Source organism: Paraburkholderia sp. J11-2 (assembly GCF_905220185.1).
Classification (GTDB): Bacteria; Pseudomonadota; Gammaproteobacteria; order Burkholderiales; family Burkholderiaceae; genus Paraburkholderia.
In genome coordinates, this window is record NZ_CAJMYY010000002.1 from 288,358 (window position 1) to 403,700 (window position 115,343).

The 115,343-nt window shown below is 63.6% G+C and carries 97 protein-coding genes and 2 tRNA genes (2 of these 99 only partly in view); 48 read left to right on the forward strand and 51 right to left on the reverse strand.

Annotated elements, in window-relative coordinates:
* The 8 genes from U5A57_RS03525 to U5A57_RS03560 all read left to right on the forward strand — a co-directional run.
* Nucleotides 1–999, forward strand: the 3' portion of a protein-coding gene (locus tag U5A57_RS03525) for an intermembrane transport protein PqiB (protein WP_321908214.1). The gene continues 612 nt to the left of window position 1, outside the view; the window shows 999 of its 1,611 coding nt (coding positions 613–1,611); its start codon lies beyond the left edge, outside the window; it ends in the stop codon at nt 997–999.
* Entirely contained in the window at nt 996–1,607 is a 612-nt protein-coding gene (locus U5A57_RS03530) for a PqiC family protein (protein ID WP_321908215.1), read from the forward strand. The genes U5A57_RS03525 and U5A57_RS03530 overlap by 4 nt, the downstream gene beginning before the upstream one ends.
* 92 nt (nt 1,608–1,699) lie before the next feature.
* Nucleotides 1,700–2,416, forward strand: coding sequence for a hypothetical protein (locus tag U5A57_RS03535; protein WP_321908217.1), 717 nt, complete (start codon nt 1,700–1,702; stop codon nt 2,414–2,416).
* Nucleotides 2,417–2,838: 422 nt separating this feature from the next.
* Nucleotides 2,839–3,123 (forward strand): hypothetical protein, encoded by a 285-nt coding sequence (locus U5A57_RS03540; protein ID WP_321908218.1) that lies wholly within the window; start codon nt 2,839–2,841, stop codon nt 3,121–3,123.
* 158 nt (nt 3,124–3,281) lie between these two features.
* A complete protein-coding gene (locus U5A57_RS03545) occupies nt 3,282–3,518 on the forward strand; it encodes a hypothetical protein (protein WP_321908219.1) in 237 nt (78 codons plus the stop codon).
* Nucleotides 3,519–4,083: 565 nt separating this feature from the next.
* Complete coding sequence (locus U5A57_RS03550; protein WP_321908222.1) at nt 4,084–5,370, forward strand: efflux RND transporter periplasmic adaptor subunit; 1,287 nt, start codon at nt 4,084–4,086, stop codon at nt 5,368–5,370.
* A gap of 11 nt (nt 5,371–5,381) precedes the next feature.
* Nucleotides 5,382–8,600: a multidrug efflux RND transporter permease subunit gene (locus U5A57_RS03555; protein ID WP_321908224.1), complete on the forward strand. Its 3,219-nt coding sequence runs from the start codon at nt 5,382–5,384 to the stop codon at nt 8,598–8,600.
* A 1-nt stretch (nt 8,601) separates the two neighbouring features.
* Nucleotides 8,602–10,095 carry an efflux transporter outer membrane subunit gene (locus U5A57_RS03560; RefSeq protein WP_321908225.1) on the forward strand — a complete coding sequence of 498 codons (1,494 nt, stop codon included), beginning with the start codon at nt 8,602–8,604 and terminating at the stop codon, nt 10,093–10,095.
* Between the two features lie 267 nt (nt 10,096–10,362).
* Here the strand turns inward: U5A57_RS03560 and U5A57_RS03565 are convergent, their stop codons facing one another.
* The 10 genes from U5A57_RS03565 to U5A57_RS03610 form a co-directional block, all read right to left on the reverse strand.
* Nucleotides 10,363–11,346 (reverse strand): D-alanyl-D-alanine carboxypeptidase family protein, encoded by a 984-nt coding sequence (locus U5A57_RS03565; RefSeq protein ID WP_321908226.1) that lies wholly within the window; start codon nt 11,344–11,346, stop codon nt 10,363–10,365.
* Nucleotides 11,347–11,685: 339 nt separating this feature from the next.
* A complete protein-coding gene (locus U5A57_RS03570; protein ID WP_321908228.1) occupies nt 11,686–12,342 on the reverse strand; it encodes an alpha-ketoglutarate-dependent dioxygenase AlkB in 657 nt (218 codons plus the stop codon).
* Nucleotides 12,343–12,412: 70 nt separating this feature from the next.
* Entirely contained in the window at nt 12,413–13,933 is a 1,521-nt protein-coding gene (locus tag U5A57_RS03575; protein ID WP_415774577.1) for an AlkA N-terminal domain-containing protein, read from the reverse strand.
* 234 nt (nt 13,934–14,167) lie between these two features.
* Complete coding sequence (locus U5A57_RS03580; protein ID WP_321908231.1) at nt 14,168–14,947, reverse strand: class I SAM-dependent methyltransferase; 780 nt, start codon at nt 14,945–14,947, stop codon at nt 14,168–14,170.
* Nucleotides 14,948–15,431: 484 nt separating this feature from the next.
* On the reverse strand, nt 15,432–16,064 hold the full coding sequence (locus U5A57_RS03585) for a LysE family translocator (protein WP_321908233.1): 633 nt from the start codon (nt 16,062–16,064) through the stop codon (nt 15,432–15,434).
* A gap of 185 nt (nt 16,065–16,249) precedes the next feature.
* Entirely contained in the window at nt 16,250–17,602 is a 1,353-nt protein-coding gene (locus U5A57_RS03590; protein WP_321908235.1) for an alpha/beta fold hydrolase, read from the reverse strand.
* A 21-nt stretch (nt 17,603–17,623) separates the two neighbouring features.
* Nucleotides 17,624–18,556: an NAD(P)H-binding protein gene (locus U5A57_RS03595; protein WP_321908237.1), complete on the reverse strand. Its 933-nt coding sequence runs from the start codon at nt 18,554–18,556 to the stop codon at nt 17,624–17,626.
* Between the two features lie 87 nt (nt 18,557–18,643).
* Nucleotides 18,644–19,639 carry a carbon-nitrogen hydrolase family protein gene (locus tag U5A57_RS03600; RefSeq protein ID WP_321908239.1) on the reverse strand — a complete coding sequence of 332 codons (996 nt, stop codon included), beginning with the start codon at nt 19,637–19,639 and terminating at the stop codon, nt 18,644–18,646.
* Between the two features lie 75 nt (nt 19,640–19,714).
* Nucleotides 19,715–20,347, reverse strand: coding sequence for a MarR family winged helix-turn-helix transcriptional regulator (locus U5A57_RS03605; protein ID WP_321908240.1), 633 nt, complete (start codon nt 20,345–20,347; stop codon nt 19,715–19,717).
* Between the two features lie 65 nt (nt 20,348–20,412).
* Nucleotides 20,413–21,519 carry a GlxA family transcriptional regulator gene (locus U5A57_RS03610; RefSeq protein ID WP_321908242.1) on the reverse strand — a complete coding sequence of 369 codons (1,107 nt, stop codon included), beginning with the start codon at nt 21,517–21,519 and terminating at the stop codon, nt 20,413–20,415.
* Between the two features lie 35 nt (nt 21,520–21,554).
* Here U5A57_RS03610 and U5A57_RS03615 point away from each other — a divergent pair, with 35 nt between their 5' ends.
* Genes U5A57_RS03615 through U5A57_RS03625 form a run of 3 tightly spaced genes read left to right on the forward strand, consistent with a single transcriptional unit; the run spans nt 21,555 to nt 22,982 of the window.
* Nucleotides 21,555–22,109, forward strand: coding sequence for a Tautomerase enzyme (locus U5A57_RS03615; RefSeq protein WP_321908244.1), 555 nt, complete (start codon nt 21,555–21,557; stop codon nt 22,107–22,109).
* Nucleotides 22,106–22,564: a hypothetical protein gene (locus U5A57_RS03620; RefSeq protein ID WP_321908246.1), complete on the forward strand. Its 459-nt coding sequence runs from the start codon at nt 22,106–22,108 to the stop codon at nt 22,562–22,564. The genes U5A57_RS03615 and U5A57_RS03620 overlap by 4 nt, the downstream gene beginning before the upstream one ends.
* A gap of 19 nt (nt 22,565–22,583) precedes the next feature.
* Complete coding sequence (locus U5A57_RS03625; protein WP_321908248.1) at nt 22,584–22,982, forward strand: hypothetical protein; 399 nt, start codon at nt 22,584–22,586, stop codon at nt 22,980–22,982.
* Nucleotides 22,983–23,299: 317 nt separating this feature from the next.
* Here U5A57_RS03625 and U5A57_RS03630 read toward each other — a convergent pair whose 3' ends face one another.
* Nucleotides 23,300–24,853, reverse strand: coding sequence for an ATP-binding protein (locus tag U5A57_RS03630; RefSeq protein WP_321908250.1), 1,554 nt, complete (start codon nt 24,851–24,853; stop codon nt 23,300–23,302).
* Nucleotides 24,854–25,263: 410 nt separating this feature from the next.
* Here U5A57_RS03630 and U5A57_RS03635 point away from each other — a divergent pair, with 410 nt between their 5' ends.
* Genes U5A57_RS03635 through U5A57_RS03650 form a run of 4 tightly spaced genes read left to right on the forward strand, consistent with a single transcriptional unit; the run spans nt 25,264 to nt 34,721 of the window.
* The gene (locus tag U5A57_RS03635) at nt 25,264–25,944 is read left to right on the forward strand and encodes a response regulator transcription factor (protein ID WP_321908252.1); all 681 of its coding nucleotides are present in this window, start codon (nt 25,264–25,266) and stop codon (nt 25,942–25,944) included.
* Nucleotides 25,941–30,965, forward strand: a complete 5,025-nt coding sequence (locus U5A57_RS03640; protein WP_321908254.1) for an AAA family ATPase — start codon at nt 25,941–25,943, stop codon at nt 30,963–30,965. Before U5A57_RS03635 ends, U5A57_RS03640 begins: the two co-directional genes overlap by 4 nt.
* A gap of 19 nt (nt 30,966–30,984) precedes the next feature.
* Nucleotides 30,985–33,579 carry a PAS domain S-box protein gene (locus U5A57_RS03645; RefSeq protein ID WP_321908256.1) on the forward strand — a complete coding sequence of 865 codons (2,595 nt, stop codon included), beginning with the start codon at nt 30,985–30,987 and terminating at the stop codon, nt 33,577–33,579.
* Nucleotides 33,576–34,721, forward strand: coding sequence for a hybrid sensor histidine kinase/response regulator (locus tag U5A57_RS03650; protein ID WP_321908258.1), 1,146 nt, complete (start codon nt 33,576–33,578; stop codon nt 34,719–34,721). Before U5A57_RS03645 ends, U5A57_RS03650 begins: the two co-directional genes overlap by 4 nt.
* Here the strand turns inward: U5A57_RS03650 and U5A57_RS03655 are convergent.
* Entirely contained in the window at nt 34,718–37,687 is a 2,970-nt protein-coding gene (locus U5A57_RS03655; protein WP_321908260.1) for an ATP-binding protein, read from the reverse strand. The two genes, U5A57_RS03650 and U5A57_RS03655, sit on opposite strands and share 4 nt — an antisense overlap.
* A gap of 604 nt (nt 37,688–38,291) precedes the next feature.
* A complete protein-coding gene (locus U5A57_RS03660) occupies nt 38,292–39,197 on the reverse strand; it encodes a LysR family transcriptional regulator (protein ID WP_321908261.1) in 906 nt (301 codons plus the stop codon).
* A gap of 101 nt (nt 39,198–39,298) precedes the next feature.
* Here U5A57_RS03660 and U5A57_RS03665 point away from each other — a divergent pair, with 101 nt between their 5' ends.
* A complete protein-coding gene (locus U5A57_RS03665) occupies nt 39,299–39,964 on the forward strand; it encodes a DsbA family oxidoreductase (protein ID WP_321908262.1) in 666 nt (221 codons plus the stop codon).
* A gap of 106 nt (nt 39,965–40,070) precedes the next feature.
* Here U5A57_RS03665 and U5A57_RS03670 read toward each other — a convergent pair whose 3' ends face one another.
* From U5A57_RS03670 to U5A57_RS03705, 8 genes are all read right to left on the reverse strand, one after another.
* The gene (locus tag U5A57_RS03670) at nt 40,071–40,538 is read right to left on the reverse strand and encodes a DUF3331 domain-containing protein (RefSeq protein ID WP_321908264.1); all 468 of its coding nucleotides are present in this window, start codon (nt 40,536–40,538) and stop codon (nt 40,071–40,073) included.
* A gap of 211 nt (nt 40,539–40,749) precedes the next feature.
* Nucleotides 40,750–41,874, reverse strand: a complete 1,125-nt coding sequence (locus tag U5A57_RS03675) for an alkene reductase (protein ID WP_321908267.1) — start codon at nt 41,872–41,874, stop codon at nt 40,750–40,752.
* A gap of 184 nt (nt 41,875–42,058) precedes the next feature.
* Complete coding sequence (locus tag U5A57_RS03680) at nt 42,059–43,183, reverse strand: FAD-dependent monooxygenase (protein WP_321908269.1); 1,125 nt, start codon at nt 43,181–43,183, stop codon at nt 42,059–42,061.
* Between the two features lie 203 nt (nt 43,184–43,386).
* Complete coding sequence (locus U5A57_RS03685) at nt 43,387–44,469, reverse strand: amidohydrolase family protein (RefSeq protein WP_321908271.1); 1,083 nt, start codon at nt 44,467–44,469, stop codon at nt 43,387–43,389.
* Nucleotides 44,470–44,559: 90 nt separating this feature from the next.
* Complete coding sequence (locus U5A57_RS03690; protein WP_321908272.1) at nt 44,560–46,194, reverse strand: cation acetate symporter; 1,635 nt, start codon at nt 46,192–46,194, stop codon at nt 44,560–44,562.
* Nucleotides 46,191–46,553, reverse strand: a complete 363-nt coding sequence (locus tag U5A57_RS03695) for a DUF485 domain-containing protein (RefSeq protein WP_321908274.1) — start codon at nt 46,551–46,553, stop codon at nt 46,191–46,193. The genes U5A57_RS03690 and U5A57_RS03695 overlap by 4 nt, the downstream gene beginning before the upstream one ends.
* Nucleotides 46,554–46,613: 60 nt before the next feature.
* Complete coding sequence (locus tag U5A57_RS03700; protein WP_321908276.1) at nt 46,614–47,837, reverse strand: FAD binding domain-containing protein; 1,224 nt, start codon at nt 47,835–47,837, stop codon at nt 46,614–46,616.
* A 1-nt stretch (nt 47,838) separates the two neighbouring features.
* On the reverse strand, nt 47,839–48,333 hold the full coding sequence (locus U5A57_RS03705) for a VOC family protein (RefSeq protein ID WP_321908279.1): 495 nt from the start codon (nt 48,331–48,333) through the stop codon (nt 47,839–47,841).
* 283 nt (nt 48,334–48,616) lie between these two features.
* Between U5A57_RS03705 and U5A57_RS03710 the strand changes: the two genes are divergently transcribed.
* Entirely contained in the window at nt 48,617–49,774 is a 1,158-nt protein-coding gene (locus tag U5A57_RS03710) for an FAD binding domain-containing protein (RefSeq protein WP_321908281.1), read from the forward strand.
* 19 nt (nt 49,775–49,793) lie between these two features.
* Here U5A57_RS03710 and U5A57_RS03715 read toward each other — a convergent pair whose 3' ends face one another.
* Nucleotides 49,794–50,684 carry an AraC family transcriptional regulator gene (locus U5A57_RS03715; RefSeq protein WP_321908283.1) on the reverse strand — a complete coding sequence of 297 codons (891 nt, stop codon included), beginning with the start codon at nt 50,682–50,684 and terminating at the stop codon, nt 49,794–49,796.
* A gap of 365 nt (nt 50,685–51,049) precedes the next feature.
* On the opposite strand from U5A57_RS03715, the gene U5A57_RS03720 reads away from it, so the two are divergent.
* From U5A57_RS03720 to U5A57_RS03730, 3 genes are read left to right on the forward strand one after another with little or no spacing between them, the layout of a single operon-like run.
* Entirely contained in the window at nt 51,050–52,033 is a 984-nt protein-coding gene (locus tag U5A57_RS03720; RefSeq protein WP_321908285.1) for an alpha/beta hydrolase, read from the forward strand.
* A 54-nt stretch (nt 52,034–52,087) separates the two neighbouring features.
* The gene (locus U5A57_RS03725) at nt 52,088–52,786 is read left to right on the forward strand and encodes a phosphohydrolase (protein ID WP_321908287.1); all 699 of its coding nucleotides are present in this window, start codon (nt 52,088–52,090) and stop codon (nt 52,784–52,786) included.
* Nucleotides 52,783–53,178 (forward strand): BON domain-containing protein, encoded by a 396-nt coding sequence (locus U5A57_RS03730; protein WP_321908289.1) that lies wholly within the window; start codon nt 52,783–52,785, stop codon nt 53,176–53,178. The genes U5A57_RS03725 and U5A57_RS03730 overlap by 4 nt, the downstream gene beginning before the upstream one ends.
* A gap of 39 nt (nt 53,179–53,217) precedes the next feature.
* Here the strand turns inward: U5A57_RS03730 and U5A57_RS03735 are convergent, their stop codons facing one another.
* The 5 genes from U5A57_RS03735 to U5A57_RS03755 all read right to left on the reverse strand — a co-directional run bounded on the left by U5A57_RS03735 (nt 53,218) and on the right by U5A57_RS03755 (nt 59,503).
* Entirely contained in the window at nt 53,218–53,922 is a 705-nt protein-coding gene (locus U5A57_RS03735; RefSeq protein WP_321908291.1) for a TetR/AcrR family transcriptional regulator, read from the reverse strand.
* An 86-nt stretch (nt 53,923–54,008) separates the two neighbouring features.
* Complete coding sequence (locus U5A57_RS03740; RefSeq protein WP_321908294.1) at nt 54,009–56,288, reverse strand: xanthine dehydrogenase family protein molybdopterin-binding subunit; 2,280 nt, start codon at nt 56,286–56,288, stop codon at nt 54,009–54,011.
* On the reverse strand, nt 56,285–56,797 hold the full coding sequence (locus U5A57_RS03745; protein WP_321908295.1) for a (2Fe-2S)-binding protein: 513 nt from the start codon (nt 56,795–56,797) through the stop codon (nt 56,285–56,287). Before U5A57_RS03745 ends, U5A57_RS03740 begins: the two co-directional genes overlap by 4 nt.
* A complete protein-coding gene (locus U5A57_RS03750) occupies nt 56,794–58,086 on the reverse strand; it encodes a cytochrome c (RefSeq protein ID WP_321908297.1) in 1,293 nt (430 codons plus the stop codon). The genes U5A57_RS03745 and U5A57_RS03750 overlap by 4 nt, the downstream gene beginning before the upstream one ends.
* A 193-nt stretch (nt 58,087–58,279) precedes the next feature.
* Nucleotides 58,280–59,503, reverse strand: a complete 1,224-nt coding sequence (locus tag U5A57_RS03755) for an MFS transporter (RefSeq protein WP_321908298.1) — start codon at nt 59,501–59,503, stop codon at nt 58,280–58,282.
* A 396-nt stretch (nt 59,504–59,899) separates the two neighbouring features.
* Between U5A57_RS03755 and U5A57_RS03760 the strand changes: the two genes are divergently transcribed.
* On the forward strand, nt 59,900–60,817 hold the full coding sequence (locus U5A57_RS03760) for a LysR family transcriptional regulator (RefSeq protein WP_321908299.1): 918 nt from the start codon (nt 59,900–59,902) through the stop codon (nt 60,815–60,817).
* Nucleotides 60,818–60,984: 167 nt separating this feature from the next.
* Nucleotides 60,985–62,703 carry an FAD-dependent oxidoreductase gene (locus U5A57_RS03765; protein WP_321908300.1) on the forward strand — a complete coding sequence of 573 codons (1,719 nt, stop codon included), beginning with the start codon at nt 60,985–60,987 and terminating at the stop codon, nt 62,701–62,703.
* Between the two features lie 47 nt (nt 62,704–62,750).
* On the opposite strand, the gene U5A57_RS03770 is transcribed toward U5A57_RS03765, so the two are convergent.
* From U5A57_RS03770 to U5A57_RS03780, 3 genes are all read right to left on the reverse strand, one after another.
* Nucleotides 62,751–64,331 (reverse strand): sodium:proton antiporter, encoded by a 1,581-nt coding sequence (locus U5A57_RS03770; RefSeq protein ID WP_321908301.1) that lies wholly within the window; start codon nt 64,329–64,331, stop codon nt 62,751–62,753.
* Nucleotides 64,332–64,380: 49 nt separating this feature from the next.
* Nucleotides 64,381–64,656: a XapX domain-containing protein gene (locus U5A57_RS03775; RefSeq protein ID WP_321908302.1), complete on the reverse strand. Its 276-nt coding sequence runs from the start codon at nt 64,654–64,656 to the stop codon at nt 64,381–64,383.
* A gap of 143 nt (nt 64,657–64,799) precedes the next feature.
* Complete coding sequence (locus U5A57_RS03780) at nt 64,800–64,940, reverse strand: hypothetical protein (RefSeq protein ID WP_321908304.1); 141 nt, start codon at nt 64,938–64,940, stop codon at nt 64,800–64,802.
* Between U5A57_RS03780 and U5A57_RS03785 the strand changes: the two genes are divergently transcribed.
* From U5A57_RS03785 to U5A57_RS03830, 10 genes are all read left to right on the forward strand, one after another.
* The gene (locus U5A57_RS03785) at nt 64,939–65,625 is read left to right on the forward strand and encodes a hydrolase (protein WP_321908306.1); all 687 of its coding nucleotides are present in this window, start codon (nt 64,939–64,941) and stop codon (nt 65,623–65,625) included. The genes U5A57_RS03780 and U5A57_RS03785 overlap by 2 nt on opposite strands.
* Before the next feature lie 126 nt (nt 65,626–65,751).
* Nucleotides 65,752–65,919 (forward strand): DUF1427 family protein, encoded by a 168-nt coding sequence (locus U5A57_RS03790; protein WP_321908307.1) that lies wholly within the window; start codon nt 65,752–65,754, stop codon nt 65,917–65,919.
* Between the two features lie 31 nt (nt 65,920–65,950).
* Nucleotides 65,951–67,840, forward strand: a complete 1,890-nt coding sequence (locus tag U5A57_RS03795; RefSeq protein WP_321908308.1) for an amidohydrolase — start codon at nt 65,951–65,953, stop codon at nt 67,838–67,840.
* Nucleotide 67,841: 1 nt separating this feature from the next.
* The gene (locus U5A57_RS03800) at nt 67,842–68,288 is read left to right on the forward strand and encodes a DoxX family protein (protein WP_321908309.1); all 447 of its coding nucleotides are present in this window, start codon (nt 67,842–67,844) and stop codon (nt 68,286–68,288) included.
* 36 nt (nt 68,289–68,324) lie between these two features.
* Complete coding sequence (locus tag U5A57_RS03805) at nt 68,325–69,239, forward strand: glyoxalase (protein ID WP_321908310.1); 915 nt, start codon at nt 68,325–68,327, stop codon at nt 69,237–69,239.
* Nucleotides 69,236–69,931: a YoaK family protein gene (locus tag U5A57_RS03810; protein WP_321908312.1), complete on the forward strand. Its 696-nt coding sequence runs from the start codon at nt 69,236–69,238 to the stop codon at nt 69,929–69,931. Before U5A57_RS03805 ends, U5A57_RS03810 begins: the two co-directional genes overlap by 4 nt.
* 93 nt (nt 69,932–70,024) lie before the next feature.
* Complete coding sequence (locus U5A57_RS03815; RefSeq protein ID WP_321908314.1) at nt 70,025–71,560, forward strand: alginate export family protein; 1,536 nt, start codon at nt 70,025–70,027, stop codon at nt 71,558–71,560.
* A 410-nt stretch (nt 71,561–71,970) separates the two neighbouring features.
* Nucleotides 71,971–72,543: an ester cyclase gene (locus tag U5A57_RS03820; protein WP_321908316.1), complete on the forward strand. Its 573-nt coding sequence runs from the start codon at nt 71,971–71,973 to the stop codon at nt 72,541–72,543.
* Between the two features lie 97 nt (nt 72,544–72,640).
* Nucleotides 72,641–73,576, forward strand: a complete 936-nt coding sequence (locus tag U5A57_RS03825) for a LysR family transcriptional regulator (RefSeq protein ID WP_321908318.1) — start codon at nt 72,641–72,643, stop codon at nt 73,574–73,576.
* Between the two features lie 128 nt (nt 73,577–73,704).
* Nucleotides 73,705–74,142, forward strand: a complete 438-nt coding sequence (locus U5A57_RS03830; protein ID WP_321908319.1) for a PRC-barrel domain-containing protein — start codon at nt 73,705–73,707, stop codon at nt 74,140–74,142.
* A 124-nt stretch (nt 74,143–74,266) separates the two neighbouring features.
* On the opposite strand, the gene U5A57_RS03835 is transcribed toward U5A57_RS03830, so the two are convergent.
* Nucleotides 74,267–75,121, reverse strand: coding sequence for an urea carboxylase-associated family protein (locus U5A57_RS03835; RefSeq protein WP_321908320.1), 855 nt, complete (start codon nt 75,119–75,121; stop codon nt 74,267–74,269).
* Nucleotides 75,122–75,298: 177 nt separating this feature from the next.
* Here U5A57_RS03835 and U5A57_RS03840 point away from each other — a divergent pair, with 177 nt between their 5' ends.
* The 3 genes from U5A57_RS03840 to U5A57_RS03850 all read left to right on the forward strand — a co-directional run bounded on the left by U5A57_RS03840 (nt 75,299) and on the right by U5A57_RS03850 (nt 77,736).
* Nucleotides 75,299–76,198 (forward strand): LysR family transcriptional regulator, encoded by a 900-nt coding sequence (locus tag U5A57_RS03840; RefSeq protein ID WP_321908322.1) that lies wholly within the window; start codon nt 75,299–75,301, stop codon nt 76,196–76,198.
* 193 nt (nt 76,199–76,391) lie between these two features.
* Entirely contained in the window at nt 76,392–76,703 is a 312-nt protein-coding gene (locus tag U5A57_RS03845) for an antibiotic biosynthesis monooxygenase (protein ID WP_321908324.1), read from the forward strand.
* Between the two features lie 19 nt (nt 76,704–76,722).
* A complete protein-coding gene (locus U5A57_RS03850; protein ID WP_321908326.1) occupies nt 76,723–77,736 on the forward strand; it encodes a zinc-binding alcohol dehydrogenase family protein in 1,014 nt (337 codons plus the stop codon).
* Between the two features lie 98 nt (nt 77,737–77,834).
* Here U5A57_RS03850 and U5A57_RS03855 read toward each other — a convergent pair whose 3' ends face one another.
* From U5A57_RS03855 to U5A57_RS03865, 3 genes are all read right to left on the reverse strand, one after another.
* Nucleotides 77,835–78,371 (reverse strand): cysteine hydrolase family protein, encoded by a 537-nt coding sequence (locus tag U5A57_RS03855; RefSeq protein WP_321908328.1) that lies wholly within the window; start codon nt 78,369–78,371, stop codon nt 77,835–77,837.
* Nucleotides 78,372–78,587: 216 nt separating this feature from the next.
* Entirely contained in the window at nt 78,588–78,812 is a 225-nt protein-coding gene (locus U5A57_RS03860; RefSeq protein WP_321908330.1) for a hypothetical protein, read from the reverse strand.
* A gap of 242 nt (nt 78,813–79,054) precedes the next feature.
* On the reverse strand, nt 79,055–79,549 hold the full coding sequence (locus tag U5A57_RS03865) for a MarR family transcriptional regulator (protein WP_321908332.1): 495 nt from the start codon (nt 79,547–79,549) through the stop codon (nt 79,055–79,057).
* Between the two features lie 199 nt (nt 79,550–79,748).
* On the opposite strand from U5A57_RS03865, the gene U5A57_RS03870 reads away from it, so the two are divergent.
* Both U5A57_RS03870 and U5A57_RS03875 read left to right on the forward strand, forming a co-directional pair.
* A complete protein-coding gene (locus U5A57_RS03870; RefSeq protein WP_321908334.1) occupies nt 79,749–81,770 on the forward strand; it encodes an NADPH-dependent 2,4-dienoyl-CoA reductase in 2,022 nt (673 codons plus the stop codon).
* 59 nt (nt 81,771–81,829) lie between these two features.
* Nucleotides 81,830–82,327: a DUF523 domain-containing protein gene (locus U5A57_RS03875; RefSeq protein ID WP_321908336.1), complete on the forward strand. Its 498-nt coding sequence runs from the start codon at nt 81,830–81,832 to the stop codon at nt 82,325–82,327.
* An 8-nt stretch (nt 82,328–82,335) separates the two neighbouring features.
* On the opposite strand, the gene U5A57_RS03880 is transcribed toward U5A57_RS03875, so the two are convergent.
* Entirely contained in the window at nt 82,336–83,214 is an 879-nt protein-coding gene (locus tag U5A57_RS03880; protein WP_321908338.1) for a LysR family transcriptional regulator, read from the reverse strand.
* 121 nt (nt 83,215–83,335) lie between these two features.
* Between U5A57_RS03880 and bla the strand changes: the two genes are divergently transcribed.
* The gene (gene bla / locus U5A57_RS03885) at nt 83,336–84,211 is read left to right on the forward strand and encodes a class A beta-lactamase (RefSeq protein WP_415764289.1); all 876 of its coding nucleotides are present in this window, start codon (nt 83,336–83,338) and stop codon (nt 84,209–84,211) included.
* A gap of 150 nt (nt 84,212–84,361) precedes the next feature.
* Complete coding sequence (locus U5A57_RS03890; protein WP_321908342.1) at nt 84,362–86,101, forward strand: methyl-accepting chemotaxis protein; 1,740 nt, start codon at nt 84,362–84,364, stop codon at nt 86,099–86,101.
* A gap of 83 nt (nt 86,102–86,184) precedes the next feature.
* Here the strand turns inward: U5A57_RS03890 and U5A57_RS03895 are convergent, their stop codons facing one another.
* Nucleotides 86,185–87,606, reverse strand: a complete 1,422-nt coding sequence (locus U5A57_RS03895; RefSeq protein WP_321908344.1) for an aldehyde dehydrogenase family protein — start codon at nt 87,604–87,606, stop codon at nt 86,185–86,187.
* Nucleotides 87,607–87,707: 101 nt separating this feature from the next.
* On the opposite strand from U5A57_RS03895, the gene U5A57_RS03900 reads away from it, so the two are divergent.
* Nucleotides 87,708–88,649: a LysR family transcriptional regulator gene (locus tag U5A57_RS03900; RefSeq protein ID WP_321908346.1), complete on the forward strand. Its 942-nt coding sequence runs from the start codon at nt 87,708–87,710 to the stop codon at nt 88,647–88,649.
* Nucleotides 88,650–88,701: 52 nt separating this feature from the next.
* Nucleotides 88,702–89,214: a TonB-dependent receptor plug domain-containing protein gene (locus U5A57_RS03905; protein WP_321908348.1), complete on the forward strand. Its 513-nt coding sequence runs from the start codon at nt 88,702–88,704 to the stop codon at nt 89,212–89,214.
* A gap of 83 nt (nt 89,215–89,297) precedes the next feature.
* Here the strand turns inward: U5A57_RS03905 and U5A57_RS03910 are convergent, their stop codons facing one another.
* The gene (locus tag U5A57_RS03910) at nt 89,298–90,356 is read right to left on the reverse strand and encodes an MBL fold metallo-hydrolase (RefSeq protein WP_321908349.1); all 1,059 of its coding nucleotides are present in this window, start codon (nt 90,354–90,356) and stop codon (nt 89,298–89,300) included.
* A gap of 281 nt (nt 90,357–90,637) precedes the next feature.
* Here U5A57_RS03910 and U5A57_RS03915 point away from each other — a divergent pair, with 281 nt between their 5' ends.
* From U5A57_RS03915 to U5A57_RS03925, 3 genes are all read left to right on the forward strand, one after another.
* Nucleotides 90,638–92,335: a TonB-dependent siderophore receptor gene (locus tag U5A57_RS03915; RefSeq protein ID WP_321908351.1), complete on the forward strand. Its 1,698-nt coding sequence runs from the start codon at nt 90,638–90,640 to the stop codon at nt 92,333–92,335.
* A 132-nt stretch (nt 92,336–92,467) separates the two neighbouring features.
* A tRNA-Leu gene (locus U5A57_RS03920) sits at nt 92,468–92,552 on the forward strand.
* Nucleotides 92,553–92,830: 278 nt separating this feature from the next.
* Nucleotides 92,831–92,906: transfer RNA gene (locus U5A57_RS03925), tRNA-Ala, on the forward strand.
* A gap of 124 nt (nt 92,907–93,030) precedes the next feature.
* On the opposite strand, the gene U5A57_RS03930 is transcribed toward U5A57_RS03925, so the two are convergent.
* Nucleotides 93,031–93,531 carry an Lrp/AsnC family transcriptional regulator gene (locus U5A57_RS03930; protein ID WP_321908353.1) on the reverse strand — a complete coding sequence of 167 codons (501 nt, stop codon included), beginning with the start codon at nt 93,529–93,531 and terminating at the stop codon, nt 93,031–93,033.
* 196 nt (nt 93,532–93,727) lie between these two features.
* Here U5A57_RS03930 and U5A57_RS03935 point away from each other — a divergent pair, with 196 nt between their 5' ends.
* Complete coding sequence (locus tag U5A57_RS03935) at nt 93,728–94,744, forward strand: 1-aminocyclopropane-1-carboxylate deaminase (protein WP_321908356.1); 1,017 nt, start codon at nt 93,728–93,730, stop codon at nt 94,742–94,744.
* Between the two features lie 181 nt (nt 94,745–94,925).
* On the opposite strand, the gene U5A57_RS03940 is transcribed toward U5A57_RS03935, so the two are convergent.
* From U5A57_RS03940 to U5A57_RS03960, 5 genes are all read right to left on the reverse strand, one after another.
* On the reverse strand, nt 94,926–95,777 hold the full coding sequence (locus tag U5A57_RS03940; RefSeq protein ID WP_321908357.1) for an ATP-binding cassette domain-containing protein: 852 nt from the start codon (nt 95,775–95,777) through the stop codon (nt 94,926–94,928).
* 87 nt (nt 95,778–95,864) lie between these two features.
* Entirely contained in the window at nt 95,865–97,538 is a 1,674-nt protein-coding gene (locus U5A57_RS03945) for a cyclic peptide export ABC transporter (RefSeq protein ID WP_321908359.1), read from the reverse strand.
* 21 nt (nt 97,539–97,559) lie between these two features.
* Nucleotides 97,560–99,578, reverse strand: a complete 2,019-nt coding sequence (gene fhuB / locus U5A57_RS03950; protein ID WP_321908360.1) for a Fe(3+)-hydroxamate ABC transporter permease FhuB — start codon at nt 99,576–99,578, stop codon at nt 97,560–97,562.
* 8 nt (nt 99,579–99,586) lie between these two features.
* On the reverse strand, nt 99,587–100,492 hold the full coding sequence (locus U5A57_RS03955; RefSeq protein WP_321908361.1) for an ABC transporter substrate-binding protein: 906 nt from the start codon (nt 100,490–100,492) through the stop codon (nt 99,587–99,589).
* Nucleotides 100,493–100,523: 31 nt separating this feature from the next.
* Nucleotides 100,524–102,749, reverse strand: coding sequence for a TonB-dependent siderophore receptor (locus tag U5A57_RS03960; protein WP_321908362.1), 2,226 nt, complete (start codon nt 102,747–102,749; stop codon nt 100,524–100,526).
* Nucleotides 102,750–102,933: 184 nt separating this feature from the next.
* Between U5A57_RS03960 and U5A57_RS03965 the strand changes: the two genes are divergently transcribed.
* Nucleotides 102,934–103,755 (forward strand): helix-turn-helix transcriptional regulator, encoded by an 822-nt coding sequence (locus tag U5A57_RS03965; protein WP_321908364.1) that lies wholly within the window; start codon nt 102,934–102,936, stop codon nt 103,753–103,755.
* A gap of 96 nt (nt 103,756–103,851) precedes the next feature.
* Here U5A57_RS03965 and U5A57_RS03970 read toward each other — a convergent pair whose 3' ends face one another.
* Genes U5A57_RS03970 through U5A57_RS03990 form a run of 5 tightly spaced genes read right to left on the reverse strand, consistent with a single transcriptional unit; the run spans nt 103,852 to nt 110,141 of the window.
* Nucleotides 103,852–104,961, reverse strand: a complete 1,110-nt coding sequence (locus U5A57_RS03970; RefSeq protein WP_321908366.1) for a sn-glycerol-3-phosphate ABC transporter ATP-binding protein UgpC — start codon at nt 104,959–104,961, stop codon at nt 103,852–103,854.
* A 6-nt stretch (nt 104,962–104,967) separates the two neighbouring features.
* Nucleotides 104,968–106,950 (reverse strand): glycoside hydrolase family 127 protein, encoded by a 1,983-nt coding sequence (locus U5A57_RS03975; protein WP_321908368.1) that lies wholly within the window; start codon nt 106,948–106,950, stop codon nt 104,968–104,970.
* A gap of 15 nt (nt 106,951–106,965) precedes the next feature.
* Complete coding sequence (locus tag U5A57_RS03980; protein WP_321908370.1) at nt 106,966–107,907, reverse strand: carbohydrate ABC transporter permease; 942 nt, start codon at nt 107,905–107,907, stop codon at nt 106,966–106,968.
* Nucleotides 107,900–108,841 (reverse strand): sugar ABC transporter permease, encoded by a 942-nt coding sequence (locus U5A57_RS03985; protein WP_321908373.1) that lies wholly within the window; start codon nt 108,839–108,841, stop codon nt 107,900–107,902. The genes U5A57_RS03980 and U5A57_RS03985 overlap by 8 nt, the downstream gene beginning before the upstream one ends.
* 55 nt (nt 108,842–108,896) lie before the next feature.
* On the reverse strand, nt 108,897–110,141 hold the full coding sequence (locus tag U5A57_RS03990; protein WP_321908374.1) for a sugar ABC transporter substrate-binding protein: 1,245 nt from the start codon (nt 110,139–110,141) through the stop codon (nt 108,897–108,899).
* A 239-nt stretch (nt 110,142–110,380) separates the two neighbouring features.
* On the opposite strand from U5A57_RS03990, the gene U5A57_RS03995 reads away from it, so the two are divergent.
* Nucleotides 110,381–111,217 carry an AraC family transcriptional regulator gene (locus U5A57_RS03995; RefSeq protein WP_321908376.1) on the forward strand — a complete coding sequence of 279 codons (837 nt, stop codon included), beginning with the start codon at nt 110,381–110,383 and terminating at the stop codon, nt 111,215–111,217.
* 6 nt (nt 111,218–111,223) lie between these two features.
* Here U5A57_RS03995 and U5A57_RS04000 read toward each other — a convergent pair whose 3' ends face one another.
* From U5A57_RS04000 to gcvA, 3 genes are all read right to left on the reverse strand, one after another.
* Complete coding sequence (locus U5A57_RS04000) at nt 111,224–112,615, reverse strand: MFS transporter (protein ID WP_321908379.1); 1,392 nt, start codon at nt 112,613–112,615, stop codon at nt 111,224–111,226.
* Between the two features lie 100 nt (nt 112,616–112,715).
* The gene (locus U5A57_RS04005; protein ID WP_321908381.1) at nt 112,716–113,027 is read right to left on the reverse strand and encodes a winged helix-turn-helix transcriptional regulator; all 312 of its coding nucleotides are present in this window, start codon (nt 113,025–113,027) and stop codon (nt 112,716–112,718) included.
* Nucleotides 113,028–113,141: 114 nt separating this feature from the next.
* Nucleotides 113,142–114,035: a transcriptional regulator GcvA gene (gene gcvA, locus U5A57_RS04010; RefSeq protein WP_321908382.1), complete on the reverse strand. Its 894-nt coding sequence runs from the start codon at nt 114,033–114,035 to the stop codon at nt 113,142–113,144.
* Between the two features lie 143 nt (nt 114,036–114,178).
* Between gcvA and U5A57_RS04015 the strand changes: the two genes are divergently transcribed.
* Nucleotides 114,179–115,343, forward strand: the 5' portion of a protein-coding gene (locus U5A57_RS04015; RefSeq protein ID WP_321908385.1) for an adenylosuccinate synthase. It continues 119 nt past the right edge of the window; only the first 1,165 of its 1,284 coding nucleotides appear in the window; the start codon lies at nt 114,179–114,181; the stop codon falls past the right edge of the window.

Consider the following 115,343-nt stretch of genomic DNA (forward strand, 5'->3'; position numbering starts at 1 on the left):
GTGACGCTTCGGGTTTTCATCAACGCGCCGTACGACAAGTTTGTTCTTTCGGACACGCGCTTCTGGCATGCGAGCGGTGTCGACGTGGCAGTCAGCTCGAGCGGCATCCAGGTCAATACGCAGTCGCTCGTGTCGATCATGATTGGCGGCGTGGCATTCGAGTCGCCGCCGAGCGCGCTCGATGGGCCCGCCGCTGCGAACGAATCGACCTTCACGCTGTTTCCGGATCGGGCTGATGCGATGAAGGCGCACTATCATATCGTCGTGAAGTACGTTGCCGACTTCACTGAGTCGGTCAGGGGATTGATCGTGGGGGCGCCGGTAGACTTCCGCGGCATTGTCGTGGGCGAAGTGACAGCGATCTATACACGTTTTGATCCCAAGACCGAGAAGTTCAGCATTCCGGTGGAAATAGATCTCTATCCGGAACTGTTCACGTCCCGCTATGAGACGAACGGCGGGGGCCGCGTGAGCAACGATCCGCACGCACTGGCGGATCGCCTCGTTGCGAAGGGACTGCGTCTTCAGCTTAGAACGGGCAATTTGCTGACCGGGCAGCTATACATGGCCGCCGACTTCTTCCCGGACGCGCCAAAAGCCACCGTCGACTGGACGTCATCGCCACCGACACTTCCAACGATCCCCGGCAACCTGCAGAGGTTGCAGGAGAACATCACGCAACTCGTCGCGAAGCTAAACACGATCCCAATGCAAGCGATTGGCAACAACACGCGAGCGACACTGGCGAGCGCGAAGACGCTGCTCGACGATCTCGACACCATGATCGTCCCGCAGGCTCAGGGCACGCTCGCCGCGGCGCACACCGCGCTCGACTCCGCCAACAACGCATTGCAGCCGGATTCCGCCCTTCAGCAGAACGCGACGGACATGATTCAGGAGTTGTCGCGCACAGCTGCGGCCTTCCGCACGCTCGCCGATTATCTGGAGCGGCATCCGGAGGCTTTGATTCGCGGCAAGCAGCAGGAGCACCGCCCGTGACACGCGCACCAGCATCCCTCATTGTCGCCTTGTTGGCCATCTTGCTGGGCGGTTGCAGCAGTTCGCCGGTGTCCAGTTTCTACCGGTTGAAGCCGGACGCGAATCTCACCGTCTTGAGCACTGCGGTGCCGCTCTTTGTTGTGGTCAACCCGGTCACGATTCCGGCGCTGGTTGACCGACCGCAGATCGTCATCAGTCTCGCCGACAACCAGGTGTGGCCTGACGAGTTTCAACGCTGGGCGGAGCCGCTCAAAGGCAACATCCAGCGGACGATCGCCGCAGACCTCGCGGTGCTGCTTGGCTCTGAGCATGTGAGCGTGTATGCATCGGATTCGGGTGGCTTGCCTGCGTGGCGCGTGCGCGTCGACATCATGCAGTTCGATTCGGTGCTGTCGGGCATGGCAACTGTCGATGCTCAGTGGACAATCTGGTCTCCTGGTAATGCGGCGCCCATCGTCGGGCACACGGTCGCGCGCGAGCCTGTGCAAGGGCAGGCTTACGACGCGCTTGTCGCCGCCCATGATCGTGCGTTGGGCTTAGTCAGCCGGGACGTTGCAGCGGCAATCCTGAAGAACCTGCCGGCGTCAGGCAGCAGTGCTCACAATTGATACACGGCGCCGCATTGGATCGAGGCCGCTGCTTGCCCTGGCATGAACGCTGTGCCAACTCAGATTACGGCAGGGTATGAAGGACGCTGAACATGAAACCCTCAAAGAAGGCATGGCGACTTCAGGGGATTGACCCGCGCAGGAGTCTGAGAGCCCCCCGCGCTGCTGCCATCGCCGGCATTCTGTTTTCTGTCTTACTGATTACCGGCCTTCTGCTGTTGCGGCGTTCTGTTCCGGTTGGTCCCATGGAAGCGGGCCAGTGGCTTCGAGAAAGTTCAGGTCAGGTGGCTGTTGCGCTCAACATGGTGCCGTTTGCTGGCATTGCCTTTCTCTGGTTCATTGGCGTGCTGCGGGATCGCCTCGGCGATCGCGAGGATCGCTTCTTTGCTACGGTGTTCATGGGGAGCGGCCTCCTGTTCCTGGCCATGCTGTTCGCCGCTGCCGCGTTCGTCGGTGGAATTGTGGCCACGTATCGCATCGGGTTCGATCGGCTTCCCGGCTCGGCCACGTTCACTGTCGCGCGCGAGTTTGCCAACGAAACCATGAATATTTACGCGGTCCGAATGGCCGCAGTATTTACGGCGAGCACCAGTACACTTGCCCTTCGCACTGGCTTTGTTTCGCGCTGGATTGCGTTTGCTGGATACGCCACCGCGTTCGCGCTGCTCGTTGCCGGCCACTATATCGATTGGATCGTGCTTGTTTTCCCGATCTGGATTCTCCTTCTCAGTCTCCACATCCTGGTCGACAATTTCGGCGTATCACAGAAGGTCGGCGCAAGTGGTCCTGACACGAAGGTCGACGATTGATTTGTTAATCCGCCGGAACACTGGCGGTGGACTTCGGCAACTGACCCGGGAGCATGGAATGGCCGAACTGTAGCCGAAGGCAGCGTGGTGAAGGGAGTCTGGGAAGGGTCACACTCTCCGCCTCCGGCTCTGCGCTTCCTCTAGCAGGGTGGCAGGATGCGCGAGATCGATATCAGCAGTACTGCTTATAAAGAGAGGTTGTGGAATTGATCGGCAGCGGCCAGATCGGCTCGCCGAGCAAACGTAATCTGTCCTCTTACGATCGTATGAATCAGTTCGATGACCACCCTATGCCACCGGAAATTGCCAGTCTTCTGTTCGCTAACCTCCTGCACCGGTCGCTTCATTGGCCTTCGTTGACCATACGACCTAAACTCCTTTAGGGGCCGGCGTGCGTTTTGGCAGAGTCTTTGGAGACCGCCATGAAGATGGTTTTGCTAGTGGTTTGCTTAATGATCAGTTCAAGCGCATTTGCGGAGTGCGCGACGAATTCGCGTGGCGAAACCGCCTGTGGCAACGGGGCAACAGCGGGCGGCTATAACCGGAGCACAGGCACCGCCTGGACATCCCAAACCAACCAGAACGGTGTCCGGACGACCCAAACCAATCGTGGTGGCGAGGCGAAGACGGAAAACGGAAAAGGCGTGGTGCGCGGGCCCGGTGGCAAGACCTGTTATCGGACAGCGAACAGCCACGGTTGTAACTGACAGCACTTGTCTCATCAATGAGTGCACAGGGGGTACTTCTACCTTGACTCGCACGGCGCCAAGGCGCCAACCCATCGGCAGCGACGAATCACTTCAACTTCACACCTCACGCATCGCGCGTACATCTGCCTTTGTCCTCAACAAACCTGGAGCGGCCGATGAGGAACAAAAATTCCGCTATGGGTGTGAAAGACTACATGCTTCGCTATGCGCGCGAGTTGGCCGACTCTGGTCGATACGCCGACTGGCGAGCGATTGAAGAGCCACTGCGGCACAGGTACGGCGTTGAGCAGGCTGACCGCCTGCTCAACGATGCCTCACTCCGAGGCGAACTCGACCAGCGCTGTCAATGTGCAGCACATACCGGCGATGGCGTCCAGCAGATCCGGCATTGAAGTGCGTGACGCCCGGTGCGCTCACTCTCGCTGAATTTGCCGACAACAGATACCCACCCACGTACCAACCGCGCGGCGATGTGCTACTGGACGCGCGTCCGAAGCTTTCGATTGTGTGTGCGTTCGGCACAGCGTCCTCGCCGCGAATGGCCGAGGCGTGCGAAGCGGGCTATCAGACCAAAGTCTCATTGTTTTTGCCCTGGACGGCTAGCAGACTTGTCGAGGACGGGCGCCCTGACCATGCGGCGACGAACCATGGGCGACGCCGGCGGCTCTTTCGAGCACGCCACATGAGCAAGAATTCCGCCAGCGCATAAAAGGCATTCTGGTCCTTGCGCAACTCATTGGGGCGGGATTCATCGCGGGTGTGACACCCGGTGTGGGCATTGTGTGCCGGAACGGCGGGTCTGCCGGGCCCGTATTATCCCGGCCGGCGCCTCTTCAAGTGGTCCGGAAGAATCCTTATTGATTCGGATCGCGAACAGTATGCGGGCAACGAAGAAGTGACCATGGCGCGCGCGCACCGAGGCGATGCGCGGGTCCGGCGCATTGCGGGAGGCCATTCATGAGTGGACCGTTCTTTCTCGGGCATCGACCGTTACCTCTGGTTTCCGCACGCCGAAACCGCTTCCCACTGGTCCTCGTCGCTGTTGCGCTGATTCTCCTCGCTGGTTGCAAGAAGGCATCCGGGCCTCCGGCACTCGGTGCGCCTGAAGTCACGGTGATGACGGTTGTGGCTCAAGACACTCCGGTCGACCTCGAGTTCACCGCGCAAACACAGAGTTCGCGTGAAGTCGAGATTCGTGCGCGTGTGGACGGCTTTCTCGACCGGCGCATGTACACCGAGGGCGATAAGGTGAGGGCCGGTCAGGTTTTGTTTCTGATGGACCCGAAGCCGTTTCAGGCCTCGCTGCAGACGGCGCGGGGCGAACTTGCGCAGCAGGAGGCGCGGCTCACGGTCGCGCAGCAGAATCTCGCGCGGGTCAAGCCGCTCGCGGCGCAGCAGGCATTGAGCCAGAAGGATCTCGACGACGCAATCGGCAACGAGAAGCAGGCGCGAGCAGCGGTGATCTCAGCGCAAGGGCAGGTGGAGACGGCGGAGCTCAATCTCGGCTACACGACGATCAAGTCGCCTCTGGATGGCCTCGCGAGCTATGCAAGGCAGCAGGATGGCAGCTATCTGATCGCGAATTCATCGGGTCTCCTCACCTTCGTCTATCAGCTCGACCCGATCTGGGTGAACTTCAGCATTTCCGAAAACGAAATGCTCAAATTTCAGGACCAGATTTCGGCAGGCAAGCTGCTTTTTCCGCCCCACAGTGAGTTCGTCGTGGCAGTGGAACTCGCCGATGGCACGGAATTTCCGCAGCACGGCACCATCAGCTTTGCGAATCCGGCGTTCAGCACCGACACGGGCACTTTCCTCGTGCGCGCCTCGCTAGCGAACCCGAAGGGTACATTGCGGCCGGGTCAGTTCGTGCGTGCGCGCGTGTCGGGCGCCGTGCGGCCGAACGCAATTCTCGTGCCGCAACGGGCAGTGCTGCAGGGCGCGAAGAGCCACTTCGTGTGGGTCGTCGACAATCAGTCGAAGGCCCGTCAGCGTGTGGTCGAAGTCGGCGACTGGAACGGCGATAACTGGTTCATCAACGATGGCCTGAAGGCTGGTGAGCGCATTGTGGTGGATGGTGCAATTCGCGTCGTGCCCGAGGTGCCGCTCAAGATTGCCGGAACGCTCCCCTCGACGCAGAGCGGCGGAAAAACGATCGTCGAGAAGGGCGGTGCGTCGGCGCCGCAGGTGAGCGCAGGCGCGCGCGCGATAGCGCCGGCGGCAACCAGCGGCGCGTCGCAGTAAGGGGCGACTCGATGAACATCTCGCACTTCTGCATCGAGCGGCCCATCTTCGCGTCCGTCATCTCGATCGTGATCACGCTCGGTGGTGCATTGACGTTGTTCTCGCTGCCCATCGCGCAGTATCCGGACGTCACACCGCCGCAGATCACCGTCTCCGCGACCTACCCGGGCGCCAGCGCGGACGTCGTGGCGAACAACGTCGCAGCGCCGATCGAGCAACAGGTCAACGGCGCGGACAACATGATCTACATGTATTCGTCCGGGTCGTCGACCGGCAACTACACGCTCAATGTCTTCTTCGGGATCGGCACCAATCCGGAGTTGGCCCAGGTCGACGTGCAGAACCGCGTGAACCTCGCACTCCCGCAGTTGCCGCAGCAGGTGCAGTCGCAGGGCGTGCAGGTCCAGAAGAAGTCGAACGCCTTCATGATGGTGATCGCAATCTATTCGCCGGACGAGCGTTTCGATCCGACCTATATTGCGAACTACGCGAACGTCTACGTGCTCGACACGATCAAGCGCATTCCCGGTGCGAACCAGTCGTCAATATTTGGCACTCCAGATTACGCGATGCGGATCTGGCTGAAGCCCGATCGCATGGCGCAACTCGGGATCACCGCCGGGGACGTGCAGAATGCCGTGCGCGCCCAGAACCAGCAATTCGCGGTCGGCACCGTCGGCCAGGCGCCAACCGGCAACCCGGTCGAGCAGTCATTCGCGGTGACGACCACCGGGCGGCTCGCCACGCCCGCCGAGTTCGACAACGTCATCATCCGCGCAGCGAGCACCGGCGCGGCGATCGTCCGCTTGAAAGACATCGGCCGGGCCGAGCTGGGCCAGAAGAGCTATTCGAACCGCACCACGTACCAGGGCAAGCCTGCGACGATCATCGCGGTTTACCAGCAGCCGGGTGCGAATGCACTCGACGTCTCGAAGCAGGTACGCGAGACGCTCGCGGACCTCAAGACGGCATTTCCGGAGGGGCTCGACTATCAGGTCGCGATGGACACGACGGAATTCACGCGTGCGTCGATCGCCGACGTGATCCACACGTTCTTCGAGGCGCTTGTGCTGGTGGTGATCGTCGTGTTCGTGTTTCTGCAGAGCCTGCGCGCGACGCTCATTCCGGTGCTGGCCGTACCGGTGTCGATCGTCGGCACCGCAATGGGCATGGCGGCACTGGGCTTTTCGATCAACATGCTGACGTTGTTCGGCATGGTGCTCGCCATCGGCATCGTCGTGGACGATGCGATCGTCGTGATCGAAAACGTCGAACGCAACATGACCGTTTTCAAGCTCAGTCCGAAAGACGCGGCCAAGCGAGCGATGGACGAGGTGTCGGGTCCGGTCATCGCGATCGTGCTCGTCATGTGCGCCGTGTTCGTGCCGGTTGCGTTCCTCGGCGGGATCACGGGGCAGTTGTACAAACAGTTCGCTATTACGATCGCGATTTCGGTGGTGTTCTCGGGTATCGTTGCGCTCACGCTGTCCCCGGCGCTTGCCGCCATTCTGCTCAAGCCCACGCATCATGAGAAAAAGGGCTTCTTCAAGTGGTTCGACCATCAGTTCGAGCGGATGACGGCCGGCTACGGGCGCGCCGTGCAGTTCATCATCCGGCGTTACGTGTTGGGGCTCATCGTTTTCGGCGTCGTGATCGCGCTCGCGGTCCTGATGGGCAAGTCGATCCCGGGCGCCTTTCTGCCGCCCGAGGACCAGGGCTATCTGCTTGGCGCGATCATCATGCCCGACGCGGCGAGCCTCGACCGTACCGCGGACGTGGGCGACAAGGTCACCGACTATTTCATGAAGCAGGCCGCGGTCAGCAGCATCACGATCGTGAACGGCTACAGCTTGCTCGATAGTCAGAACAAGAATAACGCGGGCACGTTCTTCGTCGGCCTGAGGGGTTTCGACGAGCGATACAAGTTTTCGAACATCAGGGAGCAAAACGCGCGCGCCGTGCTGATCAAGGCTTACGAGACGCTCTCGAAGATTCAAGAGGGCATCGTCGTGCCGGTGAATCCACCGTCGATTCCAGGCCTCGGTACGACGGGCGGCAGCGAGATGTGGATCGAAAGCCACGGAGAGGGCTCTATTCAGCAGCTCGCGGGTGTCGTGCAGGACTTCATTGCGAAGGCGAAGGCGCGCCCCGAACTGACCGGCGTGACCACGACGTTCAATGCGAGTTCGCAGCAGTTGCTCGTGAACGTCGATCGCGACCAGGCGGAGACGCTCGGCGTGCCGGTCGAAGAGGTGTACAGCGCGATGCAGACGATGTTCGGCTCGCTCTACGTGTCGCAGTTCAACAAGGACGCGCGGCTCTGGCAGGTGATTGTTCAGGCCGATCCGCGCTACCGCCTCACGCCCGCCGACCTCGACCAGATCTACGTACGCAGCCGCTCGAACAATATGGTGCCGATCAAGGCGGTGATGACCTACAAGTACGTCACGGGTCCCGACCTGATCACGCGCTTCAACAACTTCCCGGCGGTGAAGATCACGGCGAACGCGGCGCCCGGTTACAGCTCTGGCCAGGTGATCGGGACCTTGAAGGAACTCGCCGCGCAGATGCCGCCGGGTTACGCCGTTGGGTGGAGCGGCGAGGCGTTCGAGGAGATCAAGTCGGGCTCGACAGGCGGGCTCGTGTTCGTGTTCGGGATCATCATGGTGTTCCTGATTCTCGCCGCGCAATACGAGAAGTGGTCGCTGCCGGTCGGCGTGCTCATGGCGGTGCCGTTTGCCCTTTTCGGCGCGCTGCTCGCGATCCTGCTGCGCGGCCTGAACAACGACGTGTACTTCCAGATCGGGCTGACCATGCTGATCGCGCTCGCCGCGAAGAACGCGATCCTGATCTTCGAGTTCGCGGTCTTGAACCGCGAGCAAGGCAAGTCGCCGTACGACGCTGCGCTGACCGCCGCGGAAGAGCGCCTGCGGCCGATCGTGATGACTTCGCTGGCGTTCATCCTCGGGTGTGTGCCGCTCGCCATTGCGCTGGGCGCCTCGCAAAACAGCCGCCATTCGATCGGCACTGGCGTGATCGGCGGGATGCTGGGTGCGACCGCGATCGCCGTGTTCTTCATTCCGATGTTCTACTGGGGCATCGAGTCGCTCGGCTCGCGCAAGGGCGGCGGCAAGGACACACCCGTGCCTGGCGGCGGAACGCCGCCGCCCGCGTCCGGTGGCTCCGGCTCACCGACCGTCACGCCGTCCGCGCGGCATGAGGACGACTGACATGCGCGCCGCAGCCTTCGTGCGCTTTGCCGCGCCAGTCCTGCTCATCGGCTTGCTGAACGGCTGTCTGCTCGGCCCCAACTATGAACGGCCGAAAGTGGACGTGCCGGCAACGTACCGATTTGCGTACCCGGACGTGGCCGACGTCGTCAACACCACGTGGTGGGAACAGTTCGAAGATCCGGTGCTGAACGACCTCGTGAAGACCGCGCTGGAAAACAACCTCAACGTGAAGCAGGCGGCCGCGCGAGTCGACGAGTTCATGGGCCAGTTCGTGAGCACGCGCTCGGCACTCTTCCCGCAGGCGAGCGTCGGTTTCAGCGCGGCGCGAGAGCGCGCTTCGCAGGACGGGCCGACGCCGATACCGGCGGGCGTTTCGCCAGTATTCAACGAGTTCCAGCCGAGCGTGTCGGCCTTCTGGACCATCGACCTGTTCGGCCAGGTGCGGCGCGAAACCGAGGCGGCGCGCGCCAACGTGAACGCGGCCGAACAGAGCCGCCGCGCGACGATCCTGACGCTCGTCGCATCGGTCGCGACGTCCTATATCACGCTGCGCAGCCTCGACATGCAGCTCGAGATCGCACAGAGCACAACTGCGAGCCGGGCCGATTCCGTGCACGTATTCACGTTGCGTCAGCAGTTCGGGCAGACCTCGGATATGGAGCTTGCCCAGAGCCAGTCCGACTACGAGGCGACGGCGGCGACCATTCCGCAACTCGAGCAGCAGATCGGGCAGCAGGAAGACGCGCTCTCGGTACTGCTTGGCAGCAATCCGGAGCCGATCCTGCGCGGCCGCACGCTCGTGGATCTCTCGACGCCCGCCGTGCCTGAGGGCTTGCCGTCGGACCTGCTCGAACGCCGGCCCGACCTGCTGCAGGCCGAGCAGAATCTGGTCGCGCAGAATGCACTGATCGGCGCGGCGCGCGCGCTGTATTTCCCGCAAATCTCGCTCACGGGGCTGTTCGGCTCGGTGAGCACGCAGTTCTCCAACCTCTTCACCGGACCTGCGCGGGTATGGACGTTTGCCGGATCGGCAGTGATGCCGATCTTCACGGGTGGCAACATCTACGGGCAGAACAAGCAGGCCGAGGCGCGTCAGCAAGAGGCGCTGTTCGCCTACGAAAACGCGATTCGGGTTGCATTCCAGCAGGTCAACGACGCGCTGATCGGGGTGCAAAAGTCACGCGAACAGTTTGTGATTCAGAGCCGGCAGGTCGGATCGCTGCGCAAGTATCTGCGGCTAGCGCGGCTGCGTTACGAGGGCGGCTATACGAGCTATCTGGAGGTGCTGGACGCCGAGCGCAATCTGTTCAGCGCGGAACTGCAGCAAACGCAGACTCGGGCCGCGACACTGACGAACCTCGTCAATCTCTACATGGCAATGGGCGGCGGTTGGGTCGTTCAGGCGGAACAGATGAGCGTGCCGGTACCGGCGAGCGGAGCACCGCCGGCGCAGCCTGCTACGCCGGAACCCGTTGCGCAGGTGCCGCAATGACCTGCGGGGACGTCATGCGTACCGTGTCCAGGCTCGTGGCCGTCGAGCAAGGCGGGCGCAAATCGACATGATCTTGACCACAAGTCCGGTGTCTGGGGCGGACCGGCCGTTCTAATGTCGGCGTGAGAAGCTCGTTGAATGTCTCTTGGTGGCCGAACCCGGAAGCAGGACGCTGATCATCCGGGTCTCGGAGGCGCTGCGGCCATCTCGTCAAGTGCCACGCCGCACGACCGGGACGATCGGCGCGAGGCCTCAACGAGACGTAGATCAGGCGGCAGCAGGAGTGTGGTGCTTTCGCTTGCTGGCGTCGTGCGTGACGGTCTGGCGGTGCGCGTTGGCGGTCGAACCTGTCCGGTACGATGCGAACTGCACCCTGACGCGATGAGAATGCGCCAGCACCGAATGGTGATGACGCAGCCGGGTGCTAGCGTAATAGGGCGGCTTGACGACCGGCGTTTCGTCTCCGTCCAGCCATCGGCGTATCGTCGTGAGATCGGTGTAGCGCCCCCACGACGTTGGCGAGCCGAGCAGCGCAATCACCACCTGGCCATTCGGCATGTTCGCATCGACGACGATGCAGCGTCCGGCCTCGCGGATATAGCCGGTTTTGGCGACCAGAATGTCCCAATCGGCTGCGCTGACTATCGGGTCGGTGTTGTGATAGAACCTCGTTCTCGTACCGATCTTCTCTTCATAGCGGGGAAGCGTGGTGTACTCGCCGATCAATGGATAGTGCGCGGCGGCTTGCGCCAGCTTCACGACGTCGCGTGCCGTCGAGAGATTGTCCGGCGAGAGCCCGGTTGGATCATTGAAGTGCGTGTCGGCCATATGGAGCGCGCGCGCCTTTTCGTTCATCTTCCGTATGAACGCAGGCTGGCCGCCCGGGAACGCTCGCGACAGCGCGGACGCCGCACGGTTCTCGGATGACATGAGCGCCAGGCGCAGCATCTCTCCGCGTTCGAGCGACGCACCAATCGGGATGCGGGACCCCGAGCGCTTGAGCCGATCGATGTCGCCTTCGTCAACGGACACCGTGTCCCCCAGCGGCTGCGCGCCGTCCAGCAAGACCATCGCCGTCATCAGCTTGGTGAGTGACGCGATCGGCTGGGCGTCGTCGGCGTTCTTTTCCAGCAGGACTTCGCCGCGTCCGACGTCGTACACGATTGCGCTACGTGAATAGAGGAATGGCGTTTCGGCACACGCGACGAACGGCGCAGTGGCGAGTAGTAGCGCGCTGAGGAAGTTCTTCATGGCGTTCACACCTTGGGACGGCGATCAGGCGATGGCGGGTCCGACGTGCTGAATTGCCCACAACAACTAAACTGTAGTGCTCATGGCAGGAATCAGCGTGTGAAAGAAGGTGGAATATGTGTCTTTGGACGCGTTCCTGAGCGAAGTGACAGAGACTGATCGACCCGAAGCGGTCTGTGGTGCACGGAAGCGGTCAACGGCTGCTTCCAGGTTTCCATCATCTCGAAGCGATGGATCTTCTGAACCGCGACGAGATGATCCGCGCATAGGCAACAGGTGGCAACAGGTCCGGTCGCGCAGCCGAGCATATTGAGCGCAATGAAAGCGCGCGCACAACGCTCATTGGCGATCCCGCACGCGTTGCGCCGAACTCATGAAGTTCACGCTGATACGTGCCTCCACGATGCCCGGTTCCTTGGGCACACAATGCACCCAGTCCTGCTGGGATCGTCCCCCCATCACGACCAGGTCGCCGGAGGCGGGTTTAAAGGTCATGGAGCTACCGCCTTTTATCGGCTTGACCAGGAACCGTCGGGTCGTTCCGAGCGTCAGGACGGGGACGATGCACTCCAATTTTCTGCATGAGCGATGGTCGCGGTGCCAACCGGTGCTGTCCTGTCCATTGCGATAGAGGTTCATCCACAAGCCGTCGTAAGCCACGCCGTAGTGACTTGAGAGCGCACGAACGGCCTGCAGCAGGCCTTGCTGCGGCACGTCGCCAAGATTTTGATAAACCGCCGTCATGCGCGGCTCGCGAAATACCTTGTTGAACATTCGCCGATCGTGTTCGAGCCAGGGAACGCTGTTGCGCATCTGCTCGTAGAGCAGGGAAGCTCCCGAAATCCAGCCGGGCACGATTTCAACCCAGGAATGAGCGTCGAGAGCGAAACGCCTTGCCGTTCCGAAGGATGTGTCTATTGAGAAGTGGGTGTCGCCGCCTCCGAATAGATCGCTCTGGGCATGTATTGGGTTCGGGGTGGGTGTGAGTGTATTCATCACGCGAATCGACCGCTTGCGGCGGCGGGCAGGTACACACGACCGAGAGGCGTGTCGATAAGGGTAGTCTTCATGTTGATGTGCTGTGCTCCATGGCATGCCAGACCCGCAGCACCGAGTAGCCGCGCCAGGGCCGCCATCTTTCGGCAGCTTGTGCCGCGGCGCGGGCGTTGCTCACGCCCAGGGCTTTTTGCAGCGCTACGTCACCGGCAGGAAAGGCGTCGGGCCAGCGCAGAGCGCGCAGAGCGATGTACTGCGCCGTCCAGTCGCCGATGCCAGGCAGGGCGCGCAAATCGGCACAGGTTGTCGCGACGTCCACGCCGGGATGCAGGGCGATGCGGCCTTCCAGCACGGCGTGAGCCAGAGCATGCAGCGCGGCCTGACGCTGGCGCGTGACGCCCAGTTGGCCCAGCGCGTCACCGCTGGCGGCGGCCAGAGCGGCAGGGGTGGGAAAAAGACGATCCAGGCCCGCGACGGGCGTCCCGATGGGCTCGCCAAAGGCCGCAACCAGGCGTGCGCCCAGCGTACGAGCGGCGGCCACGGTGATCTGCTGACCGAGCACGGCACGCACAGCCAGTTCAAAACCATCCAGTGTGCCCGGCACGCGCACGCCATCGCTCGATGGGAACGCGGTGTGCAGGGCGGCGTGGATGGCGATTGGATCGGCATCCAGATCGAGCGCGGCGCGCACGCGGTTGATCAGCGTCGGCAGCGCGGCAGCCAGCGAATCGCTGGCCGTCAGCACGGCTTGGGCGCGATCCTCGTCGAAGCGTACCCGCAACCAGCCGGTGCGGCCCTGCGCGCCTTGCATGAGGCGCAGCGTGCGCGTGAATTCCCGATCCCTCACCTGCTCCACGCCGGGCAACGCACGCAGGCGCAAAAAACTGAGCATCGCCTGCACGTCATAGGGCGGGCGCCAGCCCAATCGGACACTCACGCCCTGACTATCTGGCGCTGACCTGGCGCGACGCAGGGCGCTGGGGTTCAGGCCATAGTGACGCGAGAAGGCGTCGTTGAAGCGCCGTACGCTGGCAAAGCCGCTGGATAACGCCACCTGGGCCATCGGTAGTTGCGTGTCGGCGATCAGTTGCTTGGCCGCCAGTAGCCGCCGCGTTTGCAGATACTGGAGGGGCGAGACACCGAAATGTGACTCAAAAATGCGGCGCAAATGGCGATCGCTGACGCCCAGCTTCTGCGCAATCTGGGTCATCAGGCCGCCGCCGGGTTGCTCCACAGCTGATTCCGTGGGGGCGATGTGTCTCCAGGCATCGGGCTCGTCCATCAATCGCGCAGCTTGCAGGGCCAGAATGCGTGAGGCGTCTTCCGTGCTCCACGATGCCGCGCGCGGGGCCAACTCGGGGCGACAGCGCAAACAAGGCCTGAAACCCGCAGCCTCGGCCTCTGCCGCGTGGTGGTAAAAGCGGAGGTTCTCGCGACGAGGCATTTTTACGCGACACACCGGCCGGCAATAAATGCCAGTGCTGGTGACGGCCGCGAAAAAGGAGCCATCGAAGCGCGCGTCGTGCGCCTTCAGTGCCAGATAACAGGCGTCGCTTTCGGGGATGTCGATGATGGTAGCCATGAGGGGCATCGTACATTTCGATTGCCCGTGAAGCTCGCCATTTTCGGACATGTGGTTAGCCGCTTCGGTGTCCACTACTGCGGGGCGCTGCGAGGCGACGCAATTGCCATGTCGGAGGACGCGCTCGGCGGTATCGCGCAGCGGCCGCTGCCGGTCTACCAGAATTGGCCGCCGGAGGTGGTCGTATCAATCTGCAGCAAGAACGTATCGAAGGCCACGGCTAGCGCCTGCAACCCGAAGGGCTCATGCAGCGCTTCGCTGTCCCCATACGGCAATATTGCCGCCGCCGAAGGCCCATAAATCAGGTGATTTCAGAAGCTGCAGCGCCTGCTCGAGCCGAGGCAGAGGCAGTGCAGATGTCGCGAGCAGTTGTTCACGCATCTGCACGGCAGTCAGCTCGAAGAATTCCGCGGCGGGCGAACCGCCCCGGATCACGGGAAACTCTCCCTCGCCACCCACCTGCTCCAGTCCCATGCCCGCCACGGTCTCCGGAAGAATGCGAGCCCAGAAGCAGTCTCGACCCGACGCTTTCACAACTGTGTTGACGAGTGCCACCATGAATTCACGGAACACGGCTGACGATGACGCATGTACCGGGAAAAAGTCGACCTCCTCCAGTAACAGCCACCCGGACGGGCGAAGTGCATCGACCATGCGGCGAATCGCGCGCTCGGGTTCGCGCAGGTGGTGGAGTATCCATCGCGCGTGGACAAAATCGAATGCGGAGTCTGGAAGCTCAGACTTGACGATGTCATGGTGCTGAACTTCAAGGTTCGGAAGACGGATCTCGTCGAGCAAGGTGGTGTTGATATCGGTTGCCATCACGCTGCCGGTTTGCCCGACCTGCTCGCACAGCCACTTCGCGATCGAGCCGCTTCCGGCCGCCACCTCAAGGCAACGCGCCCCCTGACCGACGCCGAGCATCTTGATACGACGCTGGGTCATCGGGTCGAGCATTTGCTCGAGCAGCGCCAGACGACGATTCGCATGCTCCCAGGAGTTATCCAATGCATAGCCAGACATGAGTGCCTCGCACGTCGATTGAAGCGTTGTCACATTGGGCGCGCAACGGTAACGCCCCGGTGCTCCGGACGGACTTGTAGTGAGGTGATATGAAACTCAACCAACGCTGCCGTATTGGCCCGTGCGATCAAATTCATCCGGAATCCTCAATAAGGAGGATCGGCGACGGCGCTATGGACTGTTCGAACCGGGTGAGTTGGCTGCTAGCCGAGGAGGAAGCGCTATTGAGTATAGATTGCCTGTGGATGAGTATCGAAAAAATTCGTAAGCGCTGTGACAGATTCTGCCAACACTTACTTCGGAAAGCGTCCGCGATTTTCAGCGCCAGCTCGTGCGGCTCCGGTTGATACCAGCCGGGATTCTCGATGCCTTTAGGGAGTCGAGCAGGCGAAAGCGTCCACGCGATTGAGCGCGGCGGATCGCGATACGGATGGCCAACAGCGAAACAACGACCATTGGAGAGCCGATTGGATCGCCCGAGTAGCTAAATACGCGACGCCAGAAGGCGGATGCCGGCAATCCCGAATATTACGGCCAGGCATCCTTCCATGGCGCGGCGGGTCCGCACGTACATCTTGCGAGCCGAGTCTGTCGAAAACAGTACCGCGTATCCGCCGAATACCAGACATCCAATGGCCGCACAGCCTGCAATCAGAGCGCTATGGGCAGATCCCGTGCTGCTCGACGACAGAGCAACAATTGAAACCCACACAAGGATCGCTTTGGGATTAGTGAGATGGAGCATCAGTCCGCGGGAGTAGACGTTTGTCAATGTCGGCGTTCGCTCCGCATTCAGTGCGGATGCCGCTGCTGTCGCAAGCGCGCTGCGTCCGGATTTGAAGGCCAGCCACAAGAGATAAAGGCCGCCAAAAATCTTGACTGCAATAATGAATTGAGAATAAGCGATTAGCGCAGCCGAGACGCCCAGCGTAGCCACCGTCGCCCAGAACATCGATCCAGAAACGACACCGAGCGCGAACATCATGGCCGCTTTCCGCCCGTGACTGGCAGCTATGGACATAATCGCCAGGTTGCTTGGCCCGGGACTCGCGGTGCCAACGAAATACGCTGCGTAGGCAAGCAGCAGGTTTGTCGAGAAGTGGGCGTTTGCTGTCATGTTTTCGTTCCGGCAACGGAAGGTCCCTGATCATCGGGCTTTGACGAAACAGGCGGAAGTGGCAATGTTGCCATCTTTCGCGGGATATCGGACACGCCATCAATGCGAGCATCATCGCATGGGCCCGTCTGGCTCGATGACAGCGAGGCGTACTCCGGCGCATGAGCGTCGGAGCGCTTCGCACTTCAGGCGCGCAAAGGCCTTAGCCCCTTGCGCACTTCGTTCGCGAAGATCATCGGTTCTTCCCACGCCGCGAAGTGACCGCCAGTTTCGGGTTTGTTGAAATAAATCAGGTTGTGATAGGCCTTTTCAGTCCAGCTCTTCGGCGCCTGGTAGTTTTCACCCGGAAACGCGCTCACAGCAGCCGGCACATCGACGTCGGCCGCGAGGAAGAAGTTCGCGTGCGACTCCCAATAGAAGCGCGCGGCCGAGATGCCGGTGTTCGTCAGCCAGTAAAGCGTGAAGTCGTCGAGTATGTCGTCTCGCGTCAACGCGCCTGCTGAATGACCGTTGACGGGATGACCGAGTACGGCCGCGCTCAACGCCGCCGCGGGCTGGCCGTAGCCGTCGCCGTGGTCGAGCAGCCAGGAAGCGAGCGCAACGGGCGAGTCGGCGAGTCCGTACAGCGTCTGCGGGCGCGTGCCCATTTCGAAAGCGTAGCCGCGCTTCTTCTTGAAGTTGGCGCTCAACTGGTCATACGCGTGCTGCTCCTCTGCCGATAAACCGGCAGGCATCGGCTCGCCGGCCGCCAGCGACTTCAGAATGTCCGCAGGAACGGTGGCCGGGAAGTTTACGTGAATACCCATCAATTCGGGCGGCGCCTGTTTGGCCATGATGTTCGTGACAATCCCGCCGAGATCGCCGCCCTGTGATGCAAAACGCTCGTAGCCGAGGCGCTTCATCAATGTGACCCACGCGCGTGCGGTGCGCTCCGGTCCCCAGCCGGTTGTGGTCGGTCTCGCAGAAAAGCCGTAACCGGGCAACGAGGGAATCACGAGATGAAAGGCGTCCGATGCCGGTGCGCCGTACGCAGTCGGATTGACGAGCGGGTCGATGATCTTGAACTGCTCGATGATCGAGCCGGGCCAGCCGTGGGTCACGATCAACGGCATCGCGTTGTCGTGCTTCGAGCGCACGTGGATGAAATGGATATCGAGTCCGTCGATTTCGGTGATGAACTGCGGATACGAATTGAGCCGCGCTTCGCATTTGCGCCAGTCGTAGCCGGTCGCCCAGTATTGCGCGAAACCCTGAATGGTGGCGAGTTGAATGCCCTGTGATTCGTCGGGCACCGTCTCGCGATCGGGCCAGCGCGTGGCCTTGATGCGCCGCCGCATGTCGACGAGATGCGACTCGGGCACGTGAACGCGGAAGGGCCGGATCGCCGCTTTGTCGCCGTTCGCGGGTTCGGTGGTCGTGCCGATTCCGGGGCTTGTGTCCGCGAAGGCGAGCCGGCTCAGCGAGCCCGCCGCAAGCGCCGCCGCGGCCACGCCGACAAAGTGCCGGCGCGTTGAGGATTGGGGAGCGGTATTTGACATGGAATCGTCCTCCGGCCTCGATCAGCTTGTCGCGCTGCGCGTGAAATCAGCAATGTGCAGCTTGACGAAGTCATACATGCTCATGGGCTTGCGGCCCGTGAGTTCGAACAGATCGTTCGTCATGCGGTCGTACCGCCCCTGAGCGTGGAGGTCGGCCATCACGGCCAGATGATCGACGACGTGAGCGGGAATGCCGAGTTCGCGCAATTTGTCCGACCACGGCGCGACAGGCACATTCCGGTAATGGATAGGCCGGCCGAGCGCTTCCGAAAAGACGCGCGCGGCCTGCTCGAGATCCTTCGACTCGAGACCTGTCAGGTTATAAATCTTGCCAATATGCGGCGCCGGGTTCTCGAGAATCACCGATACCGCATTCGCAACGTCAACCGCAGAAATGGGCGACGTCTTGCTAGCGCCGAGCGGCAGTGCGAGTTCGTCGTTGTCGCGTACGCCGGCGGCGCCAAGGGTCAGGAAGAAGCTCTCGAGAAAAGCCGTCGGCCGTACCGTGACGACGGGCAGCCCCGACCATTGCAATACCTGTTCGGCAAGCCAGTGCAGCTTGTGCTGCGGGCTGTCGGTTGTCTCCGTGATGCTCATTTCCGTGACCGTCATTTGCGACATGTTCACGATGGCTTCGACGCCGTGATGACGCGCCACCGCAGCAAAATTGACGGTTGCTTCGAGATAGGCCTCGGAGACGGACATGCCGAAATAGACTCGCGAACAGCCTTCGATCGCGCGGTGCATCGAGGCGAGATCGGTCAGATCGCCTACCACCACTTCGGCGCCCAGGCGGCGCAACTCGTTCGCGCGCTCGTCTTCCTTGCGGACCAGTGAGCGCACTTTGTAGCCCTTCGCGAGCAATGACGTCGTAACGTTGCGGCCGATTCCACCAATCGCGCCTCCGGCGCCTGTCACGAGAATGGGCCGATCATGGGCAGGGTTCGTTGTCATATCAGATACCTTTCAGGAAAAAATCGTGCATTTTATGTATGCATATACACACGTTTGAACGAAAAACGCGCGTGCATACGTTGATTGTCATGCAGCCAGGGGGCGCAGATCGTCGCCATTCTGGTCGCTGACGATAATCGGGTGCGAAGCAGCACGTTCGTGAACATGCGCGGTTGGCGTGCGATCGATCATCAGACTCAGCAATTCGGGGCGGTTGTAATGGCCGGCTGCGTCCATCAGCATCTTGCGGCGATCGATTTGCGTGAAGTCGAGGTCGACGATCACTTCGCCTTCGCCTGAGCGAAGCGGCTCGGCCATCAGCGTGCCGTCAGGAGCAACGATCGTGGTGAAACAGCCGCCCGAAATCGGACCGATTGCACAACCGGTGTCTTTCATGATTTGCGCCTGCTGGTCCGCGTCCAGCCACGCCGTCGCGTTGACGACGAACGCGCCGGATTCGAGCGCATGCTGGCGGATGTTGATTTCCATACGTTGGGCAAAGCCCTCGCCAAAGGCGGAACCCGGGTACATCGCCGAATGGATCTGCTCGCCGTCTGCAATCATCGCGTAGCGGGCAAGCGGGTTGTTGTGCTCGAAGCATGCAAGCTGCCCGATGCGACCGACTGCGCTGTCGACTGCGCGCAATCCCGAGCCGTCTCCCTGACCCCAGATCATGCGCTCGAAATGCGTCGGCGTGATCTTGCGGCGGCGCTGGATCAGCGTGCCGTCGGCATCGAAGAGCAATTGTGTGTTGTACAGCGTGCCGCCATCACGCTCATTGACGCCGATGGATACGACCATGCCTGCCTTTCGCGCGGCCTCGCCGATCGCGTCGGTCGCAGCGGACGGCACCGTCACCGCCTGTTCGAGCAGGCGCAGATGTTCGGTGCCCGAAAGTAGCTCGATGCCCGTCTGGACGGCCGCAAAGTAAGGGTAATAAGGCACGACCGTTTCGGGGAAAGTGGCGAACTGTACGCCTTTCTGGCCGAGTTCGTGGATCTTCTGCACGACCTTGGCGACGGTTGCTTCACGGCTATAGAGCACCGGGCTGAACTGGACGGCAGCGGCTTTGACTACTTTCATAAAAAAACTCCTTAACGATGAGTAGGGGTACCAGGCATTGGTCGATCTTGCATATGCAACATCGACCGAAAAACTTCAGACCATACGCAGCGGCAATTTCCCCGCGATATTCATAAGTTCATGGGCGCCGTCTTCGCCAAGGAGGCGCGTCGTGTAGTGCTGTGCCGCCGACCACGCGCTCGCGGCGTTCTTGAGCAGCGCCCGGCCTTCGTGTGTGAGCGAGAGGGGGCGGCTTCGACCATCGCTTGCTGGAATGCCCTCGGCAACCCAGCCCTGCGCGATCAGCGGCTGCAGATTTCTTGTCAGCGTCGAGCGCTCGTGATGATTGCGGCGGCCCAGATCCGAGCGGCTAATCGGCCCGAACTCCCCGATCAGCACGAGCAATGAGAATTGCGGCGCCTCGATGCCGAACGGACGCAACGCTTCGTCATAGACCGAAGTCAGGACGCGGGAGACCTGCCGGGCGCGCGTCAGCAGACAATTGCGCGCGATCTGGCTGCTCAGCGGTTCATCCGCAGTGCGGTCCGGTTCAGCGGTTCCATTCGACTCGTGTTGCATATGCACTATCTCGGTTGCCCCAGTTTTGCGGTGCGGTGTTTTGCTCGCGATGGGCGTATTGGAGCGGATGAATGTATCTCGCTTGTGTCCGAAAACCGGCTGCGTGTATGTGTGCGTATCGTTGGCTGTCGCAGATACGTTGAGATACAAAAAGAATAGGGCGAGGAATGAGGGCGGGAGGTGACGAGGCCGCGGCGCGATGAGCTCGCGAGTCCTCAGCGGCCGTTGCGGCCTGACCCGGCTTCTATACTCTTCGCCGTGGCACGCGAGAACCGCATTTGATATTCACTTGGCGACAACCCGGTCTTGCGCTTGAACAATTGCCGAAATGTACTGATATCGCCATAACCAACTCGCTGACTCACTGCCTCAAGCCCAATCGGGCGCGTTTCAAGCAATTTCTTCGCAACTTCGATGCGCAGATTTTGCAGCCAGGTCAACGGCGCGAGCCCGACGGCCTCCTTGAAACGGCGATTGAGCGTGCGTTCGCTAACAGCAAGCGAAGCCGCCAGATCGCTCAACCGGAAGCCTTGCTGCAACGTCGCCTCCATTTGCTGCTGGGCGCGCGCGACGAGCGTGTCGGTATGCCCATGCTCGTCGAGTAGCTTTGCAAAGGAAGCCTGCGAAGTCCGGTTCATGTCGATCAACAGCGCTTTCGCGGTCATCGTAGCGAGTGCTTCGCCGGCGAATGTTTCGACGATCCGCACCGCGAGATTCAGATACGACGTTACGGAACCGCCCGAAATAATGCCGTCTTGCGCGATCAGCACTTCTTGTGCGCGAACTTCGATACGCGGATAGCGGCGTGCGAAATCCGCGGCTCTCGCCCAGTGCGTTGTTGCAGCGCGGCCATCCAGCAGACCCGCCTCGGCGAGCAGGTAATTAGCCGTGCAATATGCCGCCAGCACGGCGCCCGCCTTGCGCTGACGCCGCAGTGCGCAAGACAACGCATTCAACTGCTCGCGGCGCCCGAGGAATTCGTCGACATTCGAAAAAAACGGTGCGGTAAGCAGAACGGCGTCCGCGCGTTTGCGCGGGTCGATCTTGCCGTCGACGTGAATGGTCTGGCCAGACGCGGCGGTGACGGGTTGGCCGTCGAGTGATTCCACGCGCCATGCAAACGCGGGCGCGGATGTCGCACCCGATGCAGCCTTGCGCGCGTGGAACTGATTGGCCGCGCTGAAGACGTCAACCGGGCCCGCGACGCCGGACGCGAGAATTCCGTCATAGACCCAGATGCGGACGATGGTCATGGTGTGTCTGAAATTCCTTGAATAATGGCGATGCTGCCACTCCCGGCCAATCGAGTAAACCCCGATCATGGCCGCATCCAATGACCGGAAGCAGGAGTGGAACCATGCCAATGATCGATGCACTATGGCCCGAAGGCGCCTTGACGCCCGAGGCCGAAGCGCGCCTCGTCAAGGATCTGACCGATATCCTCATCAAGGCGGAAGGGTACGATCCTGCCAATCCGGTCGCACGGCGTGTGACCGTGCTCCATCTTCATCGGCCCGCTGCGATCTACGTCGGCGGCGAACGTACGAACACAATCCGCTACCGGATCGTTCCGTCCGTACCTGAAGGGCAATACACCGCCGAATCGCGTCGCTCGCTCGTCAGAGACGTCACGGAAGCGGTGGCGCGCGCGGAGAACCGGCCGTTCGACGACGTCGCGCCGCGCGTCTGGGTCTTTCCGACCGAAATTCCGGATGGCGCCTGGGGAACGCGCGGCGCGATCTGGACGCTGCCCGATATTCATGCGCTGCTGGCGGGCGAGTCTGAGCGCAGCGCGGGCGTCGAACGTCTCGCACGCCGCCGCCTGGAAAAGGCGCGCATCACGCTCGAAGCGGCGCTCGATGCGGCTAGCGCAGGTACGACGAGAAAATCGCAAGTGGAGCGCCCGGCATGAAATTCAACGATACAGCCCCCGTGCTGGCGTCCGCAGGCACACCGCCGCTCTGGCTGGCGAGGCTCGCTGAAAATGCAACGCTCGAAGCCACCGTCCTGAAGCGGCCGATAGACGGCCGAGCCGATATTCTCTCCGTGATCAAGCACGCGGTCGCGCTCTACGAATTTCAGCATCACAGCTACAAGGGCGAAATCGGCAACGATTTGTATATGGAATCCTATCGATCGCAAATCCAAGGCGTGCCGATCGAAACGGTGGTCGTCGCGCATCTGAACCAACGGGGCGAGACGGATTCAGTGGTCATCAATCATCGCCCGCTCAACGCAGCGCTGCTGTTCTCGAAACGGATGTGGGAAAGCGTCGATGAGCGCTTCCGTGATTACTATCTGACGGGACCAGAAGCCGCTGCGCTGGATAAGGAATCTGGTGTTGCCTCATGCCAGCCTTCGGGCTGATGCGGCAAGAGCAGACGCGATGAAACATCTTCTTTTCGATTTGATAGCAGCCTCCGTGCTGATCGCTTCCACTGGAGTTTCCATGGCTCAAACCACTCCGATGCCAATCACGCCGACTACGAAGATATTGGCAATTGGCACCTTTGCACCGGGCACGGACATGCAACGTGTCCACCACATTCTTCCGACCGAAGTTCGCGCGACGGCACAGCTCTACCTGGAGGGCAAGATTGACCAGTGGTACTCACTTCAAGACCGGGCTGGGGTAGCGTTCATCCTGAACGTGACGGACGTGAATCAAGCCCATGAAATGCTTGAGGCACTTCCTTTGGGGAAAGCGCATTTAATGACATTTTCGCTCCTCCCAATAGGCCCGCTAAAGCCGTTGAGCAAGCTTTTGAATCCGCCGTCCCCCTGATAGCAAGCGCCGGAGGGCTGCTATCGGTGGGACTTGCTATGGCCACGCGCCATTCGGGAATGTCAGCCTGGCGGCGATCGAGCATGCCTTGGAGAGAGTCGCGAAGGCGATTAACGATCAGACATACTAACGACTGACGCGGAATGAAATTGCTCGCCTCGATTCGAAACCACTTCATTCAGCGAGGGAAGAAAGCGGCTTGGCAACGGTGGCCTGAGCAGCGAGAGCCAGAAGGCGTTGATGTCGAAGCACGGCCTGCCGAGTTCAATGGGATTCTCAGTCGATACAGAGCCGTTTGACGAAGCGCGGGTCCGAAGCTACGCACCCGTGAACCGGGGCGCTGGCGCCGCCCGTCCGGACGAACGCGGATTCGACGCAACGGCTTCGATGGAAATCGCGGGAAGGCGCTCGCTGACATAGCGCGCATGCCGCTCAAAAATCGCACAGATCTCGCCTTCGGCAAGCAGTTTTTCGCGGCCGTAGGCACGAGCCGGTGCGGATAGATGGTATTTCACCTCCGCGCCTTCGAATTGAATCTCGATGAGCGATTTGTCGACCAGTTCGCCGACACAGTCCATGACGGCTTCGTCGGAGAGCGTGGCGTCGTGTGCGATCCCGCACGCCGCCTGCGGGCTGAAGGCGCGGCTGAACACGCTCAGACGCCTGAACACTGTCTGCTCGGCTGCGTCGAGCAGCTCGAAGCTCCAGTCGATTGCGGCCCGCAGCGTCCGATGTCTGGGCTGCGCGGTGCGATAACCGCCGGCAAGATAGAGCAGAGGCTCGTCGAGCCCCTCGCAGATGCCTTCGAGGCCCAGTACGGACGCTCGTCCGGCCGCCAGTTCGAGTGCGAGCGGTATGCCCTCGAGGCGCCGGCATATCTCTTCGACGACGCGCAGACGTTCATCGCTCATGTTGGCGCTCATGTCGGCGTTGATGCCGTTCGAGGACAGCCGCCTCAAGAAGAGACCGACCGCAGGGGAGCACAGCATCGCTTCGCGGCAGTCGCCTGCTTCAGGAAGAGCGAGCGGGCCGACACGATAGACGACTTCGTGGGACACCCGCAGACGGAACCGGCTGGTGGCGAGAATCCGCACCTGGGGATTGGCATGGCTGATCAGCCCGACGAGTTCGGCGACGTGCTCCACAACATGCTCGGCGTTGTCGATGACGAGCACGCCGCGCATGCTGGCCAGCCCGCGCGCCACGCTGCGCAGATCGGCACCTTCCTCGGCGTTGGCGAGGCCGCAGACGTCTGCGAACGCGCGGACGACAGCCGCGCGTGTGCTGTGCGCAGCGAGTTCGACGAGGCGGACATCGACAGCCTGTTCTGCGGCGAGCCGGTGCGCGATTTCCCGGGCGATTCTCGTCTTGCCGATGCCGCCCGCGCCGACGAGCGTCACGACGCGCGCCGAGGCGATCAGCGAGCGCACTTCAGCGATCGCGGTTTCACGTCCGAGCAACGTATCGCGTGCGGGCAGCCGATCGGGCCCGGTTGCGCATCCGTGGTACGGCAATGGCGCGATTCGGGCTTCGGGCGCCGCCGCAATCAGCTGATAGCCACGCCCCGGCACAGTGAGGATCAGTTTGCGGTCCGTGCCCAGTGCCTTGCGGATCGCCGAAAGCTGCACATGGATGTTGTTTTCCTCGACGACCGTATCCGGCCAGACCGCCTCCATGAGTTCGTCCTTGGAGACAATGCGTCCCCCCGCCAGGGCAATGGTGGCGAGCACATCGAAGGCGCGGGACCCGAGATCCACCACATTGCCGCCGCGGCGTAGCGTCCGTACGCCGAGGTCCAGCTCACATTCGCCGACCTGAATGACGGGCGCACGGGGGGCGAATGTTGGAGAGTCTGCTATCGCGTGATTCATGTCTGTTTCGTCCGGCATGGCTCGGGCAAGGGACTGAGGGCGCGGCAACCCGCCTCGCCGCGGGTGGCCCGATGTCGTGCGGGCTGACTGCGCGCGGCGCGTATTGAGACGGATGATAGGCGAAGCGCCTTTTCCTCGCCGTTACCCATAAATTAACTTTTGTTAATCTACGGCTTCCGCAGCACTCGTTCAAGCGCATGGGGCCATCGGGAGCCAGTGTCGCGCAACGCCGGTGCCGAAAGCCGGACAGAACATTAACTTAATTTAATGCGGCGCCGAAAAACGGATTATCGGCTCTGGACGGATAATTAGAGGCAGGGTGGCGGAGGCAAGGAGGATCGGGCTTCGCACGAGCAGCGGCGCCGCGCCGCGACCGTTTTGGCGGCTGTCTGGAACCGCGAGTGGCTGGAATGAAGATCTTGTTAGTGGAAGACAATGTGCAGGTGGCCGGCTTTCTGAGGAAGGGCCTTGCGGAAGCAGGCCATGTGGTCGACTTCGCCGACAACGGCCGGGACGGCATGTTTCTAGCCATGGGCGGCGCATACGACGCGATTATTCTGGATCGCATGCTGCCGGGCGGCGTCGACGGCCTCAGCATTGTGTCGGCGCTGAGAGCGACGGGGAGCAAGACGCCGGTGCTGATCCTGAGCGCGCTCGATGCTGTCGACGAGCGCATTCGCGGGCTGAAGGCCGGCGGCGACGACTACGTGGTCAAGCCCTTCGCTTTCGGAGAGGTGCTCGCGAGGCTCGAGGTGCTCATGCGCCGTTCGCAGAGCGACGTGCTCGAAACGACGCTCAAGGTGGGCGACCTGAGCATCGATCTGCTTTCCCGAAGGGTGATGCGTGCGGGCAAGGCGATCAGCCTGAAGCCACGCGAGTTCAAGCTGCTCGAGTACATGATGCGGCATGCCGATCAGGTCGTGACGCGCACCATGCTGCTGGAGAATATCTGGGAGTATCACTTCGATCCGCAGACCAACGTGATCGACGTGCATGTCAGCAAGCTCCGGCAAAAGATCGATGCGGGCTTCGAGCGTTCGCTTCTGCGCACCGTACGAAACTCCGGGTACATGCTTTCGGCCGACACATGACCGACGCGCCAGCCTTCACGAATCCAGAAGACGCGAACGTCCAAACGTTGTGGGACGACGGCACGCTCGTCCTTTCGCGCATCAAGGCGCGGGGCGCGGCGAAAACCCGGCTCGCCGTGCGTCCGTCTGCCAGCCAGCCATCGGCGGAAGCCCTGTCGTTGCTCGAGCACGCCAACCGGCTGCGCTCGCGGCTCGATAGTCCGCGCTTCGCGCAGCCGCAGGCGCTTGTGCGGGAGAGCCGGCGCACTACGCTCTTTCTCGACGATCCGGGCGGCAGTGTTCTCTCGTCCATGCAGACGCATCGTCTGCCGCACAGCCAGGTTCTTTCGATCGCGGCCAGCGCGGCGGCGGCGCTCGACGCTTTGCATGTACGCGGTTTGATCCATCACGACATCCGGACTGCTCACCTGCTCGTCAACGCGAAAACTGGCGGGGTGGCGTTGACCGGATTCGGGTTGACCGCCGAGGCCGAAGCCGAAACTTCCACCGAGGGCGAGAGCAGTCGCCCGCCGGTTCTGTTCACCGACGCGCTTCCCTTCGTTGCGCCGGAGCGAACCGGACTGCTCAACCGGCGGCCCGATGCGCGCTCCGACCTGTACTCGCTGGGTGTCGTGATCTTCTGGATGTTCACGGGCCGCTTCCCCTGGCTGGCCAGTTCCGCGGCGGAGTGGCTGCACTGCCATACGGCGAGAAAGCCCATTTCGCTCAAGGAGTGCGCGCCCGAGATTCCCGAACCCGTCGCCGCCATCGTCGACCGGCTGCTGGCGAAGGCTGCAGAGGACAGGTACCAGACCGCCCGAGGCGTGGAGCACGACTTGCGGCTGTGCGCCGTGCAGAGCCTGCGCGGGGCGCCTATCGAACCTTTTGAGCTGGGCGCGGCCGACGTGGCTGACCGCTTGCTCATGCCCGGGCGCCTGTACGGGCGCGAGATGCAAGTGCGGGCGCTGACCGACGCGTTCGAGCGTGTCGTTCGCGACGGCTTGCCGGAATGCGTTCTGGTGTCCGGCTACTCGGGCATCGGGAAATCGTCGCTGGTCGAGGCCTTTCATCGCTCGATGTCCTGCTCGGGCAGCCTGTTCGCTGCCGGTAAGTTCGATCAGTACAAGCGGGATATTCCGTACGCAACGATTGCACAATGCATGGCGGCGCTCGTGCAGCAGATTCTCGACGAAGACGAGCGCGAAATCGGGGCATGGCGGGCGCGCATTCAGGAAGCGCTCGGTTCTCATGGACAACTGATCATTGCTTTGATCCCCGCGCTCGAGCGTCTCGTCGGTGCGCAACCGCCGGTCGCCGAACTCCCGCCGCAGGACGCCCAGACGCGGTTCGTCGCTGTGCTGACGCGATTCATCGGCGCTTTCGCTTTTCCGGGGCGACCCCTGGTGCTTTTTCTGGACGATCTCCAATGGCTGGACGCCGGCACGATCTCGGTCCTCGAAGCTTTGGGGAAAGGGCAGGAGATCAGGGATCTGCTGCTCATCGGCGCGTTTCGCGACAACGAAGTCGGGCCCGCGCACCCGTTGGCGCGCGTAGTGGGTGCGATGCGCGCGGGGCGGGTTCGCGTTCATGACGTGCTGCTGGCCCCGCTCGCCGTGAGCGACGTGGCAGGCCTCGTGCGAGACGCGACACACGGCGACGCACAACGCACCGCGCCACTCTCGCAGGTCATGTTCGACAAGACGGGCGGGAACCCGTTCTTTGTCGTTCAGTTCCTTCAGGTTCTGGCCGACGAAGGCTTTCTCACATTCGACAAGGCGCGTCACGAGTGGGCATGCAACGCGGATCGGATTGCACAGAGCGCATTCCCCGACAGCGTTGTGGATCTGATGGTCGACAAGCTCGGCCGCCTGCCTGATTCGACGCGCCGTGCGCTGGTGGATTTCGCGTGCCTGGGCGCCTCGGTTTCGACCACGGTGCTTGCGCGCGTGAGCGGTCAGTCGAGCGAAGCGATCGATGCGGCGCTCGCGGAAGCCGCCGCCCAAGGCATTGTGTATCGGCAGCAAGATGGCTACGCATTCGTTCATGACCGGATCCAGGAGGCCGCGTATGCGTTGATGGACGAAGCCGATCGCGCGCCGGCGCATTTGCGCATCGGCACCCTGCTGGACGGCGGCGACGGGGATCCGGAGGTCGAGCGCAATATCTTCGAGATCGTCAACCAGTTCAACCGCGCGATCCACGTCATTGAGGACGTCGATGTACGTATGCGCGTGGCGAGCCTCAACTTGCGCGCGGGCCGCCGTGCGAGGGCTTCGGCAGCCTATGGTTCCGCGCTTGCGTATCTGACGCTAGGAAGCGACATGATCGGCAGCGAAGCATGGCAGACGCACTACCCGGAGAAGTTCTCGTTCGAACTGCTGCGTGCCGAGTGCGAATTCCTCACGGGAAACGCCGCGTTGGCCGAGGAACGTCTGCGAGGTCTGGCAGCGAGCGCTGCGAGCTTGCCGCACAAGGCCGCGGTGGCGTTTCTTCGTGTCACGCTGCATACGGCGCTCGATCAGATGCAGGACGCCGTCGAGATCTGCCTCGGCTATCTGCGCGAGGTCGGGATCGACTGGGTTGCACATCCCGAGCGCGCGGCAGCCGTGGCGGAGTACACGACGCTGCACGACCGGATCGGCGAAAGAACGATCGCCTCCCTCATCGACCTGCCGTTGCTCCAGGACGAAACGCTGGAGGCGACGCTCAATGTGCTGACCGCGGTGTTGCCACCGGCGTTTTTCACCGACGAAAACCTGGTGTGCCTCGTGTTGTCCCGCATGGCGAACCTGAGCATTCGACATGGCAACGCCGACGCGTCGTCTCTCGGCTTTGCCTACCTTGGCATGGTGGCCGGCCCGATCTTCGGCGACTATCGCGCCGGTTTCGAGTTCGGCAGGTTGGGACTGGCACTGGTGGACGAGCGCGGCCTCTCGCGCTTCAGGGCGCGTGTGTACATGTGTTTCGCCTATCACGTGATGCCGTGGACACAGCCCATGCGCACGGGACTGCCGCTGTTGCGCCGGGCGTTCGAAGCGGCGACGCTAAGCGGCGACCTCACCTATATCGGCTTCAGCAGTTGTTGCCTCGTGACGAGTCTGCTTGCCGCCGGCCATTCGCTTGCCGAGGTCGAGGACGAGGCGGTCGAGCGCCTGCGTATCGTTCGCGCCGCGGGTTTCGGGCTGATCGTCGACATCATGACCGCCCAGTTGTCGCTGATTCGCGGGCTGCGGGGGCTGCCGCCGTGGCTCGGTTCCGCCGATGCGGACTATGCAGACGAGGCTTCTCTCGAGCGCCATCTCGAAGGCAATCCCGCGCTCGCCATCGCGGCGTGCTGGTACTGGATACGCCAGATGCAGGCGCACTATTTCGCCGGCGACATCGGGCGCGCGCTGGAGGCGCAAACGCGCGCAGCGCCCTTGTTGTGGACCACGTCGGGACACTTCGAGCTGGCCGAATATCACTTCTTTGGCGCACTGGCGCGTTTGCATTGGCATGACACCCTTGCGCCCGCCGAACAGGCCGCCAACATGACGGCGCTGGCGGAACATGTCGAGAGACTGCGCGGCTGGTCCCGGCATGCACCCGCGAACTTTGCTTCGCGTACTGCGTTGGTCGAGGCCGAACTCGCACGCGTAGGCAAGCGCGAGTTCGAAGCGATGCGCTTCTACGAGCAGGCGATCGAGCACGCGCGCTTGCAGCGTCTGCTGCATGTCGAGGGTCTCGCCAACGAGATTGCCGGCCGGTTCTATGCGGCCCATGGGTTTGCAACCATCAGTGTCGTGTACCTGCGCAACGCGCGCCTCGCCTGGTTGAACTGGGGGGCGATGGCGAAGGTCAAGTCGCTCGACGCGCGCTTTCCGGGACTGGTGTCGGAAGACTCGTCGGGAGCGTTGGGCGGGCCGGTAGCGAATCAACTGGAGGTGGAGACGGTTGTTAAGGCATCCCAGGCGATTTCCAGCGAGCGGGTGCTTGAGCGGCTCATGCACACGCTGATGACGATTGTGCTCGAGCACGCCGGCGCCCGGCGTGCCTTACTGATTTTGCCGCACGCGGAACAACTCTGGATCGAGGCGGAGGCCGATGCGATCCACGAGGGCACCACGGTCCATGTAGGCCGCCGCGCCGCCGCGACGGACGCGGTACCGCTCGCCATGCTCCATCACAGCTTGCGCACGCACGAACCGGTGCGGGTGGACGACGCTTCGATGGAGAATCCGTTCGCAGCGGACGAATACTTCAACGGCAGGAATGCGCGCTCGGTGCTGTCATTGCCGCTCGTCAAGCAAGACCGGGTGGTCGGCGTGCTGTACCTCGAGAACGAACTGGCGCCGGGCGTGTTCACGTTCTCGCGGATGGCGGTGCTCAGTCTGCTCGCATCGCAGGCTGCGATATCGATCGAAAATGCCAGCCTGGAAGAGGTCGAGGCGCTCCTCGAGGAAAAGGAAGCCTTGCTGCAAGAAGTGCATCACCGGGTCAAGAACAATCTGCAGTTGATCAGCAGCCTGCTGAATCTCCAGGCCGCGCGCGTCGAAGACAAGGCGACGGCGGAGCGCTTTCTCGACAGCCGGAACCGGGTGCGCTCGATGGCGATGGTTCATGAGAATCTGTACCGCGCCGGGAATTTTGCGCGCATCGACATGGCGTCCCATATCCGGAATCTGTGCGCGCACCTTTCGCGCGTGTATGAATTGAGTCAACTGAACGTGTCCCTCGACGTGCGGGTGGACGACGTGCAGCTCGACATGAACCGGGCGGTGGCGTGCGGCATGATCGTGAACGAACTCGTCTCGAATGCGCTAAAGCACGCATTTCCGGAGGGCCGGCGCGGGCACTTGCGTGTCGAACTGGTGTCGGACGACGAGCGCGGATGCAAGCTCAGCGTATCGGACGATGGCATTGGATTGCCGCCCGATTTTTCCATTGATGAGGCCGAATCGCTCGGCCTGCAGCTCGTTTCCGACCTCGCCCGCCAACTCCATGCTGCGGTTCGGCAGGACCGCGACGCGGGGACAAGCTTTGTCATTCACTTCAAACTCTAGGGACCCAACGGGCTTCGTCATGGCATCCGCGCGCATACTTATCGTGGAAGACGATCGCGTGGTCGCACGCGATATCGGTCAACAGCTCGTGCGCTGCGGGCATACCGTTGCGGCCAGTGTCGCGAGCGGCGAGGAGGCGCTCGTCGTGGCTGCGCGCTCGCCGCTCGACCTCGTCCTCATGGATGTGCGCCTGGAGGGCGAGCTGGACGGTATCGACGCCGCGCGGCGGCTGCGCGAAGCGCATGGACTGCCCATCGTATTTCTCACCGCCTATGCGGACGAGGAGACGGTCCAGCGCGCGACGGTCACCGAGCCGTTCGGGTACGTCCTGAAACCCTTTGAAGATCAGCAGCTGCGCACGGTCGTGGAGATGGCGCTATACAAGCATGCCGCCGAGCGCCGTCTGCGCGAGAGCGAGCAGCGCTATGCGGCCACGCTGGCCAGCATTGGCGACGGGGTGATTGCGACGGACTGCGAATCGCGCATCACGTTGATCAACCCCGTAGCCGAAACATTGACGGGATGGTCCCGGGAGGAGGCCGCCTGCCAGCCGCTCGCGAATGTGCTCGTGCTGATCGACGAGGACACGAACATGCCGCTGGTCGATGTGGGCGCTGCGGTCCTGCGCGAACAGGCTCCCGTTGACTTGCCACCCAAGACCCGGCTGGTTGGCAGGCAGGGGCGCGAAGTACCGGTCGAAACCCGGGTCACGCGGATTGTCGACGATGTTGGGCAGGTTGTCGGTATCGTGCTTGCGATTCGCGACGCGACGGAAACGCGCCGTGCCGCGCAAGCGGAGATCCTGCGTGAGACCAATGAGCGCCTCGGCGCGGCAATGTGGGGGTCGAATGTCGGCGTATGGGAGCTTGAATGCGACGGCGACGACGAACAACATTGGGTGCTGCGATGCTGGAACGTGCGCGAGTGGCTCGGCTACGGCGAGCATGCCGGCGCTCCCAGCTTCGGCCGGTTCATGGCGCTGGTTCATCCCGACGACCGGAAGCGCTTTGAAGAGGCCATCAGAAACCAGTTGCGCAGCGGCGCAGCGCTTGCGGTCGAGCACCGCTTGCTGCACAGCGACGGGGCGTACCGCTGGGTCCTCACGCGCGGCACATCGCGCAAGCATGCCGGCAGCACACCTGTGTGCCTGAGCGGCACGTTGATCGACATTACCGAACTCAAGCGTGCTGAACTGGCATTGCGCGTGAGCGAGGAGCGCTTTCGGGGTACGTTTGAAAATGCCGCAGTCGGGATTGCGCATTGCGGCGCGGACGGGCGATTCCTGCGTGTCAATCAACGCTACTGCGAGATTGTCGGCTATACCCGCGACGAATTGCTCAAGATGACGTTCAGGGACGTCACGGACGCATCGTATCTGCCTGAGAGCGAATCCCGGTTCGGACTGCTGTTCGAGAAGAAGATCCCTCATTATGTCGAAGACAAGCTGCTCATTCGCGGCGACGGAACGCGCGTGTGGGTCAATGTCTGCGTCGCGATGCAATGGGAACCCGGCGAGCAGATCTATCACACAATCGCGGTCTTGCAGGACATTACCGAGCGCAGGGCGCTCGAAGCAACGGTGCGCGTGGCGCGAGACGAGGCGCAGGCCGCGAACAAGGCAAAGGATCAATTTCTCGCCAATATCAGCCACGAGTTGCGCACACCGCTGAACGGCATCCTCGGCTATGCACAGATCCTGCGCCATGACGACGGGCTCGGGGCGCGCCAACGATCGCAAGTCGCGGTCATCGAGCAAAGCGGGACGCATCTGCTGACGCTGATAAACGACTTGCTGGAGTTCGCTCGCGCCGGCGCGGGCCGGATCGAACTGCAACCGGCCGATGTGCCGCTCACGCCGTTTCTGGAAATGCTCGCGGAGATGGTCGGCGTGCGCGCGCGGGAGAAAGGACTGACGCAAACCTGCGCGATTGCGCCTTGCTTGCCCGCCGTAATTCGAGTTGACGAAAAGCGCTTGCGCCAGGTGCTGCTCAACCTGCTTTCGAACGCCGTGAAATTCACCGACGAAGGTGCAGTCACATTTACGGTAAGACAGGTCAGCACGGGGGTCCTGCGTTTCGAGGTGTCGGACACGGGCGTGGGTATCCGACCCGACCAGATCGGGCGCGTTTTCCAGCCGTTCGAGCAGGCGGGCGATACCGAGCGGCGCAGCGCAGGCGTGGGCCTGGGCCTTTCCATCAGTCAGCATCTCGTCTGGCTCATGGGCAGCGAGATTCATGTGGAGAGCGAACACGGGCGAGGGAGCAGGTTCTGGTTCGATCTCGCGCTAACGGCTCCAGGCGATGGAGGGTGCGCGGCGGATGACGCGGATTGCGCGACGAAGCAGGCTATCGACGGGTCGGCTGACGATCCGTCGGGAGAGCCTGACGCGCCCGCGCCACTGGCCGTTCCCTCACACGAGAACATGGAGATCCTGCATCGCCTGGCATTGCGAGGGCAGATGCGAGACGTCATGCGTCACGCCGACGCGCTGCTGGAAAGCGACGGGCGTTACCAGGCATTCGCGCGGCGCATACGCCGGCTCGCGGAGAACTTCGAATCGCGGGAGCTGCTCTCATTCATCGAACGGCATTGGAACGGAAGAGAGCAGGCATGACAGAGAAACTTGAACGCCTCGAGCCGCTCGTTCTGGTTGTCGACGACACGGCTTCGAATCTCGGCCTCGTGGTCGATTTTCTCGAAGGCAACGACCTGCGCGTATCGATTGCCCGTGACGGCGAAGAAGCGCTCAGGCGTGCGGATCTCGTGCATCCGGACCTGATCCTGCTTGACGTGATGATGCCGGGCATGGACGGGTTCGAGGTGTGCCGCAGGCTGAAGGACAATCCGCGAACTCGCGCAGTCCCCGTCATTTTCATGACCTCGCTTTCACAGACGGAAGAGAAGACGACCGGCTTCGAGGTTGGGGCGGTCGATTATGTGACCAAGCCGCTGCAGATGGAGGAACTGCTTGCGCGCGTGAAGACGCATCTGAAACTGGGGCGGCTGCAGAAGGCCCTCACGGAACAGAACGCGCGTCTTCAGGAAGAGGTGCGCAGCCGGGAGGCCGCGCAGAACGCGTTGATCGAAATGATCAATAGCGTGCGCAACTCGTCGAATGCGATTGCTCACGATCTTCGAACACCGTTGACCGAACTGCGCTTCAGGATGGAGGCGATGATCCTCGACCTCAAGAAAAAGGTTGATGGCGATACGCTGGAGCGGCTGGACGGCGCGCTGAGCGACATCGACCGTGTCATCGGCATTTTCAACGCGCTCCTGCGCCTCGCGGAGATCGACGCGGGCGTACGCAGGTCGGGTTTTCTGCAGAGCGATGTCGCGCACATCGTCGCCGAGGCCGTGGAGTTTTATCAACCGCTCGCGGAACTGCGTGGGCTCGCGCTGACCCTGAGTGGTCCGGATAGCTTGCCGGCGCTGGTCGATCCATTGTTGCTCGCCCAGGCGATCGGCAATCTCATCGACAACGCGCTGAAGTTTGCGAGCACGCAGGTGCAGGTTTATCTGAGCGGCGCCGACGGCTCGATCGAGGTCGCGGTGATCGACGACGGCCCAGGCGTTCCGGATGCGGAAAAAGCCCGCGTGACCGAGCGCTTTTACCGCAGCGATGCGAGTCGCGGAACGCCCGGAGTCGGCCTCGGGCTCGCACTCGTCAAAGGGGTGGCGACATTGCATCGCGGCACGCTGCAGCTCGAGGACAACGAACCAGGGCTCATCGTGAAGCTGGCGCTGTCGTGCTAGTCGGTGCGGGACAGGTGAGACGGCCGTTGATGCGGTGACGGGCGTGCCGCTACGTGCTTAGCGCTCACCTGAGCACCCGGAGCGCCCGCTGCGCACAGCTTGTGGCGGAGTTGGCCAAGACGCTGGATATCGGGTGCCGGCGAGTTCAGGTCGATAAGGGCATCGAACTGTGCAAGAAGCGCCAGGGCTTGCGCGGCCTCATCTCTTTCGAGGTGATGCGTGGCGAGGTCGAGCGCGGCGCGCAATTTCCAGATCACCGCGCCGTGTTCGCTCGCTAGCGTCATCGCAGCGTTCAGGAAATGGCGTGCTTGCGCTTCGCAACGCGCGCGTTCCTCACGCGCAGAGCCGTCCAGGGCGCGCGCGTGCTGAAGCTCAACCCAGCCTCGGGCGCGCAGCAGTTCGGGCAAAAAGTAATAGTCGCCCTGGGTCTCGCTGCGCGCGATCGCGTCGTCCAGCCTCGCACGAGCCTCCACGAAACGGCGAGCGTTCGCGAGCGTCTCGGCGCTCAACACGATGAACGGGGCAATCACGCGCCGGAAGCCGCGCTTAATGAGCCGCTGCAGGGCAGGCTCGAGCCGCTCGAGCGCGGACACTTTATCGTTCGACTGATGATCGATCTGAACGGACAGACACTCCGCGTAGTCTTCCCAGACCGCGAAGCGGTGAGTCGCCACCTGCGAGCGCAACAGGGCGAGATAGCGCAATGCGGCCTGCGAGTCGCCGCATTGAAGCGCGAGCGGCACAGCCACGGTGGCCAGCAGATGGCTGAGCGTTGGCTCCAGCGTGTCCCGCCGCGCTGGGTTCAGCGAGGCTTGCACATGTTGCATGGCGTGCGCCGGCTTGCCCTGAAGCCAGGCAATGCGGGCGAGCGTGCCGTTGCAGAAGATGAGCGGGTCCACGCCTGGCGTGCCACAGGGCGGCTCCTCCGAGCCGGGTTCGCCGAGCGCCGCAACGGCGAACTCGAGGCGTTCCCGGGCTTGCTCATGCTCGCCGAAGCAGTGGAGCGAAATGGCCAGCATTGCGCTGGCCAGCAGGCGCGTGCTGCGCGATTCGCCATGCTCCGCTATCTGCTGGATGCGGGTGGCGTAACGAATCGATGCGTGAATGTCGGCGATCGACAGTGCGGTGTTCCAGAGGCCCCACAGGGCGCGCATCACGAACGCGTCGTCGCGCGCTGCCTGCGCGAGCCGCAGCACGCGCTGCCAAAGCGATACTGCAGTCTCGACATTTTCGCCCACGTACACGAGCGTGCAAGCGTAGGCTGCGCACAGCCGCATTTCGCAGACGACATCGACAGAGCCTGCCGGCAGGGAGTCGAGGACATCCAGCGCGCGCCGCGCCCGTTCGCAGCATTCATGGACGAGCGCTGCATCGAGCAGCGTGCCGACCAGCGCCCCCGCGAGCGCGACGCCCTGGGCCGGGTCGCCGTTCTCGGAGAAAGCCCAATCGTAGGCGGTGCGCGCGTCGTCGAGAGAAAGACGTGCGTTGAGATCCGCACCGTGCCGGCTGCCTTGCGCGTGGATAGGGCCGCTCTCCTCAATGCGCTTTTTCATGTAGCGCATGTGCCGCGAAGCGATGACATGCACTTCGCCTTCGTCGCGCAATTTCTCCATCGCGTAGGCACGAGTGCTCTTGGTGAGCCGGTACGTTGCGATTGGACCGTGAAACTCCACGTTCAAAAGCGACTTGGTCGCGAGTTCTCCAAGACTCGATACGACCACTGCAATCGACATGCCGGGCTCCGTGGCGACGGCGCAGACCGCATCGAACGCAAATGCGTCCGTAAAGCAACCGAGGCGGCGAAAGAGAATGCGCGACGGCGCATCGAGCAGCGCGTAGCTCCACTCGAACGTCGCGCGCAAGGTCTGGTGCCGCGGCAGTGCCGAGCGCAGGCCTCCGGTGAGAAGGTCGAGCTGGTGGTCGAGCCGCGAAGCCACGCCTTCGACGCCGAGCGTCGCCACGCGAGCCGCGGCGAGTTCAATGGCGAGTGGCAGGCCGTCGAGTCGCCGGCAGATGTCGGCGGCCAGTGCAATGCTTCTTTCGTCCGCGGCGCAGTCCATGGCGAGTGAGCGGGCACGGCTCAGAAACAGTTCGACCGCTGAATACGCGAGCATTTCCTGCGTTGCCAGCCCGGTCTCGGGTACGGCAAGCGGTTCGAGGCGCAGCACGGATTCAGCGCGAATGTGCAGGGCTTCGCGGCTCGTCACGAGCACGCGTACCGAGGCATTGCGCACGAGCAGCGCCTCCACGAGCCCGGCCGCGACGTCGATCACATGCTCGGCGTTGTCGAGCACGAGCAGACATCCGGATTCGGCGAGGACATCGTATAGCGCGTCCGCGCGGTGCTGCCCATCGCACATGGGCAGCTTCAGCGTGTCAGCCAGGATCGCGAGCACCGCTTCGCTGGAGGACGCTCTGGCAAGCTCCACGAAGCATATTGTCCGACCGCTGCGGCGATGGACTTCGTTGGCGACGTGAAGCGCGAGCGCGGTCTTGCCGATGCCGCCCGCGCCGACGACCGTCGTGACCGGTCCCCGTTCGAGGTGATCGAGCAGTTGTTCGATCTCCGCGGCGCGTCCGATCAGGGGCGTGACGAGCGCAGGGAGTGAGGGAAGCTGAAGTGCGGTTGCGATTGGCGGACGAGTCTCGCCCGTCTCGGCCGCCTCGGACGTTTGGGCGCCCCTGGCAACGAGCAGATAACCTCGCCCCGGTACGGTCTTGATCAGGTCGCGGTCGACGCCGAGCAGCTTGCGCAACGCCGCAATATGCACCTGAAGTCGATTCTCTTCGACGATCTGGCCCGGCCAGACCGCGTCCATGATGTCGTCTTTCGACAGAATGGCGCCATTGGCACGATAGAGGACTTCGAGAATGTCGAAAGCGCGCGCGCCAATTCGCAGCGAAACGCCATTGCGTTGAATGTTTCGCTGATCGAAACTGACCTGCAACGATCCGATCTGAATCATGGTCGTCTCCGGCTGGCGAGATCGTGATTATCTCGATGGCACATCTGATCGGGCGTGGGCAATGAAACGGCGTGGGGTCCTGAATAGCGGGCCAGGTTGGCGCTCCGGATTTGCCGGGACGCGAATGAGCGATGCTCGACATCTTTCGATGCTATGAATCCGCACACATCGAAGTGTAAACAAAGACTAGCGCGACGTCTTGAACAATAGTGCGCAGTGCATGGCTAATAGAGTGTTCTCAAACGCGAGAACGAGCCGATATCGTCCGCTTTGCTGAGAGTCGTGCAGCGCGGCACGCGGCGTTGGTACGCCACTCATTAACCAGGATGGGTGAATGTCCCGCGAAAAAACAGGGGTTCTCGTTACTTGGTGCCATATAACTCGTTTGCTATACGCCAATAATGTTTCACACGCACGAACGATCGAATTGAAGCATGGTGGAATGTGATGTGAGACCGCGCCGCACCCGCTCGGCTTCCGCGCGCAGGGACGGCCACGCCTTTGACGTCTACGGGGCCGTAAGGCCATTCAGAAGCATTAAGAACAATTAAGTCGCATTCCGGTTCGCCCGGTGGGTCATGCGTGCATGATCCGCACGGGAGGTTCACGACTGCAGGTTCGCCGCACCGCTGACCAGTTCGATGAAGGCGCCGATGCGTCTCGATCCGCGCTGGTTCGGCAGATAAAGCGCGGTCACCGCGGACCGGGCGTTGTTCGGGTTGACTTCGTAGTCTTCGAAGAGCTTGGTCAGGCGTCCGCTTTGCACGTCGGCGGCGACGAGCCAGCTCGGGAGCAACGCAATGCCAGCGCCGTTCAGCGCCGCTTCGCGCAGAATTGCCGAGTTGTTGGTCTTCAATCGTCCTGTCACCACGACTTCGGACTGCAAGCCATCATTGCAGAACGTCCATACCTGCCGGTCGGCGCCATAAGAAAAGCGCAGGCACTGGTGCGCGGGTAACTCATCGGGTTTCATTGGTGTGCCGAACTCGCTCAGGTAAGCGTGACTCGCCACGACAAACCGGCTGAAATTTCCGATGTGCCGGCTGATCACGCTGGCGTCTGGCGGCGGCGTGCCGAGGCGAATGGCAAGGTCTATGCGCTCGGACACCAGATCGGCAACCGTGTCGGTCAGTGTGATGTCCAGATCGAGTTTAGGGTAGCGCGACAGAAACGCGCCGAGATGCGGGCTGATGCACTGGCGCGCAAACTCGACAGGCACCGATACCCGCAGCGGACCGGAGGGATCGTCGCCGCGGTCGGTGACGGCGGCGTCGGCTTCGGCGATGTCTTCGAGAATGCGCGCGGCGCGCGAATAATACGTCTTGCCCGCATCGGATAGTGTGACCTGGCGCGTCGTTCTGTTGAGCAGCGCGGTGCCGAGCGTCTCTTCGAGTGCGTCGACGGCACGCGTGACAGACGACGTTGCAAGTTCCAGCTTTCGCGCCGCGCTCGAGAAACCGCCGCTCTGCGCTACCTCGACGAACGCGCGTAGCGCCTGAAGTTTGTCCATCGCTTTGTCTCCGGTGCAACGAAGCGTTGCATGCTGTTCCTATTCTAGCTTTCGACACGCGGCCCTATCTTGTATGCAGCCACATTTGAAGGAGAAACGCGATGGAGCCGCTTGAAATTCGCATCACACACGATTTCATTTGCCCGTGGTGCTGGATTGGTGAAAAGAAGCTCGAGGAAGCCATAACGGCGGAAGGCGCAAGCAAGAACGTCAAGTACGTGTTCATGCCATATGAACTGAATCCGGACATGCCGGAAGAGGGGCGAGACCGGAAGGCCTATCGCACGGCCAAATTTGGCAGTTGGGCCCGCTCGCAGGCCATGGACACGCACGTGAAGGAAGAAGGCCGGCAACATGGGCTGACATTCGACTACGACACGGTGAAACGCACGCCGAACACGCTGGCGGCGCACCGGCTGGTGTGGTTCGTCCAGTACGAGGGCGGTGACGCGCGCGCATTGGTCAATGCGATTTTCCGCGCCTACTTCACCGAGGGACGTGATATCGGCGATACGGGAGTATTGACGGATATCGCCGAATCAGTGGGGCTCGACAGGGTGCGTGTGAACGACCTGTTCGCATCACAAGACGGCTATGCGCAGGTGTGCAAGCTCGAAGCCGCTTCCGCTCTCGAATCGGTCACCGTCGTGCCGTACGTGAAGCTGGGGCGTGAAGTGGTGAGCGGTGCGCAGCCGGTGCCTGTGTTTCGTCGCGCGTTGCGCACAGCCGCGGATAGCGAGGTCGGAGCCGGCCTAAGCGCTTCGTAGCGCGTCATGCAGAGCGCACGGGTTTCCCCGCGCGCTCGACTCAACTGCCGCGTGCTTCCGGTTTCGCGAACGCGCGCGGCGTCGAGGACCTCGGCGGCAATACCGCTTAGTGATCCAGTTCGAATCGACGCCCCGCCGCCAGGCCCATATCGAGCCCCTCGGAGGATTCCAGCACGCAGGCGAGAATCGAGTGGTTCGCGTTGGCCGGCCGGATACCTCGCCGATAAGGGCGGTAGATGGCGTCGCCACGGTTGACGGTCATGCCCGTCACGGTGCAAACCGTCTTGCGGCGCGCATGGGTGCGTCTCCAGAGTTGATCCGCGTAATGGCCGCACGTGGCGTCATACCAGCAGAGCGAGACGGCTGTGCTCGAAAGGCGTTCGAGCAGGCGGATATAGCCGGAAAACGGAACGTCGGATGCCGATCGAGTTGTTCCCTGTTGCGTACGCCCGTGTTCCCGCCTGCGCGTTGGGTTTGCCTGATGCATCGCCTCGATGTCGGCGGGCGAGCGAGTGGCGCGTTCGAGCGAGAGGATGGTTTGCTTCCACGGTTCGTCGTTTGCGCAGGGGTCCATTGGGCGGCTCCGTTTCGTCGGCATGCGAGCGGGTCCAGGCAAGGCCGCCCGGCCACGTTGCCGGTCCGGGCGCCGCGCGGGACGACATCGCGTTGAGGCCGGACAGGCAACGCTATTGTGGATCGCGACTGCTAAAAGGTCCTGAGCCGGAAGGTAAAAACTCCTGAAAAATGGGAAGGCGCAACAAGTACGCCCGCCGGCCGCTGTGCTGTCAGTCCGCGGTGGACACAAAGGCCGGATAGTCGATATAGCCTCGCTCGTCGCCGCCGAAGAACGTGCCCGGGTCGGCCGCATTGAGTGGCCGCGCGTCACGTAACCGTGCGGGCAGGTCCGGGTTGGCGATGAACGGACGGCCGAACGCGATGAGATCCGCACGGCCGCTTTCGATCGCGCGCGTTGCGGTTTCGAGCGTATAGCCGCCCGCAAGCATCAACACGCCCTTAAATTGCCGACGCATGAGCGCGATGATGGCGTCCCAGCGGGGATCGTACTTCTCGTCCTTCACCGTGCCGACAATAGCCGGTTCGACGAGATGCAGGTAAGCCAGATCCCGTCCGTCCAGACGCTCTGCGATATGGCCAAAGGTCGCTTCGGGCGTGTTGTCGCCCATACCCATGAAGCGGCCCATGGGCGTGAGCCGTACGCCGACGTTTTGCGCGCCGACTTCGTCGCTGACGGCTTCCACGATCTCGAACAGCAGGCGCGTGCGATTCTCGATGCTGCCGCCATACGCATCGGTGCGGCGATTGCTGTCGCTATTGATGAACTGATCAATAAGATAGCCGTTGCCGGCGTGAATCTCGACGCCGTCCATACCGGCTTGCATGGCGTGGCGCGCGGCGACGCGGAAATCCTGCACGATCTGAGCGATGCCATCGAGCGTCAATGCCTGAGGCACCGGCACATCGGCCCAGGCGCCATTGCCGTCGCTGTCGACGATGAACGTTTTGCCCGGCACGGGCATGGCCGTCGGCGCGACGGGCAGGCCGCCGCCTGGCTGGAAGATCGGATGGGAAACGCGCCCCACGTGCCAGAGTTGCAGGAAGATCTTGCCGCCTTCGGCGTGGACGGCAGCGCTCACGGCACGCCAGCCTTCGATCTGCTCTGCCGTATGGATACCGGGGGTCCAGGCGTAGCCTTGCCCCTGCTGCGAAACTTGCGTGGCCTCGGTGACGATCAGCGCCGCGCCAGCGCGCTGCCGGTAATACTCGACGTTCATCGGGGTCGGCACATTGCCCGGCTGGCCCGCGCGCGAACGCGTGAGCGGCGCCATGGCGACGCGATGGGCGAGTGAGTGACGGCCGAGGCGAATCGGTTGGAAGAGAGCGTCAGACATGGGATTCTCCGTGCATGGAAAGGGGAGCGGGATGTCTGTAACGTTATCGACGAACGGGACTGCGGAGAATCCATCGCGCGCGCTATGCAGTTTTGCGCCGGACGCTAGTGATCGCAGTGAGATGACTGGCGCGCATACGCGCGGCCCGAAACGCGTGGCGGCGCGCTCACGCCTTTCGAGGACTTCAAAGCGGCTCGCCGAGTCCGAACGATGCGGCAAGCTGCGGCCCTTTTTCGAGTAGAGAGGTGACTTCGGCGCGCCGCTGTGCCGACCAGTGCGCAAGGCGCTGCACGACATCGGGCGCATCTGGCGTAAGCGCTTGCGCGAGCGAGACGGCGTCGGCCGCCGCCTTCGACGTGCCGGATGCCGTATGCGGGCGCACCGTGCATGCCGCGTCGCCTACGAGCGCGACGCGGCCCTGTGCGAAGGCGGGGCTCAGTGCGTCGAAGATGGCCTGAACGAAGGGCGCCCGCGTGGCCAGCACGAGTTGTGCGAATACGGCGGGAAGCCGTTCGCCAGCAAGCCGTCTGAGCGTCGTGCCGGAGTCGTCCGAAAGCTGGCCCGCGTGGATCGACGCGTGATGAACGGTGCCTGCGCGGTCGGTCAAGTGGCGGCGTAATGCTTCGGGGTCCGTCTCGTTGCGATACCAGAGCCAGTTGAAACGCCGCGACCCCGGTGCGAGCGATCCGTCCAGCGCGGGAATCAGGAATGCCATGAAGAGTTCGCCGGGCGCCTTGTGCAGCGTCATGTTCTCGACCAGTTTGGCGATGGCGTCGGCCCCGAAGTCCGCTTCGTCGACAATGCCGCGCCAGGCGATATAGCCCGCGAACGATGGGGCGTAGCCGGGAAAGAGCTGCGTTCGCAGAGTCGAGCCGGTTCCGTCTGCGGCGATCAGCACGTCGGCACGCTCAATGCGATCGTCGATTTGAACATCGACTCCTTCGGCATCCTGATGAAATCCCGCGATCGTCTGACCGTACCGGATGCGCTCGCGCGGCAACATGCTGCAAAGCGAACGATAGACCATATCCCATGACGAGAACGGCAGCATCTCCGGCTCGTCGCGCGTGAGCACGCCGTCCCGGTCGATCCAGCGTCGGCGGCGCGTGGGCACGCTGATCATCGCGCGGCAGTGATGTCCGTGCTGTTCGAGGAAAGCCATCATGCGCCGCAGGACGGCCACGCCGCCGCCCTGGCCGCGCAGGGCTGTTGCGGACCGCTCGTAGATTGCTACATCGTGGCCGGTGCAATCGAGTGTCAGGGCGGCCGCGAGACCGGCGATCGAGCCTCCGGCAATGATGACTTTCATGCTTGCTGACTCCCAGATTCGACGTCAGGCGCAGGGCGTCATGCGCTGAGGCTGAAAACGGCGCGGTACGCCGCCCCGGACACGTTGCCACTGCTCGCAAAGCATAGCGTCAAAGCGCCCGGTGCGCCGGTATTGAGTCCTTCCTGGCCGGTTCGAAGCCGTTATTTCAGAACTATTCAGGGTTTCAGCCGCGCATTCGCACGCTATATGTGAAGAAGCTTACCCGCATTGCCGCCGAGTATCATCGCGCGCTGCTCCGCGCTCAGGTCGAGACGGTCCAGAAAGCGAACAGGCTGCTCATACCCCATGTCGAAGCAATAGTCGCTTCCGAGCACGAGCTGGTCGATGCCTATGTTCTGTATCAGGTAGTCGAGCACCGGGCCGGAGTGCGATACCGTGTCGTAGCTGAAGCGCCGCAGGTAGCTGCTCGGCCGTTGCGCGAGCCGCCGCGTTTCGGGCCGCACGGTCCAGCCGGCGTCCAGGCGTCCGATCAGGATCGGCAGTGCGCCGCCCGCATGGGGCAACGTCACGCGCAGGTCCGGATAACGGTCGAGCACGCCGCCGAGAATCAGATGCGAACCGGCGATTGCCGTATCGAATGGATTGCCGAGCAGGTTGCTCAGGTAGAAGTCGCCGAGCCGCGAGCCGCCCACGGTCTGCTGGGGATGCAGAAAGACCGGTAGATTCAGTTGCTCGATACGCGCGAAGATCGGCGAAAGCCTGGGGTCGTCGAGATCGATACCGTTGATGTTCGTCCCCATATACACGCCGCGAACGCCTGGTAACTGCGAGGCCCGTTCGAGTTCGTCGATGGCGTCGGTGGCGTTGAGCATCGGCAGCGTTGCGAGTACGACGAATCGGGAAGGATGCTGCTGATAGATGCGCGACGCGGCCGTGTTCCACTCGCGTGCGAGCTTCGCGTTGAATGCCCGGTCGCCCCAATACGCCATCGGCACGCTCAGCGAATGCGCCTGCACGTCCACGCCCGAGGCATCCATGTCCTTCAGGCGCTCGTCGACGTTGATGAATTTCATCGGAAGGGGGCCGAGACCGCCGGCAGGCGAACCAAATGTGAAAGACATGTCGTCGCAAACGAACGATCCGCCGAACGGCTTCCCTTCGCCGCCGACAAGGTCGCACCAGGTTTCGGGGTAGTAGTGCGCATGAATGTCGATCGATTTGACCTTGACCGCCGCCACACGCGGTGCTGCGATTTGCGGCTCGGCCGCGCTGGCGGTACGCCCCGCCACGACGGTGCTGGCCAGGGCGGTGAGCGCGCCTGGCACGCGTCGCCGACCGGGTGAGATGCAGCAAAGGCAATTCACTGTGTTGTCTCCTGAAGCTTTGAGTTTTTGGTTGGGCGGGCTTGCATGCAGTTAGCCGCGCCGCGCCATGCCCAACTCGCACTCGACGAGCTGCGTGTCGAAGCGTGCGCGTTCGCGTGTAGCGCGCGCGGATCTGTCGGTCAGCGAGAACACGACAATCGCGACGAACGCGGCGGCCATGGAAAAGAGCGCGGGATACTCGTACGGGTACAGCGCGTGAGCGTGCCCGAGGACCTGCACCCAGACGGTCGGGCTCAATACCGTGAGCGTGACGGCGGTGATGAGGCCGACGAGGCCACCCAGAACCGCACCGCGCGTAGTGAGGCCGCGCCAATAGATGGAAAGCAGAAGCACGGGGAAGTTCGAGCTGGCTGCAATCGAGAATGTCAGGCTGACAATGAACGCGATGTTCTGCTTTTCGAATGCGATGCCGAGCAGCATCGCCAGCACGCCCAGCACGAGCGTGGTCATGCGCGCCACGCGCATTTCCTCGCGGTCTGAAGCTTTGCCGCGCCGCAGGACGTTCGCGTACAGATCGTGCGAGATTGCCGAGGAGCCTGCCAGCGTGAGACCGGCGACCACGGCGAGAATGGTCGAGAACGCCACGGCGCAGATGAACCCGAGAAACACGTTGCCGCCGACCGCATGCGCGAGGTGAATGGCGACCATGTTCGCACCGCCTATCACGGTGCCCGAGGCAGTGTGATACTGCGGGTCCGTTGCGACGAGTGCGATCGTTCCGAAGCCGATCACGATGATGAGTGCGTAACCGACGCCGACAATGCCCGTAGCGTAAAGGATGCTCTTGCGCGCGGCTTTGACGTCGGCGACCGTGAAAAATCGCATCAGGATGTGAGGGAGGCCGGCCGTGCCGAAGATCAGCGCGAGACCGAGCGAGACCGCGGAAACCGGATCGGAAACGAGGCCGCCCGGACGCATGATGGCGGCGTGCTTCGGATGCGCGAGGACCGCCTGGGCGAACAGTGCGTTGAGGCTGAAGCCGAAATGCACGAGAACCATCAACGCCATGAAGGCCGCTCCAGCAAGCAGGAGTACCGCCTTGATGATCTGGATCCACGTTGTCGCGAGCATGCCACCGAAGAATACGTAGACGACCATGAGCAGTCCTACGATGACAACCGCGAACATATAGTTCAGGCCGAACAGCAGTTCGACGAGCTTGCCCGCTCCTACCATCTGCGAGACAAGGTACAGCAGGACGATGACGATGGAGCTGGACGCTGCGAAGGCCCGTATGGGCCGCTGCTTAAGGCGGTAGGAGACCACGTCCGCCAGCGTGTATTTGCCGAGGTTGCGCAGCGGCTCGGCGATCAGGAAAAGAATGATCGGCCAGCTCGCGAGAAAGCCGATCGAGTAGATCAGGCCGTCATAGCCGCTCGTGAAAACCAGCGCGGAGATGCCGAGCAGCGACGCCGCCGACATATAGTCGCCTGCGATCGCCCAGCCGTTCTGGAACGCGGTGATCTTGCCACCGGCGGCGTAGTGGTCGGCCACGCTGTGATTCTTGCGGGCGGCCCAGCGGGTAATGAACAGCGTCGAGGCCACAAAGAGGAGGAACATGGCGATTGCGATCGGATTGTGTCCGCGCGCGAGCGACGAGGGGCTCGCCGCGAGTGCGGGCAATGCTTCGACGGCGAGGACCGCCGCCAACAAGAGGCGCTTCATCGATCATCTCCTTCGCGGATCGCTGCCGCCATGCCGTCATGTACCGAATTGGCCTGGTGGACGTACACGGCGACGAGCACGAATGTGAGAACGAACATGCCGAAACCGATCGGGATACCCCACGTGGTCGGTTCACCGGCCATGATCGGCGTGCCGAGCAAGCTGGGCGAGAAAGCGAGGGTCAGGATGAAGGCGAAATAGATCGCCAGCATCAGGAAGGTCAGCGACCACGAGAGTGTCCGGCGCTTTCTGACCAGCTCGCGAAAGCGCGAGTCGTCGAGCAGCGGATGCGCTGCGAGGGCGGGGGCGGCCATGCTTTCCATGGCGGCGCCCGCGACTGCCGGGATGGGATGTTCCACGTTGTCTCCTCGATGTCGGGTGCGGCGTGGCTGACCCGCCAGGTCAGCCGCTGCTTGCGCTCAGAAATGCGCTGGAACGGCGGTTTCCCGCATCACGGCTTCGGGTGTGCGATACCGCTCGGCCATTTCGCGTTCGGTTTCGTCCTTGAGTTGCGCCTGCATATAGGCGCCGAGATGGCGGGCGTGCTGAACAATCGCAATACCGAACTGCGTGCGTTCGTCGCTATAGTCGGCCAGTGCATCGAGCGTGTCAGCGTTGCGATTGAGCGCTACAACCAGCGCCATTGCGTCACCGGCGGCCTTCGTGACACCCATGCCGCAATGCGGCCGTGCGACGAAGGCAGCATCGCCTAGTAGCGCGACCCGGCCGAACGCCATCCTGGGAACTTCGAGATCGAAGATTGGCTGGAAAAGGGGTTGCGTAGCCCGTGTGACGACTTCGGCGAACTGAGGCGCGAGCAGGGCGAATGCGGCATCCTCCATGTCGGCGAGCACGTCGCGCCGGATGTGTGTCGGTGGAATGCCGCCCGACCAAACCTTGCCCGTGGCGTCGGTCAGCAGGTTGGGCAAATCGGTGTCTTCGCGGGTGGCGCGATACCAGACGAAGTTGTACCGCCGCTCGCCGGACTTCGTGCTATTGCCTTGCCCGGCGACCGGATAGCCGATGATCTGTTCGCGCTGAGGCAGGCAGAACGCGAATTTTTCGAAGAGCGCAGCATGGGTGTCGCAGGACAGCGCGGTCTCGTCCACGAGACCACGCCACGCCACGTAACCGGCGTACTTGAGCTGCGCTTCGGGCAGGAATTTTGCGCGTACTGCGGAGCGGAATCCGTCGGCGGCGATCACGAGGTCGGCGTGCACGCAAGAGCCGTCGGAAAGCGTGACGATGGCGCGCTGCGGCCCGTCGGCAATGTCCGTCACGCTCGCGCCACAGTGGTAGTGCTGATCCGGCAATGCGGCGCGCAGCGCATGGTACATCTTGCTCCATGCCGTCAGCGTTTGCGGGAGTTCGCGTTCGGAAACGATCGAGCCGTCCTGCGCGAAGGTCACGCGCGATTGCACCTTCACACCGATCGATTCGTCGATGCGCACGCCCGCGGCATGCATCACCTCGAACAATTCCGGATGCGTCACAATGCCCGCGCCGCGGCCGGACAGTTCTTCCGGCACCCGCTCGAAGACGTCGACGTCCCAGCCGTTGCGCAGCAGGAGATTCGCGGCGAAAAGACCGCCAAGCGAGCCGCCGATGATGGCGGCTTTGCGGTTCGTGGAAGTGGGGTTCATGTCAGGCTCCGTGGGCGACTTGCACGACTGCATGCTGCGATTGGGCTGCGCCGGGCGTGCTCAGATGAGCGACTTCGGCAGCGGGGAAGTTGAGTTCGATGGTGACGCCCGACGGGTCTTCGATGAAAACCTGGTGGAGTCCGAGGCTGGGAACCGTACGGTCGCGCCATGCGATGTTTTCGGCGCGCAGCGTATTCCACATGGCTTCAACGCCGGTGGCGAGGAACGCAATATGGTCGACCGTGCCCGTTCCGGTTGCCGGCAATGCCTTGTCGCCGAGGTAGGCAAGGAGTCCTTCCGGATTGTCGGGATCGACGCCGATGATGTGAACCGTGCCGTAGTCGCCTTCGTCGCCGCCCTTGTACAACCACGCGCCGGGGAAGTCGAACGGAGGGCGGTAGCCCTGCCTGAAGCCGAGCACGCGTTCATAGAACCGGCACGATTTATCGAGGTCGAGTGTGCGAATCGAGTAGTGCGCCAGTTGGGTAACGGGCATGATGCTCTCCTGTTATTTATCAGTCGATCATTGATCGGTTGATAAATTCTAGTGCAAATACGCTGTTGGGCAAGACGGGCTTGGAACGGTGTTAACCCTGGACGGGCCTGCGCGAGGGCAGCTGCAGGAGCCGATGCTGGCCGCGAAAGGCCGCGAATCCTGAGTGGGAGGCCTTGCTTGCGGGCCACGCAATGCTGCATTGCGTCCAGCCTGGATTCTGGATCGCGGCTGTTACGCCTACGCTAATGGCCTGGCTTCAATGCCGAACTGAAGGAGCAACGACATGACAGATCGAACATCGCGTCGCGCAGTGATCATTGGCGGTTCGCTGGGCGGGCTCTTTACCGCTGCGTCTTTGCGGGCCGTCGGCTGGACCGTCGATGTCTACGAGCGCTCGGTTAGCGAACTGGACAGCCGGGGCGGCGGGCTCGTCATGCAGCCCGATCTGCTCGAAGCCTTCCGGTTCGCGGGCATCGCCCACGCGCCGCAGCTTGGCGTGCCGTCGCGGGACCGGCAGTATCTCGACGCGAGCGGTGCGGTGCTGTTGCGCCAGCGTATGCCGCAGGCGCAGACCGCCTGGAGCGTGCTGTACAACACCTTGCGGGCCGGTCTTCCCGATGACGTGATTCATTCGGGTGTTGCGCTCACCGCCTTCGAACAGGACAGCGATGGCGTCGATGTGATCCTCTCAAACGGACAGCGTGTTCGCGCCGATCTGCTCATAGGCGCGGACGGCCCGCATTCGACCATGCGCTCGCTGCTGTTGCCGGGCGATTTTCCCGACTACGCGGGATATGTGGCGTGGCGCGGTCTTTTGCCGGAAACGGCCCTCGACCCGACGAGCGCGGCCCGGCTCGTCGATGCGTTCACGTTCCAGAGCGGCGATGCGCACCAGTTGCTGACCTATCTCATTCCCGGAGAGGACGGTTCTACGCGTGTGGGCGAGCGGCGCTGGAACTGGGTCTGGTACCGGCCGCTGGCAGAGGGCGCGCCGCTCGACGCCGCGCTGACCGACCGGCAGCGCGTGCAGCGCGCCCTGTCCGTGCCGCCAGGCGCCCTCAGCGACGAGATCGGCGCCCGCCTGCGGGCGGACGCCCGTGAGCAGCTCGCGCCCGCTCTGGCCGCACTCGTTCACGCGACCGAAGCGCCGTTTCTGCAGATTATCCAGGACTATCGTGCGCCGAGGCTCGTGTTCGGCCGGGCGGTGCTGCTGGGCGACGCGGCCTTTGTCGCGCGGCCGCACACCGGCGCGGGCGCCGCGAAGGCCGCGGCCAACGCAGTCGCCCTTGCACAGCGGCTGCGCGACCCCGTAAGACCCATCGACGAGGCCCTGAAGCAGTGGGAAGCGGTCGAGTGGCGCAACGGCGTGAGGCTGTCCGAGTTTGGCATAGCGCTCGGCAAGCAGATCATGGGCGACCTCAGCCTGCAACCGGCGTCATGACGCGCGCCTGAAAACGGTATCACGCCGTCCGGCGTCGCCATGCGCCCGGAGACACGCCGACGATCCTGAGGAATACGCGGCTCAGGTGGCTTTGATCCGCGAAGCCGCAGGACGCCGCGATCTGCGCGAGCGTCATGTCCGTGGCGTCCATGAGCGCTCGCGCCTGCTCCGTGCGCTTTTCCAGCACCCATTGATGCGGCGTTTGTCCCGTTTCCTTCGCGAATGCGCGAATGAAATAGCCGCGCGACAGGTTGCATTCGCGTGCGACGTCGGCAATCGAGAGTCCGTAGCGCGAACAGTCGAGCAGCATTTCCTTCGCGCGGGCGGCGCAGGCGCGCGACAGGGCGCCCTTGGCGCGTTCGTCGGTGGGCCGCAGGTTGCCGTATTGACGCGAGAGATGCGTGCCGATAGCCACGCCGATCTGTTCGATGAGCAACGTGTTGATCGCGCCGGACGTGTCGAGGCTGGCGGCGAGCGCACGCGCGTGATGACCGAGCACGAGATCTTCCTGCTCGACCGCGCAGGTCAGCCCGTGAACAGGACGCACGTTGTGCTCGTCGGTCAGGTTATTCAAGAAAGCGTGGGACAACTCGACCAGCAGAAAGTCGAAATTGCCGTATAGATCGGCCCGGTAGTGCTCGGAGAAGTCGCGGATATAGATCGAGTTGTCACGAAAACGCCGATCGATTGTCTGCGCGCCGCGGAAGATCTTGCGCCGGTGACCGCTGCGCAGCGAGACGCCGACGAGAAAGCCGCGCTCGCATCCGGGCATGGCGATGCATTCCAGCTCCGGCTTGTCCATACACTTGCGAAAGAACGTGATGCCGCCGTTCTCGATTTGCATGTCCCGGCGCAGCTTGGTGGAAACGCACCCGAGCGAGTCCTTCGAGCCGGTTGATGGATTTGGCATGAGCGGTGATGAAATCATCGGGGTGGTCCGTACGCGTGGTAATGCCTGGTAATGGCCGGTAATGCTTTGCAATTATGGCTCAGAAAGAAAGCCTGCGTTGGCCGCGATTGGGGCTGATTGGGGCTATAGGTGAGCGCGACGTCGGGGCATCGAATCGTCTTATTGTTCAGCGTCCAGTTGGCGCCTTGCCGCCACCTGAACGCGCCATTAAGCATATTTAAGCGTCGGAAAAGGACCTTTTAATTCTGCGCCGTTAAGCTGGGTTCCCGATGCGGGGCATGGCCTGCTTGCATCGTGGACAACAGCTACACGCAGACTCATCTCGCGATAGCCCGCGTATGGGTCGGCAACGACGGAGAACAACGATGAACTTGCAAGAACACGCGAGCGCGCCGTCGCCGGCGCGACGCAGACTGCTTTCGGCCAGCGCAGGCGTGGCCGGCGCGGTCGCCATGTCGGGTCTGCCCACGGCGGCTTCGGCTGCCGGCGGCACGGGCGCGCACAACGCCAGCGAGCATATGCGCAACGGCAGCTTTGTGAAGGCCAAGGACGGCACCGAGATCTACTTCAAGGACTGGGGCACCGGCACACCGGTGGTCTTCTCGCACGGCTGGCCGCTTTCGGCGGACGCGTGGGACCCGCAAATGCTCTTTCTGGTGAATCAGGGCTACCGGGTGATCGCGCACGACCGTCGCGGGCACGGGCGCTCGGGCCAGCCGTCCGCCGGTAACGATATGGACACCTATGCAGACGACCTGGCAGCGGTGCTCGATGCGCTCGATGTGCGCAATGCGATGCTCGTCGGCCACTCGACGGGCGGTGGCGAGGTCGCGCACTACATCGGCCGGCACGGCTCGAAGCGGGTGGCAAAGGCGGTGCTGATCGGCGCAGTGCCGCCGCAGATGGTGAAGTCGGCGACCAACCCCGGCGGCCTGCCCATGTCGGTGTTCGACGGCATTCGCGACGGCGTGGCAGCCAACCGCTCGCAGTTCTATCTCGATCTCGCAACGCCGTTCTATGGCTTTAACCGCCCGAACGCGAAGGTCTCGCAAGGTCTCGTTCAGGACTTCTGGCGGCAGGGCATGCAAGGCTCGATCAAAGGCCAGTACGAGTGCATCAAGCAGTTCTCCGAGGTCGACTACACGGAAGACCTGAGGAAGATGGACATGCCGACGCTCATCCTCCACGGCGACGATGACCAGATCGTGCCGATCGACGATTCGGCACGCCTGTCGGCGAAGCTCGTCAAGCACGCTACGCTCAAGGTCTATCCCGGCGCGCCGCATGGCATGTGCAGCACGCATGTCGCCCAGGTGAACGCGGATCTGCTGGCGTTCCTGAAGGGATAAGTCCGGCTGCCGGTGTTCGCCCGCGCCGTGACAGGCGCGAGCATGGAGCGCGTCATGAAACCTGAACTTGCGGCAAAGCCGATTGAAGTCGCGGGCGTGCGTATTCCGCGCACCGCGCTCGCGGCGCTCGCACTCGAGAACGCCTGCGCGGCGCTCGATCCGCTTCTGGTCGGACACGCGCATCGTGTGTTCGTGTTCGCGGCGCTCGCCGCCCGTCGCGAGCGTCATGCATGCGACGCGGAAACGCTCTATGTGAGTGCGATGTACGCGAACATGGGCCTGAGCCCGGCCTATGCGCACTCGAACTTGCGTTACGAGGTGGACAGCGCCGATGCGGCGCGCGCGCTGCTTGCGGGTGTTTCACCCTGCGTGGCCGAGGACGTGTGGCGGGCGATCGCCCTGCACACCACGCCGGGCATTCCGGAGCATGTTTCGCCGCTTGCACGCCTGCTGGCGCAAGCGGCGGGCACTGACCTCACCGGTGCGAACTACGACGCGTATACGTGCGCCGAACGCACCGCCATTCTCGCGGCGTATCCGCGCGAAGCCACGTTCTGCGAAGACGTGATCCAGGCGATAGGCAGAGGCGTCGCCCATCGTCCGCACACGACGAGCGGCACGTGGAGCGCGGACATTCTTGCGCGGCTCGATCCCGATTACTGCCGGCTGAATTTTTGCGGGCTCATTCTCGGCTCGCGCTGGACTCAGCCGGACAAGCACTTTCTTTCTCACTCAAGAAGACAAAAACCATGAAGCAGCGTTTGATTCCGATGTTGGCCGCCCTCGCATTGACGAGCGTTCACGCCCTGGCCGCCGATGCGGCAACGTCCTATTCGCCGCCTGTCGTGACGCACGCACCGACCGACGCGTCGGGCGCAGCACAGGAGAAAGCGACGCGCAAAGCGGCTCACAAAGCCGAAAAAGCCGCCGACCGCAAGCTGGCGGCAACCGTGCGCAAGGCGGTGACGAAGGAGGGCGATGTGCCGATGGCAAACGTCGTCGTGCTGGCGAAATCGGGTGTGGTCACGCTCACCGGAACGGTGCCCGATACCACCCAGATCGCGGCCGCGCAGCAGCACGCGCAAGACGTGGAAGGCGTGAGCCAGGTCGTCAACCGGTTGACCGTGCGCACGCCAGGCAACTAAGCGGCCGCAAGCCGGTGTAACGCCAGCGATATGCAGGCTTTATGCCGGCTTGCGCGGCTTGCGACGCGACTGCTTGAGCGTATGGGGCACGCCATTGAGGAAGGCGTCGATTTGCTGGGCAATTTGGGCGTCGATATCTTCGGGCACCGGCAGCGCGTAAATCCACTTGCGCACACCGATATAGAAAATACTGGCGTGCAGGCTCCAGATCAGTTCGAGGTCGGACGCCCGCTCCGCGGCGGTCGTGGCGGCGTTTGCGCCGTACGCCGCGCGGATCTCGCGCATCATCGGCAGGAACACGCGCTCGCGCAGCCGCCCGAGATAGCGCGAGTTGATGCCTTCCTTGGTGAGCCCGGCGAAGATGAAGATACGGATCCACTCCCGGCGCAGAATCACTTTCGAATAAGCCGTGTAGAAGCGCACCATGCGCTCCTGGATGGGAATCGTGCGGTCCGTTATCAGCTTTTCCCACGCCGTGTTCCACTCGTAGACTTCGTCGTACACACGGTCGATGAGCGCTTCCTTGCTCGGGAAATACCGGTAAAGCAGTGGCTGGGTCACGCCAAGCTGACGCGCCAGCTCGCGCGTGCTTCCCGAAAATCCATGCGTGGCGAAATGATCGATGGCCTTGACGACGATTTGCCGCTCGCGCACCTCGGGCGGCAGGCGCCGCGCGGCGCCGGGCTGGCCGTCGTTCGTGGCGTCGTCGGGCAGCTCGGCCGGCGCGGCTTTTTTACGGGGCATGCTGGATCCACTCCTTGATCGGTGGAGTGGATCATACAAACTTTTGCGCTGGCGTGGCTAGCGGCGACCAGCCTGCAACGCGGCCCCTACACCTCGATGAGCTTCCTCAGCGTGTCGCCGGCCAGCGGCATTTCGCGCACGCGCTTGCCGGTCGCGTCGCACAGCGCATTGGCGAGCGCGCCTGCCGTCGGGCCCATCGAGGCCTCCGCCGTACCGAGGAACGGCGCGCCGGGGCGGTCGATCAGGTGCACGTCGATGCGCCTTGGCACCGAATCGAAGCGCAGAATCGGGTACGTTCCCCAGTCGAAGCTGCGAATGCGGCTCGTGTCGTAGCGCAGTGCCTCGTGCAATGTCCAGCTGGCCGATTGCACGATGCCGCCTTCGATCTGGTTGCGCGCGCCGTCGGGATTCACGACCTGGCCGCAATCCACGGCGGCCTGCGCCTCTTCGAGCCTCACGAGACCCGTTTCGGGCTCGACGGAGATTTCCACGGCGATCGCGACATAGGCCATCAGATTCTTGTACTTCGCGAACGCGAAGCCCACGCCGCGATTGCGCGCGCGCGGTGGCCGCGGCCACCCGAACTGCTTCGCCGCAAGCCGGATCACCTCGCGCGCGCGTGGATCGTCCATGTGATGCAGACGGAACTCGACGGGATCGATGCCGGCCATGTGCGCGAGATCGTCCATCGTGCTCTCGATCGCGAACACGTTGGTGTGCGCGCCGAGCGAGCGCATCGCCGATGTCTGCAGCGGCATGGTCGGCGAGAAGTTGTTCATCACCTCGATGTTGGGCAGCGTGTAGAGCGGAATGCCGTTGCGGTCGCCGCCGCCCTCGGGTTGCAGCATCGGCGTCGAGGGTGCGGAAACGAAGGGCTTTTCCAGCATGCGCGCGGGCAGCAGCCGCCCGGCGTTGACGATGCGCTCGTTGTGCGAGCTGCTCCAGAGCGCGTATTGCCAGTCGACGATGCGCCCTCTCGCGTCGATCGACGCCTTCACTTGCGTCACCATCGCAGGCGTGAAGTGGTCCCACGTGTGCTCCTGTTCGCGCATCCACTGCACGCGCACCGGATGCCCCGGCATGGCTGTGGCGATCAGCGCGGCGTGCGCGGCAGCATCGTCGGCGCCGTTGTGGCCGTAGCAGCCGGAGCCTTCGGTGTGGACGCAGCGCACGCTCTCCTTCGGCATGGAGAGCATTTCGGCCAGCGCGTCGCGCAGCGGATAGACCCCTTGCGAGTGGGTCCAGACGGTGAGCTGGCCCTCGTCGAGCTGCGCGACGGCGCACGAAGGCCCGATCGAGCCGTGCAGCAAATACCGTTTGATGAAGCGCGCTTCCAGCGTTTTCACGGCAGGCGCGCACGGAGCATGATGGTCCACAATCTTGATCTGCTGCGTGCAGAGCGGCTTGAGGTCGCGATGCACGGTCGAGGGGTCGGGCAGGGCGCGTCCTGGCGACCATTGGCAGCTGGCCGCCAGGGCGCGTTGCGCCGTCACCGCTTGCCATTCGCCGTGCGCCACCACGGCGAGCATGCTGCCGTTGCGCACGATCTTCACGACGCCGGGCATTTTCATGATCGCGGCCTCGTCGAACGCAAGAAGCTTCGCGTCATACACAGGTGGCATGACGACGCGTGCGTGCAGCATGCCCGGCAACTGCATATCCTGGACATAGCTCACGCCGCCCGTGACCTTCGACGGAATATCGAGGCGCGGGAACGGTGTGCCGATCACACGAAACGTCTTCGGGTCCTTGAGCGGCGAAGTGGGCGTTGCGTTGCGATGCAGGTCCACGAGGCCGACGGCTTCGCCGTAGCTCATCGTTCGGCCGTCCTGTGCGCGGATGACGCCGTCGCTCGCACTGAGCGCGTCGCCATCGACGCCAAAGCGCTTCGCGGCAGCGTCGACGAGCAGGCCGCGCACCTGTGCGGCGGCATTGAGCAGCGCACTGCCGCTGTCGGCCATCGTGTGGCTGCCCGCCGTGAGGCCCTCGTCGGGCGAGGCGCCCGTGTCGGCGGTGAGGAACGTGATGAGCGAGGGCGCCATATCCAGCTCTTCGGCGGCGACCTGAAGCAGCGCCGTGCGCACGCCCGTGCCGAGTTCGACCTTGCCCGTAAAGACCGTGACTTTGCCCGCAGGCGTGATCTTGATCCACGCATCGAGCAGCGGATTGGTCTTGAGGCTGCCGGCCAGCGCCTGGGTTTCCTTCGCAACGTGCACGGCCGCGCCTTCGTCGGCGATGACTTCCTGGGCGAGGACGTCCGCGCCCTTGACCAGGCTGAACGCGACGAAGAGCGCGCCGGAAATCATGAAGTGCCGGCGGCGTTCGTCGATGGGGGCGTCGATGGAGTCGTCGTCGTGGTGGCTCATGATGCGGTCTTCGCGGCAGTGACGGGATGCGTGGCCGGGGTGCTCGCCTGCGGCGGGGGCAGGCCCGCGACATCGCGGATGGCGGCGAGGATGCGCATGTGCGTACCGCAGCGGCACAGGTTCGGGTCCATGTGCGCACGTAGCTCCTGCTCCGTGGGATGCGGGTTGCGATCGAGCAGCGCTTGCGCGCGCATGATCATGCCCGCGATGCAGTAGCCGCACTGCGCCGCCTGATGCTTGATGAACGACTGCTGCAGCGGGCCCGGATGCGCCGCGCTGCCGAGGCTTTCGAGCGTGCGAACCGGCCGCGTGCCGATTGCGGTTACGGGCACGAGGCAGGAGAAGGTCGCCTCGCCGTCCACGATGACCGTGCACGCGCCGCATTGGCCGAGTCCACAGCCGAATTTCGCGCCATGCAGCTTGAGATCGTTGCGCAGCACATACAGCAGCGGCGTGGAGGGATCTATGTCGAGCGCGTGCTGCACGCCGTTTACGTTCAGTGAAATCATCGCGCACTGTCCTCCTTTCTGAGCTGGGCGACGAGGGGTTCGGCGTCGGGCCACGCGGGTCGTGTCGAGTAGGCGCCGCGCACGTAGGCGACGAGGTCGGCGATTTGCCTGTCGTCGTAGACGTCCATGAACGCGGGCATGTAGTTCATCGCGTCAGCGCCGTGCCAGGTGATGCCATTGAGGATCATCTGCACCGCGTTGCGCGGCGTGGCCGAGTTGACCGCCGTGCTGAACGCGAGCGTCGGACGCTCGCCGATCGTCTGCATGGGCGAGCCCGGCCCGTGGCATTGCGTGCACGAGGCGTTGAAGAGCACCGCGCCGCGCTGTTCGGCGGGCGTGGCCTCGCGTGCCGCGACGCGCACGGCAGGCGAGGCCGGTTTGACTTCCGGCGGCGAACGCTTCTGCAGCGAGAGGATGTAGGTGGCGATCGCCTCGACGTCCTCCACCGGCACGGTCGCGAGGTCGCGCGTGACCGGCAGCATCGGGCCCGCGGCGGCGCCGTGTTCCGAGGCGCGTCCGGTGCGCAGGTAGGCGACGAGCTGCGACTTCGTCCACGGCTTTGCCGCGCTGTCGAGCGCATTGAGAGGGGGCGCTTCCCAGCCGTCCACCACGCCGCCGCCGAAGGCGCGGCCGGCCTTCTCGCCGCCGATGGCGTTCAGCGGCGAATGGCACGAGGCGCAATGGCCGAGACCATCGACGAGCAGCTTGCCGCGGTTCCACTGCGCGTCCTGCGAAGCGTCCGACTCGCGGGGGCCTGCGCGCAGGAACAGCAGGTTCCAGAACGCCACCGGCGGTCTGAAGTTCAGCGGAAAGATCAACGCATTGGCCGGCGCGCTCGCCTGAACCGGTTCGCGGCTCATGAGGTAGGCATAGGCCGCGGCAATGTCGTGGTCGGACATGCGGGTGAAATGCACATACGGAAACGCGGGATAGAGCAGATGCCCGTCCCGCGAGATCCCGTGCCGCACGGCGCGTGCAAACGCGGCCTCGGACCATGCGCCGATGCCCGTTTGCGGGTCCGGCGTGATGTTGGTCGCGTAGATCGTGCCGAACGGCGTGGCGAGCGGCAAGCCGCCCGCGAACGGACGGCCCTCTTTCGCCGTGTGGCAGACGATACAGTCGCCGAGCGCGACCACGCGCGCACCCTCGCGCTTGAGTTGCGCATCGAAGCTGTCCGGCGACGGCGGCGTGATGGCTGCGATGGGCGGTCGGTACATGATGACCATGGCGGCCGCGAGTCCCACGACGACGATTGCCGCCGCACCGATCCAGAGTCGTCTGCGGTTCATGAACGCTCCCGCTGCTTGGTGGCACGCGCGGCCCGGGTCATCGTGCTCCCTACCGCACGCCGCATGAGAGCGGGGGCTGATGACTCGGGATGACTCAGCAAGTAGGACATGGTCAGGAATCCTGAAACGGATGAGAAGACCGGGCACCAGTCAACAGCGTGCCGCGCATCGGGCGAGGCGCGCGGCAGACCGGTCAAAGCGTGCTTGCGCTCGCGCGCGCATGCGCGCGGCCGACGAGCAGAAAATGGACGAACGAAACAAGCGGGAAAGCCAGGGCGACACCGGCAACGAGCGTCCAGCCGCCGTGTTCATACAGCGTGCTCGCCAGCGCCGAGCCGAACGCACCGCCGACGAAGATGCTCGTCATGTAGAGCGCGTTGAGGCGGCCGCGGCTCGCCGCGTGAAGCGCATAGATTTCCCGCTGCCCCAGGACCATGTTCATCTGTACGGCGAAGTCGAGCACGATGCCCGTGACGACGAGACCGTAGACGCCGAATGCCGGATGAATCAGCGCGGGCGCGTAGGCCAGCGCGGCTGCGATCAGGGCGATGAACGTGGCCCGCACGGAGTGGCCCGCGTCGGCGAGACGGCCGGCGAGTGGCGCGGACGTCGCGCCGATGGCACCGACCAGCGCGAAGACGGCGATGGCGGACTGCGAGAGGCCGTAGTGGCGTGTGAGTTCGATGGGCACGGCGGTCCAGAACAGGCTGAACGAGGCGAACATCAGCCCTTGATAGAGGGCGCGGTGACGCAGCACCGGCATCGTGCGCACCAGATGCAGCAGCGAACCGATCAGCTCGAAATAGGACGCCTGGTGCTCGGGCTGGCGGCGCGGAATGGTCAGCGCGAGGATGGCGGTGACGAGCGCCATGAGCACGGCGGCGGCGGCGAACACGAAGCGCCAGCCGAAATGGTCGGCGACCACGCTCGAGAGCGGGCGAGCGAGCAGGATGCCGAGCAGCAGGCCGCTCATGATCGTCCCGACAATGCGGCCGCGCGCGTGATCGGGCGCGAGGTGCGCCGCGAGCGGAATGAGGATCTGCACGGCGACGGAGCTGAAACCGATCAGCAGCGAAAGGGCCAGGAACCAGCCTGGAGAGTGCGCGAGCGAGGCTGCCGCGAGGCTCGCGATCGACACGAGCGCCGTTGTGATCATGAGCTTGCGGTTTTCGAGCAGATCGCCGAGCGGCACGATGAAGAACAGGCCGAGTGCGTAGCCGATCTGCGTGAGCGAGACGATCAGGCTCGCCGAACCGGCCGACATGTGCAGCGACGGGCCGATCAGTTCGGTGATCGGCTGCGCGTAGTACAGGTTGGCGACGATCGCGCCGCAACTGAACGCAAACAGCGCAATGAGTCCCTGGGTGAGCTTGATTGCCGGCGTCTTGTGGCCAAGCGTGCTCGAGGGCGTGGGCATGATGGTTCCTTGAACGAAGAAGTCACTGTGGGGGGCAATTCGATACTCGAGCGCAGCGGTCCCCGTCGTCGCGACACCGTAAGGGCGGAGGCGATGTCGGTTGCGTCAAGATTAGGCAATGGTCGGCGGCACCGGAATACGCTCGCGGCGCAACCGCCCGTTGCATCCTGCGCAACGTAAAGGCTGAGACCCGTGCCGCATGGCGCCCCGTGGCCTCGTGATGCTGCAAGCGTGTCACGATGCGTCTGAAAAGTCTTGAAACTGCCTGTTAATTGTTGCGCGCGCCCACAGTTCAGCGGCGCTGAAAGCCGCGCGAAATGATCGGACGATAAAAAGGGAGGCATGCTGCCGTCTTTCGCCGGATGCGTCGGTAATCGCGCTGGCATAATCGCCGTCATGGACAAACTACTCGCGCTCAATACCCTGCTCGAAGTCGCCGATGCGGGCGGCTTCGCCAAGGCCGCCCAGCGTCTTGGCGTGGCGACGTCTTCGGTCACGCGCCTGATGGACGCCCTCGAAGCCGCGCTCGGCACGGCGTTGTTGACGCGAACGCCGCGCCGCGTCAGCCTGACCGAAGCGGGTACGGCATACGTGGAGCAGGTTTCCAGGATCCTCGACGACCTCGCCGAGGCCGACGAGAGCGTGCTCGACAGCGGCGCCGCGCCGGCCGGCGCGCTGCGCATCACCGTGCCGTCCGTCTACAACCGCGTCGTGCTCGCGCCGCATCTCACGGCGTATCTGCGCGAGTATCCGCGCGTCGCCCTCGACGTCGTGGTCGCCGATCATTTCGTAGACCTTGCTGTCGAGCGCATCGATGTCGCGGTGAGAATCGGGTTGCCGTCGGGTGACCCCAATCTCATCGTGAAGAAGCTGGCTGCAAACCCGCGCATTGTCGTTGCCAGCCACGAGCACCTCGAACGCGCGGGCTTGCCCCGGCATCCCGGCGAAATCACGGAGCACGAATGCCTTCGCATTGCGTATGGCGGCAGTTATCGCGCGCACCAGGCCTGGACGTTCGCACGCGGTGAGGTGGAGGAAAAGGCGAATGTGCGCGGGCGGCTCATCTCCAACAACCTCGACATGCTGCTGGAAGCGGCGCTGGCCGGCCAGGGACTGGCGCTCTTGCCCGCGTGGCTCGTGAACGAGCATGTGCGCGCGGGCCGTCTGATGCACTGCCTGGCTGACTGGAGCGTGACGCCGCACAACGGCGACGCCGTGGTGTACGCCGCGTATCTTCCGAACCGGCGTCACTCGACCAAGGTGCGCGCCTTGCTGCAGTTTCTCGAGGCACGGGTGGGGCAGGAGGCGGTTTAACGCGCGGCGTGGACCGTGGGCATGGCGAGAACGGCATGGTTGCCGGCTCGCCGCGTCGCTCACACGTTCAGAACGTTTCAGTCCGGCTTAATGTCCGCCGGTGCGAAAGCTGCCACGATGAACGGACACGATACAGATCGAATGTCCGACCGGCAGACAAGACGCATATGATCGACGCAGACGATACGAGCACAAGAACGAGCACGAACACACCCGAGTCCGAATACCCGTTTTCGTCGCTGGAACATCGCAGGCATCAGATGTTTCCCCGCCTTTCCAGCACGGAGATCCATAGCGCGAGTCGGTTCGCACGACGCAAGGCGTTCAAGGCCGGCGAGCTGATATTCGAGACCGGACGCATGGCCGAAGGGTTGCATATCCTGCTGAGCGGCCGCGTGCGCATCGATTCGCGCGATGCGCAGGGCCGCACCACGCTCGTTACCGAACACCACGACGGGCATTTCATGGGCGAGATGGTGCAGCTCACCGGCAAGCCGTCCCTCGTCGACGCCATCGCGCTTACCGACTGCGACACGCTGGTGCTCAAGCCGGAGCAATTGCGCGCGCTCATCGTCGCGGATGCCCAGCTCGGCGAGCACATCATGCGGGCGTTGATCCTAAGGCGTCTCGGGCTCATCGAGCAGGGACTCGGGCCCATTATCGTCGGCTATGGCGACGACACGCGCGTTGTCCGGCTGCAGGGTTTCCTGCGACGAAACGCGTATCCCGCCGCCGTGATCGATGCGCGAAACGATTCGGAGGCCGTGCGGTTTCTTGCCGGACTCACTTCGAATCCCGAGGACTTTCCACTCGTCTTTTGCCCGGACGGAACGGTCCTGCGCGCGCCGGACGAAGTGGAACTCGCCACGCGGCTTGGCCTCGTGCCCACGTTTTGTGCTTCGCAGTGCTACGACATCGCGATTGTCGGAGCCGGCCCGGCAGGCCTCGCGGCGGCAGTCTACGCGGCATCGGAAGGGCTCTCGGTGGTGGTGTTCGACCGGCGTGCGCCGGGTGGGCAGGCTGGCGCGAGTGCCCGCATCGAGAACTACCTGGGCTTTCCGACGGGTATCACGGGGCAGGCGCTCGCCGCGCGCGCATTCCAGCAGGCGCTGAAGTTCGGCGCTCACGTTGCCATTCCGACCGCGGTCGAGTGCATCGAACGTACTTCCGGCAAGTTCGCGCTGGCACTTTCCGACGGACAGTGCGTTCGGGCGCGAGCGGTCGTGGTGGCAAGCGGTGCGGCGTACCGCAGGCCTTGCGTCCCGGGCTTTGAGCACTTCGAAGGCAGAGGCGTCTACTTCTGGGCGTCCCCCATCGAGGCGCGTCTCGTGAGAGGCCAGGACATCGTGCTGATCGGCGGCGGCAATTCGGCGGGGCAGGCTATCGTGTTTCTCGCCAACTTCGCAAGAAGCATACGCGTGCTGATTCGGCGGGAGAGTCTCGAAGCCACCATGTCGCGCTATCTGATCGAGCGAATCGGTGCCCTGCAAAACGTCTTGATCTGCGCGGGTTGCGCTCTCGAATCGCTGGACGCGAGCCATGGCAGTCTCGAGCGCATTCAGGTCCGGCATCAGGACGGGGGCAGCGAGACCATCGAGACCCGACACCTTTTCCTGTTCATCGGCGCCGACCCGAAAACCGACTGGTTGACATCGACAGGAGTACAGCTGGACGAGCACGGATTTGTCGTGACCGGGCCGTCCGACGTGGGCAACGGCTCGGGCTGCCTGCCGCTCGAGACGAACGTGCCAGGCCTCTTCGCCATTGGCGATGTGCGCTCGGGCGCGGCGAAGCGCGTGGCCTCGGCGGTAGGCGATGGCGCGGCGGTGGTCGCGCAGATTCATGCGTGGCTCGCTCGGTCCGCGGCGCAAAGCAGCGATTCTTGAGGCGGGCTTGCGGGGCCGGCGTCAAGCGCAGCGGCCGGCGCCACGCCTTACGGTTCGAGCAGGCGCTGCAGGCGCAATTCCTCGAGATCGAGTTCGGACTCGATGCGATGCAAGACCGCATCGTCCACCTTGCCGACACGGTGCAGGTCGAGCAGCGTCGCGCGAGACACGCCGACGAGTTCGAGTTCGACGCGCAGAAAGCGCGCCCGGTCCGCGACCCGCTCGATGCCTGAAGTGTGCGCGTTCTGATTCGCGCTCACGCGGATCCGGTATTCGGCAAGCAGACGCTCGAGCGTGGCGCGTTCGATACCGGAAGCACGCTTGCCGATATCCTCGAGTGCAGCAAGGGACGCACCGAAGGTTTGCGCGCGGGCCTCGTGCTCGGACATGGTGTGACGTGCGGCCGGGCGCAGCTTCAGCAACCGGATAAGCGGCGCAAGGCTGCCGCCCTGCACGACGAGCGTCGCGATGATCAGCAAGAAGGTGCTGAACACGATCAGGTCGCGCCCGGGGAAATTGCCCGGCAACGCAATCGCGGCCGCAAGACTCACGACGCCTCGCATGCCGGCCCATCCCAGCACGACAGCCTCCGCGAACGACCATGACTGACCGCCCGCGCGCCTTGCTCGCAACCGGCTCGGGAGCCAGACCGCGGCGAACACCCACACGAGGCGCGCGACGATTGCCGCCGCAGTCGCGGGCAACGCGACGCGCAACCCGGCCACGAGCACGGCGCTTTCATGATGCACGCCCGCGAGAATGCCATGTAGCGCGAGGCCGATCAGGATGAAGACGAGCGCATCGAGGACGAACACGATCGCTTCCCAGGTCGCCTTGGCCTTGATGCGCAGGTCGGCGTCGAAGACGCGGTGCTGGCGCACGCCGAGCACGAGACCGCAGGTCACCACCGACAGGACGCCCGAGCCGTGCACGGCCTCGGCGATGCCATAGCTCGCCCATGCCATCACGAAGGTCACGACGATGCCGAGCATCGGGTCGCGCAAACGCGGCAGCACCCAGCACATGGCGTGGCCGCAGGCGAGGCCAACGGCGACACCGATCAGCGTCAGCGCGAAGAACAGCCCCGTGGCGCTCGCAACGGTGATCGTGGCTGCGAGCGCGGCGGAAACCGCCATCTGATAGAGCAGCAGCCCCGATGCATCGTTCACGAGGCTTTCGCCTTCGAGCACGGCCACGAGTCGCCCGGGCAGCGGATGGCGCTGGAGGATCGCCTTCGCGGCGACCGCATCCGGCGGAGAGACGATTGCGCCGAGCGTGAAACACGCAGCCCACGGCAGGTCCGGATTGAACGCGCGCACCGCGACAGCAACGGCGACGGTCGTGAACGTGACCGCACCGAGCACGAGCGAGGTGATGGTGCCGAGTTCCTGCCTGAATTCCTTCCAAGCCGTATAGAACGAACTCGACATCAGCAGCGGCGGCAGCACGGCCGCGAGCAGCAAGTCGGGATCCATGTCGGGAGCGCGTTTGCCAGCTACCGCGATGACGCAGCCGCCCAGCAAAAGCACAACGGCAGGCGGGATCGAGACGCGCTCGGCGAGCCAGGTCAGCGCGCCCGCGCCGCAGATCAGCAGCAGGAGGTAGTGAAACAGCTCGACGTTATTCATTCCTGTGCCTGCAGTTCATGCAGCGCACAAGCGGGTGCATGGCGACGCATCATGATGATTGATGGTCTTTTGCCGCGGCGTCGGGTACTCGAGCGCCCGGCAGCGAGCCGAACATATGCTGGCCGCATTTTGCGTCTCGCCATGCTGCGCGCGGCTTGTCGCCCGAGAGCATGCGGCGCGCGAGCGGAAGGATCTGCTCGCCGGCCAGCATGCCTAGCAGCCCCATTAGCGCGATGATGGGCGGCGCGGGCGACTGCACGTTAATTGTGTAATAGACGACACCGATCAGCATGCCGGCCAGCAGCGAAAGAATATAGGGTTTCATGATACGAATCTCGTTGATGACCGGCTCACGGAGAAGCCTTGCTCGGCAATCTGTGCGAAAGGGTAACGGGTTTTCAAAAGCGGGAAAAGGCGCTTTCAGATTAATTAAGGGTAAATTTTCTGGAATTAGATTAATTCCATTTTTTAGTTGTTGAAGCGCTGCTTTAGCGTGTCAAATAAGCGCAGCTGGCCGACGATCCCGCCAGTGCAATACACCCCGGTCACCTCCCGGTCATGCCCGCGAGGTAGCGTCTCCTCTCCCGGTTCAAAGGAAACTTGTGTCATGAGCAATCCTAAACTTGAAGTCCTGACCCCGCAGAATAGCCAGCTGATCATCATCGATCAACAACCGCAGATGGCCTTCGGCGTGCAGTCGATCGACCGCCAGGTGTTGAAGAACAACGTCGTGGCGCTTGCCAAGGCGGCCAAGGTGTTCAATGTCCCGACCACGATCACGACGGTCGAAACGGAAAGCTTCTCGGGCTATACGTACCCCGAAGTGCTCGACGTGTTTCCGGACCACAAGCTGCTGGAGCGCACGTCCATGAATTCGTGGGACGACCAGAAGGTTCGCGACGCGCTCAAGGCGAACGGCCGCAAGAAGGTGATCGTGGCGGGCCTGTGGACGGAAGTCTGCAACACGACATTTGCGCTGTGCGCCATGCTCGAAGGCGGCTACGAAATTTATATGGTGGCCGACGCGTCGGGCGGTACGTCGAAGGATGCGCACGACTTCGCGATGCAGCGCATGGTTCAAGCGGGCGTTGTGCCCGTCACGTGGCAGCAGGTCATGCTCGAGTGGCAGCGCGACTGGGCGCATCGCGAAACGTACGACGCGGTCATGGCAATTGCGAAGGAGCATTCGGGCGCCTACGGCATGGGCATCGACTACGCCTACACGATGGTCCACAAGGCCGGGCAACGCACGGCTGAGCCGCACCAACTGCTGGCGGCGGTACCGGCGAAGTAATGGCCTGCGTCGCGGCAGCGCACGCTGGCGCGACGCGTTCAACACGATGGGTGTTGGCTGACTGAATTGATAGATAAGGATGTCTAAGTACATACCGAATCTTGATCCTTCGAAGAGTCTGACCGTATGGAATCGTATCTCGTGTCGCTCGGTGCCGGCGTGCTCGCCGGTGTGATCTACAGCGTCGTCAAGGTTCGCTCGCCGGCGCCGCCGCTGGTCGCCCTCGTCGGTTTGCTGGGTATGGTTATCGGCGCTCAGGCCATTCCCACCCTCAAGCCGTTGTTCGGCTTCTAATCGCAGTACGTTTTGAAGCGAGGAAACGCACATGTGTGCAACCGCTACCCATCCCGATCTCATTCTGCACAACGGACGGTTCACTACGCTCGACCGTTCGAACCCGCGCGCCACCGCCGTGGCGATCGCGGATGGCCGCTTCGTGGCGGTGGGCAGCGATGCGGAGGTCATGCCGCTCGCGGACAGCGCGACCCGGGTCGTCGATCTCGGCGGCAGGGCGGCACTGCCTGGGTTGATCGACAATCACCTGCATTTGATTCGTGGCGGCCTCAACTACAACATGGAATTGCGCTGGGACGGCGTTCGCTCGCTCGCCATTGCCATGGAAATGCTCAAGCAGCAGGTCGCGATCACGCCCGCGCCGCAATGGGTGCGTGTGGTCGGCGGCTTCACCGAGCACCAGTTCGAAGAGAAGCGCCTGCCGACCATCGAAGAGCTCAACGCCGTGGCGCCCGACACGCCCGTCTTCATACTGCATCTGTATGACCGCGCGCTGCTCAACGCAGCGGCCCTGCGCGTGGTGGGCTATACGAAGGAAACACCCGAGCCGCCCGGCGGCACAATCCTGCGCGACAGTGCGGGCAACCCAACCGGGCTGTTGCTCGCGAATCCCAATGCGTCGATTCTCTACGCGACGCTGGCAAAAGGCCCGAAGCTGCCGCCCGAGTATCAATACAATTCGACGCGCCATTTCATGCGCGAGCTCAATCGCCTTGGCGTGACCGGCGCAATCGACGCGGGTGGCGGCTCGCAGAATTATCCCGACGATTACGAAGTCATCCGCAAGCTCCACGAGGCGGGCGAGATGACGGTGCGCATCGCGTACAACCTCTTCACGCAGAAGCCGAACGCCGAAAAGGAAGATTTCGTGAACTGGACCCGCACGGTCAAGTATCACGATGGTTCGGACTACTTCCGGCATAACGGTGCGGGCGAAATGCTGGTGTTCTCGGCGGCCGACTTCGAGGACTTCCGTGTCGCGCGTCCCGAACTGCCGCCTGGCATGGAGGGCGAACTCGAAGGCGTGGTGCGCGTGCTGGCGCAGAACCGCTGGCCGTGGCGGCTGCACGCCACCTACGACGAAACCATCAGCCGTGCGCTCGACGTGTTCGAGCGGGTCAACCAGGATATTCCGCTCGAGGGCCTCAACTGGTTTTTCGATCATGCGGAAACCGTTTCAGAGCGCTCGATGGACCGCATCGCCGCGCTGGGCGGCGGCATCGCCGTGCAGCATCGCATGGCCTACCAGGGCGAGTATTTCGTCGAGCGCTACGGCGCACAGGCAGCGGAAGCGACGCCGCCAGTTGCGAAGATGCTCGCCAAGGGTATCAAGGTCTCGGCTGGCACCGACGCCACGCGCGTGGCGTCGTACAACCCGTGGGTGTCGCTCGCGTGGCTCGTGACCGGCAAGACGGTCGGCGGCCTGCGGATGTACCCGCAGCGCAATCTGCTCGATCGCGAAACAGCGCTGCGCATGTGGACGGAATACGTCACCTGGTTCTCGAATGAAGAAGGCCGCAAAGGCCGCATCGCGGTCGGGCAACTCGCCGACCTCATGGTGCCGGACCGCGACTTCTTTGCGTGCGCCGAAGACGATATCGCCACGACGACGGCATTGCTCACGGTAGTCGGCGGCAGGATCGTCTGGGGCGCGGGCCCGTTCTCGCAATACGATGCGCCGATTCCGCCCGCCATGCCGGACTGGTCGCCGGTACGCCAGTACGGCGGCTATGGCGGCTGGGGCGCGACTCGGCGCGAGGGTTCGCCGTTGCAGCGTGCGGCGGCCGCAGCAATGTGCGCTTGCGCGAACGCCTGCGATTTGCATGGCCACGGCCACGCGAGCGCATGGGCCAGCACGTTGCCGACTTCTGACACCAAGGGCTTCTGGGGCGCGTTCGGATGCTCCTGCTGGGCGATCTGACATGATGGCGCGGAGCGGCACTCGCAACCCCGCATGGGTCCGTGCGCTGCTTTCCCAGTGGTGGGTGGCGCCGCTCATGCGCGTCGCGCTGGTGTCCGCGTATTTGATCGGCGGCGTCAACAAGGCGCTGCACTTTGACAGCGCTATCGCGGAGCAGGCGCATTTCGGCCTGCATCCGCCCGCACTTTGGGCGGGGCTCGCGATCGTGGTCGAAATAGGCGGATCGTTGTGCGTGGTGCTGCGCCGTTTTACCTGGATTGGCGCGGGCGGCCTCGGCATGCTCACCGTCGTGGCGATGCTGGTTGCCAACGACTTCTGGAACCAGAGCGGCACGGCGCGTTTCATCGCATTCAACAGCTTTTTCGAGCATTTGGGTCTGATCGCGGCGCTTGTGCTCGCAACCATGCTCGGCGATGCGCAACCCGCATCCGGCGACAGCCGAGCATGATTGACCGGCAAAATGAAACATCAAGGAAATCCCGTTATGAAAGCTATTCGCTCTGTACTCGTTGCCCTGATGATCGCGGGCGGCCTCGTCGCCGCGCCCGTGTCGTTCGCGAAGCCGCCGGTGTTGCCGGCACAGGCGCCGTGGGTCGCGGTCGGTCCGCAATACGACACGACCCATGTGTATGTAGCTCCCGAAGATTTCGACCGTTTCACAGACAGCTTCGTGGCGACATTCGGCGGCAGCAAGTCGAAGCAGGGTGTGTTCCAGGTCACGCCGACACCGAGCCAGACGATGTCGCAACTCGTCTTCACGCCGGCGGGCACGATCTCCGTGTTCGGCTTCAAGACGCCTGTTCCCTGGCCGTTCGGCGCTGAACGTACGGGCTACCTCGTGACCGACATGGACGCGGCGATGAAGTCGGCGCGTGCGCTAGGCGCGGATGTGATCGTCGATACGTTCCCCGATCCGATCGGCCGCGACGCGGTTCTCACGTGGCCGGGCGGCGTCAATATGCAGATCTACTGGCATACCCAGGCACCGCATTACGATCCGCTGCAGACCGTGCCCGAGAATCGCGTGTACGTATCGCCGCAAAGCCTGCACAAGCTGGTTCATGCCTATGTCAACTTCTCGCACGGCAAAGTGGTGTCCGACGAAGCCAACGCGCCGGGCGTCGAAATCGGGCGCCCGAACGATACCTATCGCCGTGTCCGCATCGAATCGGGCTTCGGCAAGATGACCGTGCTCGTGACCGACGGCCATCTGCCTTACCCCTTCGGGCGGGAAATGACGGGCTACGAAGTGGCGAATCTTGCCCAGACGCTGGAGAAAGCAAAGGCCGCGGGCGTGACCGTGCTCGTTGCGCCATTCACGTCCGAAGGGCGCGACGCCGCGATCGTCCAGTTCCCGGGTGGCTATATCGCTGAGATCCACGCCAACGCCGCGAAATGAAGCACGAGGACTCGATCCTTGCCGCCATCGCCGGATTCGTCGACACGCTGAGCTTCGTGGCGCTGTTCGGGCTCTTCACCGCGCACGTCACAGGCAACTTCGTGCTGATCGGCGCAGGCGTTGCAGGCTACGGCCAGGGCATTTTGCTCAAGCTGATCGTGTTTCCCGCATTCGTCGGCGGGGTTGTTCTCAGCAGCCTGCTGGTGCGCTCGCTCTCCGAGGCGCATGCACGTCAGGGCGCGCGCGTGCTCCATGCGGTGCAGGCCGTGCTCATGGCCGGCTTTTGCCTCGCGGGCGTGTGGGCGACGCCGGTCGGCCAGCCCGACAGCCTGCCGGTCATCGCGGCCGGTGTGGTCGGTGCGTTCGCGATGGGCGTGCAGAATGCGCATCCGCGCCTGATCCAGCGTCCCGCCGTGCCGAATACGGTGATGACAGGCAACGTCACGCAAGCCATCCTGGACGTAGTCGACATGCTGTCCGCGAGTACGCCCGCAAGCTCACGCGACACAGCGCGTGCGCGCTTCGGGAAGATGATGCCGGCCATCGTGGCATTTGCAATCGGCGCCACGGCTGGCGCGCTGGGGTTGCGATACGTGGGCTTCTGGGCGCTGCTCGCGCCGGCGTGCGCGCTTGCAGGGCTCGCGTTGACCACGGGCGAACACGAGCGTACGGCCACGCCGGGGCACACATGAAGCAACGCGGCGAATGATGTCGCCGCGAGTGCACGCGTCGCATGAGGCGGTCGGATACATTCAACTACAAGCCGGGAACGGCCAGGGAAATTCATGGTATCGAGCACGATGCGCGGGCGGCGCTTCGAAAAAGCCGCCGGCGCGACGGCCATTGCTGGGCTGTTGCTGACGGGCGCCGATGCGGCGTTCGCGCAAAACGCGGCACAACCCGCCGCAGGAACGAGCGTCGCGGCCGACCCGGCGGATACGGCCGATACGGGAAATACGGCTGGCAACGCGGCGGCGCAAACGGGTAGCATCGCGGCGGCCGCGTGCGACGTCAAACGTCCTGTCGTGATGTTCAATCGCTGGCAGGAAGACTGGTCGGTGCTCGCCAATCCCTGCGTTCCGCGCAAGCCGCTCGACGGACTCAAGTACATCCCGCTCGGCGGCGACCCGTCATCGTATCTTTCGCTCGGCGCGAATCTGCGCGAGCGGATCGAAAGCAACAACGCGCCGCTCTTTGGCATCGGGTCCGCGCAGTCGGACACGTACCTGATCCAGCGCGTGGAAGTGCATGCCGATGCGCGTCTCGCACAGCACTGGCAGTTCTTCGTGCAGCTCGAGGACGCGCGTCCGTTCGGCAAGAACTCGGTTACGCCTGTGGACAAGAATCCGCTCGATGTCGAGCAGGCATTTGTGACCTATACCGGCGCGCTTGGCGGCGGCACGGTCAAGGTTCGCGTTGGGCGCCAGGAAATGGCGTTCGACTTGCAGCGTTTCATTTCCGTGCGCGATGGTCCGAACGTGCGCCAGGCGTTCGACGCGGTCTGGGCCGACTACGAGTATCAGAAGTGGCGCTTCATTGCGTACGCAACGCAGCCCGTGCAGTATCGCGACGCGACCGTGTTCGACGACGTGTCGAACCGCAATCTCACCTTCAGCGGCGTGCGTTTCGAGCGCCAGTCTGTGGGTCCCGGCGATCTGTCCGGCTACTGGTCCCGCTATAACCGCAGCAACGCGCGATATCTCGATGCGAGCGGCGCTGAGCGCCGTGACGTATGGGACTTGCGATACACGGGCACGCAAGGGCGCTTCGACTGGGACGCTGAAGGCATGTTGCAGTCGGGAACGGTCGGCAACAGCACGATCGGCGCGTGGGCAATCGGCACGATTGCCGGTTACAAGCTCGACATGCCCTGGTCGCCGCGCATCGGGCTGCAAGTCGATGCAGCTTCGGGCGACCGGCATCCGAACGACGGCCGGATCGGGACCTTCAATCCACTGTTTCCTAACGGCTATTACTTCACGCTTGCCGGCTATACCGGCTATTCGAACCTGATTCACGTGAAGCCTTCCATCACGCTCAAACCGACCGCGAATCTTGCGCTGCTCGGCGCGCTCGGTTTCCAGTGGCGCGAGACAACCGGCGACGCTGTGTATCAGCAGGGCAGTCAGGTCGTGCCCGGCACAGCGGGCAAGGGCACGCTGTGGACCGGCATGTATGTGCAGTTGCGCGCGGACTGGACGATTGCGGCGAACCTCATTGGTTCGATCGAAGCCGTGCACTTCCAGGTGGGGAACACGATACGCCAGGCGGGTGGACATAATGCCGACTACGCTGGTATCGAGCTCAAGTATGGCTGGTAGGACAGCCCCGCCGAAAGCATCGAACCAATATCGTTCGCAGCAGTGACTGATTGAGCTATGACGAAATCGTAGCTAAACAGCTGATTTATATTGGTAAGTCCGTTCAACTTAGACGTCTGCCGACAGCAGCGCGCCGGCCTCGACTCACGGAAAACAATCGTTAGCAAACAAGCGTCGCGTTTCAATCGATTTTTCTGTCCAGCTTGAAAATCATTCAAGAACGGGACTCATTATCAAACGGCACGGTATTAAGCAAAATGGTTGCACTTCCACAGCGGTTCCACCGCTTTCTGGAGACAACCAAGCGGCTTCCCATTCTGGTTGTGCTCCCGCGCATGATACGCAGTACGAATTACATTGTTTCCAACCGATTCAGTGAATTTGACCATCACGCATTCAAGGAGTCTCACATGAACACGCAAACCGCTTTCTCTGCTGTCTTCCGCGCCTCTGTCGCCACGCTGTCCGCCGCCACCGCTTTGCTCGGTATCGCGTTGCCGGCCGCAGCGGCGACGAACGACAGCCTGGTGCAGCCGCAACAACTCATCGTCGACAAGAGCCTGCCGAAGCATCAGGCACAACAGCAGATTCGCGCCGCGCGCCTCTACGACACGTTCTGGAGCACGGGCGACGAAGCCCAGGCCCGCGAAGCGCTGGCCGCCGACTTCACGGACCGCACGCTGCCCGCCGGCCGCCCGCAAGGCGTGGCCGGGCCGCTCGCGGCATCGAAGGTGTTCCACGGCGCGGTGCCCGACGTGCATGCCGACGTCGAGCAGATGATCGTGACGGGCGACCGCGTGGTAACCCATCTGCACTTCACGGGCCATTTCACGGGGACCTTCAACGGCGTGCAGGGCAAGGGCCAGCCGGTGGATTTCATTGCCACGGACATCTACCGCATCCGCGACGGCAAGATCACCGACAACTGGCACCTCGAAGACAACCTCACGTTCCTGCAGCAACTGGGCGTAGTCGCCAAATAAGCGCGCACTGTGCATGCCAGTGGCGGTCCGCACGCTTCGCGGGCCGCGCAGGCGTATCGCGCTACCATCGCTGTCACCTTCATCGCAATGCGCAGCCATGGACAATCTCGGAGACATTCGCCTTTTCGTCGAAGCGGCCAGTCTTGGCAGCCTGTCGGCTGCCGGCAGAAAGCTTGGGCTCTCGCCCGCCGCGGCGAGTGCGAGGCTCGTGAAGCTGGAAGGCGTGCTCCACACGCAGTTGTTCGAGCGCTCCACACGCAAGCTGCGCCTGACCGACGAAGGCCGCATGTATCTCGCGCATTGCCAGCACGCGCTGCAAACGCTCGACGACGCGCGCGCCGCGCTGCAAGCCGGGCGCACTTCGGTGAGCGGCGCGCTGCGTGTGTCGGCCACGTCCGACTTCGGGCGCGCCGTGCTGCGCCACTGGCTCGACGAATTCAACGAGCGGCATCCACAGGTCACGCTCACGCTCGTGCTCTCCGATTCGCTCTCGCACCTGCTTCAAGACGATATCGATCTCGCGATTCGCTTTGGCGTGCCCGCCGATAGTGGGATGGTCGCGAGGCGCATGGCCGACAATCGCCGCGCGCTGTGCGCGTCGCCCGACTACATTGCCGCCCATGGCTTGCCGCGCCACCCCGACGAGTTGCATGAGCACGACTTCATCCTGCTTGCCTCGACGGCGGGTGTGGCGAACCACTGGCGCTTCGCGCGCGGCGAAGAGACCGCGCTTTTTTCGGCGCCGCTCGAGCGCTCGCGCCAGACCAACGACGGCGCGCTGGCGCGCGAGTGGGCGATCGAAGGGCGCGGCGTGGTGATGAAGTCGATCTGGGACATAGGCGCCGATTTGCAGGCTGGGCGGCTCAAGCTGCTCTTGCCGGAGTGGCGCAGCCCGGACGTGCCTGTAAACGCGCTCTTTCAGCGCACGCCCTATATGGCGCCGCGCGTACGCACGCTGCTCGACTTTCTCGAGCAGCGCTTCGCCGAGGCTTCCGTAGGGCTGGCGGCGTTTTTGCGTCAGGCGTCCCTTTAGTTGCTTTCGCGCAAACAGCTTGAGCGCAGCGCCTCGCCATACCGGCTACCATACACTCCGCCCGCAGTCTCGCAGTGACTCGCAACGACCTGCGCGGCGAAATAACCGGAATACAGGAGCGAAACAAGATGCTTTTCCGCAAGACGATGTTGGCCGTAGCTGTATTCGGCGCCGTGGTGGCCAGTGCCAGCGCGAATGCCCAGATCGCGGGCGCGCAGCCCTTGAGCGTGTCGATCGAGCAGTCGCAGGCACTGCTCGAAGGCTGGAGCGTGAAGAAGAGCGTGCTCGGCAAGCCCGTTTATAACGACGACAACGCGAAAATCGGCACCGTGCGCGACCTGATCGTCGCACCGGACGGCTCGGTTTCCGCGGCCATCGTTGCGGCGGGCGGTTTCCTCGGCGTCGGTTCGCATGACGTGGCCGTACCCATCGCGTCGCTCGACGTGCGCCAGGGCAATCTCTATCTGCCCGGCGCAACCAAGGATGCGCTGAAGGCCACGCCCGCGTTCCAGTACGCGAAGGTCGAAACGCCGCCGAAGCCGAAGAAGGTCGAGAAGCAGCAGTAAGCCGCAACCGCTGTACACCGTCGGGCCATGCGAACACTTGGGTGGGCGCATGGCCCGACGGCTTTTGCGCGATGATTTTTTGTCTGGCGCGAGGAGCTGCACCGGCTGCGCGCGCTCGGGCGACTCAGCAACCGCACTTCCAGTCGGGCTGCTGCAAAGCCATGCCGTGCAGGCCGCGATATTCGGCAACAGGCGGCGAAGACCAGCCTTCCAGTAGCGCGGGCGCGAGCCGATAGATCTCGATGCCGAGCGGCCGGCAGACTTCCAGCGGGTCGCGCGCGTCCGGTCCCCACATCGGCAGCGAAAGGTCGCCGCCGGGGCAGGTCGAAAGCGCGCACAACAGGTCGATTTCGGCGAAAAACTCGAGGTAGTCGCCCTTCTTCGCCGGGCAGGCCTTCATGAAGTATTTGTCCTCCAGATTCAGGCCCGTGCACTGGAACACGTTGAGCACATCGTGCACGTCGTATTCGGTGAGCCCGTAGGGCGCGATGGCGCGCGTGAGATTCGAGTGGCAATGGAAATGGAAGTCTTCGCCAGTCAGCATGCGGTTCACGTAGGGGTCGCAGCGCGTGCCGAGCAGGTCGTGAACGCGCCCGCCGTGCTCGTCCACACCGTAGCCGGCGAGGCTGTCGTCCGTGATGGTGACGAGCGGGCGCAGGAAGGGCAGCGTGGACCACAGGCGGTCGAAGGTGCTCACGTGCGCCTGCTGGAGTTGGCGCGTGCGCGAAGCCCACATGCGTTCGCGCGGATCGTGCCGGTTCCATAGATTGAGGTCGGCCACTTGCGGGCCTTCGATCGTCACGATGCGAAACACGTGCCCGGCGGGGACGCTCCAGGCCTGACCCGAGCGTATCGGCACGACAATGGATTCGATCAGCTCGCGCTGACCTTGCTCTTCAGCGATACGGCGGTAAAAGGGCTTGTTCACGTCGAGCGCGGAGCCCGTGGTCGACTGGTAGGCGGCGGGATAGTTCAGCATTGCCTCGTACTCCTGTATGAACGACCTGCGTTTCCAACTGGGAAGTATAGAACCGCTGCCCATTTCGCTGATCCGCGCACGAGGCCCGCGCGCGGCGGCTTCCTGTACAGTTCGCATACTCCATGACTGCCGCGCCGGCTTGCGGGGCGAGCGCAGCCCAACGAGACGCGACGGAACATGATCAGACTGGAAGACCTCGTCATTTTTATCAGTGCGGCGGACAACGGCAGCCTCTCGGCCGCCGCGCGTCAGCTCGATCTCACGCCCGCCGTGGCGAGCGCGGGCCTCAAGCGCCTCGAAACCGAACTCGGCACGCGCCTGCTCGCACGCTCCACGCGCAGTCTGCGCCTCACGCCGGACGGCGAGCGCTACCTGGACTACGCGCGCGGTGTCATGGAGCAGGTGGAGGCCGGCCAGAACGCCGTAGCGCGTGGGCGCAAGATGATCGGCGGCAGCGTTTCGCTGTCGATTCCTTCCGATCTCGGGCGCAACGTGCTCGCGCCCTGGCTCGACGACTTCCAGACGCAGCATCCGGCGGTGTCGTTCCAGGTGCACATTGGCGACAGCGTGACCGACATGTTCCGCTCCCCGGTGGCCGTGGCGGTTCGCTATGGCGTGCCCGAAGACTCCTCTCTCGTCGCGCTGCCGCTCGCGCCCGAAAACCGGCGCGTGCTGTGCGCCGCGCCCGGCTATTTCGCGCGTCACGGCAAACCTGCCTCGCCCGCCGATCTCTCGCGCCACAACTGCCTGCGCTTCGCGCTGAGCGACACACTGCACGACCGCTGGACCTTCTATCGCGGCGACGATGCCAGCGTCGTAACCGTGCAAGGCAACCGCAGCAGCGACGACGGCGAACTCGTGCGCCGCTGGGCCGTGGCGGGGCATGGCCTCGCATACAAGTCGCGTCTGGACGTGCTTGCCGATATCAAGGCGGGCCGCCTCGAAACCGCGCTCGACGCGTATCAAGGCGAAGGCGCGCCGCTGCATCTCGTGTGCGCCCACCGCACGATGCTCTCACCAACCGTCAACGCATTGCGCGACGTGCTGCGCGATCGTATTGCCGCGTTTCTTGCCTGACGTGTCATTGCGCAGTCAGCCCGCTACGGACCTGACACCTGGCCCGCTGGCTCCGGCCTTTCCGCCGCTCCCGCCGCTCGATCCCGCGCGCGATTTTCAAAGCAGCTTTGAAGCTGAATTCGCCGTTTGCCGCTATGCGCGCGGCTCGCGCTGGCCGATTATTCGTACCAACACGAACGGCACGGAGGCCTCGATGATCGTCGCGATAGGCCGCTTTTACCTGAGAGCCGACAAGATTTCGCATTTCGAGGCGGCCTGGCTGCGCGTCTGCCCGCTGCTCACGAGCAAGCCGGGTTATCGCGGTCATCGCCTGGGTCCGCAGTGCGAAGACGAAGGCTGCTATGTGCTGGAAGTGGAATGGGACAGCCTCGACGCGCAGAGCGCGTTCATGATGCACGGCGATTTCCGGACCTTCCTGCACGCGCTATGGCCGTACTTCTCGGCGGACCCGGACCTGTATCACTTCGAACCGCTCGCCCAACCGAGCCGGTTTCCTGCAATTTGACTGTCTGGAGGTATTCACGATGAAAGCGATTGGTTACTACCGCAATCTCCCCATCAGCGACCCCGAATCGTTGATCGATCTCGAACTGCCCGATCCGCAGCCGGGCCCGCGCGATCTGCTCGTCGAAGTGCACGCGGTGTCGGTCAACCCGGTCGATGTGAAGGTGCGCGCGAATATGGCGCCCGAAAACGGCGAGGCGAAAGTGATCGGCTGGGACGCGAGCGGCATTGTGCGTGCCGTGGGCCGCGACGTGACACTTTTCAAGCCGGGCGATCGCGTGTGGTACGCGGGCTCGCTGCTGCGCCCCGGCACCAACAGCGAACTGCACGTGGTGGACGAGCGCATTGTGGGCAGCATGCCGCAAAGCCTGAATTTCGCCGAGGCGGCCGCGTTGCCGCTCACCTCCATCACGGCGTGGGAACTGCTGTTCGATCGGCTCAAGGTGCCCGAGGGCACGGCGCAGTCCGGCGAATCGCTGCTCGTGATCGGTGCGGCGGGCGGCGTGGGCTCGGTGCTCCTGCAGCTGGCGCGCAAGCTCACGGGCCTCACGGTGATCGGCACGGCTTCGCGGCCCGAAACGTCGAAGTGGGTGAGCGAGCTGGGCGCGCATCACGTCATCGACCATACGAAGCCGCTTTCGCAGGAGCTCAAGCGCATCGGCATGGAAGGCGTGGACTATATCGCGAGCCTGAACCAGACCGATCATCACTTCGACGAGATCGTCGCCTCGATCAATCCGCAGGGGCATCTTGCGCTGATCGACGACCCCGAGCTGGTCGACTTCCGCAAGCTCAAGAGGAAGAGCGTGGCGCTGCACTGGGAGTTCATGTTCACGCGCTCGATGTTCGGCACGAAAGACCAGATTCGCCAGCACCAACTGCTGAACCGTATGGCCTCGCTTATCGACGAAGGCGTGCTGCGCACGACGCTCAACGAGAGCTTTGGGACCATCAATGCGGCGAACCTGCGCCGGGCGCACGAGCTCGTGGAGACGAACCGCTCGCGCGGCAAGCTCGTGCTCGAGGGGTTCTAAACCACGGACTGCTGACGGAAGCTGCCACGACCAGGCATTCGATCGCACGCGCACCATGGGCTGCGGATGCGATCGAACACCTGCGCGCGCGCCGTAGCTCACTCAAACGCACAATCCGCCGTGCTAACGAGCTTGACGAACGGACCGCTCAACGTGCGGTTATGGTGCTCGATAATCGACGCGGCGCTGAGCACGGGCGTATCCATGGTCGTGTGGGCGTCTGCGACGAGCAGCGCCTTGAAGCCCAGGTCGCCCGCGGCGCGGCAGGTCGAATCCACGCAATACTCCGTCTGCATTCCCGCGATGACGAGCTCGCCCACGTTGGCGTGCGCGAGCCGCTGCGCGAGATCGGTGCCGGTGAAGCAATTGGGGCGGCGCTTCTCGAACACGCTGTCGATATCCGGGTCGATGGCGAGCGCCGGCAGCAAGCGCGTGAGCGGGCTGCCCGGCTCGATGGGCGAACCCGGCGGCCCGACGTGGCGTGCGGCGAAGACCGGCGCGCGGGCCTTGCGGGCTTTCGTGATCAACTGCTCGATATTGGCGAGTACGCGCTGCCCCTCGAACGGTGCATTGGGGCCGTTGAACAGGCCTTCTTGCATATCGATGACGAGAAGGGCGCGAGCGAGGCTGGGCATGGTGGCTCTCCGGTGGTTGTGCCCGCAACGCACGGAGAAACGACAAGGCCCCGTCCATTGCTGGCGGGGCCTTGTGATCGATACGATATCTAATGTGCGCGCACCGAACTCACGACCCGCCGGAAGCGGTCGTGGTAGTCGTCGTGGTGAGCAGGTGCGCGTTCATGAGGACGATCATGCAGGAGGCGGCATGAGGCGTCAATCGTGTTGCGCGCGTCAGCGCGAACTCTCGGGGCGCTGCCAATGTGCGTTGGCTTGCTTGTCCGTAATGCGGACCTTGGCCAGCAGCGGCTTGTAGCCCCGCAGGACGATCTCGCTGATCGCGAGATGCTCCGAGCGGAAGATGTTGTCGGCGAACTTGCTGCCGTCCGCGAATTCCAGGGCGTAGCCATCGATTGGCCCCCATTGGCCCCTCGGCAACGGTTCGATATACACGTCCATGATGAGTCTCCATTGAATAACAAGCGAATAAGAAGCGTCGTTCGTTTCAGTCTATCGCAGTGAAAGACGACTTCCCTGCCGCTTTGTTGCGCTGCAATTGCCTTGCCGTTCAATGGGTTACGTGATGTCTTTCACGATAAGAGAAGGTGTCCTTCCATGTGCAATTGCCGGCCCGCATCCGGAACTGCGTCATTTGCACACACCGGGCGCGCATTGCACGATATGAAAGCGAGAGGGGGCATTCACTCCGGCTCGCGCTGCGCCTGTGCGCCCAGATCGATCTCGTCCATGCCTTTGTTCAGCTGATTCAGGAAATGCACGAGCGAAACCTTGTCGTCGAAGCGAAAGCTCGCGAGCGCCTGGCGATAGAACTCGTAGATCTTCGGCTGCAGGCTCTCCCAGAACACTTTGCCTTGTTCGGTGAGCACGACTTTTTTCGCGCGCCGGTCCACGGTGTCGGCCACGCGCAGCACGTGCTCGTCGCGCTCCAGACGCTTGAGCACACCGTCGAGACTCTGGCGGCTCACCACGAGATAGTCGGCCAGCTCGGAAAACGACATGCCCTGCGCCACCTGTGGGCGCGACAGCGCGCCCAGCACCGACCACTGCACGGTCGTGATGCCGAGCGCCTTGGTCGTTTGCCGGTCTAGCGTGTTGCCCGCCTGGAACAGCCGAAAGAACAAACGGTTGTGAATGGACGAGACGGACTGGTCGTACGAAGGGTCGTTCTGGGTCATGGGCGCCTTTCGGTACCCGCGCGGGTGCGCAGGCAATGAGACAAATACCTGATACGAAAATAGTGAAGGGAAGTGGGCGTGCCGTCCATTTGGGCAATCCCCCTCCTCATGCCCTCGATATATATCATGATGTTGACGTAATTTAAGCGCTCGCCTAGAGTGTGAGAACGACGCACGAGAATATCAAGAGACAACCCCCATGGCGAACTACGACCGGCTTTTGACCCCGCTTCGCGTTGGCGCGACGCTGCTCCCCAACCGCATGGTGATGGGCGCGATGCACACGCGGCTCGAAACGCTCGACCGCCCGCACGAGCGTCTCGCCGCGTTCTATGCGGCGCGCGCAGCCGGGGAGGTCGGCCTGATCCTGAGCGGCGGGTTCGCGCCGAACCCCGAGGGCGTGATGGAGGCGGGCGGCCCGCTCTTCAACCGCGCGGAGCAGCTCGATGAGCATCGCGTCGTGACTCGCGCGGTTCATGAGGCCGGGGGAAAGATTGTGCTGCAGATCCTGCACGCGGGCCGCTATGCGAAAGTGCCCGAATGCGTGGGGCCCACGGCCGCCAAGGCACGAATCAACCCGTACGCACCGCGCGCGCTCAGTACGCAGGAGGTGCGCGCCACGATCGCCGATTTCGCCCGCACGGCTGCGCTGGCGGTTCAGGCCGGCTACGACGGCGTGGAGATCATGGGCTCGGAAGGCTATCTGATCAACGAGTTCACGGCGGCCGTCACCAACGGGCGCGACGACGAATTCGGCGGCAGCTTCGCAGGCCGCATCCGCTTCGCGCTCGATATCGTGCGTGCCGTGCGCGCGGAAATGGGCCGCGAGCCCATGCTGATCTACCGCATCTCTTCCATCGACCTCGTGGAAGGCGGCATGGGCGGCGCCGAAATCGCGGCATTCGCGCAGGAGATCGAAGCGGCCGGTGCGGATCTCATCAACACGGGCGTGGGCTGGCACGAATCGGCAGTGCCGACCATTGCGGCGTGCGTACCGCGCGCGGCCTGGCGCGACGCGATTCGCAACGTCAAAGAGGCGGTATCGATTCCGGTGATGGCGTCGAACCGCATCAACATGCCCGAGGTTGCTGAAGAACTGATTGCCTCCGGCGTGGCCGATCTCGTTTCGATGGCGCGCCCGCTGCTTGCCGATCCGGACTTTGCGAAGAAAACGCGGCTTGGCATGGCCGACGAAATCAACACCTGCATCGGCTGCAATCAGGCGTGCCTCGACCGCATCTTCACGGATCGTACGGCGACATGCCTCGTCAATCCGCGGGCCGGGCGCGAGATCGAATTCGCGGCGGGCAAGGCCACGCAGCCCAAACGCATTGCGGTGGTGGGCGGCGGACCCGCCGGCATGGCGTTCGCGACCAACGCGGCTGAACGCGGCCACCGGGTGACGTTGTTCGAGGCCCATGCGCGGCTGGGCGGTCAGTTGAATCTGGCGAAGGTCGTGCCCGGCAAAGCCGAGTTTCACGAGATGCTGCGCTATTTCGACGTGCGTTTGAAGCGCCTCGGCGTGACTGTACGGCTCGGTGAGCCTGCAACGGCCGATGGGCTCGCGAGCGAGGCCTTCGACGAGATCGTCATCGCCACGGGCGTTGCGCCGCGCGTGCCCGATATCGTTGGCGTCGATCATCCGAAGGCGGTCTCGTATATCGACGTGCTCACGGGCAAGGTCGAAGTGGGCGCGCGCGTGGCGATCATCGGCGCGGGCGGCATAGGATTCGACGTGGCCGAGTATCTGTTGGGCGACGCGCAGGAATCGCTGGACCGTGGCGCATTTTTCCGTGCATGGGGCGTCGATCTCGCCAATACGCGCGGAGGCGGCGTCACGCGCGTCGACGCGCATGGCGCGCCGCGCCGCAGCGTGCATATGTTCCAGCGTAAGGCGGAGCCGCTTGGCAAGGGGCTCGGCAAATCGACGGGATGGATCTTGAAGGCACGCCTGCGCAAGGCGAACGTGATGATGACGTCAGGCGTGACGTACGACGCAATCGACGATGAAGGCCTGCGCTACAGCGTCGACGGCAAGCCGCAGGTGCTGGCCGTCGATCATGTCGTGCTATGTGCGGGCCAGCATTCGAATCGCACGCTCTACGATGAACTCGTCGCGCGCGGCGCAACACCGAAGGTGATAGGCGGCGCCGATGTTGCCGCCGAACTCGACGCGCTGCGCGCCATCGAACAGGCGACGCGCCTCGCGATGGCAATGTGATGTTTCACGATTTCGGCGCGTAGAATGCGAAGGATTCGTGCAATCCGAACGTATCCCGCATGCTCCACCGAATACTCGTTAGCGCTTGTCTGCTCGGCAACCCGGTCCGTTACAACGGCTCGGCAAAAACCGTTGCGCATGCACTGATCGAACAGTGGCAGCGCGAGGGGCGCCTCGTTCCCGTTTGCCCTGAAGTGGCAGGCGGGTTCGGCGTGCCAAGGCCGCCTGCGGAGATCGCGCATGGCGCTTTGGGAACTGCGGTGCTGGCTGGACACGCGCACGTAATCGACGTGCGCGGCGCGGACGTTACCGCGCTGTTCGTAGATGGCGCGCATGTGGCGCTAGAACTCGCGCTCGCGCGCGACTGCCGCTTCGCATTGCTCGTGGACGGCAGTCCCTCCTGCGGCAGCCGCGTTATCTACGACGGCAGCTTCACGGGCCGCAAACAAGCGGGCGCGGGTGTGACAACCGCATTGCTGCGCCAGCACGGCATCGAGGTTTTCGCGGAAACGGAAATCGATGCGCTTCACACGCGGCTCCTGCAAGCCGGCGCGTAACACACCATTCACGCGTTCTCGCCGCTACCCGCTTCCTTCGCGATCCATTGATTGAACGCGCGCATGGCAGGCGTCGCCGTTTTCCCCTTCTGCGACGTGAGCCAGTAGCTGCCCGCGTGCACCTCGATATCGAAGGGCCGCACGAGCCGGCCCGCCGCGAGATCGCGCTCGAACATCGAAACAGGCGCGAGCGCGATGCCCGCGCCCTGCATGGCCGCTTCCACCATGAGCCGCGACGAATCGAACACGGGTCCGCGCACCGGGCGCGGCGCGAGTCCGGCGGCTTCGAACCAGAGCGTCCAGTCGTCGGCGCGATACGAGCGCAGCAGTTTTTCGTTGGCGAGATCGGCGGGCCGCTGCAGGCGTTGCGCGATATCGGGTGTGCAGAGCGCGGCGAGCGGCGCGTCGAACAGCTTCACGGCACGCGAACCCGGCCACGTGCCGTCGCCGAACCGAATGGCGAAGTCGAGCCCTTCGCCCGCGAGATCGACGAGATTGTTGTTCGTCATGATGCGCAACTCGACGAACGGATGCGCGTCGTGAAACGACTTCAGGCGCGGCATCAACCATCCCACCGCGAACGTCCCCACGGCGCCCACGGTCAGCACCTCGTGAAAGTGGCCGCCCTCGAACTGTCGCAACACGGCTTCGATGCGATCGAACGCATCCGTGAGCACGGGGCGCAGCGCGAGACCTTCGTCGGTGATCGCAAGACCGCGCGGCAGGCGCTTGAAGAGCGTCGCGCCCAGCCGCTCCTCGAGCATGCGGACTTGCTGGCTCACGGCCGCCTGGGTGACGTTCAGCTCGCTCGCCGCGCGCGTGAAGCTCAGGTGCCGCGCCGACGATTCGAAGGCGCGCAAGGCATTGAGGGGCAGATTCGGTCGCATGATCGAGCCATAAGTTTTTCTGGGGCGTGGCGCAATTTATCATCGTTTGTCACCTCACGGAGAACACGCGATAGTGGCGGCTCTTTAGGGAGAAGCCATGATCACACGACGTAGATTCACGATGACGGTAGTAGGCGGAGCGATAGCTGGTGTTGCATCTCAGGCGTTCGGCGCGACAGGTGCGAGCGCGGCGAAGCCCGCCCAAACGGGCGCGCTGGAAAAGCAGCTCGCCGCCATCGAGGCGCAGGTGGGCGGGCGGCTCGGCGTCGCGATGCTCGACACGGCGAGTGGCCGCGTGCGCGGCTGGCGGCTGCACGAGCGCTTTCCGATGTGCAGCACGTTCAAGGTTTTGCTCGCGTCGGCCGTGTTGACGCGCAAGGATCAAGGCAAGGAAGATCTCGCGCGCAAGGTCGCGTATTCGCATGCGCAAGTCGTGTCGTATTCGCCGGTGAGCGGCCCGCGCGCGGGCGGCGAGGGCATGACGGTCGCCGAGCTGTGCGAAGCGGCGCTCACGCGCAGCGACAACACGGCGGCGAACCTGTTGCTGGAGAGCATTGGCGGGCCGCCCGCGATTACGGCCTTCGCGCGCAGCCTTGGCGACCCGGTCACGCGCCTCGACCGCAATGAGACCACGCTCAACGAAGCAATACCCGGCGACCCGCGCGATACGACCACGCCCGCCGCCATGGTCGCGAACCTGCGCGAATTGCTGCTGGGCGAGCGTCTTTCCGCGGCTTCGCGCGAGCAACTCGTTGCGTGGCTCGTCGCCAACAAGACGGGCGACGCGCGTTTGCGCGCGGGCTTGCCGAAGGACTGGCGCGTGGGCGACAAGACCGGCACGGGCGAGCGCGGCACGGCGAACGATGTGGCGATTGTCTGGCCCGCCGGGCGCGCGCCCATCCTTGTCACGACCTATCTCACCGGCGCGACGCGTGCGAGTTCGGCACAGCGCGATGCGGCGATCGCACAGGTCGGAGTTTGCGTGGCGCATGGCTGATTCAATTGATACGGTATCCTAATCGTATGAAAAGAGATCGATCGTTCGCTTGCCTCGTGCTTTCCTTACGCGCTGTTATATTTGCAACAGTGACTTAATTTTTTGGCGTCGTGGTCGTCAATACACATGACCTCTCACTACGGCGTCCCCATGTCATTCCTTACCAGAATCAAAATCGGCCCGCGTCTCGGCGCGGGCTTTGCCATTGTGTTGCTCCTGCTCGGCGCAGTGGGCGGGACCGGGCTCCTTCAAGCGTCGCGCATATTCGACGGCACGCAGCAAATCGGCATGAACTGGCTGCCTAGCATCGAGACGCTAGGCAATCTGCGTAATCAGGCGCAGGACGTGCGCCGCACGTCGCTGCGCATGCTGATCTCCGGCGACGCTAGCGAGAAGGCCGCGCTGCACGATCAGCACGCCCAGATGGTCAGCCAGTTCGGCTCGACGTTCGACGGCTATTCGAAGCTGGTCTCCTCGGCCGAAGAGCGCCGCGTGGCCGATTCGATCGGCACCGCGTGGTCGCAGTATCTCGACGACGACAAGAAGATCGATGCCCTCGCCATGTCCGCAGACGGCGGAGCGGCCGACGCGCGCGCCGCAGTTTCGACCACATCGGCGAAATCGTTCCAGGCGCTGATGGACCTCATCAACCAGGACGTGACCCTCAATCACAATGGCTCGACCGCCGAAGTCGCCATGGCGAAGGACGCGTACCACAGTGCGTTCGCCTGGACCATCGTGCTGATCGTGATCGCCATTGGCTTTGGCGCCACGATTGCGCTCTTCATCACACGTTCGATCACGGGCCCGATTGCTCGGGCCGTGGAAGTGGCAGAGACGGTGGCGCGTGGCGACCTGACCGCGCGCATCCAGGTGGACGGCAGCGACGAGGCCGCTCAGTTGCTCGGCGCGCTGCGTCACATGAACGAGCGCCTGGTCGATCTGGTGGGCCGTGTGCGCACCGGCAGCGAGGGCATCGCGACGGCTTCCGCCCAGATTGCGGCGGGCAACACCGACCTGAGCCAGCGCACCGAAGAACAGGCCGCTTCGCTCGAAGAAACGGCGGCGAGCATGGAAGAGCTCACGGCAACGGTCAAGCAGAACGCCGACAACGCAACGCAGGGCAACACGCTGGCGGGTCAGGCCTCGCAAACGGCCACGCGCGGCGGCGAAGTGGTAGGCCGCGTGGTCGATACGATGCGCGATATCGCGAACAGTTCCGAACAGGTCGCGCAGATCATCTCGGTGATCGAAGGCATTGCGTTCCAGACCAACATCCTGGCGCTCAACGCGGCCGTGGAAGCGGCGCGAGCCGGTGAACAGGGCCGCGGCTTCGCGGTCGTGGCGGGCGAGGTGCGCACGCTCGCGCAGCGCAGCGCGACGGCGGCGCGCGAAATCAAGGAACTCATTAGCGTGTCGGTCGAGCGCGTGAACAACGGCACGGCGCTCGTGGACGACGCGGGCCGCACGATGGGCGAGATCGTGCAATCGGTCAAGCGTGTAGCCGACCTCATGAACGAGATTTCGGCCGCATCGGGCGAGCAGCGCACTGGCATCGAGCAGGTCAACCAGGCCGTCACGCAGATGGACGAAGTCACGCAGCAGAATGCGGCGCTCGTCGAGGAAGCGTCGGCGGCGGCGCAGTCGATGTCCTCGCAGGCCACGGCGTTGCGCGAGATGGTTTCCGTGTTCAATATCGGCTCGGCGGGGCGCGCTGCAACGGCGAGCCTCGCGCCGGCGGCGAATGTCGTTGCGAGTGCCGCGGTCAAGCGACCCGCACCTTCGAGGCCCGCGCCCGCGCGTGCCCCCGCTGCGCCCGCTCCGAAGGCGGACCGCCGCGAGCCGGCAACGGCCGCGGCCACGTCCGACGACGACTGGCAGACCTTCTGATGTAGCGCGCTAAAGCGCAGTTCAAAACGCCCCGGTTAGCAGCACAACCGGGGCGTTTGCATTTTTGCGCGGCTAGTGGCGCATCAAAGCACGCCGAGCGTGGACTTCGGTTCGAGAAACGCTTCGATCCCGAAAGTGCCGTACTCGCGCCCGATTCCCGACTGCTTGAAGCCGCCGAACGGCGCGGCCGGTTCATGCGCGAGCGTGTTGACGAGCACGCGGCCGGCTTCGATCTGCGCGGCCACGCCGCGCGCACGCTCGATATCGGGCGAGAGCACGTAGGCTTGCAGGCCATACGGCGTATCGTTGGCGATTTCGATGGCCTGATCGGTGTCGCGATACGCGATGATCGAAAGCACCGGCCCGAAAATCTCCTCGCGCGCAATCGTCATGTCGTTCGTCACGCCGCTGAACACCGTGGGACGCACGAACCAGCCCGACTCCACGCCATCGGGCCGCTGCGGGCCGCCCGCAATAAGGCGTGCGCCTTCGTCGATGCCGATTCGGATATACCGCTGCACGCGCTCCCATTGCTTCTGGCTCACCATCGGGCCGACGCTCGTGCGCGTGTCGCGCGGATCGCCCGATTGAATCTGCGCCACGGCCTTCGCAACGCTGGCTTCGAACTCGACGAGCCGCGACTGCGGCACCAGAATGCGCGTGCCCGCTATGCACGCCTGTCCGCTGTTCATGAAGCCGGCCTGCAGCGCGAGCGGCACGGCTTCGTCGAAATTCGCGTCGTCCAGCACGATGACGGGCGACTTGCCGCCCAGTTCGAGCGTCACGCGCTTGAGCGTTTCAGCCGCCGTGCGCAAGATCGTCTTGCCGACCGCAGTCGAGCCCGTGAACGAAATCTTGGCGACGTCGGGATGCTCCGCGATGCGCGCGCCCACGGTGTCGCCGCGGCCCGTGACGATGTTGAAAAGGCCCGCAGGCAGGCCCGCCGAATGCAGCGCCTCGGTCACGATGCGCGTCTGGATCGCGCTCATCTCGCTCGGCTTGATGACGGCCGTGCAGCCCGCGGCGAGCGCGGCGGCGAGCTTGCCGCAGATGAAGCCCGCGTCGCTGTTCCAGGGCGTAATCAACCCGGCTACGCCCAGCGGCTGCATGGTGACCTCGGCCGTGCCCGCGCGCCGCGTGAACGCATAGTTTTCCAGCGTCTTCGCGGCGTCGCTGAGCACATTGGAGGCGTGCTGGGCCATCCACCGGCCGCGCGAGACCGGCGCGCCGTACTCTTGCACGATCGCTTCGAAGAGCGCGTCTTCGCGCGCGACGACGGCCTCGTGCAGCGCCATGAGCATCTCGATGCGCTCCGCCTTCGTGGTGCGCGAAAACGCCGGGAACGCGCGTTTCGCGGCGGCGACGGCCGCGTCCGCATCCGCGGCGTCGGCCAGACGCACGCGGCCAATCACGGCCTCGGTTGCGGGGTTGAAGAGGTCGAAATACGCCTCGCCGTGTGGCGTGACGAACGCGCCGTCGATATAGATCTTGTCGATGATCTGCATGGCTGCTCCAGAAAACGTGAGTCGATGGGAGCAAGATAGACGCTCGGCATTGCGTTGACTAGCCGTACAATGGCGCATGACCTGTTGAGCGATTTGGGATAATGAAAACATCGGGCCTGGTGGAACTCGAAGCCGTGCTGGCCGTGGCGCGCCATCGCAGCTTTCGTGCGGCGGCGGACGAACTGAGCGTGTCGACCTCGGCGCTCAGTCACGCGGTGGCGGCGCTCGAAGCGCGCATTGGCGTGCGCCTCTTCAATCGCACCACGCGCAGCGTGGCGTTGACCGAAGCGGGCACGCAGTTCGTGGGCAGCGTCGCGCCCGCGTTGTCCACGATCCGCGAGGCGCTCGACCAGGCGGGCAGCTTTCGCGATACGCCCTCGGGCACGTTGCGCATCAATGCTTCGGTTGGCGCGGCGAAGCAGGTCATGCCCGTTCTCATCGCCTACCTGCAGCGCTATCCGGAGATGAAGCTCGATCTCGTCACGGAAGGGCGTCTCATCGACATCGTGGTCGAAGGCTACGACGCCGGCATACGTCTGGCCGAAATCGTGCCGCAGGACATGATCGCCGTGCCGTTCGGCGACCGTCAGCGATTCGCTGTGGTTGGCAGTCCGGACTATTTTGCGAAACATAAGGCGCCACGCACGCCCGCCGATCTGAAGTCGCACCGCTGCATACGCAGCCGCATGCCCAGCGGGCAAATCTACCAATGGGAGTTCGAGCGGCGCGCTCAGGCCGTGCGCGTGGACGTGGAGGGCGCGCTGACGCTCGACGAACCGGGTCTCATGCTCGCCGCCGCGCGCGACGGACTCGGCCTCGCGTATCTGACCGAATGGAACGTAAGCGCTGACCTGGCGGCGGGCACGCTCGTGCGCGTGCTCGAAGACTGGACGCCGCCGCTTGACGGCCTCTGCCTCTACTACCCCGGCCGGCGGCACGCGCCAGCGGGACTGCGGGCGCTGATCGAAACGATCCGCGAACACGCCGACGCCATGCGCGCCCCCGCAAAAAAGAGCCGGCGCGGGCCTGTTGCCGGGCGCTAAGCGCGCTTACGCCGTCCACAGCGCTGGTTGAACGCAAAGAAGAAGGGAAAGCATGGCTTCGGGGAAGCGCGCAACGCGCACGCGCACGCACACGCAACAATGGCGCAGGATCTGCGCACACGCGCTCATCAACACCAGGCTGGCGGCGGGCATGGCCGGCATTGCGCACGCGGCGCACGCAGCCGACGCCAACACCGACACGACGAAATCAAGCGCAGCGGCGGACGGCGCCACCCAGCTCGCGCCCGTCAAGATCACGAGCGGCAAGACCCAGGGCTACGCGCCGCAAACCGTCGAGACGGGACAATACCGCGGCATGGACGCGCTCGATGTGCCGGCCACGGTGAACGTCGTCACGCGCTCGGTCATGGACGCCCAGGGCGACACCGGCCTCTACGACGCGCTGCGCAACGTCGCAGGCGTAACGCGCCAGCAGCTCAACGGACTCGCGTACGACAATCTCTCGGTGCGCGGCATCCCGCTCGACAACCGCTCGAGCTTCTATCTCGACGGCCTGCTGCCCATCGACAACAACATCTCAAATTCTTCGGCTCTTGCCTGTTAAAAAAGAAATCCCCGCAATGCGGGGATTTCTTTTGCTGGCTGGCCCTTCACCGGTTTAGTGGCGCCTGGCCTGAACAAGGACGCTCATCTACCCTCAGCACCGACAGGGAAGCGCTGCAAATCCTCCGACAACGTGACCTGTCCCTTGAACACTTTTTGTGTTTGTTGTTTGATCCTGGCTAGCGATGCACGTTCAGCCGCCGCATCATTGGGTGTCAGGATACTGGCGACAATACTGATATGTGTATAAACCAGATGCCTGGCGCCTGCCTTTGCCGCAATGGTGCCGGCAGCCTCCGGGCTAAGATGCTGGGTATCAAAATGCTCGGTCATTTCTTTTTTGGCCTTGTCAGACATCTGTTTGTTGGCCTGTAATTCTGCGACCATGGCATCCCGGTCAATCACTTCACTGACCAGTAAATCGGTCCCTTTGGCAAGCGTTGCAATTGCATCTGCCGGGCCGGTATCTCCGGTATAGGTGACCGACTTGCCGTTGCTGTCAAAGCGCAGAGCCAGGCTTTGCGTCCCATCCGGCAGGTGGTGCCCCAGCGGCATATCAAAATGGGAATTGCGTACTGCCCGCACACGGACCCCATCGACCTGCATGTCTGCACCGTCCTCCACAATCACGACCTTGATCATTTGATCCAGCGGCATACCATGCATGGGTTCAAATTTGGCAATGTTCGCTGAGGGCCCCAGCGCTTTTACAATGCCGTCCACCAGTTCCTGAGTGCCCGGCGGACCGTAGATGGTCATCGGCGTCATGCCGCCCAGCATCCAGCGCAAGCCGATCAACCCCTGCACGCCACCAATATGATCCATATGCAGGTGACTGAGCCAGACCGTAGATAAATCCCTGGCCTGATAGCCCACGGCCGCCAGACGTTCCATGGCGCCATCACCACAATCAATCAACCATGGCTTGCCGTTGACCATCAACAGGTTGGCGGGCTCGGAACGTTCCTTGAAAATGACGGGCCCGCCATTTGTGCCCAGGGTAATCCATTCCATGGCGCTATCTGCCGTGGCCGGCGTAGCTGCCGCATGCGACAGGGATACCGCCAGCCCCAGTGACAATGCGATGACTGTCGGAAGGATGCCGCGAAAGTGGCGCGTTGCCGCAGAATTGTTTTTTTTCATGCTGTTCTCTTTGCGATGAATGTGTGCCACCGCTGACTGGCTAGCCAGCAATTGAAAAAATGACACATCACCGCCGGAAAATAGGCGTAATTCCTTCGACTAACCTGGATCAGGCGCAAACAACCTCTACCCACGCGTGCTTTTCTTGCAGAACAAGCATTTTTCGCAATAACCGGGGCCAGGAAGCCGGCCTGACTGGCCTTGTCTGATTCCAGCCAGGACAAGCCCTGCTTGTCCGCAAAAATACGGTTTGCCCTATCGACGCCAGGCTTGCCATCTGGATGCCGATGCAGAACAAGGAGCGCGTGGAAGTGCTCAAGGGGGCGTCTGCGCTGTACTACGGCTTTGGCGCGCCGGCGGGCATCGTCAACATGGTGCTCAAGCGCGCGGGCAGCGAGCCTGTCACGAGCATGTCGGTGCTCGGCGACTCGAACGGATCGATCGGCGCCGCCGCCGACATCGCGCGCCGCTTCGGCCCGAGCGACCAGTTCGGCATACGCGTGAACGCAATGGATGAGCACGTCGAAACACCCATTGACGGCGACCGCGGCTACCGCAAGTTCGTGAGCGCGGCGCTCGACTGGCGCGTGAACGACAAGCTCAAGCTGCAATACGATCTCGAGCACATCGAAACGAGCATTGTCGAGCAGGCGGGCATTGCGCCGCTTACCGCCGTGAACGGCAAGATGACGCTGCCGGCCATGCCCGACCCCTCGAAGCTGCTCGTGCCGAACGACCGGCCGACCAAGGCGAGCGCGACGTCGCAACTCGTGCGCGCCGACTATGCGTTCAACGACCACTGGAGCGCGATGCTCTCGCTCGGCCAGTCGATTACGCGGCGCGACCGCTGGGCCTGGGTGTTCCAGAAGTACGACGTCGCGACCGGCGCGGGCACGCTGCAAGGCAGCCAGCAGTTCGGGCAGATGTACGAGAACAAGAACGTGCGCCTCGAAGTGAACGGGGACTTCAAAACCGGGCCGTTCACGCATACGGTCACCACAGGTGTCGTGCAGAACTGGCTGTTTCAGCCGGACTTCACGACGTACACGTACACGGCGGCGCAGAACCTCTACGATCCCATCGACATCACGACGCTCAAGCAAAGCGGCAGCGCGCGCCAGTTCTACGCGCAGCACGTGCGCAACAGCGGCATCTATGTGTTCGACCAGATCGACATCACGCCGCGTTTGCAGGTCGTGGCCGGCGTGCGCCGCTCCGGGTACATGACTTCGCAAGCCGGTACGCCAAGCTCCGACATCAACCACACCTCGCCTTCGGGGAGCATTACCTACCGCATCACGCCGCAGACAAGCGTCTACGCGAGCTATGTCGAAGCGCTTGAATCGGCGGGCAGCGCGCCGGCCACGGCGGTCAACGCAAACCAGATCCTGCCCGCGGCAGTGAGCCGGCAGCAGGAAGTGGGCGTGCGCACGCGCCTCGCCGGCAACACGCTCGTATCGCTTGCGCTTTTCAACCTCAAGCAGGCCAGCGCGGAAACGAATGCCGACAACGTCTATGTGATGGACGGCAACGCGCGTTATCGCGGCGTGGAGTTTTCGGTGCAGGGCGATGTGACGAAGGACGTCTCGGTCACCGCATCGGCCGTTTATCTCGACGCGAAGCAGATCGATTCCTCCGACCCGACGCTCGTCGGCAAGACGCCCGAGAATACGCCGCACGTCACGGCGAGTCTGTTCGCTGAATATCGTGTGCCGGTGCTGGCGGGTCTTTCGGTGAACGGCGGCATCTACTATGTGGGGCCGCGCCAGGTGAACAACGCGAATCAGGCGCAGATTGGCGGCTATACGCTGTTGACCGCGGGCGTGCGCTACGCGACGCGCGTGTACGGCAAACGCGTTTCGGTGCAGGCGAATCTGGAGAATGCGGCCAACCGGCGCTACTGGAGTGCAGCGGGGTCGAATCAGTTGGGCGTGGGACTTGGACGCACACTCGAACTGACTTCAACGCTGGAGTTTTAAGCGTGGGAGCAGCGCTTTAAAAAAACTTCGCGCAGGGTCTTCAAAAATGCGCGACGAGTCGATACAATGGCGACCCTTCGAGCCCAAGAGGCAAGAGGAAACGGGATCGAAAGTCCCGGGTTGTATTGGAATGCCGACGTGGTGAAATTGGTAGACACGCTATCTTGAGGGGGTAGTGGCGAAAGCTGTGCGAGTTCGAGTCTCGCCGTCGGCACCAGAATTTGCATTCGCGTGCATGCGCTGCGAATCAGGCGAGAGAGCCGGCTAATAAGCCGGCTTTTTGCTTTCGTGCGGAATTGATAAGGAATCCAACGCAACGGGCTTGTCGGCGGACAAAGGGTGGCGATCGAGATTCCATCGCGCCTCGCACGGTATTCATCGGAGTGCTTGCGAGGTTGCACGGGCGGCGTATATAATCGCCGCTCTTCGGGCAGGTCCATTAGCTGACCGTGTTCGATTCTGCGTCATCCCACTGGCGCAGAAGCCGTTCTGAATGGGGGTATAGCTCAGCTGGGAGAGCGCTTGCATGGCATGCAAGAGGTCAGCGGTTCGATCCCGCTTACCTCCACCAACAGAACGCGTGGCCTTCGGTCACATTGCAGCAGGCAGGTTGCTGCATCATCCTGATTTACCTCCCCCACGTTGCGCCGAGACTCACGCATCCTTTGCACTGGAACGCATTCGTGCGTCTGCCGTCATAGCGGCAATGCATGCGTCGAAAGAATCTCCTTGAGCACCATGAAGCTGCGGACCTGCCGCACGCCCGGCAAGTACAGCAACTGCTCCGCGTGCAACTGGTTGAAGCTTTCGTTATCGCGCGTGCGCACCAGCATGAAGTAATCGAATTCGCCGGTCACGACGTGGCATTCCACACAGCCTGAAACCTTCTGCGCCGCTTTCTCGAATGCGGCGAACGCTTCGGGCGTCGAGCGGTCGAGCACGAAGCCGATCACGACCAGCATGCCCGCGCCGAGCGCCTTGGGATCGAGCAATGCGACGATCCCGCGTATCAGTCCCAACTCCTTGAGCCGTTCCACACGCCGCAGGCACGCGGGCGCACTGAGCTTCACCTTGGCTGCGAGGCTGACGTTCGAAATGGATGCGTCCTGCTGCAAATGCCTGAGGATCGCGCGATCGATGCGATCGAGGGCGGGCGGGCTATCGGGCGTTGCGGGAGATTGCCGGGTTAATTTCATTGCGTCCTTCGATGGTTTTACAAACTAAAAATGCCCAGGAACCGGGGAGATCGCTTTAAACGTAGGTCAACGATATTTTTTTAGCAAGCTCATTTCGTGGCAAGACGCCTAACATTTCTCCATCGGATGGCCCACGCGATGGCCTGTTCCGACCGTTGACCCCGTTTCGCATGAGCCGACCTTCCGGAGAGAGTCGATGAACCTCCAGCGCTTCCCCCGTTATCCACTGACGTTCGGACCCACACCCATCCAGCCGCTCAAGCGCCTGAGCCAGCATCTCGGCGGCAAGGTGGAGCTATACGCGAAGCGCGAGGACTGCAATAGCGGACTCGCCTTCGGCGGCAACAAGACGCGCAAGCTCGAATACCTGATTCCCGACGCGCTCGCGCAAGGCTGCGACACGCTGGTTTCGATTGGCGGCATCCAGTCGAACCAGACGCGTCAGGTTGCGGCCGTCGCCGCGCATCTCGGCATGAAGTGCGTGCTGGTCCAGGAGAACTGGGTCAACTATTCCGACGCCGTTTACGACCGGGTTGGCAACATCCAGATGTCGCGCATGATGGGCGCGGACGTGCGGCTCGTGCCGGACGGCTTCGACATCGGCATTCGACCGAGTTGGGAGGAAGCGCTCGAGAGCGTGCGCGCGGCTGGCGGCAAGCCGTATGCGATACCGGCGGGCTGCTCGGAGCATCCGCTCGGCGGACTCGGCTTCGTGGGCTTTGCCGAGGAAGTGCGGGCGCAGGAGGCTGAACTGGGCTTCAAGTTCGACTACATCGTCGTGTGTTCGGTGACAGGCAGCACGCAGGCCGGCATGGTGGTCGGCTTCGCGGCAGATGGCCGCGCAGATCGTGTGATTGGCATCGACGCTTCGGCTACACCGGAGAAGACGCACGCGCAAATCACGCGCATTGCGCGTCATACGGCTGGGCTCGTCGATCTCAACCGCGACATCGGCGAAAAAGACGTGATTCTCGACACGCGTTATGCGGGCCCGGAATACGGCTTGCCGAACGAAGGGACGCTGGAGGCGATTCGTTTGTGCGCGCGGCTGGAGGGCGTGCTCACCGATCCCGTGTACGAGGGCAAGTCGATGCACGGCATGATCGACAAGGTGCGCCGCGGCGAATTCGAGCCGGGGTCGAAGGTGCTGTATGCGCATCTGGGCGGCGTGCCGGCTTTGAGCGCGTACAGCTTTATCTTCCGCGACGGCTAACGCGGCGTGGCGGTGCCACGGTCTTTGACTTTGGTCACGGCGCGCCGGGCCAATCGCAACGACAATGGGCGCCCTACACGTCGTGGGAGCGCCGGGCCCTCTTGCCTCTCCTGCGAACTTCGCGCCGGGCTTTGCAGCCCGGCGTTTTTTTTGCTGGGGAGGGCCTTCGCGCATTGCCGCATCAACGCGCGAAGCTGATCGGCGTGCCGCCGTCCGGATGCGCAACGGTGCCCATCGGAATGCCGTAGATCGCGCTCAGTATGTCGGCTCGCATCAGCTCGGCGGACGGCCCGTGGGTGAGCAGGCTGCCGCCCTTGAGTGCGATGAGTTCGTCACAGAAGCGGCCCGCCATGTTGATGTCGTGCAGCACCACGATCACGCCGATGCCGCGCTCCTCGCTCAGTCGCCGCACGAGCGCCAGCACCTCGATCTGGTGCGCGATGTCGAGCGCGGAAATCGGTTCGTCGAGCAGCAGACAATCGCTGTCCTGCGCGACCAGCATCGCAAGCCACGCGCGCTGGCGCTCGCCGCCTGAAAGGCTGTCCACGGCGCGATCGGCGAATCGCACCATGTCGGTCTGCTCCATGGCTTCCAGCACTTTCTGCGCATCGGTGCGCGAAAAGCGGCCGAGCGCGCCGTGCCACGGATATCGTCCGAGAGCGACGAGTTCGCGAACGGTCATGCCGTCTGCGGCGGGCAGTTGTTGCGGCAGATAAGCGACCTTGCGCGCGAACGCACGGCTTTCCCACTGCGCGAGCGGCCGGCCCGCGAACGTGAGCGTGCCCGCGCCGGGCCGCTGCTGACGCGCGAGCAGCTTCACAAGCGTCGATTTGCCCGAGCCGTTGTGGCCGATCAGACCATACATCCGACGCTTCACGAGCGTGAGCGACAAGGGCTTGAGCAGCGTGCGGCCACCCACGTCGAACGAGACGTCTTCCAGGGTGAAAAGCGCCTGCGCCTCGCAATCGTGCGCACGCGCGGCACGGTGAACGGGTTGCGCTTCGTGCAGCGCCTTCTCGTGCGAAAGCTTCATGGGCGAATTCGTCGGCAAAGGCGTTGGAGAATTCATTGGCAAGATACTCGATAGCGATTGTTCATTGGTATTAATTGGCATGACTGATCAACGAGCGGCGAGCGGTACATCCGTGTCTTTTCCTGCTCCCGTGTAGCGCGTGCTCAAATCCGCACCCGCGCCAGTTTCCACGATCTGGCCATAGTCGAGCTTGATATAGCGATCGGCGAGATGGAAATATCGGTCGTCGTGCGTGATGACCAAAACGGTCTTGCCCTTCGCCCTCAACTCGGGCAACAGCTTGCGATAGAACACGTCCTTGAAGAGCGGGTCCTGATCGGCGGCCCATTCGTCGAACAGGTAGAACGGCCGGTCCTCCAGATACGCCACCAGCAGCGCGAGCCGCTTGCGCTGGCCTTGCGAAAGTTCGAGCGTGGAGAACGCGCCGTCCTCGACGCTGACCTTGTGATCGAGTTGCAGATGCACGAGCAGGTCTCGCGCCGTTTGATCGAGCCCGTCAAAGCGGATGCCAAGCAGGCTGTCGAACAGGAAAAAGTCGCTGAACACCACCGAAAACAGCTGTCGATAACTGTCTCGATCGGTGTCGTTCACGCTCGCGCCGTTGAGCACGATACGTCCGCTTTCGGGCGCGTAAAGCCCCACGATCATCTTCGCGAGCGTGGTCTTGCCGCTGCCGTTGCCGCCGATCAGATAGACCAGTTCGCCCGGTTTGAACGCGAGGTTAACCGGTCCGAGCGTGAACACTTCATTCTCTTTTTCGCGGAAGTAGCGATGCGTGACGCTGTCGAGCGCGATGCTTTCGAAGGCGCCCTTTACCGGCGCATCGAGTCCGTTTTCGAGCGGCAGTTCGGCGTTCACAGCCTCGATACGCTCCAGCGCCACACGCGCGGTGCTGATGTTCGGAATCGCCGAGAGCAGCGACTCGATCGGCATGATCATGTAGAGAAACACCATCGCGTAACCCGACATCACGTGCGTATTCACGGGCAAAACGCGTACGACCACGAATAGCGTCATGCCGATGAACGCAAACAGGATGAAGCTGCCCCAGCTCGCCGCCGCCGCGTAGAGCACGTAGCCGCGCGTGCGCTGCACGCGCACGGCTTCGACGTTGGTGAACAGTGTGTCGTTGATGAAAGCGGCGCGACGCGGACGATGCAGCTTGAGTTCCTTGGCGCCGTCGAACAGCGCGCGAAAGTGGCGCACCAGATCGTCCTCGCGCTGGCGCGACGCGCGCAGGTGAAAGAGCGCGCGGCCGTTGGCAACGCGAAAGCCCGCCGCACCGATGCCGATCGTCACGATCGCCACCAGCAGAATCTGCCACGACAGCACGCTCAGATAGGCGAGACAGCCGATGATGACCGCGCTCTGCATGGCGAGCGCGGGCATGCGCACGAACAGCATGACGATGGCGTCGAGGTCCTGCGTGAGTACGGCGAGCGAGCGCGCCGCGCCTTGCTGCTCCAGATGGCGAAACGAGGCGTCGCCGAGCCGCCGGATCGTCTGCATGCGCAGGCTCGCCTTGGCGCGCTGGCCGAGGTCCATGAAGAGCGTCTGCGAGAGCGTGCGCGTGGCGAGCACGATCACGCCGAGCACGACGAATTGCCAGCCGAGGTGCGCGAGCTGCGCCACGGACGCCGACAGCGCCTGGTTGATGAGCGCGACGAGGCCCGCATTGCCAAAGCCGCTGACGAGACTGGTAGCGAGCGCAACGAACAAGGTCGAGCGTGAATTGCGCGCGAGCTTCAAGAGCATGGACATGAGTTTCCCTGAGACAGTGCGTCAGGAACCGGACCGGTCTTGCGCCGGGTGCCGGAACATTGTGAGGATCAAATAGAGTCCGCCGAGCAGCGTGGCCATCACGCCAGCCGGCATTTCTTGTGGAAACAGCACCCAGCGGCCGAGCCAGTCCGAACCGATCATCAGCGCCGCGCCGAACACCGCGCTGAGATACAGCAAGGGCATGGCGCGGCGAATGCCGAGCATGCGCGCCATGTGAGGCGCCATCAGGCCGATAAACGAGAGCGGTCCGATCACGAGCGTCGCGACCGCGCTCAAGAGCGCGCTCAGCATCAAGAGACCGAAACGCGCCCCGGCAATGCGCACGCCGAGCCCTGCCGAAACCGCATCGCCGAGCGGCAAGATTTCGAGCCAGCGGCGGCACAGCGGCACGGCGGCGAGCGCGAGCAACGCGCACGCCGCTACCAGCGCGGCCATCCACGGCCCGACGTTGTAAGTCGAGCCCGCCAGCAGGTTGTAGAGGATGATGACGCGCGGATCGCCGCTCGAAATGGCGATGACGGAGACGGCCTGGAACGCTGCGCTCAGCGTCATGCCCGCGAGAATCAGCGTGTCGGGAGAAAACGACGAGGCGCGCGAGATCAGCACGAGCGCGCACAGGGTGAGCATCGAGCCGGCCGCGCACCACGCGAGGAAGGTCGGCAGCCCCGGGTGCGCGGTGAGAAAGAGCGCGCCCGTCAAGCCGAGCGCACCGCCCGCCGAGATGCCGAGCAAGTCGGGACTCGCCATCGGATTGCCGGTCATGCGCTGCACGATGCCGCCCGAGAGCGCGAGCAGCACGCCCACGCCGGCCGCCGCCGCGACATGCGGCAGGCGCAGAAACAGCAGCGCCGTGGCTTCATGTACATGGCTCAGATGCCAGCCCGCGAGGCCGCGCCCGAGCGTGAGCGAGAGCACGGCCGCGCACGTCAAGGCCAGCGCGCTCGCGCACGCGACGCGCCGCAGGCCGCGCGGCGAGAGCGGGGCGCCAGGGTGTGGGGTCGTTTGCGCGAGATCCGGGCGGCCGCGCAGGCGGCGCAGCATCGCGAGCAGAAGCGGCGCGCCGATCAGCGTGGTGATCGCGCCGGTAGGTATCGCCATGCCGAAACGTGCCGCACACAGTTGCGCGAGTTGATCGGCGAGCCATAGCAGCGCCGCGCCGATCAGCGGCGACCACATCACACGCTCGCGCAGGCGGCGCGCGCCGGCGAGCCGCGCAACGGCGGGCGCCGCAAGCCCGACGAAGCCGATCACGCCCACGGCGCTCACCACGAAGGCGGCGATCAGCAGCGTGAGCCCGAGCGTGATGCCGCGCGTGGCCTGCAGCGAGACGCCGAGGCTCGACGCCACCGTCTCGCCGAGATCGAACACGGCCATTGGCCGCAGCAACAGCAGCAAGAGCAGCGCGCACGGCGCGAAGCGCGCGGCAAGCGCGAGCGCCACGCGCCAGTCGTGCTGCGCGAACGAGCCGCCGCCCCACACCAGCAGGCCGCTCAGCAGATCGTAGTGCGAGATCGCCAGCGCCAGACAGAACGCGCCGCCGCAAAGATTCACGATCATGCCCGCGAGGATCAGCGCGAGCGGCGACATGCCGCGCTGCGCCGCCAGCACGAACACCGCGGCGAGTGCCGCTGCGCCGCCCACGAGCGCAACCGCATCGCGGCCACCCGCCAGCAGGAAAGGCGCGTAGACCGTGGCGAGCGCTAGCGCGAGCCACGCGCCCGAAAAGACGCCGAGCGTCATCGGTTCGGCGAGCGGATTGCGCAGAACCTGCTGCGTCGCGACGCCCGCGAGGCCGAGCGCCGCGCCGCATAGCAGCGTGACGGCAACGCGTGGAAAATCGCTGTAGTGCGCGAGCAGTTGCGCCACGTTCGTGTTTTCGGGCGCGACGAGCGCCTGCCACCAGAGCGCGGGCGAGAGCCGGGCGTCAAGGCGCAGCGCGAACAACAGCGCCGCGAGCGCGAACAGCGCGCAAACGGGCAATAGCGGCGTGCGGCGCAGCGGCACGAAGGGCGTAGTCATGGCGTCCCTCATGCTGCCTCCGGTGCTTGCGCGGCAGCCAGCGCGTCGACGAGCGCATGCGCGAAATACGCCGCGCTCAGAATGCCACCCTCGGGCGGCACCTCGGCCATGCCCGTCATGCGGCCCGTGCGCGCGAACGGCATGGCCTGCCAGACGCGGCTCGTCTGCATCATCGTCGCGGTCATGGCGGGCAACGGCTTCACGTACACGAGCGTCGCGCGCGTATTAGCGTCGAGCGCATCGAAGCCGATCATGGCCGCAGCCGCCGCGCCGCCCCACGCGTTGCGCAGGCCCAGTTGCGCGAGCAACTCGCCGAACAGGCTATGCGTGCCGAACACGCGCAGACGCGATTCGTCGATAAAGCGCGCTATGTAGAGAGGCGCGCCGCCGCGTGCGTTCGCATACGCGGGCAGCGCATCGAGCCGCGCGCGCGCCTGCGCGATCGCTCGCCGCGATTGCGCCACGGCGGCTTCGCCTTGCGCTTCGCGGCCAAACAGATGCGCGAGGCGCATCGTCTCCCCGCAGGCGTCCGTATACGGCGTCGGGCTCGCGCGGAACTGGCCGAGCGTGACGGTAGGCGCGAGGCGCTCAAGCGAGCCGCGCAGCGAAGCATGCGCGGGCGTGATGACAATGAGATCGGGCTTGAGCGCCAGCATCAGTTCCATGTTGGGCTGGAACATGAGCCCCAGATCGACCACGGAATCGGGCAGCGGACATGCCGTGAAATTGCGCCGGAAGCCCGGCGTGTTCGCCATGCCCACAGGCACCACGCCGAGCGCGAGCGTCAGCTCCGCCAGGCCCCAGTCAAGCACGATCACGCGGCGCGGCACGGTGGTCCGCGCGCGCGCGCCGAGGCTGACGACGTTCAGACAAGCGCCGCCCAACAGCGCGGCGAGCAAGGTCCTGCGTTTCATTGCATCGGATCGGAAAAGAGGAAGGGCTGAGTTACCACTGGTACTTCGCTCCCGCCGTGAGCAGACGGCCTTGCCCCCAGTAGCAGTAGTTCGCGCCCGTGCAGGAGGCGAAGTACTTGCGGTCGAGCAGGTTCGACACGTTCAGCCACGTAGTCCAGCCTTGCAGGCTCGAGAAGCGGCGGCCAAGGTCGTAGCGCAGCGAGAGGTCCACGAGCGTGGCCGACGAGGTCATGAACGAGTTCGCCGTATCGCCATACGAGCCGCCGATATAGCGCACGCCGCCGCCGAACAGCAGCCCCGCGAGCGGTCCGGCGGAGACCGTGTAATCGGCCCACAGCGAAGCCGTGTTGCGCGGAATGCCCACCGGCACCTTGTCGAGTGCGGTGTTGCTTTTCGTGTTGAGCAGGTTCGTGTAGGTGTAGCTCGCGATCAGCTGCAGGTTGTTCGAGAGACTCGCGTGGCCTTCCACTTCGAAGCCCTGCGAACGCACCTGGCCCGTCAGCACGCTGGCGCCGCTGTGGAGCGGGTCGCTGGTCTGCACGTTGTTCTGGGTGATATGGAACGCCGACACCGTGACGAAGCTGTTATAGCCCTTCGGCTGCAGCTTCACGCCCACTTCGTACTGCTCGGCCGTGAGCGGTGCGAACGCCTCGCCGCTGTACGTGGTGCCGACCTGTGGCTGGAACGAGCGCGAATAGCTGACGTACGGGGCGACGCCGCTGTCGAACTGGTACACGCCACCCGCGCGCCACGTGAACGCGCGGTTGAACTGCGTGGTCGTCGCGCCGGTCTTGTACGAGGTCACGTCTTCGTTGGCCCAGTCCTCGCGGATGCCGAGCAGGAACGACCACTTGCCGATGTCCAGCTGATCCTGCGCATACGCGCCGAGCTGTTTGATCGACGTGGCGTTCGACGTCGAGAACATGAAGTTCGGATACGGAATGGTTTGGCCGTAGATCGGGTTGCTTTCCTGCAGACCCGGCGTGGAAGTCAGGTTGCCATAGAAGTAATGGTCGAACTGCATGTTCTGGTAATCGAGGCCGACCGTGACGTTCTGCTTGACCGGCCCCGTATTGAACTTCGCGTTCAGCTGATTATCGACAGTGTGCGAATTGACGCTGCCGTAGTTCAGATACGCGGTGCGCGCGAGCGTGTCGGTGCCCGACTTGAAGCCGTCGTTGCCCACGTACTGGATCGTCTGCGTGTTGCGCAGGAAGCGATAGCTCTGCTTGAACGACCACACGTCGTCGATGCGGTGCTCCAGTTGATAGCCGATCGACATCTGCGTTTTGCGGAAGCTGTCCCACGTCGGCTCGCCCGGATTGAGGCTGCGGCTTTGCCACGTGTACGGCACCGAGTTGTAGATGCCCGCTTCCGGGTCCGCCTGATAGTTCGCGAAGACGGTGAACGTCGTGTCCTTCGACGGGCGGAACTGGATGGTCGGCGCAATCGAGAAGCGCTGCTGGTTCACGTAGTCGGTTTGCGTGCCGGTGTTGAAGCCGTCGGCGGTCAGGCGGTAGAGCACGGTGCCGTCCTTGTCGACCGGGCCGCTGAAATCGAAGAAGCCCTGGATGCGGCCATAGCTGCCGGTTTCCAGGCCGACTTCGTGATACGGCGTGTCGGTCGGCATCTTGCTCACGAGATTGACCGTGCCGCCGGGCGAGCCCTGGCCGTACAACACCGAAGCCGGACCGTGCAGCAGCTCGATGCGCTCGAACATGTACGGATCGAAGCTCGTGACGTTGAAGCCGAAGCCGCCGTTCGGGCCCGGCGTGCGCAGGCCGTTCCAGAATTCGTCCACGAGGAAACCGCGTGCGTAGAGGTATTCGAGCGAATCGGTATTGGTGCCGCGTTGTTCGGGGTTGATGCCCGAGGTGTAGCGCAGCGCCTGCGCCACGCTTTGTGCACCCTGCACGTCCATCTGGTCACGCGTGACGACCGAAATGGCCTGCGGCACCTTGATGATCGGCGTGTCGGTCTTGGTGCCGGTCTCGCTGCGCTTCGCCACATAGCCCACCACCGGACCCGTGGCCGTTTCGCTTTGACGCGCGCCCTGCACGACGACGGCCGGCAGTTGCTGGCCCGGTTGCGCAGCGGCGTCCGACGCCGCCACGGGCGCCACCGCTGTTTGCGCACTGGCGATCTTCGCGATCGCGAGCGCCACGACCGCCGTGATCGTGCGCATCTTGATCCGCTTCGCCTCGCATGCCTCGATGTTGCTGTCGTTCGACGACTTTCCGATCCATCCCCGATTCATCCCACGTACCCCGTTCAAGATTTAAGACTCGCCAAATTACGAATGCGAATCATTTCGATTGTCATTTATAAATCAGCAGGCGGACGATAGAATACGGTCGGAGCGGCGCAGACGTCCTGTCAATTCGCTACGCGAAACCGTCGAAATTTGACGGTTTTGCCGTATATCCTCAAAAGACTCACAAATGACCGATATCTGGCAACGCATCACCGGTACGCAGCGGCGATATCTCAAGCGTCCCGTCATCGCCAGGCGGTGCGATTTCGAAGCCGGCGACAGCGAAAGCTGGCACTCGCACACGCAACCGCAGTTCGTCTACACGACGCGCGGCGTGCTGCGCGTCATCACGCCCGACGGCGCGTGGACACTTGGCCCGTACCGCGGCTTGTGGATCGCGCCGCTCGTTGCGCACGAGTTGCAGGCGGTTAGCCAGGTGGAGATGTACACGGTCTATTTCGAAGTCGACGTCGCGCCGCGCGAGGAGCCGAGCTGCCACGTGCTGATGATTTCGACGCTGCTCCATGCGCTGGTGAGCGCGCTCGCGCTCGATCATCAGAACGGCCATCCCGAGCGCCGCTCTGGGTTGATCGACCCGCTTCTGCTGCAGGAGATGCGCGAGGCGCAGCTGGCTTCCGAAGGGCTGCTGCCGCTACCGAAGGACCGCCGCCTGCAACAGATTTGCGGCCAGCTGATGGACGCGCCCGCCGACAATACCCCGCTCAACGACTGGGGCATGCGCGTGGGCGCGAGCGAAAGCACGCTGGAGCGCGCTTTCAAGGACGAGACTGGCCTCACGTTCGGCCAATGGCGCCAGCGCTTGCGGCTGGTGGAATCGATCTCGCGGCTCGCCAAGGGCATGGCGGTTTCCACCATCGCCACCGAACTCGGCTACCGCAACTCCAGCGCCTTCATTACGATGTTCCGGCGCGCGATGGGGGAAACGCCCCAACGTTTCCTGCGCAACCGTAGCGGGCTGGAGCAGGTGACAGTGCATCAGGCGCAATAGCCGAACGCGCGCCGGATACAGCTGAACCGAGCGGCGGCGCAAGCAAAACGCCTGCGGTTCAGCGCATGTTTCGACCCGCGGGCTGCACCCTCATCATCACGCCGCTAGCGCGCCTTCAATCCTGCGCTGAAACGCCTTCCCTTCACCGTCGAACAGATGGCAATGCTCGGGCTTCGCGCCGAGCTTTTGCGCGTGGCCCTTCTCGTGCCGCTCGAGCGGTGCAATGCGTGCGATCAGGCCGTCGGGTGCAACGCGCGACTCGGCATACAGATACGCGGCGTCGCCGAGCGACTCGACGGTCATCGTGCGCGCCTGGGTGCCGTCCCCGGTGGTGCTCGCATGCAGGTGTTCGGCACGAATGCCGACTGTCACCTTGTCGCCTTCCTTCGCCGCGCCCGGTTCGACCGACACGCGCTGGGTTTCGCCCGTCTCGTAACGCACGGTCACGCCGTCGCGCGACACAGCCTGCACGGCGCCTTCCAGGAAGTTCATCTTCGGCGAGCCGATGAAGCCGGCAACGAAGCGGTTCGCCGGCGCGTGATACAGCGTCGTCGGGCTGCCGACCTGCTCGAGCTTGCCCGCCGACAGCACGACGATCTTGTCGGCCAGCGTCATCGCCTCGACCTGGTCGTGCGTCACGTAGATCATCGTGGTCTTCAGTTCGTCGTGCAGACGCGCGAATTCGAGGCGCATCTTCACGCGCAGCGCGGCGTCGAGATTCGAAAGCGGTTCGTCGAACAGGAACACCTTCGGCTTGCGCGTGATCGCCCGGCCGATCGCGACGCGCTGGCGCTGCCCGCCGGATAACTGCTTCGGCTTACGGTCGAGCAGATGGTCGATGTGCAGGATCTTCGCCGCATTGCGCACGGCCGAGTCGATTTCCGGCTTCTTCGCGCCGGAGATTTTCAGGCCGAACGCCATGTTGTCGTAGAGCGTCATGTGCGGATACAGCGCGTACGACTGGAACACCATCGCGATGCCGCGCTTCGCGGGAGGCACGTCGTTCATGAGTGCGCCGTCGATCGTCAGGTCGCCGCCGCTGATATCCTCGAGGCCCGCGATCATCCGCATCAAGGTCGATTTCCCGCAGCCGCTCGGGCCCACGAAGACGACGAACTCGCCGTCCGCTATGTCGAGACTCAGGTTGCCGATGACTTCGTGGTGATCGTATTGCTTCCTGACGTTGTGCAGTTGTACCCGTCCCATGTCGCTTCATTCCCCTCGATAGTTCAACCAGACCTTCATCGGTCCGCTTTCGCGGTTGTGCCACGCAAAATAAGGAATCGCGATCAGGGTGGCATGGTCGTTCCGCGCGGTATCGGCGGTATCGGCGGCCTCGGTCAGCGGCCGGTAAAGCGCGCCTGTCCAGTCCGCACCGATTTCGCGTTTGTGCGCGCTGCCCTCGAGCACGACCACGCCCCCGAGTTGCGCTTCCCGCCATTGCGCTTCGAGTAATGGCGGGTCGACGTATAGCTCGTCGAGATCGACGCCCGGCATGTCGGCGCGTTCGACGCAATACAGCACCGGCCCGCGACTCAATGCAATCCGGCCGCGATTGTCGGGCACCTTCGGGTGACTTTGCCAGGCACGCAGGGCCATGGGCAGCGTCAGGCGGACCACATCGCCGGGTTGCCACAGGCGCTGGATCACGATGTAGCCGTGCGCGTGCGCAGTGGCTTCGATCGCAACGCCGTTCACGCTCAACCCGATCGAGGGGTTCGGCTGCGTGGCGGCTGCAGCGCCTTCGCGAGTGGTCACGAAACCGGACGCGCCGTTGAGCCACCCCGGAACACGCAACTTCAGCGCGAACTCGCCTTGACCATCGACGGCGATTTCAACGGCGCCGTCCCACGGATACCGCGTGCGCTGACGCAGTTCCACCGTGCGCCCGTTGAAGTCGATTCGCGCGTCGCTTTCCATATACAGGTGCACGTAAATGGAGTCAGCATCGGTCCCATAGACATAACCGGGCAGCGACGCAATCGTGCGCGCGACGTTTGGCGGACAGCATGCGCAGTAGTACCAGGGTTGCCGGCGATGCCCGCCGTCGTCCTCCAGCGGATTCACGTAGTAATACGCGTCTCCAGCGAGCGACCAGCCCGGCAGCATGCCGTTGTACAGCGTCCATTCGAACAGGTCGGCATAGCGGGCCTCGCCCGTTGCGGCGAGCATGCGGTGGCACCACATCATGCTGCCGATCGCCGCGCAGGTTTCGGTATAGGCCTGGCTGTTCGGCAACTCGAAGTCCGCGCCGATCGACTCGCCGTCATGCCGCGCGCCAACGCCGCCAGTGATATACATGCGATGCGCGACGAGCCGGTCCCACAGCGTTTCGAGCCTTGGCAGCAGGCCGGCTTCGCCGGTCTCGAGGTAGAGATCGGTTACGCCGCAGGCCATGTACAAGGCGCGCACCGCATGCCCGGCCAGGGTCTCCATCTGCTCGAACGGCACGTCGTCCTGGAAATAGGCGTCGCCGAACCGGCCGCCCGCGAGCAGGCCGTGACCGCGCGCCTTGATGAAGAAACGCGCCAGCGCGAGATACTGGTCGTTGCCCGTTTCGCGCGCGAGTTCGATGAGCGCCATTTCGATCTCTTCGTGCCCGTCGATGGCTTCGATCTTGCCTTCCGTTTCCGGGCCGAAGCGATCGCACAGCAGGTTGGCGAAGCGGATCGCCACGTTCAGCAAGCGGCGCTTTCCGGTTGCCCGGTGGTGCGCCACCGCGGCCTGAATCAGATGGCCCGCGCAATACATCTCGTGCAGGTCGCGCAGGTTGCTCCAGCGTTCCGCCTTGCGCTCCACGCTGAAATAGCTGTCGATATAGCCGTCGTCGTCCTGCGCGCGTTCGATCAGGGCGATGCCCTCGTCGATGCGTTTTTCAAGCAGCGCGTTCGGTCCGCGCGCCACGACCCACGACGCCGCCTCGAGCCACTTGTACAGGTCGGAGTCGTTGAAGAATATGCCTTCGAAGGGGCCATCGTAGTCGCCGGACACGCGGCGGAAATTGTTCAGCCGCCCCGTGCTTTCAAGGAGGTCCCATTGGCTCGGCAACGTCTTGTCGATGTTCGTCGCAAAGCGCCGCCCCCAGAAGTCGCCGAGCAGCTCGACCGCCGTGACGGCAACCGGTTTGATGCGCGCGTAGCGCGTGGAAGCGGAATCGACTACTACAGGCTGTCGCAAGGTTCTGGTGTCGTTCATGATGTATGGGGAGGGTTATGCCTTGACCGCGCCAGCAATCAGACCGTTGATGTAAAAGCGCTGCAGCAGCAGAAAGAGAAGCGCGCACGGCAGGATAGAAATCGTGATGCCGGCCTGCATGAGCCCCCAGTCGATCGCCCCGAGTTGTCCGCTTTGCGCGTTCAGGAGCATGACGGGGAGGGTGTAGTGCCTGGCGTCGCCGAGCAGGATCAGCGCGGCCAGCAGTTCGTTCCAGGAACCGAAGAAAGCGAACAGCCCAGCCGTCACGAGCCCCGGCAGCACCAGCGGCAGCATGATCATGCGCAGCGACTGGAGCGAGCTGCATCCGTCGATTAGCGAAGCGTCCTCGATTTCCAGCGGAACCGAGTCGAACGAGTTGCGCATCATGAACACGGCGAACGGCAACTGGAACGTCGTGTAGACGAGCGCGAGCCCGAATAGCGTGCCCTGCAGATGCATCCAGCGCAGCAGCACGAAGAGCGGGTTGAGGATCGACTGGAACGGAATCATCAGCGTCGCCAGGATGACGACGAAGATGACATTGCGCCCCCGGAAGCGGAATCGCGAGAACCCATAGCCGCCGAGCGTGGAGAGCACGAGCGTCATGGCAACCGTCATCAGCGCCACAGACGCGCTGTTGCCGAGATAACGCCAGATCCCTTCACCGTAGCCCGCGAGGTTCTGGTAGTTCTCGAACGACAGACGCGACGGAATCCAGCGCGGCGGCGATGCGCTCGCATCGGCGGGCGAATAGAACGAAGTCAGCGCGGACCAGGCGATCGGAAACAGAAAGATCAGGGTGAGCACGCCGCAGATCAGGTAGTAAAGCGCTACCGAAAGCCGCGCCTTCAGCCGGCTCGCGTGGCCCGCATAGTCCACGGCGGGCACGCTGGACGTCAGTGGAGTCGGCGGCATGGGAACGAAGCCGGTTTCGGCGGAACGTAGCTTGTTACTCATCGTCGTCTCGCAGAAGAATCATCTGGATCACGCTGAGCGCGAGCAACACGATCAGCAGCACCACCGACATTGCCGCGCCGTAGCCGAGCTTGAAATACGTGAACGACGCGCGATAGATCCAGTGGACCACGGTGATCGTGCTGTTCATTGGCCCGCCTCGCGTCATCACGTAGAACTGCTCGAACGCGAGGTAGGAACCGATCACGGCCATGATCAGCGCGAGCGCGAAGGTGCGCCGCATCATCGGCAGCGTGATATAGCGTTGTTGCGCCCACCACCGCGCGCCGTCGATGCGCGCCGCCTCGTACAGGTCGCGCGGAATGGCCTGCATGCCGACCAGCAGGATCACCATGGTGAAGCCGCACGCTTTCCACACCACCATGACGATCAGCGAGGCGAGCGCGGAGTGAGTGTCGCCGAGCCACTGGACCGGCTCGCTGACAATACCCAGTTGCATGAGGATCGCGCTGAAGATACCGACCTGATCGTTGAACAGCCAGACCCAAAGCAGGCTCGCCGTCGTCATGCCGATGACGACCGGCAGAAAGAACGCCGTCCTGAAGATGCCGACGAAGCGGCTTGCCTGATTCACGAGCAACGCCAGCAGGAACGCCACCACGAAGATGGCAGGCGTCACGAGCAGCGTGTACTCGGTCGTAAACCACAGCGCGCCCCAGAACGACGCGTCGTGCAGCAGTTCCAGATAGTTGCGCAGTCCCGCGAACGAGGGGACGCCCATCAGCGGCCAGCGGTAAAACGACATGCCGATCGTCATCGCCAGCGGCAGCAGGAAAAACACCACCGTGAAGGCGAGGCACGGCAGCACGAACCAGTACCCCGCGCCGCGCCGGCCGACGCCTCCACGTTGCTTGCGAGCGTTGGCTGGCAGCGCGAAACGGGTGCCGCCGGGCGGTGCATCGTTGAGGACGTCCATCGTCTTCGCGCCTCCTGTTGGGCGTGATTGCTCAGTGATCAGGCGTGATCACGCGCTATTGGGCGTTCAGGATCTCGGTGAAGCGTGCCTGCGCAGTCGTGACGGCTGCGTTGACGCCCTTGCCGAAGACCGCCTCCTGAATCATTGCGAGCCAGGGGCCGTTGGGATCGTTGATCAACTGATTGAACTTCGTGCTGTACGGCGTGCGGCCTTTGCTCATTGCCGTGGCCGCCAGCAGATAGCGGCTGTCGAGCTTGCTATAGGCGTTGTCGGCGAGGTCGACGCGCACGGGAATGCTGCCGTTCTTCGCGAACTGATCGACCTGGACCTGCTCGCCAAGGCTCCACTTGATGAACTCGAGCGCGTCCTGCTTGTGCTGCGAGCCCACCGGAATCGCGATCGAATCGCCGCCGGCGAAGCTCGCCCAGCCGCCATTCTGTCCGGGCAGATAGGCGAGCCCAAAGTCGATCTCAGGATGCGTTTTCTTCAGGATGCCGATTGAAAATGCGCCGGAGCCGACCATGCCGATCTTGCCGGTGAGGAATGCATTGATGAAGTTCGCGCCGCTGTCGGTTTTCGCGCTCGCCGGAATATCGCCCGCTTCCCACATGCGCCGATACATGGCGAGCGTGCCTTCGAGCGCGGGGTTAGTCAACGTGGCGGTCTTGCCGTCCGCCGAGAGCAGGTCGCCGCCTGAAGCCCACACGTAGGGCGTCATTGTGAAGATGTTGCAGCCGCCGCACGCGCCGGAAAAATAGAACCCCTTGATGCCGTTGCCGAGCGCGGTGATCTTTTTGGCGTCGGCTTCGAGTTCGGCCCACGTCTTCGGCGGCTGGTCGGGATTCAAACCCGCGCGCTTGAAGAGGCTCTTGTTGTACAGCAGCATCGAGCTTTCCGCGCTGAAAGGCAGCGCGTATTGTTTGCCCTGGTAATTACCGAGCCGCAGATGAGAGGGACTGAGGCTCTGGTAGAAGGGCAGTTTTTTAGCCTGGTCGCCGATATCGGTCAGCTGACCTGCGCGCGCAAACTCGGGCACGAAAATCAGGTCGATGGCGATCACATCCGGCGCGGCGCCCCCGGCCGAAGCGGTGCCGAACTTGGTGACGAAGTCGTCGTTCGGAATGACGGTCAAATTGACTTTGGTCGGATGACCTTGATTCCAGGTGGCGACCAGCGGTGTGACGAACGCCGCATCCGACGCGCGTACCCAAAAGGAAATGCCGTCATCGGCCTGTGCGTGGGTCGCGGCGAACCATGCCACGCATGCCAACCGTCCAAGCCACCGCTTGTATCGAATCATGGATGTCTCCTCTTGTCATCGACACGCGCTTTGCGACGTTTTGCTGGCCGTCATGCTGGCATCGCCGCTTGGTACGTGCCGCCAAACTTTGGGAAATGTGCTTTTTTCTACCTTTGTGCGTTGCAGTGGCCTTTTCCGGCTCTCCGCGAACGCCCGGTGCGCAAAGATTGACACGCTACGTTTGGACTCGCAAGATGAAGAATCCGCAGTAAAACAGGACAATTCCGACTTTTCTACCCATGACAGATTCCGCACTCCGCCTGGCCTGGTTGCCGCCTCTCGAAGCGAGTAATGGCGGTCTGTTTGTCTCGCGCGGCGTGGGCGTGCATCCGTCGCGAAGAATCCAGTCTCACGAACTGATTTATGTGCGGCAGGGCTGTCTGCAACTTCACGAGGACGGCAGGCAATTCGAAGTGAATGCGGGCGAAACCTTGTTGCTCTGGCCTGGCCGGTTGCACGGCGGCACGTCGCCGTTCGCCCCCGACCTCAAGTTTTACTGGGTGCATTTCACGCTGCCTGAAACGCCGCCTTCCGGCTCGGCGTCGCGTGAGTGGCTGGAGATTCCCCAGCACGCGCGCGTCGAGCGGCCCGATCATTTGTCGGGCATGTTCCAGCGTCTCTTGAACGACCAGCAAATCTATGGCGTCCAAGCAGTGCCGGACAGCCTCGCGATCCTGCAGATGCTCTGGGAACTGAAGCGCTCGCGCGTCGCGGCCACGGCTGTCGACGGAGCGCCGCAGCAGTTGGCGGCAAGCGCCGACCGGTGGATTCGCACGCACTTTCATGAGGCGATCAGCGCATCGTCGATTGCGGCGCACCTGGGCTGCAATGCGGATTATCTAGGACGGGTATATCGCGCCGTGTATGGCCGTACGTTGACCGACGCCGTGCACGAACGCCGTATGCTGCACGCTGCCATTGTGCTTGCTGAGGACCGCTTGACGATCGCGCAGGTCGCCTACGAATGCGGATTCGAAGACAGCGGATATTTCCGCAGGCTCTTCAAGAAGAGCAAAGGCATGACGCCGAACGCATTTCGGCGGCTGCATTTGCGGGTTCATGTCAACACAGCCTGATACGTTTCAGCCGTTCTGCTCGGACACCTGTCCGGCATTGGCATCGGCTTCGCGCGCATCGTTGCGCGAAGCGGCCGCGTCCCTGGCTGGCTCTGTTGTCGCGCTCGTTTCAACGGGGGCTGGCGGGCCGTCCATGTCGTCGCCGAGCAAGGGGCGCTCGGGGTGCACGAACAGCCATAGCAGCGCACCGCAAGCCGCCGCCGCGCCGATCACGATCATGCCGCTTCCCCAGCTATGCGTGACCTTGACGATCAGCGCCAGCGTCATGGGGCCGGCGACGTTCGACAGCGCCCCCCACACGTTCGTCCAGCCCGACATGACGCCGGCAAACTCGCGCCCGAGATCCTGCGTGGCAGACCACACGACGACCTGCACGAATCCCACCGCCGCAAAGGACAGGCACAGCAAGCCGATCACCACGGCAATCGAACTGGCTCGCGAGGCCGCGGCCAACGCAAGCGCGCTCACGACAAATCCGCTCATCGCAACGGGCGTGCGCGCCCGATGGATCGAGCCGGTCTTTCTGAGCAGCCAGTCGCTGAACGCCCCCGCGGCGAACACGGCCACGAACCCCGCCACCCACGGCAACGACGCGTACAGACCCATCGCCTTGAGCGAAAGCCCGCGCGCTCGCATGAGGTACGTCGGCAGCCACGTCGTATAGAAACTCTGGATCAGCACCAGCAGGAAGTACTGGACACCGAAAATCCAGAAGCGCCACTGCCGCAGGCAGCGCCTGAGCGCCCCCTTGGCCGCGGTGTGCCCAGCTGGCTGGCCGTCTGCAATGTACTCGGCCTCTGCTTTCGTGATGAGCGGATGCGCTGCCGGCGTGTCGCGGTAGCCGAACCACCAGACTGCGCCGAGCAGCAGGCCCAGTGCGCCGAATCCGTAGAAAACGGCATGCCATCCGAACCGCGCGATGGTCCACGCCGTAAGCGGCGCCGAAACGATCGGGCCAAGATAAAGCCCCGCGAGCAGCAGGGCATTGCCTTTTGCGCGCTCGCTGGCCGGAACCCAGCGCTTGAGAGCGACGACACTGCTCGACCAGTCCGCCGATTGCGCCCCGCCCAGCACGAGGCGGCACCCGAAGAGCCAGGCGAAGGATGCGCCCAGGGGTGTGGCGATCATCATGAGCGACCAGAGCGTGCTCGTGCCGAACAGCACCTTGCGCGACCCGTAGCGTTCGGCAGCGCGGCCTGCCGGGATCTGTCCGATTGCGTAGGCCCAGAAGTAGATCGTGAGAATCATCGACATCTCGACGATCGACAGGCCCAGTTCGTTCTGGATCGTCGGGGCCGCGACCGCCATGGCTGTGCGGTCGAGCGTCATCGCGAACGTCAGTGGCGCGACGAGCAAGGCCACGATCTTCCAGCGGAGATGGTTCACGTTGTGCAACATCGTTCAACTCCCTGGCGCGTGCGGAACGTGGCTTGCCTGTGGTGCAGGCTAGTGCAGGCTTGCGCAGCCTAGTGCGTGAATCGTTCGGAAACCTGATGAATTAAGCCTCGCGGCCGCAGTGATCGCGATCTGCTGCTTCAAACCCCTGCGGGTCGCGCTCGGCCCACTCGCGCGCCCAGACTTGCAGCGGCTGCAATGCGGCCCGGAGTTTCCTGCCTTCGGCCGTCATTTGATAACCCCCCTCGCCGTGCTCGACGAGACCCGACGCTCTCAATTCCGCGAGCCGTGTATTGAGCAGGCGGGCATTGGTGTCGCAGGCTTCCTGGAGCGCGCGGAACGTCAACGCTTCGCCGCGCAGTTCCCACAGTATCCGCAGTGCGGTCCGCCGCCCGAGCAGGTCCAGCACGACCATGATCGGCCGTCCGGTTGTCGAGCCGCGAACGGGTTGTCCTGGTCGTGGAATTTTCATGCTTTACTTTTTAAAGCATCGAATTGGCGCTGTCAAGCAAGCGATGCCCCTATCTGTCTACGCCGAAAAGCGCTGTCCGAGTTCGCGCAACCACGCGAGAAAGGTATGGATGGCCGGGTCATCGAGGCGCGCCTCGCGGACATAGCTGCAGTAGCGCCATGCGGGCAGGGCGGGGCCGTCGAACGGAAACACGAGGCGGCCCTCTTTGACGTCGAGCGCGACGAGCGCGGTAGGACCCATTGCAATACCCAGACCGTCGATGGCGGCCTGCAGGGTCAAGTAGAAGTGATCCAGTTGCTGGGAATGGCGAGGCGCAAGCCCGGGATTGCCGCTTGCCGCAAGCCACTCCGCCCAAAGGCCGGGATAGGTCGCCGTGTGGAGCAGGGTGTGGTGCGCGAGGTCCGGGACATCGTGTATCGGGTGCATTTCCAGCACCTTGGGTGAGCAAACCGGCAGCCGGACTTCCGACAAGAACTCCTTGACCGCATACCCGGCCGCCTTCTGTTCGCTGCCGCGAATCGCCACATCGCATTCGTCGCCGAGCTTTTCGATCGGCTCATCCGACGTGGTCAGCCGCACCTCGACCGCCGGATTGGTCAGCTGGAAGCCGGAAAGCTGCGGCAAGAGCCAGCGCAGCGCGAAGGTCGTGGGCGCATTGACCCTCACGATCTGCGCCCGTGTGGCTCGAAGCTGCTCACTGGTCGCGAGCGCAATGCGATCGAGCGCCGCCGATACCTCGGCCAGGTAAGCGCGCCCCGACGCTGTCAAAACGACTCTTCGGCCGCGACGCTCGAACAGGTCGAGTCCAAGCCAGTCCTCCAGTTGCCGCACTTGCCGGCTAACGGCCCCGTGCGTGACGCAAAGCTCCTCGGCTGCCGCCGAAAAACTTTCCGCGCGAGCGGCGGCTTCGAATACGCGCAAGGCGTTCAACGGCGGCAAACGGCGGGACATAACCCAGATCCTATGTGACTTTTCCTGACAAGTTCCGTGAGTTTACATCGCTTTTCGTGGCAGCGACGGAGCCCTATATTGAGCCCCTTGGCAGCAGCTCCGGTTGCGGATCTGTTCGATTTACTCACCAGGGGAAATATCGCATGTCGAATGTCGTCGTGGTCGGCGCGCAGTGGGGCGACGAGGGAAAGGGCCGGATCGTGGATTGGCTCGCGGAGAAGGCGGACATCGTCGTTCGTTACAACGGTGGGCACAACGCCGGGCACACGCTGGTGGTGGATGGCCAAACCTACAAGCTCGCGCTGCTCCCGAGCGGCGTGGTGCGCGGCAAGCTCGGCCTGATCGGCAACGGCGTTGCGCTCGACCCCGAAGCGCTTTTCGCAGAGATCGACCGGATGGCGGCGTTGGGCATTCGCGTAACGCCTGAGGTGCTTCAAATCGCCGAAACGGCCACGCTGGTCCTGCCGGTGCACCGCGCAATCGACGCCGCCCAGGAACGCCTGCGCGCGAAGCCGCTGGGCACCACGCTGCGCGGCATTGGGCCGGCCTACGAAGACAAGGTTGGCCGCCGCGGCCTGCGCGTGTGCGATCTTGCCGAACCGGAACTGCTGGCCCGGAAACTCGACGTCTTGCTCGAGCACCACAACGCGTGGCTTCGCGGTTCGGGCCAGGAGCCGTTCCCGCTCGAGCCGATGTTGAGCAACCTGCTTGCCATGGCGCCGCGCATCCTGCCGTTCGTGGGTCGTGTGTGGGAGCAACTGGATCGCGCTCATTCGTCGGGCAAGCACGTGGTATTCGAAGGCTCGCAGGCGGTCATGCTGGACGTGGATTGGGGCAGCTACCCGTACGTCACATCGTCGAGCACGATTGCCGCCGGCGCGGCCAGTGGCGCCGGCATTGCCCCGGCGCACCTGGGGCGCGTGCTGGGCGTCAGCAAGGTCTATGCAACGCGGGTTGGCGAAGGTCCGTTCACGTCGGAGCTGGACGGAGCGCTCGGTGACGAACTCCGGCAGCGCGGCGGCGAGTACGGCGTCAACACCGGCCGCCCGCGCCGCTGCGGTTGGCTGGACACCGTGCAGCTGCGTCAGAGCTGCAAAGTCGCGGGCATCAACCAGTTGGCGCTGACCAAGCTCGATGTGCTCGATGGCTTCGAGTCGGTGCAGCTCTGCGTGGGCTATATGCTCGACGGGGTGCGCATCGACTATATGCCGTCCACGAACGCCGAGCAGCAGCGCCTTCAGCCGGTCCTCAGGCGTTTCGATGGCTGGGCGGGGTCGACCCGGGGCGTGCGCGCATATGGCGATCTGC

Excerpts from the sequence above, each read along its gene's own strand:
- U5A57_RS03660 (WP_321908261.1), bottom strand. The coding sequence starts at position 39,197 with ATGGACAAACTTCAGGCGCTACGCGCGTTCGTCGAGGTAGCGCAGAGC.
- U5A57_RS03575 (WP_415774577.1), bottom strand. The coding sequence starts at position 13,933 with ATGCCCCTCATGGCTACCATCATCGACATCCCCGAAAGCGACGCCTGT.
- U5A57_RS03805 (WP_321908310.1), top strand. The coding sequence starts at position 68,325 with ATGAAAGCTATTCGCTCTGTACTCGTTGCCCTGATGATCGCGGGCGGC.
- U5A57_RS03815 (WP_321908314.1), top strand. The coding sequence starts at position 70,025 with ATGGTATCGAGCACGATGCGCGGGCGGCGCTTCGAAAAAGCCGCCGGC.
- U5A57_RS03630 (WP_321908250.1), bottom strand. The coding sequence starts at position 24,853 with ATGAATCACGCGATAGCAGACTCTCCAACATTCGCCCCCCGTGCGCCC.
- U5A57_RS03645 (WP_321908256.1), top strand. The coding sequence starts at position 30,985 with ATGGCATCCGCGCGCATACTTATCGTGGAAGACGATCGCGTGGTCGCA.
- fhuB (WP_321908360.1), bottom strand. The coding sequence starts at position 99,578 with ATGACTACGCCCTTCGTGCCGCTGCGCCGCACGCCGCTATTGCCCGTT.
- U5A57_RS03850 (WP_321908326.1), top strand. The coding sequence starts at position 76,723 with ATGAAAGCGATTGGTTACTACCGCAATCTCCCCATCAGCGACCCCGAA.
- U5A57_RS04005 (WP_321908381.1), bottom strand. The coding sequence starts at position 113,027 with ATGGTCGTGCTGGACCTGCTCGGGCGGCGGACCGCACTGCGGATACTG.
- U5A57_RS03830 (WP_321908319.1), top strand. The coding sequence starts at position 73,705 with ATGCTTTTCCGCAAGACGATGTTGGCCGTAGCTGTATTCGGCGCCGTG.
- gcvA (WP_321908382.1), bottom strand. The coding sequence starts at position 114,035 with ATGTCCCGCCGTTTGCCGCCGTTGAACGCCTTGCGCGTATTCGAAGCC.
- U5A57_RS03795 (WP_321908308.1), top strand. The coding sequence starts at position 65,951 with ATGTGTGCAACCGCTACCCATCCCGATCTCATTCTGCACAACGGACGG.
- U5A57_RS03640 (WP_321908254.1), top strand. The coding sequence starts at position 25,941 with ATGACCGACGCGCCAGCCTTCACGAATCCAGAAGACGCGAACGTCCAA.
- U5A57_RS03755 (WP_321908298.1), bottom strand. The coding sequence starts at position 59,503 with ATGCCCACGCCCTCGAGCACGCTTGGCCACAAGACGCCGGCAATCAAG.
- U5A57_RS03860 (WP_321908330.1), bottom strand. The coding sequence starts at position 78,812 with ATGGACGTGTATATCGAACCGTTGCCGAGGGGCCAATGGGGGCCAATC.
- U5A57_RS03745 (WP_321908295.1), bottom strand. The coding sequence starts at position 56,797 with ATGATTTCACTGAACGTAAACGGCGTGCAGCACGCGCTCGACATAGAT.
- U5A57_RS03935 (WP_321908356.1), top strand. The coding sequence starts at position 93,728 with ATGAACCTCCAGCGCTTCCCCCGTTATCCACTGACGTTCGGACCCACA.
- U5A57_RS03800 (WP_321908309.1), top strand. The coding sequence starts at position 67,842 with ATGATGGCGCGGAGCGGCACTCGCAACCCCGCATGGGTCCGTGCGCTG.
- U5A57_RS03985 (WP_321908373.1), bottom strand. The coding sequence starts at position 108,841 with ATGGACGTCCTCAACGATGCACCGCCCGGCGGCACCCGTTTCGCGCTG.
- U5A57_RS03585 (WP_321908233.1), bottom strand. The coding sequence starts at position 16,064 with ATGACAGCAAACGCCCACTTCTCGACAAACCTGCTGCTTGCCTACGCA.
- U5A57_RS03615 (WP_321908244.1), top strand. The coding sequence starts at position 21,555 with ATGCCAATGATCGATGCACTATGGCCCGAAGGCGCCTTGACGCCCGAG.
- U5A57_RS03635 (WP_321908252.1), top strand. The coding sequence starts at position 25,264 with ATGAAGATCTTGTTAGTGGAAGACAATGTGCAGGTGGCCGGCTTTCTG.
- U5A57_RS03965 (WP_321908364.1), top strand. The coding sequence starts at position 102,934 with ATGACCGATATCTGGCAACGCATCACCGGTACGCAGCGGCGATATCTC.
- U5A57_RS03730 (WP_321908289.1), top strand. The coding sequence starts at position 52,783 with ATGAAGCAGCGTTTGATTCCGATGTTGGCCGCCCTCGCATTGACGAGC.
- bla (WP_415764289.1), top strand. The coding sequence starts at position 83,336 with ATGACGGTAGTAGGCGGAGCGATAGCTGGTGTTGCATCTCAGGCGTTC.
- U5A57_RS03960 (WP_321908362.1), bottom strand. The coding sequence starts at position 102,749 with ATGAATCGGGGATGGATCGGAAAGTCGTCGAACGACAGCAACATCGAG.
- U5A57_RS03595 (WP_321908237.1), bottom strand. The coding sequence starts at position 18,556 with ATGACAACGAACCCTGCCCATGATCGGCCCATTCTCGTGACAGGCGCC.
- U5A57_RS03980 (WP_321908370.1), bottom strand. The coding sequence starts at position 107,907 with ATGAGTAACAAGCTACGTTCCGCCGAAACCGGCTTCGTTCCCATGCCG.
- U5A57_RS03820 (WP_321908316.1), top strand. The coding sequence starts at position 71,971 with ATGAACACGCAAACCGCTTTCTCTGCTGTCTTCCGCGCCTCTGTCGCC.
- U5A57_RS03710 (WP_321908281.1), top strand. The coding sequence starts at position 48,617 with ATGACAGATCGAACATCGCGTCGCGCAGTGATCATTGGCGGTTCGCTG.
- U5A57_RS03995 (WP_321908376.1), top strand. The coding sequence starts at position 110,381 with ATGACAGATTCCGCACTCCGCCTGGCCTGGTTGCCGCCTCTCGAAGCG.
- U5A57_RS03650 (WP_321908258.1), top strand. The coding sequence starts at position 33,576 with ATGACAGAGAAACTTGAACGCCTCGAGCCGCTCGTTCTGGTTGTCGAC.
- U5A57_RS03970 (WP_321908366.1), bottom strand. The coding sequence starts at position 104,961 with ATGGGACGGGTACAACTGCACAACGTCAGGAAGCAATACGATCACCAC.
- U5A57_RS03565 (WP_321908226.1), bottom strand. The coding sequence starts at position 11,346 with ATGAAGAACTTCCTCAGCGCGCTACTACTCGCCACTGCGCCGTTCGTC.
- U5A57_RS03765 (WP_321908300.1), top strand. The coding sequence starts at position 60,985 with ATGATCGACGCAGACGATACGAGCACAAGAACGAGCACGAACACACCC.
- U5A57_RS03955 (WP_321908361.1), bottom strand. The coding sequence starts at position 100,492 with ATGAAACGCAGGACCTTGCTCGCCGCGCTGTTGGGCGGCGCTTGTCTG.
- U5A57_RS03780 (WP_321908304.1), bottom strand. The coding sequence starts at position 64,940 with ATGACACAAGTTTCCTTTGAACCGGGAGAGGAGACGCTACCTCGCGGG.
- U5A57_RS03760 (WP_321908299.1), top strand. The coding sequence starts at position 59,900 with ATGGACAAACTACTCGCGCTCAATACCCTGCTCGAAGTCGCCGATGCG.
- U5A57_RS03715 (WP_321908283.1), bottom strand. The coding sequence starts at position 50,684 with ATGCCAAATCCATCAACCGGCTCGAAGGACTCGCTCGGGTGCGTTTCC.
- U5A57_RS03750 (WP_321908297.1), bottom strand. The coding sequence starts at position 58,086 with ATGAACCGCAGACGACTCTGGATCGGTGCGGCGGCAATCGTCGTCGTG.
- U5A57_RS03825 (WP_321908318.1), top strand. The coding sequence starts at position 72,641 with ATGGACAATCTCGGAGACATTCGCCTTTTCGTCGAAGCGGCCAGTCTT.
- U5A57_RS03675 (WP_321908267.1), bottom strand. The coding sequence starts at position 41,874 with ATGTCTGACGCTCTCTTCCAACCGATTCGCCTCGGCCGTCACTCACTC.
- U5A57_RS03865 (WP_321908332.1), bottom strand. The coding sequence starts at position 79,549 with ATGACCCAGAACGACCCTTCGTACGACCAGTCCGTCTCGTCCATTCAC.
- U5A57_RS03680 (WP_321908269.1), bottom strand. The coding sequence starts at position 43,183 with ATGAAAGTCATCATTGCCGGAGGCTCGATCGCCGGTCTCGCGGCCGCC.
- U5A57_RS03545 (WP_321908219.1), top strand. The coding sequence starts at position 3,282 with ATGAGGAACAAAAATTCCGCTATGGGTGTGAAAGACTACATGCTTCGC.
- U5A57_RS03690 (WP_321908272.1), bottom strand. The coding sequence starts at position 46,194 with ATGAAGCGCCTCTTGTTGGCGGCGGTCCTCGCCGTCGAAGCATTGCCC.
- U5A57_RS03580 (WP_321908231.1), bottom strand. The coding sequence starts at position 14,947 with ATGTCTGGCTATGCATTGGATAACTCCTGGGAGCATGCGAATCGTCGT.
- U5A57_RS03655 (WP_321908260.1), bottom strand. The coding sequence starts at position 37,687 with ATGATTCAGATCGGATCGTTGCAGGTCAGTTTCGATCAGCGAAACATT.
- U5A57_RS03945 (WP_321908359.1), bottom strand. The coding sequence starts at position 97,538 with ATGTCCATGCTCTTGAAGCTCGCGCGCAATTCACGCTCGACCTTGTTC.
- U5A57_RS03875 (WP_321908336.1), top strand. The coding sequence starts at position 81,830 with ATGCTCCACCGAATACTCGTTAGCGCTTGTCTGCTCGGCAACCCGGTC.
- U5A57_RS03855 (WP_321908328.1), bottom strand. The coding sequence starts at position 78,371 with ATGCCCAGCCTCGCTCGCGCCCTTCTCGTCATCGATATGCAAGAAGGC.
- U5A57_RS03725 (WP_321908287.1), top strand. The coding sequence starts at position 52,088 with ATGAAACCTGAACTTGCGGCAAAGCCGATTGAAGTCGCGGGCGTGCGT.
- U5A57_RS03940 (WP_321908357.1), bottom strand. The coding sequence starts at position 95,777 with ATGAAGCTTTCGCACGAGAAGGCGCTGCACGAAGCGCAACCCGTTCAC.
- U5A57_RS03590 (WP_321908235.1), bottom strand. The coding sequence starts at position 17,602 with ATGTCAAATACCGCTCCCCAATCCTCAACGCGCCGGCACTTTGTCGGC.
- U5A57_RS03890 (WP_321908342.1), top strand. The coding sequence starts at position 84,362 with ATGTCATTCCTTACCAGAATCAAAATCGGCCCGCGTCTCGGCGCGGGC.
- U5A57_RS03610 (WP_321908242.1), bottom strand. The coding sequence starts at position 21,519 with ATGATCGGGGTTTACTCGATTGGCCGGGAGTGGCAGCATCGCCATTAT.
- U5A57_RS03835 (WP_321908320.1), bottom strand. The coding sequence starts at position 75,121 with ATGCTGAACTATCCCGCCGCCTACCAGTCGACCACGGGCTCCGCGCTC.
- U5A57_RS03705 (WP_321908279.1), bottom strand. The coding sequence starts at position 48,333 with ATGCCCGTTACCCAACTGGCGCACTACTCGATTCGCACACTCGACCTC.
- U5A57_RS03905 (WP_321908348.1), top strand. The coding sequence starts at position 88,702 with ATGGCTTCGGGGAAGCGCGCAACGCGCACGCGCACGCACACGCAACAA.
- U5A57_RS03880 (WP_321908338.1), bottom strand. The coding sequence starts at position 83,214 with ATGCGACCGAATCTGCCCCTCAATGCCTTGCGCGCCTTCGAATCGTCG.
- U5A57_RS03550 (WP_321908222.1), top strand. The coding sequence starts at position 4,084 with ATGAGTGGACCGTTCTTTCTCGGGCATCGACCGTTACCTCTGGTTTCC.
- U5A57_RS03670 (WP_321908264.1), bottom strand. The coding sequence starts at position 40,538 with ATGGACCCCTGCGCAAACGACGAACCGTGGAAGCAAACCATCCTCTCG.
- U5A57_RS03785 (WP_321908306.1), top strand. The coding sequence starts at position 64,939 with ATGAGCAATCCTAAACTTGAAGTCCTGACCCCGCAGAATAGCCAGCTG.
- U5A57_RS03900 (WP_321908346.1), top strand. The coding sequence starts at position 87,708 with ATGAAAACATCGGGCCTGGTGGAACTCGAAGCCGTGCTGGCCGTGGCG.
- U5A57_RS03625 (WP_321908248.1), top strand. The coding sequence starts at position 22,584 with ATGAAACATCTTCTTTTCGATTTGATAGCAGCCTCCGTGCTGATCGCT.
- U5A57_RS03570 (WP_321908228.1), bottom strand. The coding sequence starts at position 12,342 with ATGAATACACTCACACCCACCCCGAACCCAATACATGCCCAGAGCGAT.
- U5A57_RS03910 (WP_321908349.1), bottom strand. The coding sequence starts at position 90,356 with ATGAAAAAAAACAATTCTGCGGCAACGCGCCACTTTCGCGGCATCCTT.
- U5A57_RS03700 (WP_321908276.1), bottom strand. The coding sequence starts at position 47,837 with ATGAACCCCACTTCCACGAACCGCAAAGCCGCCATCATCGGCGGCTCG.
- U5A57_RS03870 (WP_321908334.1), top strand. The coding sequence starts at position 79,749 with ATGGCGAACTACGACCGGCTTTTGACCCCGCTTCGCGTTGGCGCGACG.
- U5A57_RS03975 (WP_321908368.1), bottom strand. The coding sequence starts at position 106,950 with ATGAACGACACCAGAACCTTGCGACAGCCTGTAGTAGTCGATTCCGCT.
- U5A57_RS03740 (WP_321908294.1), bottom strand. The coding sequence starts at position 56,288 with ATGAGCCACCACGACGACGACTCCATCGACGCCCCCATCGACGAACGC.
- U5A57_RS03775 (WP_321908302.1), bottom strand. The coding sequence starts at position 64,656 with ATGAAACCCTATATTCTTTCGCTGCTGGCCGGCATGCTGATCGGTGTC.
- U5A57_RS03735 (WP_321908291.1), bottom strand. The coding sequence starts at position 53,922 with ATGCCCCGTAAAAAAGCCGCGCCGGCCGAGCTGCCCGACGACGCCACG.
- U5A57_RS03930 (WP_321908353.1), bottom strand. The coding sequence starts at position 93,531 with ATGAAATTAACCCGGCAATCTCCCGCAACGCCCGATAGCCCGCCCGCC.
- U5A57_RS03810 (WP_321908312.1), top strand. The coding sequence starts at position 69,236 with ATGAAGCACGAGGACTCGATCCTTGCCGCCATCGCCGGATTCGTCGAC.
- U5A57_RS03845 (WP_321908324.1), top strand. The coding sequence starts at position 76,392 with ATGATCGTCGCGATAGGCCGCTTTTACCTGAGAGCCGACAAGATTTCG.
- U5A57_RS04000 (WP_321908379.1), bottom strand. The coding sequence starts at position 112,615 with ATGTTGCACAACGTGAACCATCTCCGCTGGAAGATCGTGGCCTTGCTC.
- U5A57_RS03895 (WP_321908344.1), bottom strand. The coding sequence starts at position 87,606 with ATGCAGATCATCGACAAGATCTATATCGACGGCGCGTTCGTCACGCCA.
- U5A57_RS03990 (WP_321908374.1), bottom strand. The coding sequence starts at position 110,141 with ATGATTCGATACAAGCGGTGGCTTGGACGGTTGGCATGCGTGGCATGG.
- U5A57_RS03915 (WP_321908351.1), top strand. The coding sequence starts at position 90,638 with ATGCCGATGCAGAACAAGGAGCGCGTGGAAGTGCTCAAGGGGGCGTCT.
- U5A57_RS03620 (WP_321908246.1), top strand. The coding sequence starts at position 22,106 with ATGAAATTCAACGATACAGCCCCCGTGCTGGCGTCCGCAGGCACACCG.
- U5A57_RS03560 (WP_321908225.1), top strand. The coding sequence starts at position 8,602 with ATGCGCGCCGCAGCCTTCGTGCGCTTTGCCGCGCCAGTCCTGCTCATC.
- U5A57_RS03790 (WP_321908307.1), top strand. The coding sequence starts at position 65,752 with ATGGAATCGTATCTCGTGTCGCTCGGTGCCGGCGTGCTCGCCGGTGTG.
- U5A57_RS03540 (WP_321908218.1), top strand. The coding sequence starts at position 2,839 with ATGAAGATGGTTTTGCTAGTGGTTTGCTTAATGATCAGTTCAAGCGCA.
- U5A57_RS03555 (WP_321908224.1), top strand. The coding sequence starts at position 5,382 with ATGAACATCTCGCACTTCTGCATCGAGCGGCCCATCTTCGCGTCCGTC.
- U5A57_RS03720 (WP_321908285.1), top strand. The coding sequence starts at position 51,050 with ATGAACTTGCAAGAACACGCGAGCGCGCCGTCGCCGGCGCGACGCAGA.
- U5A57_RS03600 (WP_321908239.1), bottom strand. The coding sequence starts at position 19,639 with ATGAAAGTAGTCAAAGCCGCTGCCGTCCAGTTCAGCCCGGTGCTCTAT.
- U5A57_RS03535 (WP_321908217.1), top strand. The coding sequence starts at position 1,700 with ATGAAACCCTCAAAGAAGGCATGGCGACTTCAGGGGATTGACCCGCGC.
- U5A57_RS03665 (WP_321908262.1), top strand. The coding sequence starts at position 39,299 with ATGGAGCCGCTTGAAATTCGCATCACACACGATTTCATTTGCCCGTGG.
- U5A57_RS03840 (WP_321908322.1), top strand. The coding sequence starts at position 75,299 with ATGATCAGACTGGAAGACCTCGTCATTTTTATCAGTGCGGCGGACAAC.
- U5A57_RS03770 (WP_321908301.1), bottom strand. The coding sequence starts at position 64,331 with ATGAATAACGTCGAGCTGTTTCACTACCTCCTGCTGCTGATCTGCGGC.